Annotated in this window: 109 protein-coding genes, 2 tRNA genes and 4 pseudogenes (2 of these 115 cut by a window edge); 44 read left to right on the top strand and 71 right to left on the bottom strand. The window is 37.4% G+C overall.

What is annotated here, in order from left to right; translation table 11 throughout:
- The 3 genes and pseudogenes from M2R48_RS14075 to M2R48_RS14085 form a co-directional block, all read right to left on the bottom strand.
- A pseudogene (locus M2R48_RS14075) lies at positions 1 to 79 on the bottom strand (hypothetical protein) (its annotated part extends 138 nt beyond the left edge of the window); the annotation flags it as partial.
- 23 nt (positions 80 to 102) lie between these two features.
- The gene (locus M2R48_RS14080; RefSeq protein ID WP_262086514.1) at positions 103 to 1680 is read right to left on the bottom strand and encodes a CAP domain-containing protein; all 1578 of its coding nucleotides are present in this window, start codon (positions 1678 to 1680) and stop codon (positions 103 to 105) included.
- A gap of 30 nt (positions 1681 to 1710) precedes the next feature.
- On the bottom strand, positions 1711 to 2319 hold the full coding sequence (locus M2R48_RS14085; RefSeq protein WP_005322898.1) for a hypothetical protein: 609 nt from the start codon (positions 2317 to 2319) through the stop codon (positions 1711 to 1713).
- Between the two features lie 1025 nt (positions 2320 to 3344).
- On the opposite strand from M2R48_RS14085, the gene M2R48_RS14090 reads away from it, so the two are divergent.
- On the top strand, positions 3345 to 3680 hold the full coding sequence (locus M2R48_RS14090) for a hypothetical protein (RefSeq protein WP_262086515.1): 336 nt from the start codon (positions 3345 to 3347) through the stop codon (positions 3678 to 3680).
- A gap of 151 nt (positions 3681 to 3831) precedes the next feature.
- On the opposite strand, the gene M2R48_RS14095 is transcribed toward M2R48_RS14090, so the two are convergent.
- Complete coding sequence (locus M2R48_RS14095; protein ID WP_262086516.1) at positions 3832 to 6261, bottom strand: MobA family protein; 2430 nt, start codon at positions 6259 to 6261, stop codon at positions 3832 to 3834.
- A gap of 38 nt (positions 6262 to 6299) precedes the next feature.
- Entirely contained in the window at positions 6300 to 6869 is a 570-nt protein-coding gene (locus M2R48_RS14100; protein WP_262086517.1) for a MobC family plasmid mobilization relaxosome protein, read from the bottom strand.
- 1079 nt (positions 6870 to 7948) lie between these two features.
- Between M2R48_RS14100 and M2R48_RS14105 the strand changes: the two genes are divergently transcribed.
- Positions 7949 to 9157: a site-specific integrase gene (locus M2R48_RS14105; protein WP_262086518.1), complete on the top strand. Its 1209-nt coding sequence runs from the start codon at positions 7949 to 7951 to the stop codon at positions 9155 to 9157.
- 237 nt (positions 9158 to 9394) lie between these two features.
- On the opposite strand, the pseudogene M2R48_RS14110 reads toward M2R48_RS14105, so the two are convergent.
- A pseudogene (locus tag M2R48_RS14110) lies at positions 9395 to 9606 on the bottom strand (type VI secretion system Vgr family protein); the annotation flags it as partial.
- Between the two features lie 323 nt (positions 9607 to 9929).
- Here M2R48_RS14110 and M2R48_RS14115 point away from each other — a divergent pair.
- Positions 9930 to 11435 carry a L,D-transpeptidase family protein gene (locus M2R48_RS14115; RefSeq protein WP_262086520.1) on the top strand — a complete coding sequence of 502 codons (1506 nt, stop codon included), beginning with the start codon at positions 9930 to 9932 and terminating at the stop codon, positions 11433 to 11435.
- A 343-nt stretch (positions 11436 to 11778) separates the two neighbouring features.
- On the opposite strand, the gene M2R48_RS14120 is transcribed toward M2R48_RS14115, so the two are convergent.
- The 9 genes from M2R48_RS14120 to M2R48_RS14160 form a co-directional block, all read right to left on the bottom strand.
- The gene (locus M2R48_RS14120) at positions 11779 to 12063 is read right to left on the bottom strand and encodes an antitoxin YezG family protein (protein ID WP_262086521.1); all 285 of its coding nucleotides are present in this window, start codon (positions 12061 to 12063) and stop codon (positions 11779 to 11781) included.
- An 11-nt stretch (positions 12064 to 12074) separates the two neighbouring features.
- Positions 12075 to 12221 carry a hypothetical protein gene (locus M2R48_RS14125; RefSeq protein WP_262086522.1) on the bottom strand — a complete coding sequence of 49 codons (147 nt, stop codon included), beginning with the start codon at positions 12219 to 12221 and terminating at the stop codon, positions 12075 to 12077.
- 55 nt (positions 12222 to 12276) lie between these two features.
- Positions 12277 to 12720, bottom strand: a complete 444-nt coding sequence (locus M2R48_RS14130) for an antitoxin YezG family protein (protein WP_262086523.1) — start codon at positions 12718 to 12720, stop codon at positions 12277 to 12279.
- A gap of 2 nt (positions 12721 to 12722) precedes the next feature.
- Complete coding sequence (locus M2R48_RS14135) at positions 12723 to 12992, bottom strand: DNA/RNA non-specific endonuclease (protein WP_262086524.1); 270 nt, start codon at positions 12990 to 12992, stop codon at positions 12723 to 12725.
- Between the two features lie 47 nt (positions 12993 to 13039).
- The gene (locus M2R48_RS14140; RefSeq protein ID WP_262086525.1) at positions 13040 to 13300 is read right to left on the bottom strand and encodes a hypothetical protein; all 261 of its coding nucleotides are present in this window, start codon (positions 13298 to 13300) and stop codon (positions 13040 to 13042) included.
- 35 nt (positions 13301 to 13335) lie between these two features.
- Positions 13336 to 13527 carry a hypothetical protein gene (locus M2R48_RS14145; protein ID WP_262086526.1) on the bottom strand — a complete coding sequence of 64 codons (192 nt, stop codon included), beginning with the start codon at positions 13525 to 13527 and terminating at the stop codon, positions 13336 to 13338.
- Complete coding sequence (locus M2R48_RS14150; protein WP_262086527.1) at positions 13524 to 13787, bottom strand: hypothetical protein; 264 nt, start codon at positions 13785 to 13787, stop codon at positions 13524 to 13526. Before M2R48_RS14150 ends, M2R48_RS14145 begins: the two co-directional genes overlap by 4 nt.
- A 166-nt stretch (positions 13788 to 13953) precedes the next feature.
- Positions 13954 to 14316 (bottom strand): ribonuclease toxin immunity protein CdiI, encoded by a 363-nt coding sequence (gene cdiI / locus M2R48_RS14155; RefSeq protein WP_262086528.1) that lies wholly within the window; start codon positions 14314 to 14316, stop codon positions 13954 to 13956.
- Positions 14317 to 14324: 8 nt separating this feature from the next.
- Entirely contained in the window at positions 14325 to 14645 is a 321-nt protein-coding gene (locus M2R48_RS14160) for a CdiA family toxin C-terminal domain-containing protein (protein ID WP_410004163.1), read from the bottom strand.
- Between the two features lie 261 nt (positions 14646 to 14906).
- On the opposite strand from M2R48_RS14160, the pseudogene M2R48_RS14165 reads away from it, so the two are divergent.
- The 3 genes and pseudogenes from M2R48_RS14165 to M2R48_RS14175 form a co-directional block, all read left to right on the top strand.
- Positions 14907 to 15373 (top strand): annotated as a pseudogene (locus M2R48_RS14165) (integrase core domain-containing protein); the annotation flags it as partial.
- A gap of 382 nt (positions 15374 to 15755) precedes the next feature.
- On the top strand, positions 15756 to 17876 hold the full coding sequence (locus tag M2R48_RS14170) for an ATP-dependent nuclease (RefSeq protein ID WP_262086529.1): 2121 nt from the start codon (positions 15756 to 15758) through the stop codon (positions 17874 to 17876).
- The gene (locus tag M2R48_RS14175; protein ID WP_262086530.1) at positions 17876 to 19624 is read left to right on the top strand and encodes a UvrD-helicase domain-containing protein; all 1749 of its coding nucleotides are present in this window, start codon (positions 17876 to 17878) and stop codon (positions 19622 to 19624) included. The genes M2R48_RS14170 and M2R48_RS14175 overlap by 1 nt, the downstream gene beginning before the upstream one ends.
- Positions 19625 to 19760: 136 nt before the next feature.
- Here M2R48_RS14175 and M2R48_RS14180 read toward each other — a convergent pair whose 3' ends face one another.
- From M2R48_RS14180 to M2R48_RS14240, 13 genes and pseudogenes are all read right to left on the bottom strand, one after another.
- Positions 19761 to 20990: a hypothetical protein gene (locus M2R48_RS14180; RefSeq protein ID WP_262086531.1), complete on the bottom strand. Its 1230-nt coding sequence runs from the start codon at positions 20988 to 20990 to the stop codon at positions 19761 to 19763.
- 42 nt (positions 20991 to 21032) lie between these two features.
- On the bottom strand, positions 21033 to 21188 hold the full coding sequence (locus M2R48_RS14185; protein WP_262087549.1) for a hypothetical protein: 156 nt from the start codon (positions 21186 to 21188) through the stop codon (positions 21033 to 21035).
- A gap of 28 nt (positions 21189 to 21216) precedes the next feature.
- Positions 21217 to 21423: pseudogene (locus M2R48_RS14190) on the bottom strand (hypothetical protein); the annotation flags it as partial.
- A 297-nt stretch (positions 21424 to 21720) separates the two neighbouring features.
- Entirely contained in the window at positions 21721 to 22065 is a 345-nt protein-coding gene (locus tag M2R48_RS14195) for a hypothetical protein (RefSeq protein WP_262086532.1), read from the bottom strand.
- Positions 22062 to 22973 carry a DNA/RNA non-specific endonuclease gene (locus M2R48_RS14200; protein WP_262086533.1) on the bottom strand — a complete coding sequence of 304 codons (912 nt, stop codon included), beginning with the start codon at positions 22971 to 22973 and terminating at the stop codon, positions 22062 to 22064. The genes M2R48_RS14195 and M2R48_RS14200 overlap by 4 nt, the downstream gene beginning before the upstream one ends.
- A 52-nt stretch (positions 22974 to 23025) precedes the next feature.
- On the bottom strand, positions 23026 to 24057 hold the full coding sequence (locus tag M2R48_RS14205) for a DUF932 domain-containing protein (protein ID WP_262086534.1): 1032 nt from the start codon (positions 24055 to 24057) through the stop codon (positions 23026 to 23028).
- 89 nt (positions 24058 to 24146) lie between these two features.
- Positions 24147 to 24437 (bottom strand): hypothetical protein, encoded by a 291-nt coding sequence (locus M2R48_RS14210; RefSeq protein ID WP_262087502.1) that lies wholly within the window; start codon positions 24435 to 24437, stop codon positions 24147 to 24149.
- A gap of 101 nt (positions 24438 to 24538) precedes the next feature.
- Positions 24539 to 24871 carry a hypothetical protein gene (locus M2R48_RS14215; protein WP_262086535.1) on the bottom strand — a complete coding sequence of 111 codons (333 nt, stop codon included), beginning with the start codon at positions 24869 to 24871 and terminating at the stop codon, positions 24539 to 24541.
- A 67-nt stretch (positions 24872 to 24938) separates the two neighbouring features.
- Positions 24939 to 25592 carry a hypothetical protein gene (locus M2R48_RS14220; RefSeq protein WP_262086536.1) on the bottom strand — a complete coding sequence of 218 codons (654 nt, stop codon included), beginning with the start codon at positions 25590 to 25592 and terminating at the stop codon, positions 24939 to 24941.
- Positions 25593 to 25602: 10 nt separating this feature from the next.
- Complete coding sequence (locus tag M2R48_RS14225; protein ID WP_262086537.1) at positions 25603 to 26091, bottom strand: hypothetical protein; 489 nt, start codon at positions 26089 to 26091, stop codon at positions 25603 to 25605.
- A gap of 216 nt (positions 26092 to 26307) precedes the next feature.
- Positions 26308 to 26565 (bottom strand): hypothetical protein, encoded by a 258-nt coding sequence (locus tag M2R48_RS14230; protein ID WP_262086538.1) that lies wholly within the window; start codon positions 26563 to 26565, stop codon positions 26308 to 26310.
- Between the two features lie 127 nt (positions 26566 to 26692).
- Complete coding sequence (locus M2R48_RS14235; RefSeq protein ID WP_262086539.1) at positions 26693 to 27028, bottom strand: hypothetical protein; 336 nt, start codon at positions 27026 to 27028, stop codon at positions 26693 to 26695.
- Positions 27025 to 28065, bottom strand: coding sequence for a hypothetical protein (locus M2R48_RS14240; protein WP_262087503.1), 1041 nt, complete (start codon positions 28063 to 28065; stop codon positions 27025 to 27027). Before M2R48_RS14240 ends, M2R48_RS14235 begins: the two co-directional genes overlap by 4 nt.
- A gap of 536 nt (positions 28066 to 28601) precedes the next feature.
- On the opposite strand from M2R48_RS14240, the gene M2R48_RS14245 reads away from it, so the two are divergent.
- Both M2R48_RS14245 and M2R48_RS14250 read left to right on the top strand, forming a co-directional pair.
- Positions 28602 to 28922: a pyrimidine/purine nucleoside phosphorylase gene (locus M2R48_RS14245; protein WP_262086540.1), complete on the top strand. Its 321-nt coding sequence runs from the start codon at positions 28602 to 28604 to the stop codon at positions 28920 to 28922.
- 79 nt (positions 28923 to 29001) lie between these two features.
- Positions 29002 to 29232, top strand: a complete 231-nt coding sequence (locus M2R48_RS14250) for a hypothetical protein (RefSeq protein ID WP_262086541.1) — start codon at positions 29002 to 29004, stop codon at positions 29230 to 29232.
- Positions 29233 to 29268: 36 nt separating this feature from the next.
- Here M2R48_RS14250 and M2R48_RS14255 read toward each other — a convergent pair whose 3' ends face one another.
- The 3 genes from M2R48_RS14255 to M2R48_RS14265 all read right to left on the bottom strand — a co-directional run bounded on the left by M2R48_RS14255 (position 29269) and on the right by M2R48_RS14265 (position 32077).
- Positions 29269 to 30171, bottom strand: a complete 903-nt coding sequence (locus M2R48_RS14255) for a hypothetical protein (protein ID WP_262086542.1) — start codon at positions 30169 to 30171, stop codon at positions 29269 to 29271.
- Positions 30172 to 30256: 85 nt separating this feature from the next.
- The gene (locus tag M2R48_RS14260; protein ID WP_262086543.1) at positions 30257 to 31186 is read right to left on the bottom strand and encodes an inovirus Gp2 family protein; all 930 of its coding nucleotides are present in this window, start codon (positions 31184 to 31186) and stop codon (positions 30257 to 30259) included.
- A 675-nt stretch (positions 31187 to 31861) separates the two neighbouring features.
- A complete protein-coding gene (locus M2R48_RS14265) occupies positions 31862 to 32077 on the bottom strand; it encodes a hypothetical protein (protein WP_262086544.1) in 216 nt (71 codons plus the stop codon).
- A 141-nt stretch (positions 32078 to 32218) separates the two neighbouring features.
- On the opposite strand from M2R48_RS14265, the gene M2R48_RS14270 reads away from it, so the two are divergent.
- The 4 genes from M2R48_RS14270 to M2R48_RS14285 all read left to right on the top strand — a co-directional run bounded on the left by M2R48_RS14270 (position 32219) and on the right by M2R48_RS14285 (position 35880).
- Positions 32219 to 33190 carry a hypothetical protein gene (locus M2R48_RS14270; RefSeq protein ID WP_262086545.1) on the top strand — a complete coding sequence of 324 codons (972 nt, stop codon included), beginning with the start codon at positions 32219 to 32221 and terminating at the stop codon, positions 33188 to 33190.
- A 521-nt stretch (positions 33191 to 33711) separates the two neighbouring features.
- Positions 33712 to 34566 (top strand): hypothetical protein, encoded by an 855-nt coding sequence (locus tag M2R48_RS14275; RefSeq protein ID WP_262086546.1) that lies wholly within the window; start codon positions 33712 to 33714, stop codon positions 34564 to 34566.
- A 15-nt stretch (positions 34567 to 34581) separates the two neighbouring features.
- A complete protein-coding gene (locus tag M2R48_RS14280; protein ID WP_262086547.1) occupies positions 34582 to 35547 on the top strand; it encodes a hypothetical protein in 966 nt (321 codons plus the stop codon).
- A 66-nt stretch (positions 35548 to 35613) separates the two neighbouring features.
- Positions 35614 to 35880, top strand: a complete 267-nt coding sequence (locus M2R48_RS14285; RefSeq protein WP_262086548.1) for a helix-turn-helix transcriptional regulator — start codon at positions 35614 to 35616, stop codon at positions 35878 to 35880.
- A 218-nt stretch (positions 35881 to 36098) separates the two neighbouring features.
- On the opposite strand, the gene M2R48_RS14290 is transcribed toward M2R48_RS14285, so the two are convergent.
- The 4 genes from M2R48_RS14290 to M2R48_RS14305 all read right to left on the bottom strand — a co-directional run bounded on the left by M2R48_RS14290 (position 36099) and on the right by M2R48_RS14305 (position 40882).
- Complete coding sequence (locus M2R48_RS14290) at positions 36099 to 37163, bottom strand: hypothetical protein (RefSeq protein WP_262086549.1); 1065 nt, start codon at positions 37161 to 37163, stop codon at positions 36099 to 36101.
- A gap of 121 nt (positions 37164 to 37284) precedes the next feature.
- Complete coding sequence (locus M2R48_RS14295; RefSeq protein WP_262086550.1) at positions 37285 to 38490, bottom strand: tyrosine-type recombinase/integrase; 1206 nt, start codon at positions 38488 to 38490, stop codon at positions 37285 to 37287.
- A gap of 170 nt (positions 38491 to 38660) precedes the next feature.
- Positions 38661 to 38750: transfer RNA gene (locus M2R48_RS14300), tRNA-Ser, on the bottom strand.
- Between the two features lie 98 nt (positions 38751 to 38848).
- Positions 38849 to 40882 (bottom strand): NADPH-dependent 2,4-dienoyl-CoA reductase, encoded by a 2034-nt coding sequence (locus M2R48_RS14305; protein WP_004823046.1) that lies wholly within the window; start codon positions 40880 to 40882, stop codon positions 38849 to 38851.
- Positions 40883 to 41141: 259 nt separating this feature from the next.
- Between M2R48_RS14305 and M2R48_RS14310 the strand changes: the two genes are divergently transcribed.
- Complete coding sequence (locus M2R48_RS14310; RefSeq protein ID WP_262086551.1) at positions 41142 to 41966, top strand: hypothetical protein; 825 nt, start codon at positions 41142 to 41144, stop codon at positions 41964 to 41966.
- A gap of 127 nt (positions 41967 to 42093) precedes the next feature.
- Here the strand turns inward: M2R48_RS14310 and dld are convergent, their stop codons facing one another.
- From dld to M2R48_RS14335, 5 genes are all read right to left on the bottom strand, one after another.
- Positions 42094 to 43791: a D-lactate dehydrogenase gene (gene dld, locus M2R48_RS14315; protein ID WP_262086552.1), complete on the bottom strand. Its 1698-nt coding sequence runs from the start codon at positions 43789 to 43791 to the stop codon at positions 42094 to 42096.
- A gap of 312 nt (positions 43792 to 44103) precedes the next feature.
- Positions 44104 to 45258, bottom strand: coding sequence for an FMN-dependent L-lactate dehydrogenase LldD (gene lldD, locus M2R48_RS14320; protein ID WP_004823052.1), 1155 nt, complete (start codon positions 45256 to 45258; stop codon positions 44104 to 44106).
- 2 nt (positions 45259 to 45260) lie between these two features.
- Positions 45261 to 46004 carry a transcriptional regulator LldR gene (gene lldR, locus M2R48_RS14325; protein ID WP_166782099.1) on the bottom strand — a complete coding sequence of 248 codons (744 nt, stop codon included), beginning with the start codon at positions 46002 to 46004 and terminating at the stop codon, positions 45261 to 45263.
- A 30-nt stretch (positions 46005 to 46034) separates the two neighbouring features.
- Positions 46035 to 47705 carry an L-lactate permease gene (lldP, locus tag M2R48_RS14330; protein WP_171066957.1) on the bottom strand — a complete coding sequence of 557 codons (1671 nt, stop codon included), beginning with the start codon at positions 47703 to 47705 and terminating at the stop codon, positions 46035 to 46037.
- Between the two features lie 566 nt (positions 47706 to 48271).
- Positions 48272 to 49189, bottom strand: a complete 918-nt coding sequence (locus tag M2R48_RS14335) for a DMT family transporter (protein ID WP_262086553.1) — start codon at positions 49187 to 49189, stop codon at positions 48272 to 48274.
- Positions 49190 to 49341: 152 nt separating this feature from the next.
- On the opposite strand from M2R48_RS14335, the gene M2R48_RS14340 reads away from it, so the two are divergent.
- Positions 49342 to 50193 carry a LysR family transcriptional regulator gene (locus M2R48_RS14340; protein WP_262086554.1) on the top strand — a complete coding sequence of 284 codons (852 nt, stop codon included), beginning with the start codon at positions 49342 to 49344 and terminating at the stop codon, positions 50191 to 50193.
- A 65-nt stretch (positions 50194 to 50258) separates the two neighbouring features.
- Here the strand turns inward: M2R48_RS14340 and M2R48_RS14345 are convergent, their stop codons facing one another.
- Positions 50259 to 50585: a hypothetical protein gene (locus M2R48_RS14345; RefSeq protein WP_262086555.1), complete on the bottom strand. Its 327-nt coding sequence runs from the start codon at positions 50583 to 50585 to the stop codon at positions 50259 to 50261.
- A 267-nt stretch (positions 50586 to 50852) separates the two neighbouring features.
- Between M2R48_RS14345 and argG the strand changes: the two genes are divergently transcribed.
- The gene (argG, locus tag M2R48_RS14350) at positions 50853 to 52196 is read left to right on the top strand and encodes an argininosuccinate synthase (protein WP_004724905.1); all 1344 of its coding nucleotides are present in this window, start codon (positions 50853 to 50855) and stop codon (positions 52194 to 52196) included.
- 79 nt (positions 52197 to 52275) lie between these two features.
- Here the strand turns inward: argG and M2R48_RS14355 are convergent, their stop codons facing one another.
- From M2R48_RS14355 to icd, 4 genes are all read right to left on the bottom strand, one after another.
- Complete coding sequence (locus tag M2R48_RS14355) at positions 52276 to 52506, bottom strand: hypothetical protein (protein WP_262086556.1); 231 nt, start codon at positions 52504 to 52506, stop codon at positions 52276 to 52278.
- Positions 52507 to 52794: 288 nt separating this feature from the next.
- Positions 52795 to 53151, bottom strand: a complete 357-nt coding sequence (locus M2R48_RS14360) for a hypothetical protein (protein WP_056513617.1) — start codon at positions 53149 to 53151, stop codon at positions 52795 to 52797.
- A 166-nt stretch (positions 53152 to 53317) separates the two neighbouring features.
- Positions 53318 to 53809, bottom strand: coding sequence for a DUF2867 domain-containing protein (locus M2R48_RS14365; protein ID WP_262086557.1), 492 nt, complete (start codon positions 53807 to 53809; stop codon positions 53318 to 53320).
- A gap of 208 nt (positions 53810 to 54017) precedes the next feature.
- Entirely contained in the window at positions 54018 to 55274 is a 1257-nt protein-coding gene (icd, locus tag M2R48_RS14370) for an NADP-dependent isocitrate dehydrogenase (RefSeq protein WP_096734735.1), read from the bottom strand.
- A gap of 803 nt (positions 55275 to 56077) precedes the next feature.
- Between icd and M2R48_RS14375 the strand changes: the two genes are divergently transcribed.
- Entirely contained in the window at positions 56078 to 57370 is a 1293-nt protein-coding gene (locus M2R48_RS14375) for an MFS transporter (protein WP_004823065.1), read from the top strand.
- Positions 57371 to 57642: 272 nt separating this feature from the next.
- Here the strand turns inward: M2R48_RS14375 and M2R48_RS14380 are convergent, their stop codons facing one another.
- Positions 57643 to 58737 carry a DUF6670 family protein gene (locus tag M2R48_RS14380; RefSeq protein WP_262086558.1) on the bottom strand — a complete coding sequence of 365 codons (1095 nt, stop codon included), beginning with the start codon at positions 58735 to 58737 and terminating at the stop codon, positions 57643 to 57645.
- Positions 58738 to 59185: 448 nt separating this feature from the next.
- Between M2R48_RS14380 and M2R48_RS14385 the strand changes: the two genes are divergently transcribed.
- Positions 59186 to 59974, top strand: a complete 789-nt coding sequence (locus tag M2R48_RS14385) for a pseudouridine synthase (protein ID WP_004823066.1) — start codon at positions 59186 to 59188, stop codon at positions 59972 to 59974.
- Positions 59975 to 60233: 259 nt separating this feature from the next.
- Here the strand turns inward: M2R48_RS14385 and M2R48_RS14390 are convergent, their stop codons facing one another.
- Positions 60234 to 62465 (bottom strand): NADP-dependent isocitrate dehydrogenase, encoded by a 2232-nt coding sequence (locus tag M2R48_RS14390; protein WP_004823068.1) that lies wholly within the window; start codon positions 62463 to 62465, stop codon positions 60234 to 60236.
- Positions 62466 to 63152: 687 nt separating this feature from the next.
- On the opposite strand from M2R48_RS14390, the gene M2R48_RS14395 reads away from it, so the two are divergent.
- Both M2R48_RS14395 and M2R48_RS14400 read left to right on the top strand, forming a co-directional pair.
- Positions 63153 to 65609, top strand: coding sequence for an acyl-CoA dehydrogenase (locus M2R48_RS14395; protein ID WP_262086559.1), 2457 nt, complete (start codon positions 63153 to 63155; stop codon positions 65607 to 65609).
- 159 nt (positions 65610 to 65768) lie between these two features.
- Positions 65769 to 66152, top strand: coding sequence for a carboxymuconolactone decarboxylase family protein (locus tag M2R48_RS14400; RefSeq protein WP_262086560.1), 384 nt, complete (start codon positions 65769 to 65771; stop codon positions 66150 to 66152).
- A gap of 64 nt (positions 66153 to 66216) precedes the next feature.
- Here the strand turns inward: M2R48_RS14400 and M2R48_RS14405 are convergent, their stop codons facing one another.
- Positions 66217 to 66471, bottom strand: coding sequence for a hypothetical protein (locus tag M2R48_RS14405; protein WP_239045249.1), 255 nt, complete (start codon positions 66469 to 66471; stop codon positions 66217 to 66219).
- A gap of 305 nt (positions 66472 to 66776) precedes the next feature.
- Between M2R48_RS14405 and M2R48_RS14410 the strand changes: the two genes are divergently transcribed.
- The 4 genes from M2R48_RS14410 to M2R48_RS14425 all read left to right on the top strand — a co-directional run bounded on the left by M2R48_RS14410 (position 66777) and on the right by M2R48_RS14425 (position 69799).
- Positions 66777 to 67130 (top strand): hypothetical protein, encoded by a 354-nt coding sequence (locus M2R48_RS14410; protein ID WP_262086561.1) that lies wholly within the window; start codon positions 66777 to 66779, stop codon positions 67128 to 67130.
- Position 67131: 1 nt separating this feature from the next.
- On the top strand, positions 67132 to 68850 hold the full coding sequence (locus M2R48_RS14415) for a PepSY-associated TM helix domain-containing protein (RefSeq protein ID WP_262086562.1): 1719 nt from the start codon (positions 67132 to 67134) through the stop codon (positions 68848 to 68850).
- Positions 68847 to 69185, top strand: a complete 339-nt coding sequence (locus M2R48_RS14420; protein ID WP_262086563.1) for a DUF3325 domain-containing protein — start codon at positions 68847 to 68849, stop codon at positions 69183 to 69185. The genes M2R48_RS14415 and M2R48_RS14420 overlap by 4 nt, the downstream gene beginning before the upstream one ends.
- Positions 69186 to 69274: 89 nt before the next feature.
- Positions 69275 to 69799 carry a tetratricopeptide repeat protein gene (locus M2R48_RS14425; protein ID WP_262086564.1) on the top strand — a complete coding sequence of 175 codons (525 nt, stop codon included), beginning with the start codon at positions 69275 to 69277 and terminating at the stop codon, positions 69797 to 69799.
- 49 nt (positions 69800 to 69848) lie between these two features.
- On the opposite strand, the gene M2R48_RS14430 is transcribed toward M2R48_RS14425, so the two are convergent.
- Positions 69849 to 70787 carry a DUF4424 family protein gene (locus M2R48_RS14430; protein WP_244013483.1) on the bottom strand — a complete coding sequence of 313 codons (939 nt, stop codon included), beginning with the start codon at positions 70785 to 70787 and terminating at the stop codon, positions 69849 to 69851.
- A gap of 19 nt (positions 70788 to 70806) precedes the next feature.
- Positions 70807 to 71271 (bottom strand): hypothetical protein, encoded by a 465-nt coding sequence (locus M2R48_RS14435; protein WP_239045244.1) that lies wholly within the window; start codon positions 71269 to 71271, stop codon positions 70807 to 70809.
- Between the two features lie 508 nt (positions 71272 to 71779).
- Here M2R48_RS14435 and ahcY point away from each other — a divergent pair.
- The 6 genes from ahcY to M2R48_RS14465 all read left to right on the top strand — a co-directional run bounded on the left by ahcY (position 71780) and on the right by M2R48_RS14465 (position 81669).
- A complete protein-coding gene (gene ahcY, locus M2R48_RS14440) occupies positions 71780 to 73162 on the top strand; it encodes an adenosylhomocysteinase (protein WP_004823092.1) in 1383 nt (460 codons plus the stop codon).
- A gap of 153 nt (positions 73163 to 73315) precedes the next feature.
- Positions 73316 to 74152: a methylenetetrahydrofolate reductase [NAD(P)H] gene (gene metF, locus M2R48_RS14445; RefSeq protein ID WP_034616209.1), complete on the top strand. Its 837-nt coding sequence runs from the start codon at positions 73316 to 73318 to the stop codon at positions 74150 to 74152.
- A 36-nt stretch (positions 74153 to 74188) separates the two neighbouring features.
- On the top strand, positions 74189 to 74908 hold the full coding sequence (locus tag M2R48_RS14450) for a 16S rRNA (uracil(1498)-N(3))-methyltransferase (RefSeq protein ID WP_262086565.1): 720 nt from the start codon (positions 74189 to 74191) through the stop codon (positions 74906 to 74908).
- Between the two features lie 136 nt (positions 74909 to 75044).
- Positions 75045 to 77906 carry an EAL domain-containing protein gene (locus tag M2R48_RS14455; protein ID WP_315972844.1) on the top strand — a complete coding sequence of 954 codons (2862 nt, stop codon included), beginning with the start codon at positions 75045 to 75047 and terminating at the stop codon, positions 77904 to 77906.
- Positions 77907 to 78043: 137 nt separating this feature from the next.
- Entirely contained in the window at positions 78044 to 80314 is a 2271-nt protein-coding gene (locus tag M2R48_RS14460; RefSeq protein ID WP_004717035.1) for an NADP-dependent malic enzyme, read from the top strand.
- Positions 80315 to 80427: 113 nt separating this feature from the next.
- Entirely contained in the window at positions 80428 to 81669 is a 1242-nt protein-coding gene (locus tag M2R48_RS14465; protein ID WP_239045241.1) for a multifunctional CCA addition/repair protein, read from the top strand.
- A 128-nt stretch (positions 81670 to 81797) separates the two neighbouring features.
- On the opposite strand, the gene epmA is transcribed toward M2R48_RS14465, so the two are convergent.
- The 3 genes from epmA to sthA form a co-directional block, all read right to left on the bottom strand.
- The gene (gene epmA / locus M2R48_RS14470) at positions 81798 to 82772 is read right to left on the bottom strand and encodes an EF-P lysine aminoacylase EpmA (protein ID WP_262086566.1); all 975 of its coding nucleotides are present in this window, start codon (positions 82770 to 82772) and stop codon (positions 81798 to 81800) included.
- Positions 82769 to 83836, bottom strand: a complete 1068-nt coding sequence (locus M2R48_RS14475; RefSeq protein ID WP_262086567.1) for a 4-phosphoerythronate dehydrogenase — start codon at positions 83834 to 83836, stop codon at positions 82769 to 82771. The genes epmA and M2R48_RS14475 overlap by 4 nt, the downstream gene beginning before the upstream one ends.
- A gap of 140 nt (positions 83837 to 83976) precedes the next feature.
- Positions 83977 to 85392, bottom strand: a complete 1416-nt coding sequence (gene sthA, locus M2R48_RS14480) for a Si-specific NAD(P)(+) transhydrogenase (protein WP_004717049.1) — start codon at positions 85390 to 85392, stop codon at positions 83977 to 83979.
- Between the two features lie 202 nt (positions 85393 to 85594).
- Here sthA and lipA point away from each other — a divergent pair, with 202 nt between their 5' ends.
- Positions 85595 to 86608: a lipoyl synthase gene (lipA, locus tag M2R48_RS14485; protein ID WP_004717052.1), complete on the top strand. Its 1014-nt coding sequence runs from the start codon at positions 85595 to 85597 to the stop codon at positions 86606 to 86608.
- A 73-nt stretch (positions 86609 to 86681) separates the two neighbouring features.
- Here lipA and M2R48_RS14490 read toward each other — a convergent pair whose 3' ends face one another.
- Positions 86682 to 87101 carry a hypothetical protein gene (locus tag M2R48_RS14490; protein WP_239045238.1) on the bottom strand — a complete coding sequence of 140 codons (420 nt, stop codon included), beginning with the start codon at positions 87099 to 87101 and terminating at the stop codon, positions 86682 to 86684.
- Positions 87102 to 87372: 271 nt separating this feature from the next.
- Entirely contained in the window at positions 87373 to 87855 is a 483-nt protein-coding gene (locus tag M2R48_RS14495) for a hypothetical protein (RefSeq protein ID WP_262086568.1), read from the bottom strand.
- A gap of 553 nt (positions 87856 to 88408) precedes the next feature.
- Between M2R48_RS14495 and uraH the strand changes: the two genes are divergently transcribed.
- Positions 88409 to 88810: a hydroxyisourate hydrolase gene (gene uraH / locus M2R48_RS14500; RefSeq protein ID WP_004717057.1), complete on the top strand. Its 402-nt coding sequence runs from the start codon at positions 88409 to 88411 to the stop codon at positions 88808 to 88810.
- A 78-nt stretch (positions 88811 to 88888) separates the two neighbouring features.
- Here uraH and M2R48_RS14505 read toward each other — a convergent pair whose 3' ends face one another.
- Positions 88889 to 90592, bottom strand: a complete 1704-nt coding sequence (locus M2R48_RS14505) for a M61 family metallopeptidase (protein ID WP_151956934.1) — start codon at positions 90590 to 90592, stop codon at positions 88889 to 88891.
- 178 nt (positions 90593 to 90770) lie between these two features.
- Here M2R48_RS14505 and M2R48_RS14510 point away from each other — a divergent pair, with 178 nt between their 5' ends.
- The 4 genes from M2R48_RS14510 (at position 90771) to M2R48_RS14525 (ending at position 95625) form a co-directional block, all read left to right on the top strand.
- Positions 90771 to 92039, top strand: a complete 1269-nt coding sequence (locus M2R48_RS14510; protein ID WP_262086569.1) for a D-alanyl-D-alanine carboxypeptidase PBP6B — start codon at positions 90771 to 90773, stop codon at positions 92037 to 92039.
- 127 nt (positions 92040 to 92166) lie between these two features.
- Positions 92167 to 93453 (top strand): NAD(P)/FAD-dependent oxidoreductase, encoded by a 1287-nt coding sequence (locus M2R48_RS14515; RefSeq protein WP_262086570.1) that lies wholly within the window; start codon positions 92167 to 92169, stop codon positions 93451 to 93453.
- A 143-nt stretch (positions 93454 to 93596) separates the two neighbouring features.
- Positions 93597 to 94079: a peptidylprolyl isomerase gene (locus M2R48_RS14520; protein ID WP_004717066.1), complete on the top strand. Its 483-nt coding sequence runs from the start codon at positions 93597 to 93599 to the stop codon at positions 94077 to 94079.
- 109 nt (positions 94080 to 94188) lie between these two features.
- Positions 94189 to 95625 carry a cryptochrome/photolyase family protein gene (locus tag M2R48_RS14525; RefSeq protein WP_262087504.1) on the top strand — a complete coding sequence of 479 codons (1437 nt, stop codon included), beginning with the start codon at positions 94189 to 94191 and terminating at the stop codon, positions 95623 to 95625.
- Positions 95626 to 95657: 32 nt separating this feature from the next.
- On the opposite strand, the gene M2R48_RS14530 is transcribed toward M2R48_RS14525, so the two are convergent.
- Positions 95658 to 96137 carry a hypothetical protein gene (locus tag M2R48_RS14530; RefSeq protein ID WP_262086571.1) on the bottom strand — a complete coding sequence of 160 codons (480 nt, stop codon included), beginning with the start codon at positions 96135 to 96137 and terminating at the stop codon, positions 95658 to 95660.
- Positions 96138 to 96383: 246 nt separating this feature from the next.
- On the opposite strand from M2R48_RS14530, the gene M2R48_RS14535 reads away from it, so the two are divergent.
- Positions 96384 to 96459 (top strand) — tRNA-Asn (locus M2R48_RS14535).
- 90 nt (positions 96460 to 96549) lie between these two features.
- Here M2R48_RS14535 and M2R48_RS14540 read toward each other — a convergent pair.
- Positions 96550 to 97443, bottom strand: a complete 894-nt coding sequence (locus tag M2R48_RS14540; protein ID WP_262086572.1) for a LysR family transcriptional regulator — start codon at positions 97441 to 97443, stop codon at positions 96550 to 96552.
- Positions 97444 to 97538: 95 nt separating this feature from the next.
- On the opposite strand from M2R48_RS14540, the gene M2R48_RS14545 reads away from it, so the two are divergent.
- From M2R48_RS14545 to M2R48_RS14555, 3 genes are read left to right on the top strand one after another with little or no spacing between them, the layout of a single operon-like run.
- Entirely contained in the window at positions 97539 to 98081 is a 543-nt protein-coding gene (locus tag M2R48_RS14545; RefSeq protein ID WP_262086573.1) for a RidA family protein, read from the top strand.
- Positions 98082 to 98093: 12 nt separating this feature from the next.
- Positions 98094 to 98735 (top strand): hypothetical protein, encoded by a 642-nt coding sequence (locus M2R48_RS14550; RefSeq protein ID WP_262086574.1) that lies wholly within the window; start codon positions 98094 to 98096, stop codon positions 98733 to 98735.
- A complete protein-coding gene (locus M2R48_RS14555) occupies positions 98732 to 99721 on the top strand; it encodes an aldo/keto reductase (protein WP_262086575.1) in 990 nt (329 codons plus the stop codon). Before M2R48_RS14550 ends, M2R48_RS14555 begins: the two co-directional genes overlap by 4 nt.
- A gap of 100 nt (positions 99722 to 99821) precedes the next feature.
- On the opposite strand, the gene M2R48_RS14560 is transcribed toward M2R48_RS14555, so the two are convergent.
- The 9 genes from M2R48_RS14560 to lepA all read right to left on the bottom strand — a co-directional run bounded on the left by M2R48_RS14560 (position 99822) and on the right by lepA (position 107277).
- Complete coding sequence (locus M2R48_RS14560) at positions 99822 to 100466, bottom strand: tRNA-(ms[2]io[6]A)-hydroxylase (RefSeq protein WP_034616324.1); 645 nt, start codon at positions 100464 to 100466, stop codon at positions 99822 to 99824.
- A 34-nt stretch (positions 100467 to 100500) separates the two neighbouring features.
- The gene (gene pdxJ, locus M2R48_RS14565; protein ID WP_004717080.1) at positions 100501 to 101226 is read right to left on the bottom strand and encodes a pyridoxine 5'-phosphate synthase; all 726 of its coding nucleotides are present in this window, start codon (positions 101224 to 101226) and stop codon (positions 100501 to 100503) included.
- Between the two features lie 31 nt (positions 101227 to 101257).
- The gene (gene recO / locus M2R48_RS14570; protein WP_004717082.1) at positions 101258 to 101977 is read right to left on the bottom strand and encodes a DNA repair protein RecO; all 720 of its coding nucleotides are present in this window, start codon (positions 101975 to 101977) and stop codon (positions 101258 to 101260) included.
- A gap of 11 nt (positions 101978 to 101988) precedes the next feature.
- Positions 101989 to 102180, bottom strand: a complete 192-nt coding sequence (locus M2R48_RS14575) for an NF038104 family lipoprotein (RefSeq protein ID WP_004717085.1) — start codon at positions 102178 to 102180, stop codon at positions 101989 to 101991.
- 20 nt (positions 102181 to 102200) lie between these two features.
- Positions 102201 to 103229 carry a GTPase Era gene (era, locus tag M2R48_RS14580; RefSeq protein WP_004823128.1) on the bottom strand — a complete coding sequence of 343 codons (1029 nt, stop codon included), beginning with the start codon at positions 103227 to 103229 and terminating at the stop codon, positions 102201 to 102203.
- A 5-nt stretch (positions 103230 to 103234) separates the two neighbouring features.
- Positions 103235 to 103927 carry a ribonuclease III gene (gene rnc / locus M2R48_RS14585; protein ID WP_004717088.1) on the bottom strand — a complete coding sequence of 231 codons (693 nt, stop codon included), beginning with the start codon at positions 103925 to 103927 and terminating at the stop codon, positions 103235 to 103237.
- Positions 103899 to 104273, bottom strand: coding sequence for a DUF4845 domain-containing protein (locus M2R48_RS14590; protein WP_004717090.1), 375 nt, complete (start codon positions 104271 to 104273; stop codon positions 103899 to 103901). Before M2R48_RS14590 ends, rnc begins: the two co-directional genes overlap by 29 nt.
- 310 nt (positions 104274 to 104583) lie before the next feature.
- The gene (lepB, locus tag M2R48_RS14595; RefSeq protein WP_034616309.1) at positions 104584 to 105438 is read right to left on the bottom strand and encodes a signal peptidase I; all 855 of its coding nucleotides are present in this window, start codon (positions 105436 to 105438) and stop codon (positions 104584 to 104586) included.
- 21 nt (positions 105439 to 105459) lie between these two features.
- Positions 105460 to 107277, bottom strand: a complete 1818-nt coding sequence (gene lepA, locus M2R48_RS14600; protein WP_004717093.1) for a translation elongation factor 4 — start codon at positions 107275 to 107277, stop codon at positions 105460 to 105462.
- A gap of 572 nt (positions 107278 to 107849) precedes the next feature.
- Between lepA and M2R48_RS14605 the strand changes: the two genes are divergently transcribed.
- The 4 genes from M2R48_RS14605 to M2R48_RS14620 are packed head-to-tail and all read left to right on the top strand — an operon-like array spanning position 107850 to position 110948.
- Positions 107850 to 108572 (top strand): YggS family pyridoxal phosphate-dependent enzyme, encoded by a 723-nt coding sequence (locus M2R48_RS14605; RefSeq protein ID WP_262086576.1) that lies wholly within the window; start codon positions 107850 to 107852, stop codon positions 108570 to 108572.
- A gap of 9 nt (positions 108573 to 108581) precedes the next feature.
- Positions 108582 to 108860 (top strand): hypothetical protein, encoded by a 279-nt coding sequence (locus M2R48_RS14610; RefSeq protein WP_262086577.1) that lies wholly within the window; start codon positions 108582 to 108584, stop codon positions 108858 to 108860.
- A gap of 41 nt (positions 108861 to 108901) precedes the next feature.
- Positions 108902 to 109624 carry a glutamine amidotransferase gene (locus M2R48_RS14615; RefSeq protein WP_034616295.1) on the top strand — a complete coding sequence of 241 codons (723 nt, stop codon included), beginning with the start codon at positions 108902 to 108904 and terminating at the stop codon, positions 109622 to 109624.
- 10 nt (positions 109625 to 109634) lie between these two features.
- A complete protein-coding gene (locus tag M2R48_RS14620) occupies positions 109635 to 110948 on the top strand; it encodes a GntR family transcriptional regulator (protein ID WP_262086578.1) in 1314 nt (437 codons plus the stop codon).
- A 103-nt stretch (positions 110949 to 111051) separates the two neighbouring features.
- Here the strand turns inward: M2R48_RS14620 and M2R48_RS14625 are convergent, their stop codons facing one another.
- Positions 111052 to 112104, bottom strand: a complete 1053-nt coding sequence (locus tag M2R48_RS14625) for a lipase family alpha/beta hydrolase (protein ID WP_034616293.1) — start codon at positions 112102 to 112104, stop codon at positions 111052 to 111054.
- Between the two features lie 133 nt (positions 112105 to 112237).
- Positions 112238 to 113290 carry a lipase secretion chaperone gene (locus M2R48_RS14630; RefSeq protein ID WP_262086579.1) on the bottom strand — a complete coding sequence of 351 codons (1053 nt, stop codon included), beginning with the start codon at positions 113288 to 113290 and terminating at the stop codon, positions 112238 to 112240.
- Positions 113291 to 113641: 351 nt separating this feature from the next.
- Here M2R48_RS14630 and M2R48_RS14635 point away from each other — a divergent pair, with 351 nt between their 5' ends.
- Positions 113642 to 114529, top strand: coding sequence for an AraC family transcriptional regulator (locus M2R48_RS14635; RefSeq protein WP_151802995.1), 888 nt, complete (start codon positions 113642 to 113644; stop codon positions 114527 to 114529).
- A gap of 64 nt (positions 114530 to 114593) precedes the next feature.
- On the opposite strand, the gene M2R48_RS14640 is transcribed toward M2R48_RS14635, so the two are convergent.
- Both M2R48_RS14640 and M2R48_RS14645 read right to left on the bottom strand, forming a co-directional pair.
- Positions 114594 to 114908, bottom strand: a complete 315-nt coding sequence (locus tag M2R48_RS14640) for a winged helix-turn-helix transcriptional regulator (protein ID WP_262086580.1) — start codon at positions 114906 to 114908, stop codon at positions 114594 to 114596.
- 290 nt (positions 114909 to 115198) lie between these two features.
- Positions 115199 to 115343 carry the 3' end of an arylamine N-acetyltransferase family protein gene (locus M2R48_RS14645; protein WP_262086581.1) on the bottom strand. 716 nt of this gene lie beyond the right edge of the window, so the window shows 145 of its 861 coding nt (coding positions 717–861); its start codon lies off the right edge, out of view; its stop codon occupies positions 115199 to 115201.

Raw genomic sequence — 115343 nt, forward strand, 5'->3', positions numbered from 1 at the left:
AAATAGGTTGGGCCTTAGCGGTATGTATCATCAGTAGTGAGATACTGGTGACAAGAATTTTTTGAATCATACATGTCATTTTGTTGTTGTCCTTATTTTCGATTAACGATCATTTACGTTAAACCAGTAGGAATATTCTTTAGGCTGACCATTCACCAAGACATTACTGAGTTTGACATCATAGATCACGTTCAGTTTTAAATCGTCAAAGTTAAACTGGATATGGTTGGGAACTCCTATATTTTCATAACGGATATTACTGATCTTCTGTTTAGCACCACTACTTCGTTCAGTGACAACAACCTTAGCTTTGGCATAGTCCAGATTGCGATTGGCAAAGAAATTCTTTTGATCTGTTAAAACTGAAATTGAGAGAATTGAACCCGCCATATAATATTTGGCTGGATAATTGTGGTAGGGATAGGCAATCACACCGAGTGGTGCAGTGGTTGCATTATTAAAAGGATAAACAACTTTAATTGAAGTCCCTACAACGTAAGGGAATCGGGTATCCCTGAATGATGGTGCATTGACTGAACCATAGGCAGATTTTTGTAAGAATGGGTTGAGCATCCAAAAACGATGACCTACATTATTTGCCATAACATTAAAATAATCATGTATCAAACTTCTGATAGTGTCAGCAGGCGGGTTGTCATACATATTGGCTCTGACCCCCATCTCTAGATTACTAGTTCTTGCACCTAGAGCACCAATATCTGAATAGCAGTTTGTGTTTGATTCTGGGTAATGGGTCAAGATGTTGTTGGCAGCTAGAATCAATGCCGTCTGCATCATTTCATCTTCACGGGCATAATCGTAGGTAATACTTGGCAGCCCATGCAAGGCACGAACTGTATTGAGTTCATTTAAGAATTCATTTCTAAACTTTGCACTGAGCTTGCCTGCATAACAGTTGTTGATATCAGGGGCATCGCTCATAGATGAGGCTTTAAACACATCAAAACTGATAGTCCTGCTTTCTGCGGCCAATGTTTTGGCATCACCCTTCTGGGTGAGTTTAAGGGTACATGCACCCGCACTAATCCCTTTGAGTTCGCCCTGACTATACATACAGGTTGATGAAGAAAGGCTACTAATCGTGACAGGCAATTTGGCACTGGATTCAGCATCCAATGAATAAATACTATCCGTCAGAATATATTTTATTTTGAGTGGGGTAATGGTTTGCTTGAGCTTATTGACGCACACATTATTTTCTAGATATTGCTCAGCAGTACAACTCACATTGACGGTCATGCTGCTATTGAGTGGTAGAACTTTTTCCGTCCCTGCCTGTGTCAGTGCCAGACTACACTGACCAACTTTAAGCGCTTTGAGTTCACCGCTACTTACACTACAGATGTTGGGTGTGTTACTGCTAAACGTTACTGCCAGACCTTGATCCGTCTTCAGCGATAATGGATAGCTTTGACCTTGAATCAGCGTACTGAATGGTATTGACTGGATATTCTGCACTGCCTTATTTTTACATGCACCCTCTTCCAGATATTGGCTTTCAGCACAGGTCACGGGCTTGGGATTGCCATTATCTAGATTACCCGTTCCGCCGCCATTGGAAGAACTAGAATATCCACTTGAACCGCCTCCACATCCGACCATGACTGTGCTGATTGACAACATCAGCACAGATGGCATAAACGATCTTGAAATCATCATGATTGACTGCCTTAAATTTTTATATTGTTGTTATTGATAGTGATCAGCCGAAAGGAGTTGACGGATTTCACTGGCCATCTGGGGGCTACGCCAAGGAAACAGCACTTTAAGACTATAATTCGGTTTAAATTGATCCCGTGTTCCAATATTGACCTGAAACTCACGCTTCATCGGTGTCCGATGGACTTGCTGGTTAACATGAGTTCCCATCATTGGGTTACTGATCACGGTAGTCGTGGTTCTAAAGCGATCTTCAACCAGATTGTAATGTCCAACAGAAGTTATATAGTCAAAAGGATATTTGACTAAGCGTTGGTCAGGCTGATCAAACAGGATGATGGTTTTGTCTTGACTGTTAATCCAGACGCCACGATTTTGATAATTAAAAGTTTCACCTTGGCGTTTCAGTTGTTCGGTCATCCCATCAAAGTAAGTATTTCCGTATTGATAAAGGTAGTAAATGATTACAAACCAGAATAGGTCAAAGCCAAAGAAAAAGTAGCCAAACCATCCAAAGGAAAAGATTTTGCCAATGATCAGAAAGATCACAATCGGTGCCACTACACATTTTAAAAATAGCTTGGATTTTTGTGGACGGTTTTCGATTGGAATAATTTTAGGTTTCGTTAATTCAGTCATGGTTGTTCCCCGCATGTTCAATGCAATTCACAATCACCAGCAGATATAAATATAAAAAGGTCTATTTTTTATAGGCGTGATTTAGCCATCCACCGTTGGATTGTTCTTGTTAAAAAGTTTTTTAATACAGCCTAAAAAATTAAATTAGCCGTATAGCCCTCGTTGCAAAGCACAACAAGGTTGAACAGGTGGCGAGGCACAAATAAGAAAAGATAGATACAGCATGAGAAGCTCCTTGTGTTAAAGAAGTTCTACCAATTACTGCTAAATAATGGTGGCAGAACGAGAGCGGGTTAGCAGACTGGAACACAAGAATCCAGCACGTCCGAAGACGTCCCCCTCCCGTTCCACCGCAGAGGGGCACGAGGGGATAAACACTAAAGGACAAGTCCCTTAATGTTCTTGTGTTGGACGGTCTGCTAAAACCGACTGGCAATGTAGGCCAGCGAGCCCATATTAATTTTATTCAAAGCTTTAGTCAATTTTACCAATACTAAAATCTAGACAATCAGCTCGGACGGAAAATTTAAGTTAAATGATTGATTTTTGCTTATGTAAAATTCATCCCATCAAAGTGTTTATTTTGATTTTATGGATAAGTCTAAAATGTTTAAAAGAATAAATATTGGGCTGACATAGCCGTCCCTAGATACTTTTAATAAAAAGTTTTCCAGCCGTCAGAAATTCAATATTTCTTCAGGATAATCAATTAATTATTTAATGTTAAGATATGTAAAAAGTTCATATTATATTGTTGACAGGTTAAGGTATACCCAGCTAACCTAGTATTACACAGCAAAATCTGTGTACAGGCGTGAGAACCTGTTATATTCTACAAGCGCAAAACAATGTCGCTTATGCGACTATTTTTTTGCCTACTGTTTAGCAGTCGTTATGGCAGCTTGACAGGGCAGCCTTTGGCTGGCCGTACCTTGTAGAACGGTATTCTCACCCCTGTTTTGCTGCCACCATTACCGTGAGAAGTAATGGGGGTAAGTATTAAACTTATCTACAAGGAAACGACTATGAACGCAATTCTTCATGGTGCAAACACTTGCACACCTCAACAACAAGCTTCTCAACTCATTGTTGAACTTGGCAAAACAATTTCAAATCCTCAACGTCAAACACTGGCCAATCTTTATATTGCGGTTGATACTGCAAACTCCTTACTCAACGAGCTTGAACAAGCACATCAAATCATTCGTCAGTGTATGCATAAAATGACTGATGAGCAAATTCTCGAAGTTGCCAAACTCAATCAAAAGAATAATTTATCTTCATTGTGGGCATTCCGAACGCACCAACGTCAAAAGATGATTGAACGTGCACAACGTGTCTTGGGAATCCGTTCTATTTAACTCGATTAATTATTGATATATTTTTAGCTTGCTACTGTGAACTATAGAAATCGCCTACATTATTATCGATTAAGTAATAATAAAGTTGATTGAAAGCAGTGACAGTCGCAACGCTAAAGATAATAAAAGTCTTATGTTTAAAAGTGGTTGCTTAAAATTCAGGACCAGAGTGATTTGATTTCTGTTGCTTAGCTTCAACTTGTGGTTGACGTTGAATGTTATATTGCTGCCCTAGCATGGTAGCAATGAAGTTCATCATCAACCTGACAATTTCTTCAACGAGCTTTGCAAGTTGCAGTATTGTTGCTGTAAGTTCTGCTGAATGCTCTCTATCATATTGGTATTGCTGTTGCATTGATGCTGCATGCTCTTGATCTGCGTCTGCTTGTTCTCTAAGTCGACGCATATGTTGTTTAAACTGTTCATATTCTGAGTGCAGTTCAGCATCATCTCGTTTAAATTCTTGATTTGTTGCTGGTATTGCAATTGTAAATTTTTCAAATTCGTCTCCTGCTTCTCTAGAACATCGAAGCGCTTGATCAAGCTGGCTGTTAAGTGCTCTAGTCTGCTGATCTGTGTAGCGCAAGACATGCTCTGTTCTTGAAGTCGCTGCTCTTTCTGATGCTGTAACTGCTGTTGTTGCTCCAATTTGTCTAATTTTTCCTGTCTCGATTGTAACTCTCTGATCATCAATCCAATATTCTGAAATAAACTGATGTCGGCTTGACTCAAGTCTGACGGACTGCTGAAACCTAAGATTTTCAAGATCTTGTTCATGTCGTCTCTGTTGCTCTGCTCGTAATGCTCGATCACGCTGAGCCTTTTTTTCATCTTCTCGACGTTTTCTTGCAAGCCTTGCATAGTACTCAGCGAGGATGGTGTCAAAGCTAAACTCATTTGTTCGAGTAAATCCAAAATCATCTGCTGTGTGTCGCTGCCGTTGTGGTGTTGAATAGTCATATGTTGCTGTTCTTTCATGACTTATTTCTCCACGATGCATGGTAATGTCAGATGAATATTCGGTTCCGTCGGATGAACCATTTTTTTGTTCAAATTTAGGGTATTGCAATCGATCCATTTCGGAGAAGTAATTGCTCGGAAACGATTGCCCTTGCCGTCCGTCAAAATTTCGGTCTCGTTTTTGGTTAAAATCGGCTGAGTGAGATAATAGTTGGCGAGTAATATTACTAAAATATTCAGCAGCCACATTCCAAGCGCCATCAGAATAAATGTTTTCAGAATCAATTTGGGGTTGTGAGTGATCGACTGTGTTATCGCTTGATTTACTTGCGTCTGTAATAGTTGCTTCTGATCTTCTAATACCAGTGTGATGCTCTGAGTATTGTTCTGAATCTGTGTTTTGATCTGGTTCTGATTGTCTACGATCTTCTGTTGTAATTGATCTTTGCTCTGCTGAAGATGCTTTTGCATGATCTGATCGATTTCGCTGAGATGTGAAGACAGCTTCATTTGTATATTGTCGATATTCTGCTTCAGTTCTCCTAGATATGATTTCAACCCTCTGATTAAAATCTGTGTCTCGTTTTTCTGATGTTGTAGCAGATGCATAACGTTGTCTGTTGTAATCTGCTCTTGCCTGTCGAGCTCCTTGCAAAGCTTGTTCTGCTCGATCTCGAAGTTGAGCACAAGGCGTTTGAGTGTATTTTGAAATCTGATTAACTGTTCGCTGCTCATCGTTTCCACGTTCTCGATCTGCTGTTCGAACTTGTTCAAGAGATTTGATACGCTCTCGAATTGTTCTTGGACATTTTTCGATGTTGAATTGTCTTTCATAGATTTCTCCTTGAAAATAAATAGGTTTTTTGCCAAACGGTGGAACTAGGCTGAACTGTTTTTCTCGAATTTTGACTACTTCACTTGCCAGCTGATTGGTTAATACAAACTGCATAAAGTCATCACGGTTTCTGACTAAAAGTTCGGACGGAATTACTTGAGCATGTTTTTTTTCTAGTTGTTTCAACGATATTGATAAAAGCTGTAAATAAGTGTTTTCGATGTACTGTTTATAATTCTCTCGATTTTTTCCAATCTTTTTCAGCGCAGCATGCAAATATGTCTCATGACCTTTTTTTGTAAATCTTGCACGCTCTGGATCATTCGGATCTGCCCAACCGTATTCAAAATTCAACTTGTCTTGCAACATATGAAAATGCTTTTGGAATCTGCCGGGAGGTGCGATATTCATTGCTTTTCCTGACCTGAGTTCAAGTCTCGGCACAAGTATATGAATATGTTTTGAACCGTTTAGTTCCTGATGTAAAACAGCCGTCAAATGATATTGATCAGGCTCGAGACCACTAAAAGCCAATGCTTCGAACTGTTTTAAGACATCTTTCATTTCAATGTTAGTAGGTTGATCTTCTTCAGCAAAAGCAATCACGGCAGACGTATATTTATGTTTGAAAGGAGAACTGTCTGCAATTTTTGCAAAGAGATGTGGGTCGCCGCAGAGCACTTCGACATGCGGACGGACAATATTCATGTGATCTTTTTCATCGAGCACATAACTTGCTGCACGTGCTGCACTACCCGTTCCATGCCTCAACATCTTAATCAACATGCCCCGCTCTCCCGTTTAAAATAAAAAAGGAAATAAAATTAAATTTCTATATGGTCATCAGAAAGATCAGCGTCTGAAACTGATTCAAGTTCACCGTCTCCAACGACTTGCATTTGTCGCAATAAATCGGCGAGATATTTTTGCTCAATATGCTGATGTCGGCGCTGAACAGTCTCATCAGAACGATGCTGTGACGGAGGACAAGGGAGTGGATATAGTTGATAGATTTTTTTTAAATAGTCTTCGACAAGTACGTAAGTTCGAAGCAAGTCCACAGGACTCCCCATTTTGTTAGCAATGTGAATTGCGCGAGTAATCTGATTGAGATTATTGCCAATTTTTGCAAGTTGGAATGCAATGCTCTCCTTATCTTCTTCCCTTCTCTGACAAAATGATTGCTTGGCAACGACATGCGATTCACGAATTGTAGATTGATCAACATTCAAGATATTTTGAATATAGTGACTCACGGAAAACCGAATAAAATCGCTAGTGGTTTTATTTAATAACTTTGCCGAATTTTTAATTATCTCTAATTCATCATCATTTAAACGCAATTCAAGCCGACTTAATCTTTTTGACTTCACAATAACATTTGTATCAATCATAATCACACCAAAACCATCAATCTATTTTTAAGCTATAATATTTTTTAAAATAAAAAAAGTGTTTTTGACAATAATTTTAAATTAGAATAAATATTTACTCTAAAAAATTTTAAATAGCTCACCTATTAAAAGTAGCGGTTTGGCTGCAAGCCAACCAGATCCCATTCGTACAAAATCACAACTTTTGTTGTGATTTTGTACGTACATGGGTAATCTGGCTCGACCGGTTAAAATCATATTTAATGTACTTTAGACTATTAAGTGTTATATTAAATTTTATAAAGATTAAGAGTATTATAATCATCAAAGAACAACTAAAAAAACCTTCCCAAAGGATAAATATCCAAATAAAATAATTATAAAATATATTTAAAAAGCATACACTTAGTTAAAAAAACACTGAATAAATTATTTTAACACTAAAAAATCTATAAAATTAGTTAAAAATAATTCCACAGAGAAAAACCATGAATTAAAATTTAATAAAAATCAATCCAAATCCAATAAAATATTTATCTAAAAATAAAAATTGATCTTTAAATATTAAAAAACAAACATCCTTAATTTTAAAAACCCACCTTTAATTTTTAAAACAATCTTGATCATACAAAAGATTAATTACTATTATAATAAGCATAAAATTAGTTTAGAAAATAAACCTATTTTTTGATCTTTTACACCAAACTCATTTTTATATAAAAAAATATGCTAGCTTTCAAAGTATAGAAACTTGTTTTACTCTTCAGATCCTAATTACTAAAATTAGGATTTTAAGACAACAAGGCTTTCTTCAACTGTATTAAAAATTGAAGAGGTCAAAATGATCAAAAATCTTTATCTAATGAAATTAATTATTAGATATACAAAAACTGTAGCAAGACTTTCGAATAAGAATGCGGAGGTTCAACAATGAATAAACATTTTGAACTCGTTGACTGGGTCACCGCTGATAAGTTTTGCGAACTCACAGGCGAACAGATCTCGAACTTAAAAAACCTACGTCCAATATGGGATGAGGGAAAAGTTTGGGTAAAAGTGTCTGCTCGTAAAATTTTATATAGCTTAAAAGGTTACAACGCATGGGTCGAACAAGCCGCACAGGTCTACCAACTGGCACACGAGCAAGATCGGGAAAAATACAGATTAACTTTAAATGGAACGGTAAGCGCGAGTGGTTCACCCTCGCGCTTACTGACACACCAGCCAACTTCAGTAAGGCGGCTAAGATTAGAGAAGATTTTGTAAACAAGGCTAAATACGGGATATTAAAAATCGAGGATATCGAAGAAGTCTCGGTAAAGCCTATTAGAAAAGCTGGCGCTGTGCAAGAAACATTGCCAGCGTCACAAGGTCCTACTTTTGCTCACTATGCACAAGAATACCTTTATAACCTTTCAGATCATAAGCACGGCACCAAGAAAAAATATCTATCAATTTTAGAACGGCTGTGGATGCCATTATTTGCTGACATGCCAATTAATACGATCACCAGCCAAATGTTGCGTAGTGCGGTGAATGGACGTGAATGGTCTTCAGCGAAGACTCGAAATGATGCTTTGATTCCATTACGTGGCGCATTCGAACTAGCGCACGATGATGAAATTATTGATAAGAACCCATGTGACCGATTAAAGAATCAGAAAACGCAGGAAGCTGAACCTGATCCATTTAATGAGATTGAACGAGAAAGAATACTGAACTGGTTAAGAGAGAAATATCTTGCAGACTATCCGACTGTATATTGGTATTTTGTGGTGGTATTTTGGACAGGTTGCCGTCCATCAGAAATTATCGCGCTCACTTGGCAGGATGTAGATTTTTTGAATAAGCAGATTCACATCAATAAAGGTCGTGTGAACGGTGTTCAGCAGGAAACCACTAAAACAAATAAAGCTAGATTTGTAGATTTAAATGATTTTGCATTTGAAGCATTCCAACAACTCAGATTACTAACTTATCTCAAATACGAGCATGTATTTATTTGTGATGAGACTGGTGAGGAATTTACTACGCAAAAATCATTGAGTGAAAAGTTTGTAGCCTCACTGAAAGCGAATGGCATACGCTATCGCCCTGCCTATAACACTCGTCATACTTATGCGACTGTATGCTTAATGAATGGACTTAATCCAGTCTATGTGGCTTCACAGCTGGGTCATAGTTTGGTGATGCTCATGAAGCGTTATGCGAAGTGGATTAATTCAGATAAGAATAAGGAAGAGATTGCTAAAATTTCAAATAGTGCCAAAATTGTGCCAAAGAAAAAGGGAATCAAACTATGTATTTGATTCCCTTTAAGATATTTGGCGGAAGCGGTGACAGTCAAATTAAAGAAGTAAATCTTTAATAAACAATAATAAAATATTTATAATTCTGTTTTTTACTACTATTTTTACTGCGTTGTGATTTCTTTGTTTCAACCTATTTCGAAACAGCAATTCATATATTTAAGCTAATTAGAGTTCGAGTTCTGTTTTAAATCATATCAGTTTTCGAACTTATAATAATCCTGCTCTAAGCACATCTTTCATGTGGTCATAATGCTCCTTCTTGGCAACTTCACTTAAAGCTTTTGAATTATTTAAACTAGATTCAAGTTGTGATTTTGTTTCAGAGGCATCAAGATGATCGCCACCTGCTGAGCCTTGCGAATAGGCAAAAGCAATAAGCCTTGTTTGGCTCTGAGCGCTCCCCATTGATCTGTACGCAATTCAAAGCCTTCACCTCGTACTTCGGCTTTGTTGCACAAAGCCAGTTCTGGATATGAATCAATATTATTAGGTATCAATTTCTTATAAGCAGAATTAACTAGTGCCTCTTTTTTCTTATTATTTTGTACTAAATATATAGTTGTCCCACCTACAATCACAGCCAATAAGGTTAAAATGGAAGTTATCCATAGAGCTATCTTTTTTCACCTCTTCATAAAAGCACTCAAAAAAAAGTTAAATATGTCTATCAAATAGTTTTTCAAATTCCAGATAGTTAATATATAAATTTTGATTCTATCAACTTTACCATCATGATACTTTATACTAAATCTAACTAGGCTTAAAAATTATGAAAAAAATCATTTTGTTTTCAATGCTATTTTTGGCCCCTCTAACTTGTTTGACTACAGCAAGTGCTGCTACTCAAGCAGATGGATCGACTGGATCATATAAAAGTGTGCAAGGTATTGTTAATGATATTGTTACTACTTCGGGTCTACAGTCAAATTTCACGTTAGTTACAATCCCAAATTATAATAATGCAGCTGCACTCATTAGAAATAATAAACGTGTATTGGCTTATGATCCCCTATGGTTTAAAGCTCTAAATAATAAAACTGGAAGTCAGTGGTCTGCTATAACTATTATGGCTCATGAGGTAGGTCATCATCTAAATGGGCATCCACTCACGAATGTTAACAATCAAGAGAGTATCAAAAATGAATTAGCAGCTGATTATTTTTCAGGATTAACAATACAACGAATGGGAGGTTCTTTAGAAAATGCTCAACAATGGATTAAACTATATGGCACTGAGAAAGATACTATCAGCCATCCTTCATCAGCAAAACGCTTTCAGGCAATAAAACTAGGTTGGAATTTTGGTTGTGCACTATCCAATTGTAGCAATATATCTCAACAAGTAATAATGCAATATCCTGCGACCAGCCAATTGTGGAGTCTGAATACATTAAATAATGCTCAATGGACTAAAGATTTAGGCTCAGGTTTATCTCCAGTTTATGCAAAAACGGAAGTATTGCTTGCCAGGCATAATGTTTCTACTGGTGCTATCAGAGGCGATAGACGAATAAATTTAATGAAGGCTATTTCGGCTTTTCAACAGATGAACGGACTACAACCAACAGGGGCCCTGAATACTGAAACATGGGAGGCTCTAAATAAAGGTAAAACAGAAGATGCATATATCAGCTATACCATAACAAAAGAAGATATTAATTATCCATATCTCTCTATTATTCCAAGAGATTTCATTTCGCAATCTAAAGTGAAAGGATTATTCTATACGCGAGTTTCTGAAATGTTAAGTGAAAAATTTCACATGGATGAGGAGTTTCTCAAACGACTTAACCCTCATACTACTTTTACAACCATAGGGGAAAAAGTAATCGTAGCAAATACTCGGAATACTATCTCTCTTACTGAACCTATTTCACTCTTAATTGCACATAAAAGTTCTAAAATACTTTTTGCATTTAATTCAGATAATCAAATGATCGCAGCATTTCCAGCTTCTTATGGTTCTGTTGATACCCCTTCTCCAAGTGGAACTGAGAAAATAAGTAAAATTACTCCTAACCCTATTTACAACACTGATCTAGAACCGTATTTCCCAGAAAAATTAAAAGGTTTTTTATTACCTGCAGGTCCAAATAGTATAATTGGAATGATGTTAATTTCTTTTGAAAATAGTGCGTTTGGAATTCATGGTACACCAAACCCTTCTGCCATTTCATTGACAACATCTGGAGGAGAAATTCGTTTAACTAACTGGGATGTTATTAATTTATCTAAACAGTTACAGCCGGGTGTTATTATCAAATTTGTTGAGTAAATTAAATATGAATAGTGAACTGTACTGGTTTTATCGGAGACTGAAGAGTTGAGCTGAGTCATTACACGCCCTTAAAATGCCGAAACGGCTTTTTTAAGCTTAGCACTTTCCTATAGGAGTTAAGCCACCACTGACTCAATTCCTTAAATTACCCAAAATGGCTTGTTTAGCTAATAATGTATAAGTCTAATTGGGGCTTATCTTGAAAAACGTAAAGGCCTAATAGTTGATTGGGCTGAATTCTGTAGTACACACTTTAACTAGACAGCATTAATAGACTTACTTAGTTAATGAACATACCATTTAGAAATATAGAACTTACACAAAATAATTTACAGACACATTATTTATTTTGCTCTTTGAGCTTTACGCGCTCCTCCCATAATTCCTTAGGAATTTGAGGATAGTCTCTATCTAACTCTTCCTCAGATAAATCACTAATTCCCCTCATACTCAAACTTGGCCAATGATCTTCTTCTGGAATATACGCAAACTCAATATTAAATTTACCTGTATCAATTAACGTAACTTTAAAGTTTGTCCACTTTTCTTTAAAATTATCTAATGACCTTAACTCAGCTATTAAAATCATTATTTTTTGTCCTATTTCATGCGGTATTTCATCCATATCAAACCAACCTATTTGATTTTTTTTGTAACCCATTCAAAACTATAAGAATTAAAATCTGTATAAATATAGCCCTCACAAATCATAGTTTCAGCATCATCCACCATTATTGACCATAGCAGTTCACCAATTTTTTGATAAATTTCTTGATCTTTCATACACTATTTCTCATAAATCAAAGCCCTGAGACGAACTCAAGGCTTTTTATAGAAATTATTTTTTCTCATTCTTAAACTTAACTCTCTCTTCCCATAATTCTCTTGGAATTTGAGAGTAATCTTTTTCCCACTCTTCTTCGGTAAGTTCTCCAATACCTTTCATGAATAGATTTGGCCAGTTATCTTCTTCAAGAATATAAGCAAAATCTATATTGAATTTACCATTATCAGTTAATGATATTTTGTAATGTGTCCATTTTTCTTTAAATAAATCTAGCTCTTTGAGACCATTCACTAACTCTCTAATTTGCATTTCAATATTACTAGGTTCTTTACCGAAATCAAAAGTACTTAGACCTCCATTTTTCAACATGAACCTAGTTATCCATTCTTGATGCTCAGGATAAATTTTTCCAATAAAATATATAATATCAGCTTCTTGAGGCATAATTGACCATAAAAGCTCGCCAATTTTTCTATAAATTTCCTGATCTTTCATAACTAGTTTCCTGTTGACGTATTTTTTAATTGTTGCGAAGGTTGTCTAACCCCATTGATGCTATGATTAATAATGAAACTATCTGGCCGTTTACTATTACCTGAGTACACTGGTTGAATATTTACTTTGACTGATTGGTTGCGTTCCAAAGCTTTCTTCCAATCTGTTTCAAGCTTATACCAAGCACCACTAGAACCATTAAACGTCTTATCCATGGGAACGATATTAATCCCTTCACCCGGACCTTTAAACATTGAAGCAATAAAAAGCATGCCAAAATGACATGCTTCTAAATTAATAAAATATACGCTATATGAATTTATGATTTTTCATTATAAATAAACTTAGTATGAGCCTTACCATTCTCATCCAAAATTAAAATAAACTTTCTCCAATCACCACCTATATGTGATTGCACTTCATCATGAAGTTTCTTACTTAAATCTTCTAAAGTTGAAAAACCAAAGTCCTGTATACTAGCTAAATAACTCTGATTATCTTTGCAATAATCTAAGTGAAAATTTGCCCATCCCTCATCAAGATTGAACTTATATTCAAAAATGAATGAATCATAATTCACAATACTATTAATATCTATATATTTAACAATATCATTTAAAATTTCAATCTGTTTGTTCCTTTTATACCTCCACCAGCCTTATTCTCAAATATTACAGGATCTAGCTTTTTACCATCTATAGTAAACTCTACAAAGACTTTGTCTGGTCTTAATGAACTAGGATCATTTCTTGTAAACATAACCGTTGCTTTACCAATAGATTTACCATCTTTCTCGGCCTTTCTCACGATATTTTCAAAATATACCTTATAAGCTGAATTATTAAAATTTGAATTTTGCGGAATAAATTATAAGCATCGCAAGTGTCACCATAAACACATGCTTGTACATGCCCATCTAGAGCACGTCCACTCTCCGTCAGTAAACGATTGTCTACATTCACTGAACCATTCAATAAACCTGTCACTTGGTCTCGGGTGATTTCTTGAGTATTGTTGATATCACGGTTACTAGTCGTTGTAGTGTTGGTCACACTACCTTGACCCATCGTCGCTTTGGTTAACAGCTCTTTTTCATTCCCTGTACTTTATAAGCCAACCGTTGAACTACCACTTGGATGAAGAGAGCTCTCCTTACTCTCTCCTTTGATCGATGTACCCACACTGGTCGATACATTGAAGCCACTATTACTTTCAGAACTATGATCCCGTAAATTAATAAGGTATTTTTTCTACTAACCTACTAATTTTAACAGCTTCGTTTGGATTCCTATTTTTATATAGCTCACAAGACAATTTGACAAAATAATAGCAAATATTTTCACTAACCGTGACAGTATTCTCTGATGTAGGAGGATATCCAATAGCAAATTGAACACCTTCAAAATGTTCATCCACTTCACTACTATTCATATTAGGAAAAAAGCAATATATACCATCTAGCATATAAGACTCTCGCTCAATAATATTTTCAATTGCATCTAAAAAATGACCTTCATTATACATTAAATCGAAGTAACTTTTGATAGTTCCTTCTGTACTAAAATGGTCATAGGGCAAATCAAATAAATGTTTCATTTTTTTTCCTATTTAGGATGAAAATTATTAACCCCTTTCGTTTTAGGATCTATATAGATCCTAAATGTCACTCCACCAGCAGTTGCATCATATGCCTGTAACCCTTTAGCAATTGCTTGTTTATACCCCTTAGCTGCAGCCTTTTGTCCCAATTCAAGCATTTTTTGATCTGTAAATATTTTAGGATCATAAACTGTTTTCTCAAATGGTTTAGAACCATTACCTTTATAATTTCCCGTAAAATTTCCTGCAGGATCTTTGGTCGGAATTTTATATTCGATATGGGTTATACCTTGTACATTTGTTGGTTTCGCACTTAAAATTTGCACTCCATTGTCTTTAGCTACTTTATAAAATGCATCAGCATTATGTCCCCCAGAAATAGCTGATTTTTGACTAAAGCCATCAACAGTGGCTAAATGTGTAGGCTGTATAATCTTAAAACTAATGCCTTCTGGGTTTTTGCCAATATATAAGTATTCTTAAGATTTTTCACTGCTTCTACTGTAATAGTTGCCCCCTTTTTAACAACTGTTACAGTACCTGCACTTAATGCAGCTGAGAGACCATTAAGCGCTGTAGTCATCTCGTCAATGGACTTTATGCATGACCAACTTAGTGATGGTCGCAGTTACCGAATTCACAATGTTATTGATGATTATAACCGTGAGTCACTGGATATATTGATTGATTTTTCTTTGCCAGCTCAACGAGTACTGAGGGGATTGGATCAATTAATTGCATGGCGAGGTAAGCCAAAACGTATCCGTAGTGATAATGGACCCGAGTATGTTAGTGATTTGATGGAAGCATGGTGTACTCAATATGGAATTGAGCATGTATTTACTCAACTAGGTCATCCACAACAGAATGCTTATGTAGAACGCTTCAACAGGACGGCTTCAACAGGACGGTTAGATATGAATGTTTGAATCAATATTTATTTCGAGAGCTTGAAGAAGTTGAAGACTATACAACAATATGGCAACACTTTTATAATCATGAACGACCACATATGTCAGTTGATGGTAAACCACCTAAATTTAAACAATTATAAGGACTTTGGCTTTCTACTTATTAAATCAATTAAAAATGGGAGTATTACCTTGTATAATAATTTCAGGTAAAAAATTAGGTCTTTCCTCTATATCTTTCCAATTATAAATTAAACGATACTCTTGTATTTCTAGCATCTAATGATTACCCAATAAAAACTAAAACTCATCAATCTACATTTTTTATCAGAAAATAACTTTTTCTATAAAATTAATTTTAGTAAAGCACAATAAGATTTCAGCTTCCAAGCGATCAATTTTCATTTGCTCATTCACTAGGACTAAATGGGGGGTGTTCTACTTATTCCATATCACATCATTTTATGTTACATAGTTTATTTACATTATCACTAATCGACTAAGAGTTTAAGGCACCATAACACCATGTATATTAGCCAACTATCTATTGTTAACTATAAGAACTTCAAACGGGAAAAATTTAAGTTCCTAAAGAAATCGGTAAATAATATTATTGGTGAAAATGCCTCTGGAAAAACTAATGTTTTCCAAGCCATGAGATTAATTCTAGATGATTCATTGCCTGCAAATGCAAAATTCCTTTCCAAAGATGATTTTCACAGAGGCTTAGAAGAACCATTTGGACACTGGATAATAATTTCTCTCAATTTTTCTGATTTAGGCGATACAGAAGAACAACAAGTTCTAGCGAACTACATTTTAAATGATGAGGAAGATCACAAGCCACCAACGAAAGGAGCTTACACCTTCATTTTTAGGCCGAAATTTTCATTCAGACAAGAGCTCCACGAAATTAGCAATGCCCATGAAGACCTCTCTATTCGTAAATCTGAAATTCTTAAGTTCTGCTCTTCACACACAATATCGAGAGAAACGTATGAACCTATAGCCCTTGTCCGAACAAAAATCGATTTCGCTGAAGAAAGCGTATACCAAGACCACGTTGGAGACTTCGAACAATATATATTCCCAAACCCAAATTTAGAAAGTGAAGAGCTAATTGGGAATAAAAAACCTCCATATTTTTCTTTAATTAATGAAGTTGCCTGCACATACGTAAAAGCACTTAGAAATGTCGTTGCAGATCTCAAATACTACAAAACGAATCCTCTCTACAAGCTACTAACCTTAAAAAGTAAACAAATTAATGATGACAAAAACATTGTTAATGACATAGTTAAAGTAAATCAAAAAATTTCCTCGATACCCGAAATCGAAAACCTCAGCAATGATATTTCTCGCTCATTAATAAATACCATAGGCTCAACCTATTCACCTAAGATTCAAGTATCATCACAACTTTCAGAAGATTTTATCGAATTAATTCAATCTCTTGGTCTAGTAGTCGAAGACTCTTTAAACTATCAAGGAACAGGAAGAATAGAAGACCTTAGCCTCGGAGGAGCAAACCTTATTTATCTAGCTCTAAAACTTTACGAATATGAATCGATTCGTGACAGCAATGAACACATAACTCACTTCTTGATGATTGAAGAGCCTGAGGCTCATATTCATAATCATATTCAAAAAACACTTTTTGAAAATTTCAATTTTAAAAACACACAGGTATTCGTATCAACTCATTCTACACAATTAAGCTCTGTGTCAAACATTTCTTCTATGAATATACTTTCGAGGAAAGATGCAAAGACTGAAGTATATGCCCCCTCTAATAATCTAAAGCTTAAAAATATTCGATGTATTGAAAGATATCTAGATGCTATCCGAAGTGACATTCTATTTGCAAAAAGTGTAATTCTCGTAGAAGGCGACGCAGAATTAATACTTATACCTGCATTAGTAAAAAAAACACTAGGAATAAGTCTGGAAGAGATGGGCATCAGCCTAGTAAAAATGGATGGAACTGTATTCAAGCATATATCTGATCTCTTTCATGAAGATAGGATTCGCAGCTACTGCTCTATTCTCACTGATTTAGATAAAGCATTCATAACTCATGAAAATGGTTCTTTCGCAGATGCTGAATATATAAAAGCACAATTAAACGCCGAAAAGTCAGGAGCTTATAGGAAAATTGCACTAGACGAGTACACAGTTAACAATATCTATGTCAGTGCTTTTTATGCAGAAAATACCTTTGAAACAGAGTTAATCCGTTATTCTGAAAACTCTCATCTTTTTGAGTCTGTAATAAAATCAACCTATACAAGTAGAACACATTGTAAAGCAGCTATCACAAATATAACTTCTAGCGATATTCCCACAAAATATGATCAAGTATTAAAATTCGCACGAAAAATAGGTAAAGGATGGCTTGCTGCTGAAATGGTAGACCATATAACAATCAACAATATAATTCCTAAGTACATTTTAAAAGCAATTAAGTTTTCGCTTTCTGATAGAAATATAGATGCAATAGTTTTAAAAATGATGGAATATAATGTCGCAACTATGGCTCAGGAATATCAAGACGAAATAAATGATAGTAATAGCTTAGATGAAAAAATAGCTGTTTACAAAACCTTTTATGATAATGACACTTTCATACGTTTTTGGGAAATATAATGCCTTATAAGAACTTAACTGATGAGCAGATGGATGCTGTTGTACACAATGACAGTATGTTGCTATCAGCCTGTCCTGGTTCAGGCAAGACAAGAACGCTTGTATCAAAGCTCCACCACATAATAGATAACTCTGAAGAACTTTCAATCGGTAAGCGAAAAGTAGTTGCTATTACATATACAAACATTGCCGCAGATACAATACAAGAAAGACTTCTTTCCTATGGATTGGAAAGCAAATCACTCTGGGTTGGTACAATTCATGCACTCTGTCTTCAATGGATAATCAAGCCAAATATCAACATGATACCTTTGCTATGCGGCGGCTTTATTGTTATAGATGAACATGAGAAAGAAACTAGATTAACTGAACTTAAAAAAAGCTATGGCTTCCAGTTTTATGACAACATCGATACTGCTCTTGATCTAGAGTATAAACCCAAATATCCAGCAGGAACTAAAAAGTGTAACCTAGTCCTTGAATACCATAGATATCTAGCAGAAAATAATTATATTGATTTCGATTTAATACTAAATATCAGCCACCAACTGCTACAATCTAACCCTAAACTCTGTAAACGTCTAGGAAATCTTTTCTACCATATACTTATAGATGAATATCAAGATACATCAGTAATGCAGTATGAGATACTAAGATGCATTATTAGACAGAAACAAACCAAAATAACAATGATAGGAGATAAAGAGCAGGCTATTTACACTGGATTAGGTGCAATTGTTAAAAGCAAATCAGAATTAGAGAGTTTTTTTGAACTTGATTTCTCTTTACAAGAAAAACGCTTGACAGGTTGCTTTCGCAGCAGTCAAAAAATAATTAACCATTATCTTAAATACCAAGAAGAAGGATATATTATAGAATCTAAGTCCGATTTAAGAGACTATCCTTCTGTCGTTCATCTAGAGAAGACGATTCATAAAGATAACCTTGCAAATTATGTGGCAGATATTGTTAAGCTTCACCTTGCGCAAGGTATCCCCGAGAAAGAAATAGCAATTCTCTGTCCGAGCTGGTTCGAAGTTATAAATATCTCAAATAACATTAGTGCGCTAAATACAAGTTTTAATATCGACGGCGTTTTAATTTCACCTATACCCAAAAATCAAAACAACTTTTGGCTGACATTGATTCGATTAGTGCTTACAAAGCCCAATATCCACAATTACATTAAAAGACGACAGTACGCTAGTGAACTTTCAGAAAAATTAAATGAAATATCTTTTGACGAAGAGGCTATAAACCCTAAAAGAATTCTTAGTGCAATTAATTCAATTTCTGTGAGATTTGACAAAGAGATTTGTGAATGGATAGAAGAAATTATAGTTAGTTTTTGTGAAAGACTCAAAATAGAGCTAACAAAAAATGACTTATTTAATGAAGAGATGAAAAGTATATTAAATGCAACAAGGGAAAGGATGATGAAGTATGGAATGAACTATAAAGCTTCAGATCTGAATAAATTTTTCTCCTCATCCATTGGAATAAAAATCACAACTGCACACTCCACTAAAGGTGACGAATACGAAGTCGTTATATGTACTGGACTGTTGGGAGGGAAAATACCCCACTGGAATGATATAATAGGTTGTGATGACACACATCAAAATTATGTTGCTAGAAGGTTACTGTATGTCATTTCTTCACGTGCCAAAAAACATCTTTACTTAATTTCGGAGCTTGGGCACAAAACAAATAAGGGCTTCTCATATCAACCCACACGGCAACTTTAATTTTAGCTTCAAAAAACTTTGAAAAATAAGCAAATTACTGGTCTCATAAGTTTTTAATCTTAATGTGTAAGCAGACAAGTCGCTCCTTACCTATTTCCTCCGTATGACAGTTTAAATCGCGAAATAACAATATTAGTCATGATAATCCATCACAAAACTCAATAATCCTTCCTACAATGCCAGGAATGATTCGATCAATGACTTCGTTCTTAAATTTGTGCTGAGAGTGTGGTCTGGCAATCACTATTTCACTTAGCTCCCCTAAACTAATAACAGAGCTTGGATACTCTATCATTGAGCGTTTTCCGCTTAACTCCAATACCTCCCTCCCAAAATTTAATGCCATATCTACACAGTCAACACACATTGGGGCAGGATTTGAATCGAAGTCCATTTCTTCGACTGAGAATAGAGAAGCTGTTTTAACTTCAAAAATCCAAGAGTTCTTCTTAGACGGCCTCACGCAATTATATTTATCCCTTGAGCAACAAGGACATAACCACCTATCTTCATATCTGGTCCAATATTTCCCTCGTGTAGCGATAAGATGAGCAAGCTCATTGCTTGAAGGCTTCTTTTTTTGTATTGGGTTCTCTTTAAACCTCCATGAACTATTTGCACCTTTAAATGGCACTGTATTATAAAGTAACCTCTCTGGTTCAAATCTATCAAATTGATGTAATCCATGGCGCTCAAAATGCCATTTAGCAAGTCGTTCAATTTGCTTAGCCGTTCTTTCTGAAGGTTGATACCAATCTTGATTTTCAGCAGCAATTTTTGCAAATCTTTCAGCAAACTCCATTCTCATTTCAAAAATGGGTTTAGCCCTTTCCCATACTTGCTGAGCAAGCAATGGATCAATTTCATGTTCTTGATTGGGTGAAGGTTTGACAAACTCTGCAATCTCACGTGGCGAAAAAGAAAAATACTTTTGTGCTTTCACTATTTTTTTGGCATCAGCATCCGCTTTATTACAATCAAAGCAAACAACAGTATTGTCATAAGCAGATAAAGAAAATGCAGCCTTGATAGCAAATTTTTCGGAAAGCTCATCAGCTACAATGTGATCTTTTTGAATCGAATACTTTTCAAAAAGTCCCTTAACCACATCTTTCATGTGGTCATGATGCTCATGTAATTGGCATGTTAGATAATTATTTTTGTTTAACCTTACTATTTCTGCCTTAGTCCTTTTACAACACGGGCAAGACCAGTTCACTGGGGTCATTACCCACCAACGATTCATGTGTGGGCCGCTGGCATTGAATAACTTAACCAATGCAAGTGTAGAGTAAGTATATTCCGAATCTATACCATCCAACTCTTTATCAGTTAAGGATGACTTAAATTCTGTAATATCCATCATAATTCACCTAATAAAATCAGCACTATCTATTGGCCTAAACGTTTACTCATCACCACCAAACTGCCAATAAACGTCCCCCCAATCACTTTTGATATCTGGGACAAAGTACCTGCGTGAGTTTGCTTGAGCAACAGTAAACCAATAGCCCGATTGTGGACATTTTTCACCTGCTCTACACAAGATGAACCATCCTAACAAAGTAATAACACCTCAATTTTTAATATCTCTACTTACCAAAAAACTTAGACCAAAAGCTTTTTGGCTTCCAAGTCGGATCTAAAAAGTCATAATGATAGTCATAGTGTTCCAAAGGCTTAATTGGCATAAGCTCCATGGGAACTAAAGGGTTATCAATTTCAATTTCCAATCCATTCATCCATGCCAGCTTAGTAAACGTTACTGGATGGTGCGACCAAATCTCACCATTAAATTTACTTTTAGCATTATGATCATTTTTAATCACATCCCACATCTCTTTAGACGCTTGGCTCATTTGCCCTGCATAACTTTATGTATCATCTAACTTAGTTGTAAATAACACAACATCATCAAAAATCACTAGAACTCGACTATGAAATGGTACAATGTATAACTCTGGATTTTAATATTTATCAAATTCTAAATCTATCCACTTATTTTCCGAAAATTTACTCTTAAAAAAACACCCTCCAAATTAGACTATAAGTGTCCAACTTTCGGGGTGCAATTCAAATTTTAGAGGTTTTTTAAATTAATCATTAAATTCATCCATACATGACTGTATTTCATAAATAAACTGAGTTTTAGCTTTACCTTGCTCATCTATAGTTAATATAAACTTTCTCCAATCACCGCCCGTATGTGATTGCATTTCATCATGAAGTTGTTTACACATTTGATCAATATTTTTTTGGTCTGCATCATCTTGCTTTGGTGGTAATGTTTTTCCCTCATTCTCATACCACATACTGATAGAACGCCAACCTTCATCAGGATTAAATTTATACTCCAAATGAGCAGAATCATAGAGGCTGCCACTTGAATAATGCAATATTTTTGCTAATTCATTTAATATATTAACTTGAGCTTCCATCATTGTCCTCCTCCACCAACCTTATTCTCAAAAAACCTTGTTTCTTGTTTACCATCGATTGTAAATGTTACCTTAAGTTCGTTAGGTCTTAAAGAACTAGGATCATTTCTCATAAATTTAACCTTTACATTACCAATGGTTTTACCATCTTTCTCAGCTTTTCTTACAATATTTTCAAAATATACCTTATAAGCTGAATTATTAAAATTTGAATTTTGTGGAAATAAATTATAAGCATCGCAAGTGCCACCATAAACACATGCTTGGACATGCCCACCTACATCCCCCTCGTCACCTAATTTACCTAAATTTGTTTGACGAATATCACGTTTACCAGGATTTTTAAAATCTGGAGTAAAACTAATCTCCTCCACATATCCATGAGCATTAGTCTCAAACTTAGTTCCATTTGACAACTCATATTTAGCATTTGGCTTTAAGTTATTCACTACTACACTTTCAGGAGTTCCTTTTATTTTAGACTTTTCAAAGTCAACAGAGATTACCTCTTTGTTTTCACCTGTACCCGCAGCCACAGTTGCACCTGCAACTTCAGTTTTTCCTACACCTCCATTTGCATCTGGATTTCCAGTCATGGTAGTTGCTCCACCATTGACATTTGGTGTCCCAGCTACAGTAGCTGGTTTTGGTGTTAAATGATCATCGACGTTTTTAACGACTTCTTGCAAGGCTTTACCCGTTTCAGTAGTCGCTTTCTTCCCAACTGCACCTATACCAGCACCACCTATCAACTCACCATATATTTGGGCTTCAAGTCTCGCTTTCTCATAGTCATCTTGTTGCATCTGGTGTATTTCATCCACTGTCCTCACCTGCACATCCTGAATGGGGTAAAGTAAAACCACTAAATCCCCAATCTTAAATTTGTACTCAATGCTGTCATCTGTCATCAAATTCTCAGCGTGATGGCGATATTGTTTAAATAAAATCTCGAAACCTGTTTTAAGCAATCATCCTTAAGGCTTGTTCTAGCCCTCGTTGTTTTAAGCCAGCACCTGCACCAAACCATGCTGAGTCCAGACGATGATCTTGACTCATGGCTCGACGTTCATGGTCAGCAAATTCCGTGATACTGCATAACAGACCGTAAGCAGTATCTTTGGTTGAGGATAATTCTGCCCCTCGTCCATGCCCATTAAACATAGTCATGACTTTTGACATCGCACGCCCATTGGGTTCGGTTTTATTGGCATCTGCGCTATTGGCAACTTGCCTGTAATATTGAATAAAACGCTCATCTTGTTCAGCGATACTCAGACTAGTGTTATTAAACACGGCATCGAAATAAGCAGCTGCCTCTTGTTGAGTAACTTTACGTTGACTCAACTGTTTCATTTGATACATATGTTCATCCCATGCCCGTACAGAAATACCCAGCTGTTGTTTGATCTTGTCTGCATCAAACTTGGTACTGTGAGGGACTTTGACCACACCTCGATTTGCATCTTGACCTTTGAGTGCAATGGCTAAGGTGTTATTACACACCACACGAATTGAAGTAAATTGTGCTGTGGTGGCTAAAGTCCCATCACAAGCCGTGGCTAAGAGAATATAGCCATTGCTGACATCTTTGCCTTTGAGTGCGGTACTTTGCCCTGTTTTCGCCAATGCCCAGAATTTCTTACCACCTTTGAGCACCCCCGCGGTTTCCAGTTCAAAACCGGATTGCTCAGTGAGGTCACGATAAAACTCTAATATCTGTTTAGGCTGGACTTCTTGATAACGCTGGCTGACCACCGATAAAGGTGCATGGGTATCTGATCGATATAAAACCCGTTGCTCATCATGCGGAAGAATCAAATTTTGTCCTTTATGGTTTTCTGCCATGTAACTGACATTGGAGCTTTCAATCTGCCAATCCATGCCTGCTTGTTGCGCCCAGACTTCAATCGGTTGATTTGGGCTAAGTTGATTACCTAAACCATGCCAAGGGGTTTGGCCCACATAAGCCATTTGTTCAAGTTGATGTGCCATAAGATTTTTCCTTCTTATTGAGTGAATAATGAATTAAATCAATTCAGTCTGAATATTTCAGAATGGGATATTGAGTAGATTGTTTAGATTCATTCATTATGTTGAATGTCAAAGTGTTCCTGACATTGTTCACACTGGTAATGTAGGGTGATCAAATTGTCTTGCTGTTGGATGTAAAGTAAAAACATCCCTCCAGCGGCTAAACCAATAAAACCACCAACAAAGGGACTAATCCCCAGCCGTTTAGAGATTTGCATACCTACCGTTGCCAGTGACATTGGTGAGCACGATGAGAACGTGAACTTAGTTTTGGATTGTGATTGTTGACTTTGCCTGAGTAATTGCACATGCGGTGAATGGCAATAGGGGCATTGCTGCATGGTGTTTTTTCCTTGATTCATGAAGAAATAGATATAAAAAAACCACGAGCATCAGCTCGTGGTTTTAGGATTGATTCGGTTTAGATTTAAACGTGTGTAGCTTATCGATTGACTTTAGGTATGGCCAGACCCGATGGACTTTTACATGGTCGGATACGCTGGATATATTGCCCATCTCCTGTATCTTTAAAGAAGCCATGTTGAGATTGAACTTCTAAACATTGCCCTTTTTTATAGGGCTTGATCTGTTTGGCAACGGCTGCTGAAAGTGCATAACGATTAAGGATCACTTCGCCCTTGTTGGTTGGAAAAATCACTGCTTCCTCACCAAATCCTAGATCTTTTTTTAAGGTGATTTGTTCTGTCTTTGCCATCACTGTTGTTGTTAAAAATAAGCTGAATAAAGCATAGCTGATTATTTTGAGATTTTTCATGGTGATATTCCTGTTTTAAATGAGTATAAAATTCATTTGAAATTAAAACTATAAAAAGGCATTTTGTTTAAAAACAAGGTTTGTAGCCTTCGCTTAAAACTTGATTGTTATTTTGGTTCCAACGCACCACATACCAGGTACATTGATAACGATCTGAGTCCCATGCAGCACGATAAATAATGCTGTTGCCCTGCTGACTCCAACCTTCAACACGCTTAGCCACTTGATCTGGGCTAGATCGCCCCCAAACATCGATGAGATGTGACGCTAACATTTGATCAATACTTGAAACGGTTGCCTTCAGATCGGCAGGTGCTGTTTTGATCGGTTTTAAACCATACTTTGCAGTATTCGAACTTAATGTTTTTCCTTCATGATATTCAGAATCGACTTGCATAGTTAAATGCTCAGTCGCTGAGTTTTGTGTGGCTTTAGCTGCTTTGACTGCTGCGACCGCACCTGCAACGTCATCTTCACTAGGACCTAAATGCTCAGTTTGTGTTGTTGCATCTTCAGTTAAAGCTTTATCAACTGATTCAGATGAGGCTTGGGCCACATCAGCAGTTTGAGTTTTTTGGGCTTTGGTTTGTTCTACAACCAACTGTGCTAACTGTAGCTCTGCTTTACGCTGTAGATGTTGGTTCAATAGATAAGTACCTGACACAATCACAATGATGCAAAGCACCAAGGCAATAAGACCAGATGTTTTTAATTTCGACACAAGACTCTCCTTATTTATTCGGCCATAAGCCTTGTTCTTTGAGTGCTTTAATTTGAGGATCGATTGTCACTTCACCGGTTCTACAATCTGTAGTTTCACCCGTTTTTTGGTTGAAACTGACTGACATATTTGGGTTATCACATAATCTTTTGTATTTACTCACGACAGTAGGAGCGGCTTGTCTTGATGGTCTATAGCCTAATCGTTTTACCAATAAACGATTGGTTGTTCCAAATACTCTTAATACCCCACCACCTTCTGACGTAGCGATATAAGCGAGATTTTTTTCACACCCATTTAACATCGAACTCTGGATTTCATGTACACCATAATGTTGAGTCACTGAACGATAGGTACAAATGCTCTGTAAACCGCTACCCTTTTGCATCTTCACAAGATGAGCCATGGTTTCAGCTGTATCCAATCCATAAGAGGGAGCCGCTTGGATGAATGAACTGAAACTAAGTGTTAAAACTGCTATGCTAATATTTCTTTTCATAAGTTTGACCTATTAAATTTTTACTGTTATTGACTTATTAATGCTTAATTTCCGCTAGGAGAACAGCCATTCTAAAAAGGTAAAAGGCCAGACGAAGGCTCTTCCTAAGAGATAGGCTTTGGAATAGCCAGCAGGAAAGCTCCAGATCAATTTGAACCAGTAGCCCAACATAATCAGCAGATAAGTGATCAATAGATTTCTCATGTTTAGCCCCTCCTAGTTCAATTCAGACATACAGGCTAAACCTGCTTGCTGGACTTGCTCTTCCCAATCTTCAGGAAATTGCATCGGATTCTTGATCTGCTTAAATCGGTCTTCTCCGTAATGTTTCTCTACATTGTCATAACTACATGAACAGAAATTACGATTGCCACCTAAGTTACGGCAGCCATCCTTAAATTCTGATTCAAATGCGCTACTACAGGCAGTCAGCAAAACACCGGCTGACAATGAAAAAATGAGTTTTAATTTCATTCTATCCTCTCATACATACTTATGTTTTTAATGCCCGCACTTAGAGCGTTATGGCTTCACTGAGGTAATGTGTATTTGAAATTTCTTTATATTCAGTTTAGTTCTGAGGAAATCAATCCAGAAGACATCAGCGCGAACCGACAGTCCAAACATTTGATGTGGTTAAATTCAATATATAGATTTCATTTTTTATAAAACTTTGATTGAGGATCGGGTCATAACGTTCAACCTTGACTGCGCAATGATACAAATCAAAATAAGGGTGTGCACGCTCTTGCCCCTCATACATATTTGAACGCTGACATTGTTTGAGTTGAATTTGCACAACAGATTCATCTTGCTGTCTTAATGCCTGCAAAACATCATCCGCTTTGGGTTGGACTATCTCTTCTCCAGATAAACTACAGCCTGAACAAATCATTGCCATCAACATCAAACTGATTAAGGAACCCTTCATTTTCATGGCGCTCTTCCTTGGTTTTCGGCATATGTGGACATTCCAAATTGGAAGGGTCTGATCTGTTGCAGTGGTATCACCTGTTGTTGTACCAAGGTTAAATCAGGTCTTACATCCTCTACATAAATCTGTTGAGGTTTGAGTTGCTCAATCACTCGAAACTGTTGATCCATCGCCAAATACTCCATCAGTACAATGCGATTGATCGCTAATCCCTGAGCTTGATAATCCAATACAAAGGCCATATAGACTGAGGCTTGTTCTCGATTATCCCATGCGCTAATTAAACTTTTAGCTTGCTCTACTGATGTCTTAACTTGAAAGCGTATCCGCCTGATAAGCGCGTTCTCAAATGCCATCCTCAAATCATCTTCATGAACCACTGGTGCTGTGGTCTGGATGGTTAATAGTGCTTGATCTGCATCATAATCAATTCGATTCAATTGGTCGAAATAGTAAGGAATTTCAATCCAGCGATTGCCAAAGTTCAAAGCATCTTCAATACGACCTAAATCTATATTGGCTTTTGCTGTCAACTTCTCAGTTTGCTGCTGTTTGGCTTTGATACGCTGTTGATAAATATCAGTTGTTTCGTAGGGATCTTTATCTGGAATAGAACTACGTTTAAGTAAAGCCAAATGCTGAATGGCTAAGCTATTCGCGCGACTAAACAAATCAGGGCTGGTCAGATCGACGATAGGGATTTGAGGGTTATCTTTTTTTCGTACACCAAATAAAAGGATCTGATCAGGGCGGAGTTTTAATTGCTGTCTTAAAGCAATAAATGATTTTTTTGCACCCTTGGTATCAACAATATAATTTTGAAAATCTTGTAAAAAACTTTCATCACTCATTTTATCTAAATGCAAAGCTGTGATCTTTTGCCCAGCAATAACAACTGGCCTTGGATGAGCACTTACATCTATACGCTTGGACAGTTGATCTTCTTTATCAGGGATATAAAGTTTAGAATCTTGTTTCGAGCATGCACTGATACACAAAGGCAGCAGTAAACATGTCGTTAAAATACGGCCATGAATCATGTTCACCTCACTTCAATTTAAGTTTTTTATTTAATTTGTTCGTCGCTATATCCTGCTTAGCACAAGACACCTGCAATACTTAAATGAAGTGAGGGAATAATAAAAAGACAATAGTGCGCATAGCAAACTCCTTTATCTGTCGGAATTCTGCCAAAGCATTTTAGATTTATGGTGGCAGAACGAAAGAGGGGTTGACGGACTGGTCTCAGAGGCCAGCACACCCAAAGGGTGTCCCCCCTCCCGTTCCACCTTAGAAGGGGGGCACGAGGGGCTAAACACTAAAAGAAAGCTCTTTTAATGCTCTGAGAAGCGGTCCGTCAAAACCGACTGGCAATGTAGGCCAGCACGCAAAGAATAATCTGCGTGATTTAGAGTGTCAATACATACAGATATAGATTGGCTACTCTACACGCCACAATGAAAGTGCAAATCAACTTTAAACTGTTTTAAATTTACCTAGTTTTAAAATATTGAAATGAGTGAATGCTATTTATTAAAATAGGCTCAATCCATTATAAAAATTTAGGAAGTAATCTGTGACAGAGCAATTTGATTTTATTTCAATAATGAAGAAGGCCAATGTTCATTTTAATGGCGCATCAATCAGCCATGTTATTGTTTTTAAAGATGGAACTAAAAAAACTTTAGGTGTAATTCTACCATCCGAGGATCCCCTAACCTTTAAAACTCATCTAGCTGAACGTATTGAAATCATCTCTGGAGAATGTAGTGTGCAAATTGGTCATAAGCCTGACATAAAAACCTATAAATCTGGTGAATCTTTTCAAATCCCAGCCCAGAGTCAATTCAAGATTAAAACCAGTGAAGTCGTAGATTATATTTGTCATTTTGAATGACGAAAAAATTTAATATAACCAAACCCTTAGTGTTCTATTCTGATCTATAATGTATTGGTAGCAAAATTGACTGAGATAAATGTTGCGACTCAAATGTATTGGTGGTCCACTCTATAGGCAAGAATATTCACAACCATATCACGAATTCACCTTTATTGATCAACATACAGGCAAAAAGATTCTATATCGCAAACACACTTTAGACTTTAAGCCTCCTCAAGATTTTTTTGTGGCTGAATCTATTCCTCGTAATTTTGCATATCAACTTGCTTTACAAGTCTTACACTCACAATACCTGAGTAAAAATTAAAGGATGGCGGATTGATTCCATCCTTTAATTTCAATGTCATTTACCTGAGGTTCCAATAAAGTGCTTAAAACCTATAGGCCATACTCGAACACCCATTGAATCTTTGCTAGTATTGACAATATCGCGCTTGAGCAAACCTTCTAGATCATGCTGATCATCAAACTCAGTAAACAATTGATTAACTAGCTCATGGCTTTGGTTATTATCATCATTTAGGTCAATCACTATTCCCTTAAAACCTGTTGAGAAATTCCATAACGCTTTCAATCGATCTACATAATAAGAAGTATCTGAATAAATTCTTGCATTGACCGAGATCGATAAAAGCATGATGTATTGATTTTTTTCTGGGATACGGATCACTCGTCTATACCAATACAAATAATTTACTGGAAAATATTCCTGTAGCTTAAGATGTTTATTAAAGTGTTGAATATGTTTATTCATCTCTAAAATAGAAATAGTGCCCGCAAGCTCAGGTTGATATGCGCAAATCAGATTAATTTTATTCAGATCAAAGCAATACTGAGTGACTTTGTCATACTCATCTTGATAACGCTGTACTTGCTTAACATGTCTTTCATTTTGTTCTTTCAGCTCTTCTAAAATTTCAGCACTTAAGAAAATACGCTCTAATTTGGCCAAGGTCATACTAATGAGCTTTTTAGCTTGTTCTGGATCACGAATATCTCGTATTCCTGATTCAAATTGGCTGGCACGATAACAATTCATCAAGGTCTCCAGCCAAAATCCATAACGATAATCATTGGTTACAAATAGAAAATCCCAATTTTGGATATCTTCTAACAGCCGTTTGTGCCAGTCATTAACATCATATTCACCACGTTTACTTCGTATGCTCAAGAATAGTTCATGAACATCACGTTCAAGACGTGGGGCAATTAGGTGTTCGAGAGAGGTGAAATTCATTGGTTGCATGACGATCTTCCTATAGTTTAATTCATAGGAAGACCAATGCAATTATTTTTAATTTTTTTGAAAAAAGTTTAAGCAATTGCCTTAACTAACACACCCCAGTCGACAATCGCCGTTGCCCATGATCAAAGGTTTTCATTCGTTTCTTTTTAATACGCAAACGCTGGTCATACTTCATGGGGTCAGTTAAATACCGTCCTATACGGAGTACTTTCTGTAATTTCAACTCATCCTCTCTGACCAACCTATCCAAGCCATCTGTTCCATTTTCAAGAAAACTTTTACGGTATCCCTTATCATGCAAATTAAAGTGGCAGCCCTTACCCTCAGTAATTTTACTCCATAGTTGCGCAACTTGATCAGCAAAATACCAACCACTTTGGTGCTTGGAGCCATTATAAATCAGCAGCAAGTGAACATGATATCCTCCACATTTCCCGCCTTGCTCCAAAGCCCATGCATAACCAATTAAGTCTTTAAAACAGGTATCTCGATCTGATATCCGCTTTAATAGTCTGGATAGGTGTAAATGAACCTCAGCAATAGAAATAGTGTCCCTAACCTCTTGTTTATACTTAAGGTCTACTCGAACAATCAATGATTTACAATAGCGCTGTAAGACCTCGTTTAGGTAGGCATCCATACTTAAACGATTTCTGATTTCCTGTGCATAAAATGCCTTTCGATCTAACTCCCACTCCCATTGCCCAATATAAAGCACTTTAATGACATCAAACCAATAAGGACTAGAATGGACTGCTTGTGGCCTTAGCTGATGTGTCTGACAAAGAGTCTGTATTACAGATACTACCCGTCTAAAATTCGATATTGGAAACTGAAGCTGGAATCCCAATGCTTCTAGCTCTAGAAACGCAGGAATCAGCTCACAACAGCGTTGTACACATTCTTTAAATAATTGCTCTTTTCTCCAAATCGTACATCGCGTTTGCTCATGAATACGAGCTACATCTTGCTGGAGTTTTTCAATCGCCATTACTGCCAATATTTCGCTTTTCATTTGAATCTACCCATTGAATATCATAGGTAGAACCTTTCAATTATTTTTAAACGAAGACGTAAATAAATTCATAACCCTATCGAGTAGTTTGTTCCACTACTCGAACTGACATAAGAAAAAAGGAATATGTCTGAACTCTAGTATCGGGGATAAATGAACTAATGGACTAGAATGAGATCGGTTATAATCAATATCTGTAATATGATAATAGATAAACTAGAAATATATTACAGATATATTTCTATGAATATAGATCAGTATTACTACTCTAAGATATATATGTGGATATATGAATATAGACTAATTATCTACTATAGATTATTAATATAAATAATATCATATACCCACTGCAACATAGATTTTGATACCTTAGGTTTGCAAGAAGGATAAGTCTGAACTTATCATCATTGCTTAGCCATAATTGCTATGGAACCAAGCGGAAGTTAAAGTACAAATTTCTTAAAAAATTAGATCTCAAATCTTGATTTATCAACCATAAAAGCAACACATTACGAGGGCTAAGCAAATGTTCAACCTCAGCTTTCACTATAAATAAGCAACCCTGATAAATTCACATAAGATTTTGATTTAACAAGGCTTGAGAACCAAATTGGTACATGCGCTTAAATGATTCACCCTAGCAGAAATGATAGTAGAAAAGTTCCCATTCATTCTTTAACGCGCACCTATTGGCTCTATCAATTTTCCATCATTACTTATGTGATAACGTTGACCATCGTTTGTGAATTCAATCTGGGTTTCGCAGTCTAAACATTCTTTATGAGCTTTAAAGATATTCTTAGAAATACCATTTTTGAGTTCATCCATTCCTGAATCTAAAAAATTTTGATCCAATACATTATTGCAATGCGGGCAGTTTGCCATGTTCATTTCTCTTCGTAAGTCATAACCGAAAAGTATTAATACTGCAAAAATTATAAAAAATCCAGCCCCCCAAATAAATGATTAACTAAAACACCCAAGTATTTTATATAATGCCTATCAAATTAAATAACGAAGACATATTGAGTGATGATCGAACACATTTCAAATGAGATCAAGACAATCGAGAAATTTATACTTAATACATTTCTATCGAAAACTAATCTATTAGTCATTGAAGCAACAAAAAAAGAAGAAGAAATTATTTTTACAGATGGAAGTCGAGTGACTGAAAGAACCCAAATCGATGTCATCACTCCAACTATTGACTATGAATATCTAAAATCTGAACTAGCTCAGAATCCGTTTCAGCTCATTCAATATCTCCCTGATATTTACCTACCTTATATTTTTTGCTTAACCAAAGATGCTCGTGCAGCCCTATGGAAAAACGATATTGAGCGCGTTCAAAAAATATTAACGCGCATCCAAAAAGTCAGAAATATTTTTGCCATCATGCAGGAAAATATTTATCACCTGACCTCACCAACTCCATTTGATTCTCCTCTTTCCACAGCACAATTATGTTTTTATTTTCCACTTGGAAATAAAATAATTCTGAGTCGCTTCTTTGACTCACAAACAGAAACGAATGAATTTTTGAGCCGAAAAATCCCAACTCAACTACATGAAGCACATCTCGAAATCTTCTACAAAATGATTGAGGAGTGCTATCAAAAGGACAATGCTTGGAAAAGTACAAATGCACTAGTAGAAAACATAAAAAATATTTTTAATGCACGTATCCAAGAATTAGTACAAACCAATAAGTCTAATTTTATTAAAGGCAGAAAAATATTTATTCAGCTCTATACAACAATTCAAAAAAGATTAAAGCTGGAATTAAAAGAAAATCGTTCACTTACACCTGAACAACGTACCAATGCAAAAGAATGGCTTGAAAAGATAGGACAATTAATTATTGAACAGCAAGATTATCAGAAGAAAGAGTTTATTTTTTTGACAAAAAGTTCTTACTCAAGTCGTATTTTAACAGAATGGTTAAACAAAAATGAGGCTTTAAGACAGCGAGTAATTGAGCCCCAAAAAAAGAGCTCTTAACTGAAATTCACCTCAATTCAGATCATTTTAACCAAATAAATTCCCCCTCAACAAAACTAATTTTTTTCAAAAAATTACCATTATCACTTCTATTAAGATAATGTTTTTTATGTAAAAAAACTTTGAAATCGGGTCTACACTCCATAAATTACAATATCATCGCTTTTCAATAAGTTATTACGGCTCTCTCACACGCTCTGACACCATTCAAAGTAGAGTGACAAGTCTGCCCCACGCTCCCTACACTGCAGACATCAGCCATTACGTAGATTGATTTATGTCAAAACAGATTGATAAAGTATTGATTCCCTTGATTCAATATCAACAACTCTATCTCCCGTCTTCCTCTGCTTATGCAACAGGACGGATCAATAGTGATTTTAGAATTGAACGATTACTTCAATTCACCCGATTTACTATAGCTTGTACAAAGAGTGATTTGCCCAGGTGTAAAAATTATTGATCAATGCCTCCTTTGGGGGCGAATTCAATATTTTGAGTGGTTCCGTCCGTTCATTAAATTGTTTGATGAACCACTGTATCCGAATATTGAATTTTTTAAAGATTTTGCTTTGTCCGTAGAACTTACAGTTTTTTTTAAAGCACTCTCTTTAATGAAATCTCCACCGAGCCTCATGGGCTTGGTTGAACAAAGTTATAGGTCTTATCATGAAGACATTTGGAAAGATAAAACCGAATGTATCAATGAGCTTATTTATCACATTCGTAGTCTGTTAAGAAACAAGGAAAATCGATCCTTGATTCGAGCAAGAAATAAAAGGATAGCCAAGAATTTAAAATCCTGTCGAAAACTGACGGAAATGTTATTTGAAAAGTATGGTGATCTTAGTGTGCTGCATATTGACTTAGCGATTAAACCGCTCAAGCAAGACCTAGAACACAATCACTTAACCGACTTAGAAACAGCATTTCATTCGCACCAGAACCTTGAGCTATTAAAGGAAAAAGTAGCTCAGTTATGGGCAAATCGTCGGCACAACCACACGCTTCAGCACATTGTGGGACGCATTTTAAAATTCGAACATAGCATTAAAAAAGGTTTCTATGTTCATGCCATCTTCTTGATCAAAAGCCATGCCAGTCATGACCTTCAACCGTCATGTAAATTAGAGATCACAAGGCAGTGGCTTCAGATTACACAAAACAAAGGCTGTACGTATGATTGTTATTTAGCATCCTATCCTTCCAACAACATAGGGTATGGGCTAAATGAAAATACGACAGTACGAGAGAAGCTTATGTTATCTATCGAATATCGCTGTAAAGCACAGAAGTTTTTTATCTTTAAACTTCTTGATTCTAAAGAATATAGAACACTGCAAAAAAGTCAGTGTCCTGTTTCTATAGCAAATTGATGAGGAGCATTATTCATGACAACTTATAATGTACTTCATTTAAATGCTGCTATTGCCTGTATGCATGGAGTTCCTGCTGGTGCATTAACATGCATTTCAAGCTTGCAACAAAATGTAAAACGTATTGCTTCACGTCCATCAATTGAGATGCTCAAGAATCTGACTGACAAAGATGGAGTTAAACACGCACATCCAACAAAATTTGCAGCAACCTTATCTGAGACTATTGGCTATGCTCAGCAAATGCCTCAATTCAATGGTCAAATACAAGTCTGTTTATCACCACTGATTGATGCATTCAAGAGCTTAGGACTCACCTCTTTCAATGTTAATCAGGCATTTAATCCACTTTTTTTTATAAATGTCTTGGCGCAATTTCAAGTAAATGTACAAACACGTGCATTTGCTGAACGCGTGGAATCATGGACAGCGTTATCAGAGCATACGGCCAAAGCGTATGACAACGTAATCAAGACGCTTCTGAAAAACGTCAATGGTTTTGATTTGTATGAATTAATCATTTGCACACCCTTAAATCCCAACCTGTTGATCAATCTAAAGGTCACAAGTCAAACCCAATACAGTCGTACATTAGATAAAGAGATCATTCAACTCATTTGTAAGAATGAAAAGAATAATGTATGTGCTGTCATGTGTAAGACTGAAATCAATATCAATCAACAATATGTTGATCGCTACATTATTGCTGTCCCATGTAAATATATTGATGATAAGCACCAGATGGGGGACTGTTCATTTGTACAAGACATTCAGTCTTTAATTGAATTACACAGCAACTGTAAGATCTATTTTCAGCCTTGTAGCTTGAATAGGTTTATGGCAACTCATCGCTTTATGAACAGCACCCCCCAGCTTAAAGCGCAAATCAAACAACTGAAAACCTATTTGGTCGGCACAGACACATTGGTTCGGCTTCATGCGGACCAACCCTCTTTCCGAATATTGTACACAAAATTTTAAAACTGGCTGATATGGCAAAAACAGCCATACCAATTGATATGTAATAGATTTAGATTGGATTTAAAAATGATTGAAATGCGCTATCGTGTAAAAGACCTCGTTAATTACCCTGAACGTCCAGCAAAAGATTATGTTGATCGTGGTGGTCGCCATCGTCGATTATCGTATAAGCCTGCAGCAAAGGGTTTATTGAATATCGCAGAATCGACCTTATGGAAGATGATCCGCCGTGGTGATTTTCCAGAGCCCACTTATTTAACCGCCAGTATGCCCACATGGGCTGAAAGCCAAATCAATGAATGGCTTGAACGGAAAGAGCTTAAAGCAGCATAAACTGAAACGGCCTGTCAATGACAGGCTGTTTTATTGAGAGTTTAAAATCAAATCATTTGAGCCTGTAAATTATTTTGTGTAAGTTCCATTTTTTATAAATGATCTTTTAATCGATCATCGAACTGAATCGTAAACCAAGCCCTTACTAACTTAAACACTTAAAGCTGCATAAATTAAAACAGTCTGTCATAAGAAAGATTGTTTCAATTTATTAATACTCATAAATATCTAAAATCTCTTTCAATCTTATCAACAACATCATTTACAACTAAAAGTAGTTTATCGAGATCAATTTTTGTTGATAAATAATGTGCCCTACGATTTATACTTTTTAATGCAAAGTACTCATTTGCCGATTCCCAATATTCATTATCTATCATTTCATCAGGCACTGTTGCAATAGCATAAGGATGTAATACTCCATCAATACTCACTTGATGAAAAAGTTCACAAAAAGCAGCTAATTTTTTATCTGTTGTCACAACCCAACAATCTTGCTTTTTTTCATCCAAATACTTTCCATCCATCGCATTTGCTACTTGTAATAAATGTATATCACTAGCTGCATTAAAAGATATTTTGTTGATTTCAATTGGTTGCTTTGCACGCTTGCCTTTAATTTGAACTGAGTTTTCTCTGATTTTTTGACAGAATTTTTTAACCTTACCCTTTTGTAAATTTGTGGTATTAAAAAAGCAATATTTGGCTATCTCAATTTCTGCAGCACTTAATAAATCAATTTTTCCTTCTAAAAGATCAATATAAGCTTTAAATTTTTCAATTGGAGAACCTTGATAACAATATTCAATATAATTCAAACAGAGAAAATTCAGATATGGCACTACAAACGCTAATTTCCCTTCATACGTTAAATCATTGAAGCCATAGTCATTGTTAACACCCGTATGAACTTTTCTTGTACTGTTCGGTGTATCAATAAAATTTGGAAGATGTACAGAACAAAAATCTTCGTATAATTCCATAGCTATCTTAGCGTTCTGTGGTGGCATTTCTTTTAATGCAAAACCAGGAGATAAGCAAACACTATAAGGCCTACACTTTTGGAGTAGTCCAACTAAGTTATCTAATCCTTTTTCTCTCACAGATCTCCATTTGTTACCAGACTTAACCACCCTCTCCATTCTAATTAAAATATTACTATCCAAAACTAAAGTTGTTTCTTTTCCTTCAGACTGATTCCTATTAATCAAAACAGGATCTAGTTTTGGTATATCGATACCAGAATGATTTGGTTTTATGTATATTGCTCTATCTTCAATCATTTTGAATTTTCACTCAATTAAGTTAAAAATCTAAAATAAAAGTAATTCAGCAAAAATAGAATATTAAAAAAGAATTTTGCGACACACTATGTCGCAAATGTTCAAAGTAAGATTTTTCAGCCTATTCAATCAAAGATTCTAAATAATCAGCCCACTCCTGCATCATCTCTCTACGGTTATTTAAAAACTTGGTGCGGTTGTAGGCAGTACCGTTATTGTCTTTAACCTTATGTGCAAGCTGGTGCTCTATGAAATCCACTCGCTGTTCTAAAATTTCATCAAGCATAGTTCTGGCTGTCGCTCTTAAACCATGCGCCGTTTGCTTTCCACCATATCCTAAGCGTTTCAATGCTGTATTAATCGTATTATCCGAAATAAAAGTCTTGCCATCACGTCCAACAAATAGATATTCACTGTGTGGATATAGATCAATAATTGATTCGACCAATTCAAATGCTTGATTTGACAATGGAACTACATGCTGTTGTTTGGTTTTACTCGCAATAAATTTAAAACATCGTTCTTCAGGATAGTAATATGACTTTCTAAGCTTGCGGATTTCTCCTGGTCGTTGGAAGGTCAAGACTGATAACTTTAATGCGACCTGTGTCGTGATAAGGCAACGGGCATGTAATGTAGAATAGTTCCAAATTTTATTCAGCATGGGTGCAAGGTCTTGTTCCTCTGTCACCGCAGCAAAATTGCCACCCTGTGGATTAGGTAATTCAATATCTTCGATTGGGTTATATTGAATTAGTTTCTTTTTACGGGCAGATTTAAAGATCTGATTCAAATCTGACTTTAAGCGCTTAGCCACTGACAAGGCTTCTCGATCAATGATGCGCTGAAATACTTTGGCTTCTAATACGTCCACAGTCAATTGAGGAAAACTCATATCACCAATATAAGGATAAGCATCATGATTTAAACGACGAAGTGTCTCTTCATCCTGTTTGCCTTCTAATTCTCTTTTTTTAAGCCATTCTGCACTGACCATACGAAAAGTATGTTCTGCTTCTTTCTGTTTTTGATTTTTGGTTTCTAAACGCATAGTGGCAGGGTCAATCCCCTGCTTGATTAATTTCTTATATTCGTCACGAATTGTACGTGCCTCTTCTAAAGTCACTTCTGGATAAGTCCCTAAAGATAAATCATTACGTTTACCAACATAAGGACGTGTATAGTTAAATATCCAGTATTTGCTACCACTGGAATCAATACGTAAGTAAAGATTACCTCCATCGGGAAGCTTATACATTTTATCAGGATGTGCTTTTGCTTTTTTTACCTGTAAAGCAGTCAGTTTATTGATTCCACGAGCAGCCATAACGTATAAACCAAAAAAAATGCAGTAAGAGATTATCTTACTGCATTTTTTACTACTTTATAACCGCTCATTGACGTACTGTGTCATAGCTTGCTATATCGCTTGTTTCCAACTTTAACCTTACAAGTCAAATACTTATATAGTGTTAAACAGTGTCAGAAACTTCAATGTGGCGGAAGCGGTGAGATTCGAACTCACGGAGGACTCACACCCTCGTCGGTTTTCAAGACCGGTGCATTAAACCGCTCTGCCACGCTTCCATGTGCGCAAGAATACTAAGCTTTTCCAATTCTGACAAGAAAAAAATAGACTTAAACCATTCAAATGCATATTGTTTCATCAAAATAGATGATTTTGATTAAAGTTTAGCTGCTATTTCAGCACCTTCACGAATCGCACGCTTTGCATCAAGCTCACCAGCCAATTTTGCACCACCAATAATATGGTAATTTGCTAAAGTTGATTCACCCTCTTGAGGCATTAAGTCCTTAACGGATTCCTGACCTGCACACACCACAATCGTATCGACTCGTAACAATTGATCATGACCATTGCTTTCAATCCATAATCCTTCATTGGTGACAGACTTGTATTGAACGCCACGCATCATTCTTACCGCATGTTTTTTCAATTGTGCACGGTGTACCCAACCCGAGGTTTTACCTAAACCAATACCCAGAGGTGTGGTTTTACGTTGCATCAAATATATCTGACGAATTGGTTGCTCTACTTCAGCAGGAACAAAACCACCTTCAGTCATATAGTTTGGATTTGGGTCTACACCCCACTCGCGTTGCCAATCCGCCAAGGGTTGTGGTTGCGGCTGATGCTCAGGTTTTAATAAATATTCCGACACATCAAAACCAATACCACCTGCACCAACAACAGCGACTCTGTTACCAACAGGTGCGCCACGCAAGACTTCCGCATAAGACAATACTTGCGGTGCGTTACTGCCTTCAATATTTAGACCCCGTGGAATCACACCTGTTGCGATCACCACATCATCAAAACCTTCACGTTCTAATTGCTCACGATTCACTTTAGTATTTAAACGTAAATCCACACCAGTTTTTTCAATCTGAACCTTAAAATAACGTATGGTTTCATGGAATTCTTCTTTACCTGGTACAACTTTAGCAAGGTTAAACTGCCCACCGACCTCAGTAGAGGCTTCAAACAGAGTCACCTGATGTCCACGACTTGCCGCAATAGTAGCTGCTGACATTCCAGCAACACCACCGCCAACAACTGCAATTTTCTTCGGTTTTTTTGTTTTAAGATAAACCAGTTCAGTTTCATGCGCTGCTCGTGGGTTCACCAAACAACTTGCACGCTTATTTTGAAAACTATGATCTAAACAGGCTTGGTTACATGCAATACAAGTATTGATTTCATCAACACGATTGGTTGCGGTTTTACTTACCCAAAAAGCATCTGCCAATAATGGGCGCGCCATTTGCACCATATCAGCTTTACCTGCTGCCAAAATTTCCTCAGCAGTATCAGGCATATTAATTCGATTGGAAGCAATGACAGGTACAGCGACATGCTTTTTCACTTCTGCGGTGTAATCTACAAATGCAGCACGCGGTACGGAAGTTACAATTGTGGGTACACGTGCTTCATGCCAACCAATCCCGGTATTGAGTAAAGTAATACCTGCTTTTTCTAATGCCTGTGCAACAGTGATCACTTCATCCATGGTATTACCGTCATGGACCAAATCGAGCATCGACAAACGGAAGCAAATAATAAATTTTTCACCAACTTTGGCACGAATCGCTTTTACAATTTCGACTGCCAAACGCATACGGTTTTCAATTGGCCCGCCCCAACGATCTTCACGTTGGTTAACATGGCGACTTAAAAATTGATTCAGTAAATAGCCTTCTGAACCCATAATCTCTACGCCATCATAACCCGCCTTTTTTGCCAGACTAGCAGTTTCAGCATAATCTTGAATGGTTTCAAGAATCAGTTTGTCACTCATCTGACGTGGTTTAAACATCGAAATCGGTGATTTGATTGGGCTTGAAGACACAACAAATGGTTGATAACCATAACGCCCTGCATGCAGAATTTGCATCAGAATTTTTGCACCATGCTTATGTACAGCATGTGTGACTAAACGGTGTGGTGCAATATCACCTAAAGTATTCATCGTACCACCGGCTGGCAACAACCAACCTTGGCGGTTTGGGGAAATCCCCCCTGTAATAATTAGCCCAACACCACCTTTGGCACGTTCTCCAAAATATGCAGCAAGTTTTGGGTAGTTATAAAAACGATCTTCTAAACCTGTGTGCATTGAACCCATCACGACACGATTTTTAATAGTCGTAAATCCCAGATGGAGTGGTTTTAAGATATTTGCATAGCTATTTGTCATGATGAATCCTTTAAGTTTGGCTTTGCAACTTGTTGCATACTACTTTATCGAGTTTTATTTTTTTTTTGATGACAATTTTTGATATTTTCATCGTACATAGTGTCAATTCTATCTGTCTTACCCACAGCGAGAAGCAACACATCTTGATATGACTCAAAAGAAAAGTGTTATACAGTTTTATAACAATCTTCTGTGTCAATTTTCGTTATTTTGCAATATAACTGCTGAATAAAAGTAAATAAGAAAAGGCATCAACCTTATGAGCCACCCAGTATTTTTAACCAGTTCTACCTTTAGCCATATGCCAAGAGGTAGTCAAAATCAATGGGCAGAGTTTTTTCAAAGTGCATCTTTTGAACTCGAAGCAAATGCATTCATTCCGATTTTATGGTTTATGCTGTTTAAGCAAGAAAATATTTTCTGGACAAGATATATAGATGATCTTGATATCAACGATGAACGTAACCAAGTTGATCTTGAAGAACGCCAAGAGGACTTTGGTGAGAGTCAGTATGCTTATTTAGTTATTGATCAACAGCAAGCACTCGTCAATTTAGCAGCGCGTAAACCCTTATTTATAGAAATTTTTGGTGCAGAAAATAGCTATCATTTTGATGACTTTAAATCTTTAATCGAACAACATTATCCTGAGTACATTTTATTACGCACCAGTGGTTTACCCTTGGATTTAAATGATGCCCATTTCTTAACCCAATTGCTACAACACATTGAAAATACAGCACAGGATCATTCACAACAAATTTCTTTTATTGAAATGCAACGTATTGAGCTTGCACGTTTTGATGATCATCCTTATTTCTTTTATGGTGTCAACCTGCATGCCCATATTCACGATTTAAATACCAAAGAAGACCCATCCACACCAGATCAAACTGACCCTGCTCCATCTCAACAAGCTTTAGCAACTTCTGGATTGGCGATTTGGGTTTGTACAGCGATCGTTACGATCTTAACTATTGCAATTTGGTTTACCACACAATCTGCACTCTACACGGTTGTTACCTTCTTTATCAGTGCTTTTGTACTTGGATTTATTTCCTCCAAATTAGGCGAACAGAAATAAAAAATAGCCATGCTTTTGCATGGCTATTTTCATTAAATAAATCAGTTCATTCATCTATTACTTTTTTAACAGACTGTTTATCTGATAAACCACCATAAACAAATCAAATTAACACGACGCAATATCATCACTTCCAGTATTTTAATTTACTGGTCTGCCCAATGCCGACATTAAAGCTATTGGTTGGATCAAGCTTTTGATAATGATTTTTTAAAGTAGGTTTCGCAATATATAAATGCCCTACATTGTGTTCCGCAGGATATTCTGCACCACGGTTATCCAGCAAATGCCACATCTGATGTTCCATCGCCAAAGGATCTACCCCTTTTTTGACAATATAATCTTGGTGAAACACATGGCAGAGGAAATGTCCGTAATACAATTTATGGGTAATTAAATCATCCATCTCTTGAGGTAAAGTCTCCACCCATTCACGGTCGTTACGGCGTAAAGCAATATCCAGCGCAACAATATCTTCAACTTCCGAACGATGCGTATCACGATAGCGAATTGCCGCACCTGCCACTGCGAAACGATGTAAAAAAGCCTTACGCCCTTCTTCATCCGTACAACGGAAAAAATCACCTGATGTTTTATGTTGAAAATAATCTTTTAAAAAAAGTTCAACTTGCTCAACATCCTGATTTTCGATACGAATCATCAAATGATGTTCATATAAATCACGAAACCTATTCATCCGTTTTGGCAAATGATTGGGCAATAGCTTAGTCACCAGCTGTAACATCTTATCAGACAAACTGCGTAAGCCTATTTTTTCGAGATACCCATCCACCTTATCTTTTAATGCAAATGCAGCAGGCACTTTTGCCGTACCAAATTTCTCAATAAACATAAAGGTATCCTTGCCATATTCAGCACCGATATCATAGGCAACACGATGAATGTATTCACCCGCAATCGGTAATCTTGGCAAATCTTTGAGTAAGAAACGGCGGATTTCCGTCAAATCATCATGTGAGTTGGTCCCCACATAAAATACCTGACTTGGAATTTTTTCAAAGGTGTCTAAACGTACGGCAAAGACACAGACTTTACCCGCAGAACCTGAAGCTTCAAATAAACGTGATGGATCCGCATTGAAGCGTGCAGGTGTATTTTCATCAACCTGTTTAACATCATGTGCATAACGATGATCAGAAGCACAACAACTCGCATTATTAATAACATCATTGAGTTGATAGTTTTTATTTTCGAGTTTTGTCAAAATTTCTTCAGGTGTGTCACCCAGATTCACCCCCAAGTGATTGACCAACTCTAACTCACCTGACGCATTGACCTGTGCATAAAGTGCCAGTTCAGTATATGCAGGACCTCGGCGGACCAATGCTCCACCTGAGTTATTACATATTCCACCTAAAACCGATGCACCAATACAAGATGAACCAATCACTGAATGCGGCTCACGATTATAGTGTGCCAACTCTTTTTCAAGACGATCTAAGGTTGCACCAGGTAAGCAAATCACTTGCTGACCTTGGTTAATCACTTGGATACCCGCCAAACGACGTGTACTCATTAAAATAACGGGTCGGTCGTAATCATCACCAAAAGGTGTTGAACCACCCGTAAGGCCAGTATTTGCAGCTTGCATAATCACAATACAGTCCGCATTTACAGCAGCTTGTAGCACTTGCCATTGTTCAAACAAAGTTCCGGGAACCACAACAGCCAGCACTTGCCCTGAGCCATAACGACGACCCTGACGATACAAGCGGGTAGCATGATCATGGGTTAAAACGTGTTGCTGACCGACGATGTTGATCAATTGCTGAATGGTGTGTTGTGAATCAATATTAGATTGCATTTTCCCTATCCTATTGATGAACCCTTATTCAATCTCATTCAATAAGGCATTCATTCCGACAGCGTTTTTTTCAATATTATTTGTATTGAGAGATCAACGATCAGTTCAAACTACTTTTTTTGATGAAAAGTAGCTTGAACCATGCTCATCCGAAAACTCGTTAAATCACATCTTTTCATTTGATGCTTTGTAAATACATCATGTTATAAGGTTGTTCTGCCTCAAAGCACTACAGATGAAATTTGCATGGATGACATTTGCGTCTATCAAATTGAACACTGTTATTTAGCTTGATGAAGTATCAAAAATACATCACGCGTCCAATGCTTTGTCTAACTTGACTAAACAATCAGCATTAATGTCTGCAATTGTTTTGGCACCTGTCAAAGTCATTGCGACACGCATTTCTTTGTCAATTAACTCAAGCAGATTAGAAACGCCTGCACCACCTGCTGCCCCTAATGCATAGACAAAAGCACGTCCGAGCATGCAGGTATCTGCACCCAATGCCAGCATACGAACCACGTCCAAACCATTACGAATACCAGAGTCAGCAAGGATTTTAATATCCCCTTTGACGGCATCTGCAATTGGCGGAAGCGCACGCGCAGACGATAAGACACCATCTAACTGACGACCACCATGGTTTGATACAACAATACCATCGGCACCGAAACGTACTGCATCTTTGGCATCTTCAGGATCAAGGATCCCCTTAATCACCATCGGGCCATCCCAAAATTCACGAATCCACTCAAGGTCTTTCCATGAAATAGACGGGTCAAAGTTATTGCCCAACCAACCGATATAATCTTCAAGTCCAGTCGGCTTTCCTAAGTATTTGGAAATATTGCCTAAATCATGTGGACGACCCAGCAAACCGACATTCCAAGCCCAATGCGGATGGAAACACGACTGCATATAACGACGCATCGCGGCATTTGGACCACTCATACCAGAATGTGCATCACGATAGCGCGCACCAGGTACAGGCATATCAACAGTAAACACCAAGGTTGAACAGCCCGCAGCTTTGGCTCGCTCTAAAGCATTTTTCATAAAGCCACGATCACGTAGCACATATAACTGAAACCACATTGGGCGGTTAATTGCTGGTGCAACTTCCTCAATCGGGCAAACAGATACGGTCGACAAGGTAAAAGGAATGCCCTTTTTATCTGCTGCCACGGCAGCTTGAACCTCACCACGGCGTGCATACATCCCTGTTAATCCAACAGGAGACAACGCAACAGGCATAGATAAAGTTTCATCAAACAATTTTGTTTCTAGGCTTAACTGAGACATGTCATTTAAAACACGTTGCCTTAAAGCGATTTTTGATAAATCTTCTACATTTCGTTTTAGTGTATATTCCGCATATGCACCACCATCAATATAATGAAAAAGAAATGGGGGTAAACGACGTCGCGCGGCTTCACGATAGTCATTCGCAGAAGAAATAATCATGCTCATATCCTGTTTAATCGGCTCGCACGCTGACGACGGGCTTCTTCCTCATCAATCATACGCACTTGCTGTACTACAAATTCTATATGTCCACAGACTGCATCTCTTGCAGCATCTGGATCATGACGTTCAATTGCATCCATCACTTTAAAATGCTGATCATGCAATTGATCAAATCGATGTGTTTCTGAGTACACTTTGCGTCTACCCAAGAGCACGTTAAACTGCAACAGATCAAAAACGCCTCGCATCATCTGAATCAACACTAAATTGTGCGATGCTTCAGCAATCGCCAAATGAAATTTAGCATCGGCAAGTGAAGCTTGCTCATCATCTCCAATCGACTGAAAATATGAAATCTGATCATAATATTCGCGAATCTGAGCCAGATCTTTAGGGGTTGCACGTTGTGCCGCATACCAAGCTGAACCACCCTCAAGGATTGTTCGCGCCTCTTGCACATCAAAACGATATGCTGGATCTTCATCAATCAAATTACTTAAAGATTCAACAATCTGGTTTTGCGACCAGTTCACGGGGATTTGTTGTAAATAGGTCCCCGCCCCGCCTTTGCTGACCAGCATTCCAGTACTGGTCAGTTGAGAAATCGCTTCTCTTAAAGAGGAACGTGATACGCCCAATTGTTCACATAACTTTCGTTCAGCAGGTAAACGTTCTCCGACTTGCATGTTTTTTTCTTCAATTAACATACGAAGGCTTTGTACCACTTTGTCAGAGACTTTCATCTGCTTTCCTCATTCAGTGACGTTTTATGCTCATGGAATCATCCATGGGAACACATAAGCTTGTAGTGTAATAATAATACCGATCATTACAGTAAACGTTATACTGTGTTTAACCGTAAAACGGAACAGATCAGACTCTTTACCTACCAACCCCACCGCCGCACATGCAATTGCAATTGATTGAGGAGAAATCATTTTCCCAGTGACACCACCACTGGTATTTGCAGCAACCAGTAATACTTCTGGGACACCAATTTGTTGTGCAGTGGTGGCTTGTAATGCCCCGAACAAAGCATTTGCAGAAGTATCCGAACCTGTAAGGAATACACCTAACCATCCTAAGAATGGAGAGAAGAATGTAAATGCTTGACCCGTATGTGCCAATGCCAAAGCCAAGGTTGCAGACATTCCTGAATAGTTAGCAATAAAAGCAAATGCCAACACCATACCAATCGAATAAATTGGAATTTTTAATTCATTAATGGTTTCAGCAAAAGTAACTACTGCTTCTTTTGGCTTCATTTTTAAGAAAATAATAGTAATGATTGCAGCAATAATAATTGCGGTACCCGTCGCTGAGAACCAATCAAATTTATAAATTGCATCATAGTCTTTTACTTCAGCAACAACAGGCGGCATCTTTTGAATCATTTGATGCAAATATGGCACTTTGATAGAAATCACTAAATCATGTAGTGCACCATCTTTGGTAAATAAATCCTTAAATGGTTTTACACTCCAGATCGTAACCATCACAGTTAAAATCGCAAATGGAGACCACGCTTTGGCAATTTGAGCAAGGCTATATTTCTGCTGTTTTTGTGCAGCAAGATTTTCGCTCATGCTGTCATCTTCATTTGCAAAACGGAAGATATGCTTTGGCTGCCAATATTTTAATAAAATCGTTAATGAAACCAGAGACGCAATTGAAGCGGTAATATCGGGTAATTCTGGACCCACAAAGTTTGAAGTCAAATATTGTGCAAGCGCAAAAGAACCACCACCGACAATCACAGCTGGCCAGGTTTCTTTTACACCACGCCAACCATCCATAATTGCCATGATCCAGAACAGCACAATTGGAACCATAAATGGCAACTGACGTCCAACCATCTGACTGATTTCCATTGTTTCTACACCAGAAACCTGTCCAGCCACAATAATTGGAATCCCCATTGCACCAAATGCCACAGGTGCTGTATTCACAATCAAACATAGACCAGCCGCATAAAGTGGTTTAAAACCAAGCCCCACCAATAACGCAGCGGTAATCGCAACAGGTGCACCAAAACCAGCAGCACCTTCCAAGAAAGTACCGAAAGCAAAGCCAACAAAAAGCATTTGCAGACGTTGATCTTCCGTAATCGACAAAATCGAAGAACGAATAATATCGAACTGCCCTGTTTTTACTGAAACTTTATATAGGAATACTGCACCAATAATGATCCAAGCAATTGGCCATAAACCATAAAAGAAACCATAGACCAATGATGCCAATGCCATCATCGTTGGCATTTGATAAGCAAATAATGAAACCAGTAAAGCCAATACAACTGTAATTGTCCCCGCAACACTTCCTTTCATGCGGAATACAGCAAGGGCTAAAAAGAAAAAGATAATTGGTATCAGCGCAATGGCACTGGATACCCAGATATTGCCCATCGGATCATAAATCTGTTGCCAATGTTGAAGCATTGTCATCTCCTTGAAATGCTTGCTAGAACGTGGAATGTCATTGGATCACCCATTTATTTCTCAATAATTGGTATGACCAATTTAATTTTCAATTAAAAAATTTTGCACTAACTGCCACCTAATATTAATTTTTGCTGATTTAAAGATCAATAGTTGGCACTCAATTAATTATTTTGGTATGACCAATATTGCAAGTATTTCAACCTATTTACAGACCAATCCTTCAGATTTCAGGGTATTCAAATCGAATAATTCAATTGTTTTATATTGTATTTTTTTAAATTAAATTAATTTTCTACAACTTTAGTCGCATCCTATTCCTTAATGCACTTTTTAGCAACACTGATTTAAGTTTATTATCGGGTTTGGAAATACTGCAAAACCAAAATTAGTCAGACCAATTTAAAAATCAGTTAAAATAAGCGTTAAAGCATCGCCTTAAACAAACAAATATAAAAAACAGAAAAAAAAGCAAAACCAATAAATGTTCACTGATTTTGCTTTTTACTTTAATTGAAAATTATATAAATTTAATCAACTATAAATTAATTCAACAATGCCCATTCATTGATTTAACGATGCTCACAACTCAATAAGCTTGCAGGTTTTTTCTTGATTTTAAGGTTTAAAGAACTTGAAATAATTCCTGAACAAATAAATGCCGCACCGATAATAATGTTGATTGTAATCGGCTCATGCCAAAGCACATAACCAAAAAATAAACTTAGAATAGGAATACACATGATTGAAATAGACGCAACAAAGGTATCTACCTGACTCACAATCCAATTCCACAAGGCAAAGGCAAAACCAGTTCCAATCACAGCAATATAGAACAGGATTGAATCATTGAGCGGATTCATCCAAACTTTAACATCTACAGGTTCAAAAATTAAAGCGCCGATCAGAATCACCACCCCACCCATCAACAACTGCCAAAAGGTCAATTTGATTTTGTCATAAGTTGCAAAATTCTGTTTGATATAAACTGTGGTTAAAGCCCAGAAGAAGCCAGACAAGATTAAGAAAGCTTGACCAATTAACGATAAATTCAAATGAATATGATGTAATTGTGGCCAAAGAATCGCAACCAAGCCCAATGTGCCAAGAACCAACCCAATCATTTTTTGGCTATTTAAACGCTCATTTAAAATATAATGCGCCAATACACCAATAAAAATAGGCATAGTAAACACTAAAACCGCAGACAATCCTGAATCAACAAATTGCATGGCAAAGGTTTGTGTTGCATAAAAACCAATACAAATCATCAAACTTGAGATCATCAGTTTTTGCCATTCACCTTTTGCGGGTAAAACAGATTTTCTTAACAGTACTTGAACCAACATAAGGGTAAGCGCAGCTAAGATTAAACGCGTAGAAATAAATAAGAATGGCGGAAATATTTGCAAACTATGTTTGACCAATCCCCACAAAGATCCCCAGACGAGACACAATAATACAATTGCACCAATCACTCGAAGATTCATTTGCTGTACTCAACAGATGGAAAGTACATAGAGTATAGAAAATAAATGGCATCATGAATAATGCTATGTTTTAATGTATACATCATTTTTTTTGATGCTAAAGCAGGTGCTTTATTGTCAGTACTTATTCAATGCATTATTGAGGAATTAAAATGAATATCGATATGGGTGATATCAAATCATTTGTGACTGTTGCTGAACTAAAAAGCATTACCGCAGCAGCAAATAAACTCAATTATTTACAATCGAATATGACTGCAAAAATAAAAAAGATTGAAAATCACTATAAACGTCAACTATTCATCCGAAAACCCAAAGGTGTTGAGCTGACCGAATCAGGAATGAATTTATATCAGCAATACAAAAAAATGATCTTCACATGGGAAGAAACAGAAAATAAAATCTATCAGCAGGAAAAATATTTACGCTTTGGTACCAACACCAGTTTAGGCGGAATGCGTTTCTACCCGTCATTTAGCCAACTTTATGAAACCTACCCTGAGCTTTCAATCACTATGAAAACAGGTGCTACAGGCTATATTGAAGATGAAATTTTACGCGGAAACCTAGATATCGCTTATGTTTTAGGTCACCCAAAACAGAAAAATATTCAGTATATTCAAAAGGCAAATGATCAATTGGTGATTATTGGGAAAAATGTCATCAACCATGACAGCCTTGAAGACTGTCTCAATCATCAAAATATTTTACTTGCCTCAGAAGAATGCTGTTATGCAACCACTTTAGATCATATTTATACAGATTATCATTTAACCAAAGGTGAATTAACCCATATTTATGATCATGAAGCCTTAGTCAATTTCACTCAATTGGGTATGGGAATTTCAATGATTGCAAAGTCACTGATAAAAAAATTTAATATTCAATATTATCGAGAAACACCCGAACAATATCGAGATATTGGATTCTATCTGATTGCACGAAGTGAACATGTATTTACTCCGATTGAAAAGCAGTTTATTGGTTTAAATGATCAGCTATGATCCTGAACAAATCAGATATATTGGATTAACTCTATACATCCAATTTATCTTACTTTTAACATAGGTCAATCCGCAGCCTGCCATTTGGCCTTACGCACATTCAGCAAAATCAGCAGCCCTATACAAGTACCTATTGGAAATCCAATCAAGAATAAAAATCCAATAATGGTAGACATCAATCTCCCTATTTCACTCCCTTTTTCAACTTCAATAGCGGCTTTATAATGTAAGTATGCCAAACCAAACAACACCGCAAAAGCAAATACTACACCTACAAAACCAGTGGAATTACCCCCCGAAGTTAGTGCACAGAAAATTAATATAAGCAACAAAATACCGTAAAAGCCAAACAAAGTATTATGCGTATAGTAGAGCGTTTTATTTAATTGCATAGGATTAAAAGTTTTTAATAATTAGAAAATTATATCAATTTATTAAATTTCACATCTCGTTAATTTGACTTTTCTTATAAGTCTTTAAATGAGGTGCATGAGTCATTTAAGTAAATTAATTTTGCTCTATAAATTGTTATTTTTTTCAATGTTAACCTTCAAATCCAATAAAACATTGATTGAAAAAGTGCTACAATAGTGCGTTTATAAAATTCTCTTTGGCCACCCATGTATGTGGTGCCTCTTTCGAAATAGTTAGGACGAGCAATGACTGATAATGCAACGATCTTGCAGAATGTACCAGTAGGCAAAAAAGTGGGTATCGCCTTTTCTGGTGGTCTAGATACTTCAGCAGCTTTATTGTGGATGAAACAAAAAGGCGCAGAACCTTATGCTTATACAGCAAACTTAGGTCAACCTGATGAAGATGACTACGATGCAATTCCGCGTAAAGCTGAAAACTACGGTGCTGTAAAAGCCCGATTGGTTGACTGCCGCTTACAACTTGCATTGGAAGGTATTGCTGCAATTCAATGTGGTGCATTCCATATCAGCACTGGTGGTGTTCCTTATTTCAACACAACACCATTAGGTCGTGCAGTAACAGGTACAATGCTTGTTACAGCAATGAAAGAAGATGATGTTAATATTTGGGGTGATGGTTCAACCTATAAAGGGAACGATATTGAACGTTTCTATCGTTATGGTTTATTAACCAACCCTGCACTTAAAATTTACAAACCTTGGTTAGATCAGCAATTTATTGATGAATTAGGCGGTCGCGCTGAAATGTCACAATTCTTGATCGACAATGGTTTTGATTACAAAATGTCGAAAGAGAAAGCCTATTCAACAGATTCAAACATGTTGGGTGCAACTCACGAAGCGAAAGATCTTGAATACCTCAATGCAGGCATCAAAATCGTTGAGCCAATTATGGGCGTTGCGTTCTGGAAAGAAGACGTAAAAGTTGAAGCTGAAGAAGTTTCTGTAACGTTTGAAGAAGGCTTCCCAGTTGCATTAAATGGCAAACGTATTGAAGACCCTGTTGAATTCATTCTTGAAGCCAACCGTATTGGTGGTCGTCATGGTCTAGGTATGTCTGACCAAATCGAAAACCGTATTATTGAAGCAAAATCTCGTGGCATCTATGAAGCTCCGGGAATGGCGCTTCTTCATATTGCTTATGAACGTCTTGTAACTGGTATTCATAACGAAGACACTATTGAACAATATCGTATCAATGGTTTACGTCTAGGTCGTTTATTGTACCAAGGTCGTTGGTTTGATTCGCAAGCATTGATGCTCCGTGAAACAGCACAACGCTGGGTTGCTAAAGCAATCTCGGGTACTGTGACTTTAGAACTTCGTCGTGGTAATGACTACACGATTATGAACACTGAATCAGAGAACCTCACTTATGAAGCTGAGCGTTTAACCATGGAAAAAGGTGATTCAATGTTTAGTCCTGCTGATCGTATCGGCCAATTAACTATGCGTAATCTTGATATCACGGATACCCGCGCAAAACTTGGTATTTATACCAATACTGGTTTATTGGCTGTTGGTACAGGATCTGCGATCCCTCAGTTGAAAGACAAAAATAAATAATTTTTGATGAAAAACAAAACCGCCAAATTTGGCGGTTTTTTAGCTTTAGTCTTTGTGATTTTTCATTAACGATCGTTTATCAAGACACTGCATTTTTACTTTCAGGCTGCGATAAGTTTCGTTGCTCTAATTTTTGCTGTTGTTTTTGCAACTCAATCTTTTCAGCATGTTCTTGGCGAATTTGATCATATTCCCGTTTGGTTTCAGCATCACTTTTAGCCGCAAGAAAAGCCATTCCAACTAAAAATACTGGAAATAACAATGCTAATGTCGCAAAGATATAAAATTTTTTCGAACTTGTCTGTGACATAAATTCAAGGCTTTAAATAAATTTAACTAGGCTGGTTAATATAACAGAATATTCCCATCCAATACATTACTCGCCTACAGCCATAGGATTACAATCCTCTATTTATTTAAAGCGAGAAACTTACCTAAAAAGCATATTACCTTGTGATTTAGAAGCTTCAGCAATCACTTCCAACAATACCCTTCATCAATCAAGTTATTGTTTTATATTGAGCTTATTCCCAAAGCTATTTCAATAAAAACCAGTTGCCCATAAAACAAAAACGGTCTAAGCAAATTTAAAAAACAATTAACGATTTTTCGTTTGTTTATAAGCTTCTTGCGCTATAGCCAAACTTTTCTTTTTGCCTTCAACAGTATCTGGAATCTCATTAGATGTTCCATTACCAGAATGGCGTTGCAGGTGTTGCTGTTGAGAATACTGATGCATTTCAGACTGAGTTTTTTGTTGCTGTATCGAAGTTTGGTTTGCAGTTCGTTGGGTTAATTTTTGTTGAAGTTGTTGCTGTGGATTTATAATAGCAGTTCCAGCACAGGGTCTAGATTGATAAGTTACTGAACCTTTTACCACACATTTGTGTACGTCTTTAGCAAATACATGATGAGAAATCCCTAAAGCTAAGATAACCAACAATACTTTTTTCACAACCAACACTCCATTTAAGTTTCAACAAAATATCAATAAATGATTTAAATTGCTATTTACACAGGAGTTTTCTTATTTACAGAAGTTTTCATCTACAATTAAGGTATAAATATGACTTTTTTTGCCAAGTTTTACAGCATTTTGTCATAGTTCAAATCCTTGAGTTTCAAGATTTAATTTGAAGGTTTTTAAGTGATTGCTGAACAATAAAACCATGAACCAAAGAAACAGGCAGCATATAAATTTTCCCAAAAAGATTATATGTCACTACACTGGTACATATCGTTAATTCATTTCTAAGCTCATCATATTCCTCGATTTGTAAAGCCAGCAATACACTCAAATGCTTATCTGTTGACTGTAAAAAAAGCTCACGATCAGAAACTTTAACCACATCAAAAAAATCTGCTTTCCCACCAACTTGAAGTGGTTTAGTTGATTCACCAAAGCCTTGAATAGGTTGCACACCACCTAAATGCCGGCTTAAAAAATCCCTTAGCTTAAACGCAGCCCTCAACCAAACTGGCGGCTTACTGGTCATTAGATAATAGGCTTGAGTACTGGTAAGATTTTTATCAATATATTGCTTGGCTTCATGTAAAAAATTTAATTGATCAAGCGGAGCAACCAAAGTTTGTGGATCTCTTTCTATATTCAATCAATCAACCCCTTAAAATATAATTAATATTTTTTAAATAGATACTAAAAACAGTCTACAGTAATCAGTTGTTGGTGCAATTACTCACATCCTAAAGTTTAATAAATATACTTAGATTCTAGAATAAAATAGCCAAACTATAAATAACAAAAAGGTCTGCACTTGGCAGACCTTTGACTATACTGACTTTAGTGCGTCTAACTTTTAATTAGCTATCCATGTTATCAATGATTGCTTGACCGAATTCAGAACAACGAAGCAATGTTGCTCCTGGCATCAAGCGCTCAAAGTCATAGGTGACAGTTTTCGCAGCAATCGCTCCCGACACCCCTTGAATAATCAAATCGGCAGCTTCAATCCACCCCATATCACGAAGCATCATTTCCGCAGAAAGAATGATAGAGCCCGGATTGACCTTATCTTGGCCTGCATATTTTGGTGCCGTACCGTGAGTTGCTTCATATACAGAAATTGCACCACCAATATTTGCACCTGGCGCAATACCAATACCACCTACTTCAGCTGCCAAGGCATCAGAAATATAGTCACCATTTAAGTTAAGTGTCGCAATCACAGAGTATTCAGAAGGACGCATTAAGATTTGCTGTAGGAAGGCATCTGCAATCACATCTTTAATAATGATCTCTTTACCCGTTCTTGGATTTTTAATTTTTACCCAAGGGCCGCCATCAATCAGCTCACCACCAAAACGATCAATTGCCAGTTCATAACCCCATTCTTTGAATGCACCTTCGGTATATTTCATAATGTTGCCTTTATGCACTAAAGTTACACTCGGCTTATCATTATCAATCGCAAACTGAATCGCTTTACGCACTAAACGCTGAGTACCTTCTTTCGATACAGGTTTAATACCAATCCCACAATTATCTTCAAAACGAATCTTGGTTACACCCATTTCTTCTTTTAAGAATTTAATGACTTTTTTCGCTTCAGGAGAATCCGCTTTCCATTCGATACCTGCATAGATATCTTCGGAATTTTCACGGAAAATCACCATGTCAGTCAATTCAGGATGTTGAACAGGTGACGGCACACCTTCAAACCAGCGTACAGGGCGCACACAAACGTAAAGGTCGAGTTCTTGGCGTAAAGCGACATTTAATGAACGAATACCACCGCCCACAGGCGTAGTTAATGGACCCTTAATCGAAACCACAAATTCCCGCAGTGCCTCAAAAGTTTCTTCAGGCATATATGTCCCGTAGATTTTATCTGCCTTTTCACCACAGTAAACTTCCATCCATTCGATCGAACGTTTGCCAGCATATGCTTTTTGAATTGCGGCATCTACAACAGCTTTCATGGCTGGAGTAATATCAACACCAATACCATCCCCTTCAATAAAAGGAATGATTGGATGATTTGGAACATTCAATGACAAGTCTGCATTTACAGTAATTTTGCTACCATCGGCAGGTACTACGATCTTCTGATAACCCATTGTTCAGGTTCTCCCTTTTATTATAGTTGGCAAATCCAAAATAATTGCCAAATAGACAATACTTCTAACCCTTCTTAGCGCATATCAGTCTAGTCTAATTCGTACATTTTTTGAGATTTATACGAGGAATAACAATATTTCTCTACTGAATAAAGCACAATGTTTCATTATTTAATATCACTCAAACCATCATTTTTTATATAAATCGACAAGCTCAATCACTCCAATGTTTAAAATAAAAGTATTAGCTTTACTTTTCCATACACATAAATTTTCCAAGAGTCAGATCTTTAAAAGTGAGAGCTACTATACGTTTACACTATAAACATGATTTCTAATTTTTTGATTTTATATTCGCCATTTAATTTAAAAATCTATAACATTTTGACAATAGATTGATGACCAAAGCAGCCACCTTAAAACCACAATATATTCTTATATTTCATTACATTAAATTATGCACCACAATAGATCACAAACAAAAACCGGTAATTTTATTTTTATTATTGGTATTTTTTACCATTGATTTATATTTAAAAAAAATAATTTCCACAAAATCACCATCAAGTTAAGATTAATTACAAAAGTAATTCACTTTTACTGTATGTTTTCACATGAATTTTAATGAAAAAATAAATCAAAATTCATTTTTTAATTCTTTCTGCCTATCCTAAGACCTCCAATCAAATTAACCATCTTTGCAATTATTATTTAGTCTTAAAATCTTTAACATTATTCCTGTTTTTCAAATCGTAATGAATTTTGAATTTATTGCGATTCAACCTATCTCATGGATGTAAATAATGGATAAAACTTACACTAAAGAAGAGAAGCGAGGTCGTATACGCGGTATCGTCGGCGCAGCTTCAGGAAACTTAGTAGAATGGTTTGATTTTTATATTTATGCTGTGTTTGCGGCATATTTCACTAAAGCATTAACTGCACCTGATATGGACTCCGGTACTCAAGCAATTTATGTGTGGGGTGTCTTTGCAGCCAGCTTCTTTATGCGACCAATTGGTAGCTGGGTTTTCGGACGAATTGCCGATAAACATGGCCGTAAAAAATCAATGGTCATTTCCATCTGTCTTATGGCAGTAAGCTCTTTCTTATTTGCCGCACTCCCAACCTACGAACAAGTTGGAATGGCAGCACCTTTCCTACTTTTACTTGTTCGCCTGCTACAAGGTTTATCTGTAGGTGGTGAATATGGTGCTGTAGCAACCTATATGAGTGAGCTTGGCTTAAAAGGTCAACGAGGCTTTTTTGCTTCTTTCCAGTATGTCACTTTGTCAGGTGGTCAGTTATTAGCAAGCTTGCTCGGTGTTATTATGTTGGCCTTCCTATCAGAGCAGCAATTGCTTGATGGCGGCTGGCGTATTCCTTTTGTCATTGGTGGTATTGCTGCAATTATCTCCCTACTTGCACGTAGCCGTTTGGAAGAAACATTATCTAGCGAAGACAGTGATAAAGAAGAATCTGGAAGCTTAAGTGAACTGTTTAAAAATCACTGGAAAACCTTCTTATTGGTTGTAGGTTATACCTCTGCGGGTTCTCTCACCTTCTATGTGATTACAGTATATTCAAAGACCTACCTCACCAATATGGGTGTAGATAGTAAAACTGTCGGATTCATTATGACAGCTTCACTCTTTATTTTTATGCTTGCACAACCTGTGTTTGGTGCTATTTCTGACCGCATTGGCCGTCGTGCTGCAATGCTTGCGTTCAGTGGTACTATGGCGATTTTCATCTATCCAGTCATGGTGATCTGGATGCCACATTTCAGTTATTCGCCATTGATGGTTGCTCTGTTACTTATTTTCCTCATGATGTTGCTCAGCTTCTATACCTCTATCAGCGGATTGGTTAAGGCAGAAATGTTCCCACCACATGTTCGTGCATTGGGTGTTGGTTTCTCTTACGCTGTGGGGAATGCAATCTTTGGTGGTTCTGCGCCATCTGTCGCACTACAGTTCAAAGCAGCAGGTATTGAAAGCACCTTCTTCCTTTATGTGATTGTCATGTTAGTGATCTGTTTCTTATGTAGTTTTAAATTACCGAAAGAACCTGAATATCTAAAACATGACCACTAAACAACATGATCAACCAACTAATAGCTTGTGATCACTGATTAAAACTTGAGATCTACGCTATTCAAAAAAGCTGTACTACCCAAAGGTGGTACAGCTTTTTTCAATCATAAGATTTAGGTTCATTGGATGTTGTTTGCAAGTTACGTTTAAATATTAGCCCTACCCATGTTTTAGCAAAAAAATCTACCTACCCCCAATCTCTTTTCTTCAATAGATCTAGCATTTTTGATCTTTCATTTTTTGGCTGTAAAAACAACTTGAAAAGATCATGATTAACGTCTATCAATATATTCCATATACCCACGACCTGTTATTTTTAAATCATTAAATTCACCTTCCCACGCATACGAAGTCACATAACCTGCGGCTAATCCAAAACAATATGGTGTATCCACAGTTGCATTGATTTCGAATATTTTTTTATGATCATGATATGCAATCCATTTAAACTGATCAGGCACTTGCATTGCATATCCATCAGGCGTTATTTCTTTATTGTCCTTAAACTTTGTGACCTCAAATACAATATCTCCATTGTATTGAATAGAACGACCACCAACATTTCGGTAATATACCGAGGTCAATATAGGCTGCGACTCATAACAAATCATCGCCAACAATAATTGCTGTTCTGTATCGATATTAATGACTTGATAGCTAAATATTTTTACTGGCAACTGAACATTCTCGGCTAACCATTTATTTTTAAGCATCGAAATCGCTACAGCTTTCCACGACTCAAGTGTACAAAGTCCTTGTACTTTTATACTCTTGTCTTTTTGAGTCAGAGTCCCCTCATATCTCATTAAAACACTGAAATGTTTATAAAATGGACCATAAGCAAACCAAGAAATTGCTTTTGTTGGCTGAAGTCGGATATTAACTTGCAAATCTTCTCTATTGCTGACTAAAAAATACCCTTTAGCATCGTCTTCATACAATATAGATTGGTCGTTAAAATTCACAGAAAAAGGATTCTGAGTAAATTTTATATCGTCTTGTACAGAATACGTTGTATAGGCCTCTTGTGTTGTAGACAAAGCCGTTCCATGCACTAAAGAGGCTGTATCACCTTTACCTCTAGGTGATATTTGATATTGCATATCTGTGATCGGAAATCCAACATATCCAATAACTGAAGCCCAAGATAAATAATTAAATGGTTCAGGCAAATCAGGAATCATTACGCCATAATGCGTACTTCCATATCGTTTATAGTCTACATGCGGACTTAGCTCATACTCTCTTGGTAACTTAGCTTGTCTTTCAGGATTAACTGCACCCAATAAAGCTCCTGATACCTTTGCAATCTTCTTGTGTATTTTTTCACTCATTCCCAATGGCGGCAGCTTGCTATTCACTTGCATGGTTTACCTATACGACTTCTTATATTCAGCATCCATCTTATAATTTGCCATTAAATTGTATATATCAATTAGACAACTATTATTGTCTAATGAGGACATCAAGATTAAGTAAAAATATAGTCGCTCAAACTATAAAATTTTAGAGAGGTCGTTGAAAATTGGCTCAGAATTTAAGCCCAAAAATGCATGCTACTCGTTCATTTACTTAAGATACGCTCTAACAAGATAAAATCATCACCCCATTCTAAAAAACCTCGCACCTTAAGATCCCCAGCCTAAGAAAAATGTATTTACAACTCAGCCTAGGTAAATAAATAAAGTTGAAGAATACAAAGCGTAATCTGATATAGTAGCGCACATATCGTAGTCTTTATCTTTACCCAACTCTCTTCAAACGGGTAACTTTATCAAACTCAAAAATTTTATTGATATTTATTAGTGGTCTAAAGTGAAAATTGTCATTCTTAATAAACCTTATGACGTCCTCTCCCAGTTTCGTAAAGACGAAGCACATATGACGATGTCTGACTTCGTAGATGACTCGACTTTGCGTTTGGCGGGTCGTCTCGATATGGACTCTGAAGGTTTAGTTTTTTTAACTGATCATGGTGGTTTAAATCAATACATTACCAACCCCGCCAATAAGAAATTTAAAACTTATTTGGTGCAAGTTGATGGTGATGTGACTGAAGAAGCCCTAGAACAGTTGCGTAAAGGTGTTGAGCTAAAAGATGGTATGACTTTACCTGCTCAAGCGAATAAAGTTGAACAACCTGAATGGTTATGGGATCGTGATCCACCAGTACGTTTCCGTGCCAATATTCCAACATCTTGGATTGAAATTTCTATTTGTGAAGGCCGTAACCGTCAAGTCCGTCGTATGACTTCGGCTGTTGGTTTCCCGACTTTACGTTTGATCCGTACCAAGATTGGTGCAATTGATTTGGTGCAAATGGGTTTACAACCTGGTGAAACCAAAGAAATTGAACCATTACTTTATCCAGACTTCCAAAATATTCCAGCAGATGAACCTTACCGCTCACGCTCTTATGTGAAGAAACCTGGCGGTACAGGTGGAAAACCAATTGTTCGTAAGAATAAAGATGGTTCAACAAAGAAATCTGGAACTAAACGTATCTGGCAAATGGAAGATGGTGAAAAACCACGTCGTAAGACCAATGGTACCACCCGCCCAAATACCAAAGCACCACGTGGCCGTGGACGTAATGGTCGCTAGGATTTAATCCTTCTCAGCTATAAAGCAATTGCCGCTTATTGTAAAAATGCCCAATGAATTTCATTGGGCATTTTTATTTTATAACTAAAAAACTCAAGACCAATTAAGACCAATCGCCCCCTCATCATTTAAATTGATTCATACAAAACCTTGCAAATACATAACTTAAACAAAGATTTATGCCATCAATAAAAAAAGCCGATGCGTATGCATCGGCTTTTCTCACCAACAAGATCGTTGGTTTATAGCATTTTAAAACTTAAACAGTAGCAAGCGTAGCGTTAAGCGTCGCACTTGGACGCATTACAGCTTCAACCTTAGCTGTATCAACTGCATAGTAACCACCGATATCCGCTGGCTTACCTTGAACAGCAGCAAGCTCAGCAAGGATTTTGTCTTCGTTCTCATCCAATGCTTTTGCAAGTGGTGCAAACTTGGCTTTTAATTCAGCATCGTCATTTTGTGCAGCAAGTGCTTCAGCCCAGAACTTCGCAAGGTAGAAATGGCTACCACGGTTGTCAAGCTCACCTGTACGGCGTGATGGTGACTTGTCGTTATCCAACAATTGACCAGTTGCTTGATCCAATGTTTTCGCCAATAACTTAGCACGTGCATTGTCTTCTTTGATACCTAGCTCTTCTAAAGAAACAGCCAAGGCCAAGAATTCACCAAGAGAATCCCAACGCAAGTGGTTTTCTTCTACAAGCTGTTGTACATGCTTAGGCGCTGAACCACCCGCACCTGTTTCGTACATACCACCGCCCGCCATTAACGGAACGATAGACAACATTTTCGCAGAAGTACCCAATTCCATGATTGGGAACAAGTCAGTTAAGTAATCACGTAAAATGTTACCAGTCACTGAAATTGTATCTAAACCACGAGCAACACGTTCAAGCGTATAACGCATTGCACGTACTTGTGACATGATTTGGATATCAAGACCCGCTGTATCATGATCTTTCAAGTATTTTTGTACTTTCTTAATCAATTCATTTTCATGCGGACGGTATGGGTCAAGCCAGAAGATTGCAGGCATACCTGAGTTACGCGCACGCGTTACCGCAAGTTTTACCCAGTCACGAATCGGTGCGTCTTTCACCTGACACATACGCCAGATATCGCCTTCCTCAACGTTTTGTGACATCAACACTTCACCAGTTTCAAGATCTGTGATGTTTGCAACACCCGCTTCAGTGATCTCAAAAGTTTTGTCATGTGAACCGTATTCTTCAGCTTTTTGCGCCATCAAACCAACGTTTGGCACAGTACCCATAGTACGTGGGTCAAAGTTACCATTCCACTTACAGAAATTGATCATTTCTTGGTAAATACGTGCAAATGTTGACTCTGGCATAACAGCTTTACAATCATACTGCTTACCATCAGCACCCCACATTTTACCGCCGCCACGAATCATCGCAGGCATAGATGCATCCACAATCACATCATTTGGTGAATGGAAGTTAGTAATGCCTTTCGCTGAATCTACCATTGCAAGTGCAGGACGGTGTTCTTGGCAAGCGTGAAGATCTTCAATGATCTCTTCACGTAATGATGTTGGTAAAGTTGCAATCTTCTCGTAAAGACCAGCCATACCGTTATTGACGTTAATACCTAACTCATCAAATAACTTAGCGTGCTTTTCAAATGCTTCTTTATAGTAAATTTTTACACAGTGACCGAATACAATCGGGTGTGAAACTTTCATCATGGTTGCTTTTACATGCAACGAAAATAAAATGCCTGCTTCACGGCAATCATCAAGTTCTTTCTCATAGAAATCGCAAAGCGCTTTCTTGCTCATAAACATTGAATCGATGATTTCGCCATCAAGTAATGCAACTTTTGGTTTAAGCACAATGCTCTCACCATTTTTGGTGATAAGTTCCATTTTTACGTTACGCGCACGGTCAAGTGTCATTGACTTTTCACCGTGGTAGAAATCACCCTCATCCATATGTGAAACATGTGTTTGTGACCACTGTTTCCATTCGCTCATTGAATGTGGATGTTTCTTCGCATAGTTTTTCACTGCTGCAGGTGCACGACGGTCAGAGTTACCTTCACGTAACACTGGATTCACCGCAGAACCAAGGCACTTGCTATAACGCACCTTAATTGCTTTTTCTTCTTCAGTTGTTGGATTTTCAGGATAGTCTGGGATTGCATAACCCTTTGACTGAAGTTCCTTAATACATGCGCTCAACTGAGCAACAGATGCACTGATATTTGGGAGTTTGATAATGTTAGTGTCTGGATCTTGAGTAAGACGCCCTAAATGCGCAAGGTTGTCAGATACTTTCTGTTCATCGCTTAAGTATTCCGCGAATTCTGCAAGAACACGAGCAGCTACAGAAATATCAGTTTTGACAATCTCTACGCCAGCTGGCTTAGTAAAGGTCTCAATGATCGGCAGTAGCGAATAAGTCGCCAACAATGGCGCCTCGTCAGTCAGTGTGTAAATGATTGTTGACTTTCCACCAGCCATATATAGCCCCTTGCTTTAAATTGTGTTTTGAGAACCGAGCTTGTGACCCAGCCCTTACGAACCGACTTGCTTAAATTTAACCCCAAGAGTATCAGCCTTCCTGATATTACAGTCAACGTAAGATCTGTGATAACGACATTTCGTAAAAAAATGGTACATCACAAATATTGCATTAATATCAATATTTGTACAAAAATTAAGCATTTTCTTGTAAAAATAGTCATTCCGACCGAGAGCAATAATAATCCATGCCGTCTTGTGCTTTATTATTTTAATCATTAAAAATTTTATCTTGCTGATTCTTACAGACTGAGCAGCAAATTGAAAGCCATTAAAAACACATCGACGCGCTTCAGCGACATAAAACAAGTCAAACAGCTCAAACAAAAATCAGCTAAATACTGTTTAAATTTTTAAATCATTCAAGTCTGTCTAAAAAGTGAATGCGCAAATGAATGGAAAATTTATTTACTCCCCCAAGACTCTGGTCATGATATGACAATAAATATGCTTTGGTTAACTTATACTCACAAAACAACAATACTTTTACCTTGAATAGTAAGTGAAAAAATCGTTATTAATAAATTACATGTTTAATTTTTCATCACATCTTTGATGAAAGAATAAGCTTCAATGATGTATTTCCAATCCCAAAATTAATATTAAAACTGTAGAGGTAATATGTTAATGCTATTACTCATCGCAATACTTATTCAAATCATCTCACTCTGGGCCGTTTTCTTTTTTGCACTTCATCGAACAGTCGGAAGTATTACTACGATTGTCATTGCAATTCTGAGTGCAGTGATCAGCCCATGGTCTCTCATCCTTGGTCTTCCGCTTATTCTCATCAGTTTAGTATTACTGATTGAACCACTGCGAATGCAAGTTTTGACTAAACCGGCCTATAAAACATTAGCCAATGCAATGCCAAGCATGAGTACCACTGAACGTGAAGCATTGGATGCGGGTACCAGTTGGTGGGAAAAAGAATTATTTATGGGGGCGCCAGATTGGGAAAAATTTAACAATTATCCCTACCCGACGCTTAGTAATGAAGAGCAATCTTTTTTAGATCATGAGGTTGAACAACTCTGTCAGTTGCTAGATGAATGGGAAATTCATCAAAATAAAGACCTGAATGCAGAGACATGGCAATTTATTAAAGACAATGGCTTTTTTGGACTCATCATCCCTAAAACTTATGGTGGTCGTGAATTTAGCTCTTTTGCACAAAGTCGTATTATGAGCAAAATTGCTTCACGTTCTTTAACCACCGCTGTAACCTGTATGGTGCCTAACTCATTAGGACCAGGTGAGCTCTTACTGAATTATGGTACAGACGAACAAAAAAATCGTTATTTGCCCGGCTTAGCCAAGGGTGAGGAAATTCCTTGTTTTGGACTCACCAGTCCTGAAGCGGGTTCTGATGCTGGGGCGATTCCAGATACTGGCGTGGTTTGTTATGGGGAATTCGAAGGTCAACAAGTGCTTGGCTTAACAATGAATTTCTCAAAACGCTGGATTACCCTAGCACCCGTTGCAACAGTAGTCGGTCTCGCCTTCAAACTGTATGACCCAGATGGCTTATTGGGAGATAAAACTAAAACTGAGTATGGTATTACCTGTGCTCTTATACCCGCCTCTCATGCAGGCGTAGAGGTTGGACCAAGGCACCATCCGGGTGGTTCTCCATTTATGAATGGTACAGTTGAAGGTAAGGACGTTTTTATTCCAATTGACTGGATTATTGGTGGCGCAAAAAATGCAGGGAATGGTTGGCGTATGCTGATGGAATGTCTGGCTGTTGGGCGTGGTATTTCCCTTCCTGCACTTTCTACAGCTGCTGGTGAAATGACATATTTATCTGTAGGTGCATTCGCTAAAATTCGTCAACAATTTAAATTATCAGTAGGTAAATTTGAAGGGGTGCAAGAAGTTAGCAGTGACATCGTCAGCCATACCTATATGTTGGAAGCTTTTCGCTATTTAGTCACTTGCGGTTTAAATCAAGGTGGCAAACCCGCTGTTATGACCGCGATGGCAAAATACTATGCCACTGAAACGATGCGAAAAATCGTCAATCATGGTATGGACATCACAGGTGGTCGTGGTATTCAACAAGGTCCGCGTAACTTTCTTGCCAATATGTATCAAGCTATTCCGATCTCGATAACAGTTGAAGGGGCAAATATCTTAAGCCGTTCATTAATGATCTTTGGTCAAGGTTCGATGCGTTGCCATCCTTATTTATTTGAGGAATTACAGCTGTTACAGGCCGAAGATAAAGCCTCTGCCTTAAATACATTTAACACCATGTTATATCAACATTTAGGCTACACCCTAAACCGTGTCGCGCGTGCATTCACTTATGGATGGTTTGGGGCAAGTAGTCAAAGACCTGACTCATCAGATGCTCTTACTCAACCTTATTATAAAATCATCAATCGATTCAGTACTGACTTTGCCCTAACCGCAGATATGTGTCTTGGACTGTTAGCCGGTGATATTAAACGTAAAGAAATGCTCTCAGGGCGATTAGCTGACATTCACTCCAAAATGTTTATTGCAACAGCCATTCTCAAATTTTATGAAAATGGTCAGAGATCCTCGCAAGAACAGGTACATGCCAAACTTGCATTAGACGAAACGCTTTATGATGCCCAAGAAGCATTTTATGGCTTATTTGATAATTTTCCGATTCAAATTGCATCAAGTCTGGTTAAATTTGTTTGTTTCCCATTTGGTCGACCGATCAAAAAACCAAGTGATCGTCAAAAGAGTGAAGCAGCGGAACTGCTCATGCAAGATAACCCGTTCCGAGATTATTTAAAAACGCAGGTTTATTATACTGTTGATCCGAATGATGCTTTTGGACGAATGGAAGCCACCTTTAATCTACTCACAACTGTTGAAGACGATTGGAACAGCTTTAAAAAAGCAGAATCTAAAGGTGAATATCAAGGGCTAACATTTGAAGAGCGCATACAGGATGCAGTCACTCGTGGCTTAATCAGCGATGATTTAGCCACAAAATTAACCCAATATAATTCACTTCGTTATGACAGTATGCTCACAGATATTTTTGATGAAAAATTAGAGCAGGTGTTGGTATTAGAAAATCCTCATCTTCACTCAACTTAACTCGATTTGGTAAATGCCATTTAACAGATAAGGCAATATAAAACCTTAACCATAAACAGCGATTCACCATCGCTGTTTTTTAACATAGACATATTGCCAATGGGTTATTTGCCTATTTCGGTATAGTGTTAAAAATATAACAGCTGAGGAAAAAAGACGATGTCTCAACAAGATTATGAAAATGGCTTAAAAGTCCGTACAGAAGTAATGGGGGAAAGTTTTGTAAAACGCGCTCAAGACAACACTGTTGCTTTTACAAGACCTTTGCAAGACTGGATCAATGAGCATGCATGGGGTTCAACTTGGCAACGTGGTGTTTTACCACGTAAATACCGCTCTTTGATTACCATTGCATTTTTAGTTGCACAAAAAAGCCCAACCGAACTAAAAGGTCATATTCGTGGTGCATTGAATAATGGCGCAACAGTTGAAGAAATTCAGGAAGTGTTATTACACAGCCTACCTTACTGTGGCGCACCCACAACCCAAGAAGCATTTCGTGCCGCGCTCGAAGTCATCAATGAATATCAAAAAGAATCATAAACAAGCAATACCTACTAATTCTTCAATATAGGCCATGCTCAAAACTATGGCCTATATTGCCGAGTTAATTCCAAAACACATTAAAACTATAAAAAAACTCATCCACTTCAAAGCGGACATGATATCCAAGTTGAGTTAACTCAGAAGAAAGCTCCCGAATATCCTCTAAAGCTAGATGTTTAGGTAGAACTGTAAAAGCCACAGTATTGCCCTGCTTGGCATTCTCTTCAATCATTTGAGCCAAACGACCTTTATATAGCTCTATATTTAAGTTTGAATTGGCTGCCAATCGTTTCGCGTCTTCAGCATGAATAAACATTGTTCAAATTCCATATTATTGTTTTCCAAGATGTCACTACAAGATATAAATAAATATCCAAATACGCTGTATGCTTTATGTTCGAAGGCACATGCTCAAAAACATAGTCACGATAAAATCGTGTAACCTTCTAAAATTATAAGAATTTTTTCAATTATTCTGGATAAACTTGTAGCCAAGCCTGTACATAAAAATTGAAATAAATCCAGTGCTTTATTTTAATCAAATTTAACTTTTGTATTTAAAAAGTAAATGATAATTGTTATTATTTACTTAATTTTTAACCTTTCTGTATTTGATTGCCTATGAATAGCCAGACTGAACTCGATGTACTAAACGCATCAGTTTCAACTCCGACTGTATCAACACGAGCTAAATTCGCACCCTCTCTCATACAATATCGCGTCATGATTTTCTATCGTTTTGCCCTGGCAATTCTTGGTGGTTATCTGCTTGCGTCTTTGTCCGCTATAGTGATTGCAAAAACATTTGCTGATTATCGTGCCACGGCTGCGATGAGTGCAACGCTACTTGCTTTCTGTATTCACTGTGCTGCATTCATTTGGGTTTTTATGGTCAATAAGACATCAAAAGCCAGCTTAGGCATACTGATTCCAAGTATCATTTTATTTGTCATTTATAAAATGATGGGGAATTAAGATGCGCGTAGATGCAAAAGTTGAAGGTCCACGCCAATCTATGTCATGGTTACATACATGGGCAAGCTTAATTCTTGGTTGGTTACTCTATGCAATTTTTTTGACAGGAACATTGAGTTTCTTTCAGTCTGAAATAACGGCTTGGATGAAACCAGAAATACATCAATCCGTTCCAAGTGATTCTCAAGTACAGCAAACCCAAGTTGCCTTAGATTATCTACAAAAGAACTATCCTGATGCTGGTAGTTGGACGATTCAATTACCCAATTCTAGACAGACCACAACTGAATTAAATATTCGTAAACAAGGTGAAGATCTACAAGCGCGTCGTGGTGGGGAAAGAATCACCGTAGACAGTGCAACTGGACAAGTTATTGAAGCACGAGACACTCGTGGTGGTGGCTTTCTATATCGCTTTCACTTTGAACTGTATGGATTTGATCGTATTTGGGCACGTTGGATTGTTGGCTTAGCCACCATGCTGATGTTTGTGGCAATTATCAGCGGCATTATTACCCATAAAAAAATTTTTAAAGATTTCTTTACGTTCCGTTCAGGTAAAGGGCAACGCTCATGGTTAGATGCACATAATGCCACAGCTGTTTTTGCCCTTCCCTTTCATATCATGATCACCTTCAGTGGTTTGTTATTACTGATGTTTATGTTTATGCCTTGGGGAATCAACCAAGTCTATAAAGATCGACAAGAGTTTTTTCAAGAGATGCGCGGCGGTGCAGTTCAGCAAAATAATGCTCGCAATAGAAATGCTGAAAACCGTTCTGGATCCGCAAATACAAATCAAACTCAAGGTCAAAATGAACAACGCTCGCGAGGCGAAAAAGGCAAAAAACATCAACAAGATGTTGGTCATCCTGCGCCACTCACCGACTTAACCCCACTTATTACCACTGCACAAGCGCAGTGGAAAGAAAATCCGATTGCTTCTATTCAAATCATTGCGCCAAATACATCCAATGCGACCATTGAACTTCGCGCTTTATATGCGAAAAGTGTGGTTCAGCGTGGTGTTTACCCCATTTTAAAATTCGATGGCGTGACAGGCAAAGACATCAGTGAAGCGGCTCAAGCAAACAATGCCTCTATCCCAATGGGGATATACAATGTGGTGACTGTATTGCATGAAGCACGTGGTCTTGATTTAACCTTCCGCTGGTTATTGTTCTTCTCTGGTGTAATGGGCACCTTAATGGTTGCAACGGGGCTGATCTTATGGTGCGTCAAACGTGCACCGCAACAACAAAAACAAGGTTATAAATCATTTGGTTATCGTTTTGTTGAAGTGATGAATATTGCCGCTGTGATTGGATTACCTATTGCATGTGCAGCCTACTTCTACGCCAATCGTTTCATTCCATTTGAAATAGAAACACGCTTAAATTGGGAAATTAGAGCCTTCTTTATTGTATGGTTAGCTACATTAATTTATGCAGCGATTCGCCCGCATCGTCAAGCTTGGCTAGAACTTCTATTGTTCTCTGGTGTTGCTTTTGCCCTATTGCCTATTGTCAATTTTATCACGGGTGGTCATGCACTTTGGAACAGCATTGCCAATGACCAATGGATGATTGCGTCTTTTGATTTAATGACATGGGCGCTTGCGATTTTGTTTTTCTACTCATTTTATAAAGTTAAAAAACATAAAGGGCTTCCTGTCAAAAAAGCCAGAAATGTACCTTCAAGTAAGGAGATTTCAGCGTGATTTTCTTCTTATTAATTTGGTCTTTGTCTAGCTTGGCTTTTATCGCGCTTGCCAGCGCAATGTCGAAGCATCAAAAACAGATCTATGGACATGAACTAAGCCTCAAACAAACCCGACTTGCTTCTATTACTGGTTGGGCTTTACTGCTGATTTCACTGATCATTTGTGTCATGTCAGGGCAGCTGAGCAGCATGCTCAGCATTTGGGTTGGAGTACTAACCTTTTCAGCATTATTTGTTGGGGTGTTATTAAGCTATTACAGTTTAAAAATGAAATTGGCTGCCAGCTTTTGTGTGGGTATCAGCTTAATCACAAGTGTGATGCTACTCATTTAAACTGTTTCACAAAAATCAGTTATAATTATAAGCCAATCTGCGGATTGGCTTTTTTTTTATCAAATTTATTGCCTTGTATTGGTATTTTTATGTCTAAACCACTTTCAATCCCTTCAGAATTACTCAATCGTGCTGCAATGGGTAATCCAGCTGCACAATTTGAACTTGCTGAAATATATATGCAAAGTGAAGATGAAGATAACAATCAACTTGCAGAAGAATGGGCACTCAAAGCAGCACAATTAGGCCATGTTGAAGCCATGTATTGGTTAGGTGAAGGCTATGCTTATTATGCAAAAGATATCCTTGAAGAGGATCCTAAAGAAGCCAAGGCTTATTTTGAACATTCCCACCGCTGGTTAGAGCAAGCGGCCAAACATCAACATCCTGCTGCGATTTTAGAGTTATCCAATTTCTATCGCCGTGGCGATGTGGTTGAAAAAGATCTAGTGAAATCAGTAGAGCTGGTTGAGCAAGCAGCAAAACTGGGGGAAGTTCAAGCCATGCGTGATCTTGTTTGTATTTATGAACACGGGATGGGCGTTAATGTTGATGAAGAAAAAGCTGATTTTTGGGCTGAAAAAGCCAAGTCAGCTGAAAACACCTCAGTCTAATTTATAAATTTCAGCCCATATAAAATGGGCTTAAATTTGATTCACTTATTTAATTACGTAAATGTACAAAAATTACATCTAAATCTTGTTTGGGTACAAAGTTTTTCTCAACCATTTGGAATTGTGTCGGGCTAATTTTATTGACTTTACCTTTCCAACAAAACGATACCAACTCTCCCGGATCACGTTCAATGGTCAATTTAAAGTTTTCAATCGGTTTTGCCCAATTTGCCCCAGTAGTCAAAATATAACTTAGTGCATTAAAAGGCGAATGTTCCGACTGTGCTTTTTTCAAGCCTTTCTTAAAATTACTGTCCATACAAAATTGTTGATTATATTCATCTGGATATAGTGCAACCGAACCACCCACTAAAGGTTTATATTGATGTTTTACCTGTGTAATTGAATTGGCTTTAAAAGTTTGCTTCCAGCTATAAACCACTTGTGATGACCAGTTGATGACTTCATCTGGATTTTTAGGCAAAATGCTTTTTACTTTAGGGTTTGAACAGCCTTTCAGTTTCTTTTCAAATACCCCATATTCATCACTTTTGCGATTCCAAGGATTTAACATTTCAGTTTGTGAAAAGCCACACTGTTTAAATAACTCAGTGACATCAATCGCTTTAGACTTTTCGTCTCTTTGTATAAATGTCTGCACATGCATTGTCGGTTGAACTGCTTTTCCATTAACCTGAATTTTAAAACTTTTTAATAAATCCTCAGTGTGGGCAAAATCGGATTCAAAAGCATTATCAACTCGTGGTAAAGGGAACAAAACAGTTTCAGTAATATCCTGATTACTGAGGTTTTTAAATTGATAATCGACCTTAATTAATTTTTTACTAATGAATAAGTCTTCACGTTGCATGGCAATATTTTTATTTTTAAGGTACTCAATTCCCCCTGTTCCCACATAGCCTGTAGAATCATTGGCGAAAGCTGATGTCGCTGTCAGAATCGATGTGATCAATATGATTTTTTTCATTCTCTTTAATCCAAATCAGTTAATCCAAATCAGGAAACTCTATTGTTTGATAATGCACACAATAAATGGATTCATCAAAAATAATATGTGTAGCAATCTGTTTGATAATCTGCTCTTGTAAAAGAATTTCTTTTTCTAAAACTTCATTCCAATAGATTGAGTTTTCTGAAAAATTCTCATAATAATCCAGTACTTCAATCATCGCATTAAACAAAGCCACTAAATGCTGGCTTTTGTTTTGATTTGATACCATCAAGAAAAAGGCATCCAAAGAAATCACCTCAATGGCCGCTAATTCCTCATAATCATCGGCATATTCATCTACGCAAGCATTTGATTGTCGAATTCGCTTTTGATAATCAATTAAATTTTCTTGATCAATATCCTGAAATAATTGTTTTTTATCAATTTTAATTTGATAATTTTGTTCGATAGCAGATTGAAAGTTCGGTAATTTTTCATAAAAAGCAAAAACAGCTTTCACCAAACTTTTCCGCTGTTCAAGCGAAGCCTGCTCAATGGCTTGTCGCAATGCAAAACTATGCTGATCAATTATTTTTACAATATCCATCAATTTAATCTCCCCGATATTCACTTTTTTAAACCAAAAAACCCAGAGATAAAAAAAGCAAAGTACGCAGCATAATCACAAATACAGCAATCATCGTGGCACAGCTCTAGCACTTGGCAAACGCTTAAATGCATCATCTTGATTTTATTTCTGTTTATAGATCAGTAAATACTGATCATATTTTTGCATAGCTTAGCGATTCAAAAACAATTCTATCTTTTAGTTGAATATTAACCAACTACATTTGAACTCTATTAAAATCTAGGTACAATAGTCGCCAGTCGAGGGATGCTGCGACTTTTTCACAGGCACATAAATGTGAAATCGCTAGGCTCGACGATTCGGTCAGACCTTCGTGCTGATCAACAACGGCATCCGCGAACTGAATGATCAATATTTTTTTAATATAAAGGAGATCGTGATGAACGCGGTTAATGCTTCATTTACAGATTATAAAGTTGCAGATATTTCCCTCGCTGACTACGGTCGTAAAGAAATCAAACTTGCTGAAGCAGAAATGCCAGCATTGATGGGCTTACGTAAACGTTATTCAGCAGCAAAACCTCTTGCTGGCGCAAAAATTCTGGGTTGTATTCATATGACCATTCAAACTGCTGTTTTAATTGAAACACTGGTTGAATTAGGCGCAGAAGTACGTTGGACTTCATGTAACATCTTCTCAACTCAAGACCATGCAGCAGCAGCAATTGCCGCATCTGGTGTTCCAGTATTCGCTTGGAAAGGTGAAACTGAAGAAGAATACATGTGGTGTCTTGAACAACAAATCAATGTTAATGGCACACCTTGGGATGCCAACATGATTCTTGATGATGGTGGTGATTTAACTGCTGTTGTTCATGAAAAATATCCTGAACTTATTGCTAAAATTCATGGTATTACAGAAGAAACGACTACGGGTGTTCAACGTCTAAACGAAATGTTCCGTGATGGTACTTTAAAAGTTCCTGCAATTAACGTGAATGATTCAATCACAAAATCTAAAAACGACAATAAATATGGCTGCCGTCATTCATTAAATGACGCCATCAAACGCGGTACAGATATGTTGTTATCTGGTCGTCGTGCGCTAGTAATTGGTTATGGTGATGTTGGTAAAGGTTCTGCTCAATCTCTTCGCCAAGAAGGTATGATTGTACGTGTAACTGAAATTGACCCAATCTGTGCAATGCAAGCATGTATGGACGGTTATGAAGTTGTTTCTCCATATAAAAATGGTGTACAAACAGGTAAAAAAGAAGACATTAACCTAGACCTTCTTCAAAATACTGATTTGATCGTAACAACTACAGGTAACTACCACGTATGTGATTCTGCAATGTTAGATACATTAAAAGCAGGTTCAGTGGTGTGTAATATCGGACACTTTGATACTGAAATCGATACAAACTATTTACGTGGTTATAAGTGGGTTGAAGTTAAGCCTCAAGTGCACCAAGTGTATCGTACAGAAAATGAAAATGATTATCTGATTCTTCTTTCAGAAGGTCGTTTGGTTAACCTTGGTAATGCAACAGGTCACCCTTCACGCGTGATGGATGGTTCTTTTGCAAACCAAGTATTAGGTCAAATGCACTTATTCGCAGAAAAATTTGCTGATCTTCCAGAAGATCAAAAAGCAGCACAGATCCGTGTTGAACTGATTCCTAAGAAATTAGATGAAGAAGTTGCTGCTGCAATGGTAGTTGGTTTTGGTGGTGTATTGACGCAATTGACTCAAGTTCAAGCAGATTACTTGGGCGTTGCAGTTGAAGGTCCATTTAAATCTGAGGCTTATAAGTACTAAGTTTTAACCCCCTCTCCTTCGCTTTCTCCCTTAGGGAGAAAGAATATTCATTTACAGATTAATGAATATAAAGGCGAAGTCCTCTCCTTTTAGGAAAGGACTTCGAAGAGGTTAGAACAAAATAAAAAAGTATGAATAAAAAAGGATTTAACCATGACCAAACGTGTTCCAATTTCGTTTGAGTTTTTCCCGACCAAAACTGATGCAGGGGCGGAAAAACTTAAGCTTGTTCATCAAGAATTACAGCTTTTAAATCCAGAGTTTTTCTCGATTACTTATGGGGCTGGTGGTTCGACGCGTGAACGTACATTAGCCGCAATTGCTGACTTTAATGGTAAAGGCACACCTGTTGCCCCTCACCTTTCATGTATTGGTGATGACAAAGTACGTATTGCTGAATTACTCGATATCTATAAAGCTCAAGGGATTGATCGTATTGTTGCACTTCGAGGTGACTTACCTTCTGGTCAAGTCGGCCTTGGTGAGCTTCCTTATGCGACTGATTTGGTTCGTTTTATTCGTGAACACTCAGGTGATCATTTTAAAATTGAAGTTGCGGCATATCCTGAAATGCACCCACAAGCTGACAACTTTGATGCAGACATTAAGCACTTTGCAGAAAAAGTCAAAGCAGGTGCAAATGCGGCCATCACTCAATTTTTCTTTAATCCAGATGCCTATTTCTATTTTGTAGAGCGTATCCAAAAACAAGGAATTGATATTCCTGTTGCGCCAGGAATTATGCCAATTACCAATGCCAGCAATTTAATCCGCTTTGCAGATGGGACAGGTGCAGAAATTCCACGCTGGATTCGTAAGCAACTTGCGACCTATGGTGATGACACTGCAAGTATCAAAGCTTTTGGACATGAAGTTGTGATCAAACTGTGTGAACGCCTTATTGCAGGAGGTGCACCAAGTTTGCACTTCTATAGTATGAATCATACTGAGCCAAACCGCCAATTGGTACTTGATCTCGGTTTAGCTTAAATCAAAATTGCATCATCAACTTGTGAGTAATACTGCATGCCCCGTTTTTATATTGAAACTGATTTAGCTGTCGAAACTACGGTTGAACTCACTGAAACAGTATTTCATCATTGGGTCAAAGTATTGCGTGCACAAGTGGGTGAAAAAGCCACCTTGTTCAATGGACAAGGGGGTGAATATGAAGTGACTTTAACAGCAGTCGCTAAAAAATCTGCTTCTGTTTTAGTCAATTCATTTAATCCAGATAACCGTACCCCTGCTTTTACAACCCTACTTGGACAAGTCATGAGTAAGGGCGATCGTATGGATTATGCGATTCAAAAAGCTGTGGAATTGGGCGTAGCTCAAATTCAACTGCTCACATCAGAACGTTGTGAAATGCGTTTAAAATATGATCGAGATCAAAAAAAATTAGATCATTGGCAAGGTATAGCGATTGCAGCTTGTGAACAGTGTGGTATGAATCTTGTTCCGCATATTTTAGCGCCATTAAGTCTAAATGAATGGATCAAAACTGAATTACCGCAGAGTAAATTTGTTCTCGCGCCTGAAAAAGAGCAGACAGATGTACTGAAAGACATAAGCCCAGATATTGCCCTTTTAATTGGACCTGAAGGTGGTTTAAATGAAGCAGAAATTGATCAGGCCAACCAATATGGATTTAAAAATTGGTGCATCGGTGATCGTATTTTAAGAACTGAAACAGCACCTGTAGTTGCATTATCAATTTTGAATTATCAAAGCTTTAAAAAGTGATGTATGTCATGTAAAATAATTGCAAATTGGATGATTTCACAGTATTTTAATTCCAAAGAAACTATTAATTAGCAAATTTTAAATAGTTGCTCCGTTAAACCTACACATTCTAAAAATAGCAGAGGTGCAAGCGCTAATGAATGATGTTCAGGAAGAGCTTCTTTCATATGATGTGAATTCGTCGAACATCAGAAAGATAATCAAAGATATCCGGATATTTTTTATTTGGGTATTTTTTACGTGTATCTGTGACGCTTTAATTTATCTTTACTTATTTAAGACCTCCTCTGAATTATTAAGCGGTTGGTTTATTCTGACTGTTTTATTTATATTATCGGGATTTTTGTCTTCTACCTATCTGTTACAACAAAATAAAGTTCAAGTATTTAAACATATTGATCTTTTCTTTCAGTTTTCTTGTTTGATCTTAGGAAGCTTATTTGGGATTGGCGTTTATATCATCAATTTAGAATTTATGATGATGCCAAATGTAGTTGACCCATTTTTTTCATTTCTGTTATCTAGCTTTTTGCTGAGTTTTTCATATGTTTTAGCAATGAATTTTCTCAACCAAAGATTTAGTTATTTTATTGCTTTATTTGTTCCTTCTGCAATTCCGGTGCTCACGCTCCCCCTGCTTTTCCCTCAAAATACCAATGAAATCTATAGCACTATTTTCATTGTTTGGTTCTCTTTATTATTCTTTAGCACTTATGCTTCACATAAAATTTATATTAATTCTGAAATATTAGATCTGAAAAATAAGTTTTTATTTAAGCAATCACAAGAACAACTTGCAAATTATAAAGGCTTAGAAATACAACTTAAAAATGAAATCTCAAAAACACAGGTCATGAAAAGTGAATTGCAGTTACATAATCATTTATTAGAACAAAAAGTAAAAGAACGAATTTTCGATTTTAAACAGATGAATGACCGCTTAGAAAATCATCAAGCCAATTTAGCTTTTGCCCATGAAACAGCGGGTATTCATTCTTGGGTCTGGAATATTGAAAAAAGAACTTTTGAGATTTCCGACTCAAAAAGCGGTGCAGAATTCAAGCAACTCAATCTAAAACACAATAGCGTAGATGAATATGTTCATCCTGATGATATTGTCAATTATAAAACCATCCTGAAACAACATCTCAAAGGCAAAACTGAGCGCTTTGAGGCAATCTACCGTGTTAAGCGAGATGGTCAATGGTGTTGGATTCAAGACATTGGCAAAGTGGTTTCTAAAAACATTAATAACAAACCGCTTAGAATGGTGGGAATCCAACGCGATATTCAAAAAGAAAAGACTGACCAAGAAAAGCTAAAACTCGCAGCAAATGTATTAGCTCAAGTGGCTGAAGGTGTTTTCATTTTAGATAATAATTTATGCTACTTAGAAGTAAACCCTTATTTTGAAAAACTCTTAGATTATAAACAACATAATATTGTTGGAAATCATCTATTTGATATCACAATCAATAATAATTCTCGTACCCAACAAATGTATAATGTGATTACTCAAAGTTTAATTCAAAAAGGAGAATTTGAGTCTGAATTGCAGATTGATTTTACCTCAGGAAAAAAACTTGCACTCTGGGTACACATCAATGCAATTTATGATGAAAAAAATAAATTTTCCAACTATGTCGGCATTATTACCGATTTAACTGATCGTAAAAAACAAGAACAACGACTCTCGTATTTAGAACATTATGACATCCTGACCGATTTACCAAATCGCTTTTATTTCAAACAACAACTGCATAATTATTTAATTCACTATTCTGATTCATTTAAAAATTTTGCGGTTTTACGCATCAACATTGACCGTTTTAAATTATTCAATGAATTTATGAGCCATAAAGAAGGTGATGAATTATTAAAACAAGTCGCTCACAGATTAAGATTATGTTGTCCAAATGCCTCTTTGATAGCTTATTTAAATAATGATGATTTTGCAGTGATCTATAATTTAAGTAGCAATAACATCAATATTCATCAACATACACAACATATTTTAGATGCCTTTAAACAACCTTTTGATGTTAAAGAACAAGAACAAACCATCACCATTTCTATTGGCGTTGCGCTATATCCAGAGCATGGCTTACAGCTCGACAGTCTCAATGGTCATGCAGAATCAGCATTACACGAAGCCAAGCGTTTAGGCGGAAATACCGTATATTTTTATTCAAACAAAAAAACGCCGTTGCTCAATCAAGGGATCAACTTAGAAAACGAATTAAGAAAAGCCATAAAGCACAAAGAACTAACCGTACATTATCAACCTAAAATCTGTGTTAAAACTCAACGTATTTATGGTTTTGAAGCATTAGTCCGTTGGCAACATCCAACTTTGGGTTATATCTTGCCAGACATTTTTATTCCACTTGCCGAAGAAACCAGCCTCATTTCAGATATTGGTTTAATTGTCTTGCATGAAACCTGTAAGCAAATACAGCAGTGGCAATCCCTTGGTTTTGATCATTTTAGGGTATCGATTAATATTGTGGCACAACAAATTTACCGCGGACAGTTGGTTAAAGATATCGATTATGCCCTTAAAAAATATAATATTTCAGGTGATATGCTTGAACTGGAACTGACTGAATCTTCTTTGTTTGATAAGTCAGAAGAAGTTAATTTTCTCCTACAACAATTAAAAGATCGCCATATTTCGATTTCTTTGGATGATTTTGGAACAGGCTACTCATCTTTAGCTTATCTAACCAGTTACCCTTTTGATATCTTAAAAATAGATCGTGCTTTTATTTCAAAAATTGGACAAGAAAAAGACGAAGCAATCGTCAATGCGATTATTGCTATGGGCAATGCAATCGGCATTACCTTAGTGGCTGAAGGCGTTGAAACTAAAGAGCAAGCGTTATTTTTACAAAAACACGGTTGTTATATTTTACAAGGCTTTTACTTTTCCAAAGCATTGTCATCTGCGGACAGCACAAAATATTTGGAACAGCATAAACTTATAAAGATTTGTTAATTTTTTTAGACTTTATATCTATTACTTTGTTTGAAATAACTATTTTTTGACTGTCGGTATCGCTCAACAAATGTTATATTCGATGAAATTTAGTCAAACCACCAGCCTCGCTGGAACATGTAATAATCGAGATTCAGATGGATGATCAATCTTTAAAACAGCAAGCCCTTTACTATCACGAATTTCCAACACCAGGAAAAATTAGCGTTACGCCAAGTAAGCAACTTGTCAATCAACATGACCTTGCGCTTGCTTACTCACCAGGTGTGGCAGCGCCTTGTTTAGAAATTGAAAAAGACCCTTCAAAAGCAGCGCTCTATACTGCTCGTGGCAATTTGGTTGCAGTGGTCAGTAATGGTACAGCCGTTTTAGGTCTAGGTAATATTGGTCCATTAGCATCTAAGCCTGTAATGGAAGGCAAAGGCGTATTATTTAAAAAGTTTGCTGGTGTAGACGTTTTTGATATTGAAATTGCTGAAAATGATCCTGACAAAATTGTTGATATCGTTGCGGCTTTAGAACCTACTTTTGGTGGTATTAACCTCGAAGATATTAAAGCACCAGAGTGTTTTTATATTGAGCAAAAGCTTCGTGAACGCATGAAAATCCCTGTGTTCCATGATGACCAACACGGTACCTCAATTATCGTAGGTTCAGCCCTTCTCAATGCTTTGCAATTGAATGGCAAAAAAATTGACGAAATCAAAATTGTTGCTTCAGGTGCAGGTGCTGCGGCACTTTCTTGTTTAGACTTGCTGTGTGCAATTGGTGCTAAAAAAGAAAATATCGTTGTTGCTGACTCACGCGGTTTATTGACCACTAAACGTGAAGGCTTGGATGAGTCTAAAAAGCGTTATGTGCAAGATATTGAGGGAACTCAACTTGCAGATGTGATTGCAGATGCAGATATGTTCCTTGGCCTTTCTGCGGCAGGCATTTTAACCAAAGAAATGGTTAAAGTCATGGCGGCTGATCCAATCATCTTTGCATTGGCAAACCCAGATCCAGAGATTTTACCTGAACATGCGCATGAAGTACGTCCAGATGTAATCATGGCAACTGGTCGTTCAGATTATCCGAACCAAGTAAACAATGCGCTTTGCTTCCCTTATATCTTCCGTGGTGCGCTAGATGTTGGCGCTACGACGATTAATGAAGAAATGAAAATTGCTTGTGTACATGCGATTGCACGTATGGCACATGTTGAAGCGGATGCCGCATCTTATGGTGAAAAATCTGCATCATTTGGTCGTGATTACTTAATTCCACGCCCACTTGATCAACGCCTAATTCTTGAAATTGCTCCTGCTGTTGCACAAGCTGCAATGGATTCAGGTGTTGCAAGTCGCCCAATTGCGGATTTTTCGGCTTATCGTCAACGTCTATCTGAATTTGTTTATAATTCAGCATTGATGATGAAACCAATTTTTGCACAAGCGAAAACAGCGCCTAAACGTATTGCTTATGCGGAAGGTGAAGATCTTCGTGTATTACGTGCGATTCAAATCGCAGTTGATGAAGGTTTGGCACAACCTATTCTGGTTGGCCGTACTGCAGTCATTGAAGCGAATATAAAGAAATTAGGTTTACGTCTTGAACATGGTGTAAATATTACCATCGTAGATCAAGAAAAAAATCCTGATTACGATAAGTTTGCAGATGACTATTACAACTTGATGCAACGTAAAGGTGTAACACCTGAGTATGCACAACGTGAAACACGTCGTCGTTCTACCTTAATCGCAGCAATGTTGGTTCGTCATGGTCTTGCAGATGGTATGCTATGTGGTACTTATGCAAGTTATGATATCCATTTAGACTTTGTGAGAAATGTGATTGGTTTAAAAGAAGGTCGTAATAACTTCTTTACACTTAATGCATTGATGCTTGAAGATCGCAATATCTTTATGGCTGATACTTATGTAAATACTAACCCGACTGCTGAACAGCTTGCTGAAATGACTATTTTAGCTGCTGAAGAAGTTCGTCGTTTCGGTATGACGCCAAAAGTTGCATTACTTTCGCATTCTAGCTTTGGTTCAGATCAAAATGATCCAAGTGCACAAAAAATGCGTAAAGTATTTGAAATCTTGACTGAAATCGCACCTGAATTAGAAGTAGATGGCGAAATGCATGCAGATGCTGCACTTGATGAAAATATTCGTCATTTTGCATTCCCAAATTCACGCTTCAAAGGTTCAGCGAACTTGTTGATTATGCCAAATCTTGATGCGGCAAATATTTCATTCAACTTGTTAAAATCAACATCAGGCAATAATGTGACTATTGGTCCTATCTTGCTTGGTGCTGCTAAACCTGTGCATATTTTAACACCTACAGCGACAACACGTCGTTTGGTTAATATGACAGCTTTAACCGTTGCTGAGATTCAACAAGCTGAAGGCTAAGCTTGAAGTCAATTTAACATCAATACCGCAGAACTTTAGTCAATCACTCAAGTTCTGTACTTGAGAAAACCTCTATTTTGATGCATGATGGCAGTAAGAATAGAGGTTTTTTCATGCAAGTTTATTTAGTAGGCGGTGCCGTTAGAGATCATTTACTCGGTCATCCCTATCACGAAAAGGATTATGTTGTTGTTGGCGCCACGCCAGAGCAACTTCTTGCCCAAGGTTATCAACCCGTTGGGAAAGATTTCCCTGTGTTTTTACATCCCCAAACAAAAGAAGAATATGCCCTAGCCCGTACTGAGCGTAAATCGGGACACGGTTATCATGGATTTGAGTTTTTTACCGATCCAGATGTCACCTTGGAAGAGGATTTAATTCGTCGTGACTTAACCATCAATGCCATTGCGATGGATGAAGCAGGTCAAGTGTACGATCCCTATCATGGACAAGATGATTTAGCACATAAAATCCTACGCCACGTTTCAGACGCTTTTGCAGAAGATCCGTTACGCGTACTACGTGTGGCTCGTTTTGCTGCTCGTTATGCACAATATGGTTTTCGTATTGCTGATGAAACACTTGCATTGATGCGTCAACTGGCTGAATCTGGTGAATTAGAAGCACTGACACCTGAACGTGTTTGGAAAGAAACCTCTCGTGCTTTAATGGAACGTCATGCAGATGTTTACTTTGAAGTGTTACGTGAGTGTGGTGCATTAAAAGTACTCTTTCCTGAAATAGATGCCCTGTTTGGCGTTCCACAACGACCTGAATATCATCCTGAGATTGATTGCGGTATTCATACACTGATGTCTTTACAGCAAGCATGTAAAGCCAATTATTCTTTAGATGTTCGTTTTGCCGTATTGGTACATGACTTGGGCAAAGCTTTAACACCGAAAGATGAATTACCTCGTCATATCATGCATGAAGAACGTGGGATTCAGCCTGTCACAGATGTATGTGATCGTTTACGTGTGCCCACTCAAACAAAACAGCTTGCTCTAGCAGTATGTAAAGAACATTTAAAATGTCATCAGGCTTTTACCTTAAAACCAGGCACCTTATGGCGTTTATTACAGCGTTTAGATGTGCTACGTCGTCCTGAGCGTGTTGAAGCTTTTGCACAAGCCTGTGAATGTGATGCTAAAGGCCGTTTAGGTTTAGAAAATCGTGAATACCCACAAGCGCATTACCTATTAGATGCAATGAAAACTGTACGCACGATTAAAGCATCGGATTTACCCTCAGATATTCAAGGTCCAGATATCGGTGAAATGTTGATTCAAAAACGTATTGAAGCGATTGCTGATTTAAAGCATGAGTTAGGTCATCATCATCATACGGTTTAAAAAAACGCCTCTCAACAATGAGAGGCGTTTTTAGATTTTAGATATCGTATTTTCTTTTAAATAACATCCAATCATTCATTGACCATAGCATGAATAAATATCTATCTATGGTCCAAAACGACATTATATCAAGACACATCCGCAGGAAATGTAATCACCTTTTCCAACTTCATTTGGTTCATCACCACCATTAACAAACGATCAATTCCCAAAGCAATACCCGCACAATCTGACATATTCGGTAAAGCAGCGAGCAAATACTCATCGATTGGCATTACATATAAACCCAGCTTTTCACGCTCAGCATTATCTGCTTGAAAACGACTACGCAAAACCTCAGCATCAATCAACTCATCATAGGCATTGGCAAGTTCTAACCCTTCAATATAGAGCTCAAAACGTGCAGCAACTAACTCACCATCCTCATCCAATTTAGTCTTTGCCAAAGAGGCCAATTCTGGGGGGAAATCAGTTAAAAATAACGGCGTATCAAAACCTAAACTTGGCTCAACCATATGAGAAAATAACAAATCAATATAGGCCAAACGATCATCACCCAAATCCAGATTGAGTCCTACACGGTGTGTCGCATCTTTTAATTGTTGCAACGTTGCTTGCAGTGGATTCAAGTCCAAACGATCGATAAATGCATGCTTATAACTGAGTACGGTTGGTCGAACTTCACCAAAACGTTCAGCCAAAACCACATTCAATAAATCAGTGACTTCTAGCATCAAATCTTTCAAGCTGAACTGCGGACGATACCATTCCAACATAGTAAATTCACTATTGTGCTTACGCCCATGTTCATCATCTCGGAAAACTTTACAAATTTGATAAATCGCACCACTGCCACTCGCCAATAAACGCTTCATGGCAAACTCTGGTGAAGTTTGTAAATAATGCGTTTGTTTTTTGCCATGTAGATGACGCTGAGCCTGTACGGAAGCCAGATGGACATCAGTTACACCCGCTTGAGACAAGATCGGAGTTTCAACCTCTAAAACATCACGCTCAATAAAAAATTGGCGAATTTGTCTATAGAGTTTTGCTCGTGCTTTAAGCGCCTGAATATCACATGTTGGTTTAAAATCTATGCTCATGCTTTTGGCCCTCCATGAGCAGCCCATTCACGGCGCAAAGGATAAGTTTTACGAAGGTAATCAAAAGCTTTTTGATCCACCTTGCCGTCCTTTAAGCAATCTCTTAAATTTTCATCATCTCGCTGAATATTGTAAATTTCAGCTAAGTATTTTTTTAGCGTTTGTTTAATGTTATTGCCATAAAAATATTGTTCACATGCCGGTAATTGTGATTCAAATTTCTTATGCGCGGTATAGGCAAATGTTTTACAAAATGCGTCATAAATCATCTGAGTACCACGTGCTTTACCTTCCAGACTGTAACCCGCAATATGTGGCGTCACAATTGTAATTAAATCCAATAGACGTTGTGAAATCTCAGGCTCATGTTCAAATACATCCAACACCACTTTACGACGTGTTTTTAAGATATCTGCCATTAATCCCGCTTCTTCAACAACAGCACCACGCGCTGAATTAATTAAGATGGTTTCAGGCTGCATCAGCGCCAATGCATTAGCATTGATTAAATGATGTGTTGCAAACGGCCCTGTTTGGGTTAAAGGCACATGTATGCTGATCGCATCGGCTTTCTTTAATAAGGCGTCAAATTCAACTTGCTGAACATTTTCTCGTTGTAACAAGGGATCATAGCCAATTACATTCCAGCCCAACAACTGAGCCATATATGCTAATCGTGTTCCCACATTGCCTAGACCAATAATGCCTAAAGTAAACTTTTTCCCTAAATCTAGAAAATCCTGATTGAGATGCAGTAAAGCCGTGATGACATATTCTGCAACGGCTTGTGCATTGCAACCAGCTGCATTTGACCATGCGATTTGGTGCTTTTCTAATGCTGGAATATCTAAATGGTCTGTCCCTATGGTTGCACTACCGACAAATTTTAGTACTGTATCTTGAATCAACTGTTCATTGACTTTTGTTATAGAGCGTACCAATAACGCATCAGCATCATTCACATCATGATGAGTCAAATTGCGTCCTGCTGCTTGATGAATGGTTCCGAATTCTGAAAAGAAATATTCAGTAAATGCTAGATTTTCATCTGCAACAATTTTCATAGCGTCATCCACAAGTTTAACTGCCGCTATGATAAACCTTTGAACCACTTAAGACTATGCAGTTCATACATCAAATTTTTTAAATATGGCATAAAAAAACCCGCAAGATGACTTACGGGTTTTTAATTCTGAATATTTGTTTAGAACAAACGATTCATACCATTCAATGTTGCAACACGATAGGCTTCTGCCATTGTTGGATAGTTAAATGTCGTTTCAACAAAATACTTAATGGTATTGTTTCCACTTTGCATCACCGCCTGTCCAATATGGATAATTTCAGCCGCATTATTGCCGAAACAATGCACACCTAATAACTCTAAGGTATCACGATGGAATAATAGTTTAAGCTCGCCGACTGTATCCCCTGTAATTTGCGCACGCGCCAAATGACGGAATGATGCTTGTCCAACTTCATATGGAATTTTTTCAGCAGTTAACTGACTTTCAGTTTTACCAAAGAATGAAATTTCAGGGATGGTATAAATCCCCGTTGGAATATCTTTCACTGGCTTAACATTTTCTTCGCCGCTCATATTTGAACCAGCGCAACGACCTTGGTCATATGCTGCAGAAGCAAGGGATGGCCAACCCACAACATCACCTGCCGCATAGATATTTTCAACTTCGGTTTGATATTGATCATTTACCGCAAGTTGCCCACGGCTGTTTGGTGTAATACCTACATTTTCAAGACCTAAACCATCGGTATTTCCTGAACGGCCATTACACCAAAGAATGGCATCAGCTTTAATTTTTTTACCACTTTGCAAATACAAGACCACATGATCATCAAACGTTTCTAAATGATCGATTTGCTCATTGTGACGCATCAACACGCCTTGTTCACGTAAGTGATAAGACAACGCGTCAGCAATTTCATCATCGAGATAACTGAGCAGCTGATGCTGTGTATTGATCAAGTCAACTTTATGGTCTAAACCAATAAAGATAGATGCATATTCACAACCAATTACACCCGCGCCATAAATAATAATTTTATGAATTGGATAATCCAGATCTAAAATTTTATCTGAATCAAATACACGCGGATGATTAAAGTCTAAACCTTGTGGGTGATAAGGACGGCTACCTGTGGCAACCACAAGCTGTTTGAAAACTAAAGTTTCTTTAACACCATCTTCGCTAAAAATAATCACCGTATTTTTATCTTGGATATATGCGCGACCGTGAAATACATCGATATGGTTACGGTCATAAAAACGTGAATGGGTATCAACTTGCTGTTGAATCACTTTATGCGCATTACGCAAAACTTGCTTCATAGTGAATTGTTTCCAATCCCCTACTTTTTTAAACATTGGATCACGTTGGTAACGGATAATACTTGAAACTGTCTGACGTAAAGCCTTACTTGGGATGGTGCCGACATGGGTACAGTTACCACCAAGTTGCTCACGAATATCTACAATTGCAACACGCTTACCCGATTTAGCAAGCTTCATTGCCGCGCCTTCACCAGCAGGACCAGAGCCAAGTACGACCGCATCGTATTTCACAAATTTCCCACTAACGACTTCTTTCTTACGTGGCATTCAAAGCTCCTTATAGTAAATTCAGTCTATCTCTTGTCTTATGCGATATTATGACCTAAACCAAAACAATTTTCTGTATTTCGCATGCATATATTCTGTGATAACGACATTTAGTATATGAATAGTGTTTTTGCCCTATCTTTTTGCATTTCCGCTATAATGAGCATAATCTCCCCCGTAGAAAACAGTGGAAAAGTTGAATATGTCAGAGAACCGTAAACCAGAACAGGGTGTCAAATTACGTGGCGCGGAAAAAGTTGCTCGTATACCTGTAAAAGTTATTCCCACGGTTGAAGCACCACGAAAGCCGGACTGGATTCGTGTCAAAATGGCTGCGCCTGATGAAGTTCAACGAATCAAAACCACTTTACGTGCACAAAAATTACATACTGTGTGTGAAGAAGCAGCTTGTCCTAACCTTCCAGAATGTTTCGGTGGTGGTACTGCAACCTTTATGATCATGGGTGATATTTGTACCCGTCGCTGCCCGTTCTGCGATGTTGCACATGGTCGTCCAAATGCACTTGATCCTGATGAACCTCGTCATATGGCAGAAACCATCGCCAATCTCGGTTTAAAGTATGCAGTGATTACCTCTGTAGACCGTGATGATCTTTTAGATGGTGGTGCGCAACATTTTGTTGATTGTATTCAAGAAGCGCGTCAACTCAGTCCAAAAACATTATTAGAAATATTGGTTCCTGATTTCCGTGGTCGTATGGATATTGCACTGCGTATCATGACTGAATGTCCACCAGATGTATTTAACCATAACATCGAAACGGTACCCCGCCTCTATAAAGCGATGCGTCCGGGTTCAGACTATCAACATTCTTTAAACTTATTAAAAATGTTTAAAGAATACTGCCCTGATGTGCCAACAAAATGTGGTTTGATGGTGGGTATTGGTGAAACCGAAGAAGAAGTGATTGCTCTGTTAGATGATCTACATGCACACGGTGTTGATTATGTGACAATTGGTCAATATCTACAGCCTTCTAAAGAACATGCACCAATTGACCGCTTTGTTACACCAGAAGAATTTGAGCGTTATACTGCACACGGTCACAAGCTTGGTTTTAGAAATATCTGGGCTGCTCCAATGGTTCGTTCAAGCTATTTTGCAGATCGTCAATATTATGGTGAACCTGTTCCAGTGGTACGCCGTAAAGTTGATCCTGCGAAAAAAATTGCGGTACAAGCCATCGAAGCTTAAATCATTGTTCAAAAAATTTAAGCGTCAAAAAAGCACTCTATATTGAGTGCTTTTTTACAGATACTTTTGATCTTTAACGACACTTCCCTGTAGTTTTACCTTCAACACTACTCATACTGCTTTGTAGTTTCGTTAGTGTAGAACATTGTAAATTTCCTGAAATCATGGATTTATTTAAACTCAATGTTGACGAAACCTGACCTGCAAGCACATCCCCCTCAACAGAAGAATTGACTAACTTTAATACTTTGGCTGTATTGGCTTGCACATTTCCACTCACTGAAGAATTATTTAAAATCAAACTCCCACCATTGAGCACATTCACATTTCCATCAACAGATGTACTATTTAAAGTACATGTTGCACCTGCTGGGACAGTTAAGTTTGCCACAGCATTATTGCTAATTGTACTTGAACAATTTGCAGCAAATCCAAGTGGAGCTACGCCTAAACCACATGCAATTGTGATGAGCTTTAAGAAACGTTTTTTCATTGACATTACCCTTTTGTATTATGAATTCAAAATTTAGAATAAATTTATTGTTGGATGATTTTAAAATATACAGTTAGAAAGTTTAATGACAAATATGTTGATTTCTTTTAACTGGGAATCATGAATATAAAAATGGATGACGCTTTAGCTTATTTACCTCATTTTACTGTTGTTGCAGATTTGGGTTGAAATAAATCATTGCTGATTTATCGACTTAGCGACTTTGACTGATTTCAAAATCAAAAAGCCGCTTAAAATTAGGGCGGTGTCGTTATTTTACTTTCTGCTTAAGTTCTTCAACATAGTCTGCGTAATTCAACATTAAGCCCTTTCCTGTCAGATCTTCAGGGAGCAATTTAGTACAAAACCAATTGTCGGTCCAAGTATGATTTTGTGGAAAATATAAGCTTACTAGCTCCCCTTTAACTTCTTTTTTGATCTCAGCAATAACCTTCTTTGTTTTTGCTGTCCCCATTTGTTTACTAAGATATTTAAATATCAGTTGTTGCAATTCCTTTTGATAACGTCCGTGCTGTTGATACCACTGATCATACAAGCGTTGTAGTTCTGGCTCTGTCGATGCGTCAAATTTCTTGCATGAAGCAAGTGTTTTTGGAAACAAGGCAGGTACATCCAAATAAGCGGTATATAGAAACTGTAGCTTGCCTGTACCGTCTGCTCGCGCAACAGATGTCACCAAGATTAGAACGCCACACAAAACTATACTTGGTATATTGAAAAGAGATTTTTTCATATTATATTTTCCTTCTCACTGTCGAATGTATGAATTGCACATCCTGTTAGACCACGACGAAGCAGATACAAGACTAGATTTAAGCACTCACTACAAACAATAGATTAATATTTTATTTATAAAAACTTAATAATTAAATTTGACTATAACATTTTAAAAACCACAAGGCTAAGGTTTGCTTGAATTTTTTGGCTGCCTCTAATCACATTATAATTAGTCTTATAAATCGCCAAGGATAGTATGTAAGTTTAAATCTGAAAAAATTTTTATAGGGTATTTATCCAGTCAAATCGGTTTCTAACTTATACAAGCATCTAAATAAAATATGCATCGTTTTTTAGACTGGCTCATTTGCAAGCCTAAGCATTTCATTTAGAAATCTCTCAACGATACTGTTTTATCTATTATTTTAATTATCTATCTAATTGTTAAATAAAAATTATTTAATCCCCATACATCGTTAAATTTTAACAATTAATATAATTTTACATTTTTTTAACGGCAACACTTCAACTTGACCTTAACATAGTGATTTTAGTCTTAGTAAAAATTGATGATGAAAAAATTAACTTTAGCTATTTCAGCAACCCTCTTTTCTGGGCTTTGTTTTGCCCAAAACCCATTAAGCGTACATGTATTAAATCTTGAAAATGGCTTACCTTCAAGCAATGTTAAAGTCATTCTTGAAGCGCAACAAAAAGATAAATGGGTAAAAATTAATGAAGGAAGCACAGACAGTAATGGGCGAATTTCATCCTTATACCCTGAAAACAAAGTATTAGATAAAGGTGTCTATAAGGTTACTTTTCAAACTGGTGAATGGTTTAAACAAAATAACCAACGTGCTTTTTTCCCAGAAGTTCCAGTGGTTTTTGTGATTGATGGAAGTCTTGAACATTATCATATTCCACTGTTGATTAGCCCTTATGGATATTCAACATATCGTGGTAATTGATTGATCATACCACGTTAAATTTTAGGCGAAAAAAAACCGATGTGTTTTAACATCGGTTTTTGGGGGTACACAACTTAATTAAGCCTTTAACCATTTCTCAGCTTTGGCTTGATCTAATACAGTCAACTCAACCGTAGTCAATGCAACTTCGCCGCCTTGCAACTCAAATTGTAAAAACTCATCTCGGCGGAATGCATAAACCGTAAATTGACCTTGCTGTTTTGCATATTGGTTTAAAAGTTTTTCAGATGCTTTTAAACCATCAATCGCAATGATCACATCATTGGCAGACAGACCTGCTTTTGCGCCAACACCATCACGACGCGCTTGCTGAATGATAACACCCTCAGCTTTTTCAGCAACTTTCAAACCGAATGGAAGTGCTTTTTCATTTTGTAAGCTATAGCTCAAACCAAATTCAGGGAACAATTGATCCAGTGGTAGCTCATCTGTGGTATTAATCAAATGATTAATCTGTTCGATCCAATTATCGCCAGTCAGTTCGTTACACAATTCGACAATCGTACGCTCATTGACTTGCATGCCCTTTTGGGTATTTTCATACAAACGGCGCATTAACGCATCCAAACTAGAACCACGTAAACGTAGACCTAAATCTAAACTGAGTGCAACCAAACAGCCTTTATTGTAATAACTGGTTCCAGCATTATTTGAGTTTTCATCTTGACGATAAAATTTAATCCAAGCGTCAAAACTAGACTCTGAAACAGATTGAATAAAACGTCCCGGATTCTGTAGATAACGATCAATTTGCCCTTTTAGCAACTTTAAATAAGATGCTTGAGAAATCACACCACTACGATACAGAATCAAATCATCATAATAAGAGGTGAAACCTTCAAAAATCCATAACAGTGAGGTGTAGCCTTCCTGATCTAAATCGTAATTTGCAAAGTTTTCAGGGCGGATAAATTTAACCAACCATGAATGAAAATATTCATGACTACACAACCCAAGGAAGCGTTGATAATCCGCAGAAGGCTCTACAGGTTCATTTGCTTTAGGAAAATCATCACGTGGCGAAATCAGACTGGTACTATTCGGATGCTCTAAACCACCATAACTATTGCCAGTTGCCATGGTCATAAAAGTATAGTTTTCAAAAGGTGCTGAACCAAACATTGAAATTTCTGTACTACAGATTTTTTCAAGGTCTTGCTTCATACGCGCTGCATTCATTGTATGCTGACCAGAAACCACAAATTCATGTGGAATCCCATTCGCTTCAAAACTAAAACGGGTTTGATCCGCCAATTCAAATGGTGCATCAATCAATTGTGCATAATTGTTGGCTTTTAAGGTATAGCGCCCTTTCACCAAGCTTCTTGACTCTAAACCTGTGGCAATTTGAAAATGCTTTAATTCTTCAGGTAAAAATACTTCAACTTCGATTGCTGATTCTTCTTGGTCTTGCAACCCTAGGCAAATACAAGCAGGATTGACATATAAACGGGTTTGATCGACATATGCACCACGTACCGAAAGGTCATAGGCGTAAACATCATATTCAACAGTAATCAGTTCATGGTCGGTGTTATATAAACGCCATTTATTTTTTTCAAACTTATTAATTTGCAGTTGACGACCCGCTTCATCATAGGCTTTCACAGATTCGATATGTTTAGAAAACTCACGGATCAAATAGCTACCAGGAATCCATGTAGGAAGTGACAAAACTTGAGTAGGGTTCGCCAAAAAGCGCAATGTGACATGAATGAGGTGCTGACGGTAATCGTCAAATTCAATCTGATAATGCAACATAAATATATATTCGAAAATAGACAGTGAGAAATTACCAATTAGATTAGCATTTTTTTACAAAGTCAGGCGATTTTAGTCGCAATTCTCTACGATTCTGACTAGCGAAGAGTGCAAAAAAGGCATAGCATTCGCAAAGTTTATGCACTCTTGCCATAGGATTGGCTTAAAGGTAAATCTGTTGAAAATTCTTGCTTCTTTTATCGCGATAACTGGCTTGGTTTGCTCCACGTTTGTTAACGCCGCTTTACTTAATATTAATCCGCAATCTGTTGAAGCTGAAGCTTGGACAATATTAGATACACAATCGGGTCAAACCATTGCTGAATATAATAGTCATGTACAGCGTGCGCCAGCATCCATGACCAAAATGATGGTCGCCTATATTGCGTTGAAAGAACTCAAAGCAGGTCATATCAAAAAAGAAGAGATTATTACTGCAACCCCCGTAGTTCAAATCGTGCAATGGGATGAATCTCAAATGTACCTGAAGCAAGGTGAGCAAATCTCAATTGACCAACTTCTTGCTGGATTGATTGTGATGTCTGCCAATGATGCAGCAGTAACGCTGGCAGAACGTATCTCAGGTAGCGTACCTGCATTTGTTGCTCGTATGAACCAAGAAGCACAAGCCTTGGGCATGACGGATACTCATTTTGCCAACCCTCCAGGTATTACCATGCCTGATCATTTTTCGTCAGCTCATGATATGGCGATCTTAGGTCAAGCAGTAACATCACAAACCCCTGAATATATGCATTATTCAGTGATGCCAAGTTTTAGTTATAACCAACATTTTCATCATGCCACCAACCTTGTTTTAAAGTCTGATCCAAGTGTAGATGGTTTAAAAACGGGTTTCACCAAAGCAGCCGGCTATAACTTAGCACTGACAGCTCATCGTCCTTCTGCCATTACAGAGTCTCCTGATCGTCGTTTAATTGTGGTGGTGATGGGTGCAAAAAGTGCAGTTAAACGCGCGGAAATTGCACATAAACTGTTAAACTTGGGCTATGCCTACACCCGTGATGAAGTCGCAATTAAAGACAAACAATTGATTGCTGAGCTTCCTGTAGTTAAATCCACCTTAAAAATGTTTAAGGTTGAAGCAAAAAAACCTCAACTCATTACCACATCTTTATATAACGATGCGACACCAATTGATTTAGCGACTTTTGATGTTGTAAATAGCCGTATCATGAAAACTGAGGCAAATGGCCTCTTGGCAGCAGTTGAACCGCTTACAACAACTCAAACCCATTTGAATGTTGAACTGAATGAGACATCACTTACCGCACCTTTAGAAAAGATCATGCATTTGGCAAAAGTGAATGTTTACCAAAACAATCAACTGATTCAAAGTTTTGATATTGAAGATGAAGTGCATATCGAACAAGCCTCTTGGTTTGAACGTTTAATCGAATGGATCAAGTCAATTTTTGGGATTTAATTAAAACCAACCAATTTAGTTAGATTTATTATAATTATGTAACCTGTAATACAAAAAAAACCTAAACAATTAAATAGAATGGCATATTTATGCCATTCTATTTTCATAACAACAATTTAGGTTTTCTATGTCAAATCTACATCATATCGTGATTGTTGGTGGTGGCGCTGGTGGTTTAGAACTGGTGACACAACTCGGTGATACGCTTGGAAAGAGTAAAAAAGCCAAAATCACCCTTGTTGACCAAAAACTCACCCATATCTGGAAGCCATTGCTACATGAAATTGCAGCTGGCACCATGAACCCAAGTGATGAAGAAACCAATTATTATGCACATGCAGCCAAGCATCACTATGAATTTGTCTTGGGTCGTTTTGAACATTTAGATCGTGATAACAAAACCATCGAGCTTAGCAAAACCCAAACCAGTAAATATGAATCCAATCAAGAGCAAATCACCCTGCAATATGACACCTTAATTCTGGCAGTCGGCTCAGTCTCCAATGACTTTAATACGCCTGGGGTTAAAGAGTTTTGTCATTATCTCGACAGTCGCCAACAAGCAGAAGTCTTCCAACAGGACTTACTGCACTTGTATTTAGATGCTCAAAATAAAAATATTGATCGTGAATTACACATTGCCGTGATTGGTGCAGGCGCAACAGGTGTTGAACTTTCAGCTGAGTTGGTTCAAGCCAAACAGAACTTTTATAAATATGGTTTAAATAAAATTAACCCAAACAATGTCAAAATTACTTTGGTTGAAGGCGCTGATCGTATCTTACCTGCACTTTCTGAAAAAATGGCTGAGCATGCCACACAGCAATTACAACGAATGAAAATAGATGTATTAACGGGCAAACGTGTTGAAAAAGTAGATGCTGAAAAAGTCTATTTTAGTGATGGCACATCCGTAGAAGCACAATTAAAAGTTTGGGCAGCAGGGATAAAAACCCCTAAAGTAATTGCCAATTTAGCAGGCTTTGAAAAAGATCGTATGGGGCGTTTAAACGTATACGCAACCTTACAGACTCAGGCTGATCCAAACATTTTTGCCTTTGGTGATTGCGCCCACTGTATCTTAGATGCAAGAGAAGCACCACTTGGTCCACGTGCACAAGTCGCAAGTCAACAAGCTTCGTTTCTAGTAGATGCAATGAATGCACGCATCAAAGGACGACCACAGCCAATGTTCCAGTTCGCAGACAAAGGTTCACTGGTATCACTCAGTGAAAATAAAGCGGTCGGTGAGCTACTTGGTCAGGTCAATGTTCAAGGCTTCGTGGCAAAATCGATGTATGTGTCTTTATATCGTATTCATCAAGCGACGATATATGGCTATGCTCATGCAGGCTTGTTAACGGCTAAAGATTTTGTTACACGAAAAATCGCGCCAAAAATAAAATTGCATTGAAATTTAAATTTTTGCCCATATTTATGAAAAAATGGTCAAAATACAGATGAAAATGCAATTTTTTAGTAATTTTAGTCTACAAAAATTGCTTTTCACTTTATGATGTAGCCTTAAAATTATCGATTACCGAATGGATCAATAACATGACTGCTATTGCAAATAACAACGTGGTTTCTTTCCACTATACGCTGACTAACGCTGAGGGTGAAACTCTCGATAAATCACAAGGTGAACCACTTGCATATTTACATGGCGCAGGTAACATCATTCCTGGTTTAGAAAAAGCTTTAGAAGGTAAAACTGTAGGTGACAAATTTACAGTCACTATCCCAGCTGCTGAAGGTTATGGCGAATACAACCCTGACCTCGTTCAAGAAGTTCCTGCTCAAATGTTCCAAGGTGTTGAGAACATTGAAGCTGGTATGCAGTTCCAAGCTCAAACTGATGATGGTGTTCAAATCGTTACTGTTAAAGCAATCGAAGGCGACAACATCATCGTTGATGCTAACTTCCCATTAGCTGGCCAAGATCTTACTTTTGAAGTTGAAATCGCAGAAGTTCGTGATGCTTCTCCAGAAGAATTAGAGCACGGTCATGTACACGGTGCTGGTGGTCATCACCACTAAGATCTGCTTGATCTGATCGAAAAGGCAAAGTTTTTACTTTGCCTTTTTTATGCGTATTGGTTTAAATTGATGAAAACCTAGTGTGAATGAATCCATTCCTATCAATCCTATGCAAAAACAACTTCTTTGGTTCCGTCAAGACTTACGTATTCAAGACCATACTGCCCTATGGCATGCAGCGCAAAGCGGTCCTGTAATTGCACTGGTGATTCTTTCACCTGAACAATGGCGGATGCATGACGATGCACCGATTAAGCTTGATTTCTATTTACGACAAATTCAAGCCATTCAACAAGAACTTGCTTCTATTCAAATTCCGTTGATTATCCGCACTGTTCCCTTATGGGAAAACATTGCAGCAGAGATCGATCAACTCTGTCAAAAACTGGACATTGAAAATGTACACGCCAATATTGAGTGCGGTGTTAATGAATTAAATCGAGATTTCCAAGTTCAAACACAATTGAATCAAAGTAACCGTGATTTGGTTTTATATCATGATCGCACTCTGTTCCCTGTCGGTTCAATTCGCAATAAATCCAATCAACCTTATCAAGTCTTCGGTGCATTTAAAAAATACTGCTATGAACAACTGAGTATTTCGATCCCGCAATGCTTCCCTACTCCTGAGACTCAAGCCTTAAATGATGCAATAGATGTGGGCGAGTTGGATAACAATAGCCTGCCAACTTTGGCCGAGCTTGGTTTTACATTCGATCCGAATCAGATCAACAAGCAATGGCAAATTGGCGAACAATATGCTTTGAATGTCTTGGATGAATTTATTGAAAATAAAGTCCGTCATTATCAACTTGAACGTGATTTTCCCCAAATTGAAGCCACCAGCCAGCTTTCAGCCTATTTAAATATAGGCATCCTTTCAATTCGACAGTGTTTCAATGCCCTATTTCGAGCACAATTTGGACATTTTTCTATTGATCATATTGGACAACAAACATGGCTTGATGAGCTGCTTTGGCGTGAGTTTTATCAGCATATCCTGTTTGATTTTCCGCGTGTGTCAAAGCACTTGCCCTTTAAAATGCCAACACAGCAACTACAATGGCGCGATGCTGCAAATGATTTAAGCGCTTGGCAAACAGGTCAGACAGGGATTCCTATCGTCGATGCAGGTATGCGCCAGTTACTTAACACAGGCTGGATGCATAATCGGATCCGTATGGTTGTCGCCATGTTTCTCACCAAGAACCTATTGATTGATTGGCGTTTAGGTGAGCAATGGTTTATGCAACATCTTATTGATGGGGATTTGGCTGCCAATAACGGAGGATGGCAATGGTGTGCATCCACAGGAACTGATTCCGTACCTTATTTCCGTATTTTTAACCCTATCAGCCAATCGCAGAAATTCGATGCACAAGGTGACTACATTCGACAGTGGGTTCCAGAACTTGCACATTTAGACGCAAAAACCATTCATGAACCTTATGCAAAAAATCCCAATATTGAGCTCAATTATCCAAAGCCAATTGTGGATTTAAAACAAAGTCGTATTCGAGCAATTGAAGCTTTTAAGCAGATTTAAAATCACACTTAAAAGCGTTTTCAATGGTTTGATTAAATCGCGTGTTGAAACAATTTAAACGGATTTTGAGGATGGTTTTTTGGGCGTTCAATCGATTCAAAATAGCAGTAATATTTAAAGATGCGATCCAAAGAAACATAAAGCACTTTTTGTTCTGAAACTGACCAGATTTGCGCATGGTTAGAACCTGATAAGGTACTTCCACTCAATTGAAACAGATAAAAATCTTGTGTACGTTGAATGCGTTTTTGAGTAGCTTGCGTGTTTGAACTTGATGAAACCTGACTGGATGAATTTAATAATCGACACGGTGTATTAATGAGCCATTTTTCACTAAACCAAAGTTGTAACAGATCGCCCAAATACAGTTTTTTTTCAGTAAATGGCCAAACATCTAAATAGGCTTGTTCAACTTGGATAAAATATTGTTCAGGATCTTGCAGGATTGAAAGGTAATTTTCTTGGTAGACTGAGAAATTTTCAAAAATTTGAGAAATAGTAAGCGTATTCATTCGCTGTCTCCTATTTAGCCATTTAGTGCTGGCAAGTTGGTTTTAAATCCACACTGTTTAAGTCAAACTTAAACACTCTTTATGGTTTTAATCTAACAAGACCGTTTCACTATTGCAACTGTCAGAATCAATTTTTTTAAATTATCTATAGATTGTTCAAATAAAAACCATACAGTGTACAAATGAAGAAAAGATGACAGGAAAGGCTTGACCCATAAAGATATATCCTTATAATCGCATTCAGATTCTCCAATAGCTCAGTCGGTAGAGCGACGGACTGTTAATCCGCAGGTCCCTGGTTCGAGCCCAGGTTGGAGAGCCAAATTCTAAAAGCCCACTTATCAAAGTGGGCTTTTTTTATTTCAGGACTAGACACAGGCTGTGACAAATAAACAAGAATACCCATTCACTTTTATGGGGCAGTATCATTCCATGTTTGTTGCTGGAAAAATTCAGCTAACTCTTCAATAAAAACTCTTACTCGTGCAGGCATGACCTTTTGCGCCTGCCAAACAGCATAAACATCTCGAATTGGTAATTGCCAATCAGGAAGCACCCGTTTTAATCTGCCTGAATTCAAGGCATCTTCACATTGAGTCAGTGGAACATAACTTAATCCTAGTCCCTGTTCTGCTAGATTTACACATAAACTGATTTCATTCACTTTCAATCGATACGACTGAATTTTAAATGTATAACTGTGTTGATGTTGCCTAAGTTCAAGTTGTTCTAAGGGATATGCCAATAACCAGTCTTGTTGATCTAAATCTTGTGGTGTCTGAATGAGATGCCGATCTAAATAATCTGGTGATGCCACAATACAGGTTTGAACACTTCCCAGCCGCTTTTGAATATAGGCACTATTAGCCATTTTACCTACGCGTAAGGCGAGATCTGCCCCCTGAGCCATTAAATCATCTAAAGCATTGTCCAGTTGTAATTCAAGTTCAATCTCTGGATATCTTTGTAGAAAGGTATTCCAAAACTGTTTTAACGGAAATATTGCCAGATTCATCGGTGCTAGAATTTTGATTTGACCTTTAACCTGTGTAGTTTCCTCTTTTATTTCATGGGTATTTTGCAGTAACGCTCTAACTAAGGGTTGACAGCGATCGTAGTAACGTTGCCCTTCCTGAGTCAATTTCAAACCTCGGCTGTTCCTGTGTAATAGCTTACACCCCAAGCTCTCTTCTAATTTTTGCAAGCGACGCGTCAGTGTAGCTGCGGGTATATTCTGTTGTTGTGCAGCCCTATTAAAACTTCCCGCCCCAACAATTGCGATAAATAAACTCAGATCATCTAACATTTCATTTTTGGAATTTAAAACCATCAATAATGACTATTCTATAAAAAATGAAATTTAAGCACAATCTCTCTATTGTTTTTTCATAGGCTCAAAATATGTCATCTCAATTTTACATATTCCCTATTTTATTGGGTCTGTTCTTTAACAGTCCTCTCACACATGCACAAAATAAAAATTCATCTGAGGTCACCATGCAGCAGCATCATCACGCATCAGCACCAAATACCTTATTGCGTCCTATCAACCCAACATACGCCACAATTCCCAATGTTTCACAGGCAATCATTGTAGAACAAGGGCAACCGATGTACTTATCTGGGCATGTCCCTATCACAGAAAATGGCGATATCTTACAGGCTGGTCTTGAACAGCAACTGCTCTTGGTTTTTCAAAATATTGAAAAAACATTACATCAAGCGAATGTGAGTACTCAACAACTGGTCAAACTGACCATCTATGTCCGTAATTTACAACCTGATCAGCTTGCAACAATTCGTAAAGTTCGCGATCAATTTATTCAAGCTGAATTGCCACCAGCAAGTAGCCTGATTGGTGTTGCACAATTATTTCATCCAGATGTTTTGGTAGAAGTCGAAGCTATTGCCGTGATCCCCCCAAATAAAAATTCAACTTTTTAGGGCGTCAATCATATGAAATATGCATTCATTCTCAGTAGCACACTACTGATCACATCATGTTCTGCAAATGATCCAGCAGCAATAATCACAACAACGCAGGTGAATAATATGACTCGCTTTTTGTCTGAATTTTTACCTTCGCATTATCAAAAAGTGTATCAACAAGATGTGCTGAGCGACCAACAGCATGTGCAATTGGTCCGCTATCAGAAATTACCATCTCTCAAACTGAATTGCGAAAATTTCAGTTATTTATCGGATCAAAGAGGCCATTTAAAAGGATTTTCATATTTAGATGAAAGCCTTCTCAACGGTCATTTGCCCACAAAAGCGCAAGCGCAAAAAATCAGTGATGACTTTCTACAACACTATGCACCAGACTTACTGCAACATCGAGAGATTCATTGGATCGATCAGCATGATGAAAACGTGCACATCAATGGAAAAACACAAAAGATTGCAGGCATAAAAGTCAAAATGCGCAACTTAAATGATGGTCGCTGGTTTTGGGTCATTATTGGTAAAAACCAACGGCCCATTATTTTTGAAAGAGATATTGTCTGGGTCAGTTTTCCTGGCCACCGCAAAACTGAAAAATGGTTACATGATTCATGGGCTAAAGATCACCTCATCATTAAAGGTCAATCAAAATGAAAAAATTAAGTCAAACACATCTTAAAATTTCACCAATGGGTTTAGGTTGTATGGGAATGAGTGAGTTTTATGGTCAAACTAATGATCAAAACTCATTACAGATTTTGGAACAAGCATTTCATGCAGGTATTAATTTTTTTGATACTGCGGATACTTATGGTCATGGACACAATGAACAGTTATTGGGGCAATTTATTGCACACTATCGAACTGAACGAGAGGCAATGGTAATCGCGACTAAATTTGGTATTGTCCGTGCTGAAAATCACTATAAACGCCGTATTGATAATACGCCAGATTATATCCGTAGCGCCTGTGAAGCTTCGTTAAAACGCTTAGGTATTGAACAAATTGATTTATATTATTGTCATCGGAGACAACCTGAAATCCCAATTGAAGATGTTACAGCTACGCTTGCAGATTTGGTTCAAGAAGGCAAAATTAAAAGTTTTGGCTTTTCTGAAATCTCAGCACAATCCTTAGAAAAAGCCTGTGCTATTGCGCCTGTTACAGCAGTCCAAAGTGAATATTCCCTTTGGTCACGTGAACCTGAACAAAGTTTATTAAACACTTGTCAGCAACTGAATGTTGAATTTGTTGCTTATAGTCCATTAGGACGGGCATTTCTCACAGCAGATTTAAATCCAGAAACAATGCCTGAGAATGATTTCAGAAAAAACTTACCCAGATTACAGGGTGAAGCCTTTCAGTCAAACCAGCTATTACTGAAAAAATTTAGCGACTTATGTCAGTCATGGCAACACAGCAATGCACAAATTGCCTTAGCTTGGTTACTGCGCAAACATGCTCATGTCACGCCAATTTTTGGGACACGACATTTAAATTATTTACAGGATAACCTTAAAGCCAATCAAGTTAACCTCACGAATGAACAAATTCTGCAACTTGATCAACTTTTTGCACCTGATCAGATACAAGGTGAACGTTATCCAGATGCAGGCTGGACAGGTATCGAAACTGCCTAAAGCAACAGTTCCATCTGGTTTTTCTTAAACAGCCCAACAAAATAGACCAAAGCAATGCTTTGGTCTATTTTTTAAATTCAGTTTTTAATTAGTCAAGCAGTTAAACCGGCACACCGCTATGGAAACGGAAAGTCTTATCAGGCGTTAAAATCAAATCCTTCTCTACTTCACGAATCAATTCGATGCGTTGCTGAATATCCTCTTCTGGATCTTTTAATTTAGCAGTTTTAGCAACATCTAAAGCCAAAGCTAAATAGTCCTCATAGTGACGAGACTCAGATTTCAGCAAGTAACGGTAATAACGACCCAACTCATCATCTACCAATGGCGCTAAGGCATAAAATCGTTCACAAGAACGTGCTTCAACAAATGCACCAATCACCAAAACATCAATCAAAGCTTCTGGTTCATAAGTACGAATTTCTTTACGCAAACCACCTGCGTAACGACCTGCACTCAGACCTTTCCATTCTTGACCACGTTTGCTCATAAACTCTAACACTTGTTCATAATGCAACATTTCTTCACGCACAAGTTGTGCTAATTTGATCTGCAAATCGGTAAAAAAACTGTAGCGAAACATCAAGTTCATTGCTGTTCCAGCCGCTTTCTTTTCACAATTCGCATGATCCTGCATGAGCAATGGGAGATTGTTCAATGCCTCATCCAACCATGCCTTTGGCGTTTCACAGCCTAAAAAAGCAATCACAGGTTGCATAAGCTCATCATAATTCATATTCGACATGATCAATATTCAACAACGTAAATCAAAAATTAAATTAACCAGCTGCATGAAGTGCGGCCTTCATGTCCTTTACAGCTTGTTCCAATCCAACAAATACACTTTCGGCAATAATCGAATGTCCAATATTAAGTTCATGAATCTGAGGAATTGCAGCAATTGCAGCCACATTGTCCAAATTCAAACCATGACCAGCATTAACGACCAAACCTTTAGATGCAGCGTACTCAGTACCTTTAATAATTCTTTCGAGTTCAATCTGTTGAGCTTCAGCAGTTTTAGCGTCTGCATAAGCACCCGTATGTAATTCAATAGTGGGTGCACCACAAGCAATTGCAGCATCGATTTGTGCAAAATCAGCATCAATAAACAAAGATACATCACAACCAATTGCAGTTAATGCCTGAGTCGCAGCTTTAACATCTTCAAAATGCCCAAGCACATCTAAACCACCTTCTGTGGTGATTTCTTGACGTTTCTCTGGCACAAAACACACATGATGTGGTTGAATCTCTTTTGCAAATGCAACCATTTCATCAGTTACAGCAATTTCCAAGTTCATTCTTGTCGTCAATACAGGTCGCATACGGCGCACATCATCATCTTGAATATGACGACGATCTTCACGTAAGTGTAAAGTAATGCCTTCCGCCCCTGCTTGTTCGCAAATTAATGCAGCTTTCACAGGATCAGGATAAGTCGTTCCACGTGCTTGTCTGAGGGTTGCAACATGGTCAATGTTTACACCTAGCAATGCAGCCATAACATTCTCCTAATTAACCAATAAAATAAAATTAACGGCTCAACGTTTTAGATTGAGCATTTTGAACCCAAAGCTGACGACTTTTTAATGGTCGATCACCTAAAAGTGAAGTAATCATTTGTCGATAGAGTTTAGCCAATAATTGTAACTGCTCTGGGCTAAAATCCCTACCCTTTTCATAATTTGCCATGCTTAGAATTTGTTGGCCCAGCAACGTCCCAGACGAGGTATATGACACTGGTGTAAAGCCTTCGGCCAATTGAAATTGATAACGTTGGGTCAGCATAATCTCTTGTTGATTTGAATCATGCCCATAATCCAGCGGATAACCCAGCTCTTCTAACAGTGCGTGTTCAAACTGGCGTAAAATTTGTCGAAGAAATAAATCAGCTTGTGGATGTTCAGCCAATTTTTGTAAATGTTGTAAAGTTAAATGGTATTGCTGAAATGTTTCAGACATCATTTCTTCAAGCGGACATAAACGAAGTAGCAATTCATTTAAATAAAAGCCTGAAAAGAAAGCATCCCCATAAAAGAAAATCGGTTGATTGAGTATTTCGAGTTTTGAAAAGTTTTTAAGCTCGGATTTTCCCGACGCTTGCAAAGTAATCGGTTGATATTGTGGTGGTGGGGTTTGTCTAAGAATACCGTCGACACGACCATGCTCTTGTGTAAATAAGTGCACAATATGACTACGTTCTCTGTATTTTCGATGATGGATTAAATAACCATGCAAGATTTCATTACGCATCTAGCTTGAACTTAATCATCCTTTTGTTTTTTCTTATCATCGTCATCATCCCCGTCAGGAATAACAGCGCCTACAACCGCAGCAGTGCCTTTAACCACGCCTTTTGTGGTTTTATAAGCAACTTTGACGGGAACTGTCACAATTTTAGTGATACAGCCTTGTAACATGATTATGCAAGCAAGAATTGCTATAACTCGAATCATTTCAGTTCCCAAAAAGTCAATTAAATATCGCTGTAGCCTAAACTTTTTAAAGCACGTTCGTCATCAGACCAACCACCTTTAACTTTCACCCAAAGTGTTAGCATGATTTTTTGCTCAAACATTTTTTCCATGTCGACACGAGCATCCATACCAATTTTCTTCAGCTTAGCACCTTTTTCACCAATCACGATGGCTTTTTGCCCAGGGCGATCAACAAAAATTGTAGCATCAATGTAAGTACATGCAGCCTTAGGACGACCAGTTTTTTCATTCACTGTCGCTTCTTCTGTTTTAAATGACTCAATTTGAACTGTTAAATCATAAGGCAGCTCTTCACCTAACTGACGCATAATTTTCTCACGAATGATTTCACTGGCAAGAAAACGTTCTGAACGGTCAGTTAACTGTTCTAAAGAATATAATGGCGGCTGGAATGGTAGATATTTTTCAATCGCTTCACGCAAATGATCCAAATTTGCACCACGTAATGCTGAAACAGGAACAATTTCAGCAAAATTCATCAACTTCGCACGTTCTTGGATCAACGGTAAAATCATACGCTTATTTTCTAAGGTATCGATTTTATTGATAATCAAAACGACTGGCATTTCTGCATTTTGCAGTTTTTCTAAAACCAAGTCATCATTTGGTGTCCATTTCTGGGCATCTAAAACAAATAGAACCAAATTGACATCACGCAATGCAGAATGTGCAGCTTTGTTCATCATTTTATTGATCGCACGCACTTCTTTTTTGTGCATCCCCGGCGTATCAACAAATACAGCCTGAGACTTTTCACGACTATCAATACCAATGATTTTATGGCGTGTCGTTTGTGGCTTACGTGAAGTAATTGACAATTTTTGACCCAATAAATGGTTCATCAATGTCGATTTACCCACGTTTGGACGTCCTACAATTGCAACAAATCCACTTCGATAATCCGAAGGGATTTCTGTACCTTGCGAGCTAAAAAATTGATTAATTAACTCATTACCGTTTTCAGACGGCTCGTGATCAGCATCATTGTGATCGGAATGTGTACTCATGCAGTTTACTGCTCCAATATCTTTAAAAAATCCGCCGCGACTGCTTGTTCTGCAAAACGGCGACTTGATCCCTCACCCATCATTTTAGGCAAGCCATCTACCGTACATTCTACTTTAAAATGCTGGTTAGGTGCATCACCCTGAATATCTACGACCTCATAAACTGGGAGATGCTTTTTACGAGCTTGTAGATATTCTTGTAAACGTGATTTCGGGTCTTTGAGTTGATCTGTCGGTTCGATATGATCTAAATAGGGTTCATACCATTTTAAAACAATCGATTCCAACAAAGGCAAATCTCGCGTTTCGGTATAAATTGCGCCAATAATTGCTTCAACTGTATCTGCTAATATTGACTCACGATGATGACCGCCTGATTTCAATTCACCTGTACTTAAAATTAAACTTTGACTTAACTTTAAATCATTGGCAATTTTACCCAGTGCTTCTTGGCGTACCAAAGTTGCGCGCATACGCGTCAAACGCCCTTCATTTTCATGAGGGTACGCATGATATAAGTAGTTTGCGATGATCATACCCAACAATGCATCACCTAAAAACTCTAGGCGCTCATAGTTGTATTTGTGACTCACCGAGCGATGAGTCAGCGCGAGTTGTAATAACTCGTATTGTTTAAACTGGTAACCGATTCTACTCTGTAAGCGAGGATCACTTACTTTCAACTGACCTTTGATCAAAACTCTTCTCGAAAGTGAGGACTAAATCTATATTCAGCATGAAATTTTTTCGTACTTCATATTTTTTAGTCACTTGTAAACCATCTTTAGTTGATACAGTCGCAATATCCTCAAGTTTAGTATCTCGGATATTGTTCATTTCTAACCGTTTATCAACTTCTGTTGCAAATTTCATTGGTGTGATTTCAGCAGAGCTATTCTTTATCTGCTCTACAATTTGATTATTAATCACACGATCATCCCAGTATAAAGGCCATACAGCAACTATGATTTTCAACATAAAAGCTAAAGCAATTATCCCCAGTAAAATTCCAATATATGAAGCGCCTTGTTGATTTTTACGCATTTTTTTTATCCAACAGCTCAGAATGAATAATCTTTAATCGCAATTGAAAATAATCATATAATTGAGTCAAATACACTGCTGCAGACCCACTGATCATTTTCAATTGTTATAAATTTTTTATCCACTGCAAACCTTGGTGTGATAAAAAACTTTACCGCGCTATTATCCTTGAAACTGCATCAAGTTGCTAGTTTAAATCATTTGTTCTATTTCATTTTTCTTATAAATCAAGACAACTTGATAGCTTTAACAGATAAAAATAAAGGTCAATAAAAATTGACCTTTATTTGATTTTCTAAACTGTAGTCGATTAGTTAATTGCACCGTTGCGACTAAATGAAGGCATTTTTAAACCAGGTTCCTTATGCATCCACACATAGATTGCATGACCAGTTAAGTTCTCTTCAGGTACAAAGCCCCAAAAACGACTGTCTGCACTTTGGTCACGGTTATCACCCATGGCAAAATAATGGCCTTTTGGAACAGTCACTTCCCAACTTTGACCATTTGATTTTACAAAGCGGTCATTTGCAGTTGCTACATAAGGTAGGTCTTGTTTTTTCTGTGCATAATTAAATGCTGAAATCAAAGTATTTTGACCTTCCAGCAAACGAACTAAATGCTTATGTGTACCCATCGTTTCATAATAGTAGATTGACTTAGGCGTATCTAAAATATCTTTTTCACGACTAAACTCAGTAGGTACTTGCTCAACATTTTTACCATTGATTGTAAGTTGACCATTATTGAATTCAAGATGGTCACCCGGTAAACCAATAATACGTTTGATATAGCTAATTTTTGGATTTTCTGGATAACGAAAAACAGCAACATCACCACGTTGTGGCTCACCAATATCAATTATCTTGGTATTGGTGATCGGTAAACGCACACCGTACTGGAACTTATTCACCAAAATATAATCACCTGTTTCTAAAGTCGGTACCATAGAATCAGAAGGAATATTAAATGGTTCAAATAAGAATGAACGCAACACCAAAACCACTGCTAGAACAGGCCAGAAATCATATGCCCATGAAATGATGACATTTTCATTCCCCTTACCTTTTGTTGCACGTTGTTTCAGTACAAACTTATCCAGTAACCATAGCCCAAAAAATATAAGCGTTGCAGGAACGAGAATTAAATTAAAATCAAAATCCATGAGCAATAAGACCTCTAGTTTTTATCTTTCTACTTTTAACACAGCAAGGAACGCTTCTTGTGGGATTTCAACACTACCCACTTGCTTCATGCGTTTCTTACCTTCTTTTTGTTTCGATAACAGTTTCTTCTTACGAGAAACGTCACCACCATAACATTTAGCCAATACGTTTTTACGCATCGCTTTAACTGTTGAACGTGCAATGATTTGTGCACCAATTGCAGCTTGAATCGCCACATCAAACATTTGACGCGGAATCAAGTCTTTCATCTTTTCAACTAAAGCAATACCACGGTGACGTGCATCATTACGATGACAAATCATTGCCAAAGCATCAACCTTATCACCATTAATTAACACATCAACCTTAACTAGAGATGAACTCTCAAAACGCACGAAATTGTAATCCAGTGAAGCAAAGCCACGTGAGCAAGATTTCAATTTATCAAAGAAATCCATAACCACTTCTGCCATTGGAATTTCAAAGGTAATTGATACTTGGTTACCCAAGAATTTCATATCTTTTTGCACACCACGGCGCTCGATACATAGGGTCATGACATTGCCCAAGTATTCTTGAGGCACTAAAATATGACATTCAGCAATCGGCTCGCGTAAATCTTCAACCGTTGAACCATCTGGCATTTTAGATGGGCTATCGATATAAATCGTTTCACCATTTTTCATCAATGCTTCATAAATTACGGTTGGTGCAGAGCTAATTAAGTCTAAATCATACTCTCGCTCTAGACGTTCTTGTACAATTTCCATGTGTAGCATTCCCAAGAAGCCACAACGGAAACCAAAACCTAAAGCATCTGAGCTTTCAGGTTCAAAGAACAAGGCTGAATCGTTAATTTGTAACTTATGTAGCGCTTCACGGAATGGTTCAAAATCACTGGCATCAATTGGGAATAAACCCGCATAAACCTGTGGTTTTACCTTTTTAAAACCCGGTAAAGTTGCAACATCAGGTGTGGTTGCCAAGGTGATCGTATCACCAACTGGCGCACCAAAAATGTCTTTGATCCCTGCAATGATAAAGCCAACTTCACCCGCTTCTAAAATACCTGTATCGGTATGTTTTGGATTAAAAATACCAACCGAAGTGATGATGTGCGATTGACCTGTTGATTTCATCAACATTTTATCGCCTTTACGCACACGACCTTGCTTGATACGAACTAGTGATACAACACCTAAATAGTTGTCAAACCAAGAGTCAATAATTAAGGCTTGTAAAGGTGCGTCACGGTCACCTTGCGGTGCTGGAATAATGTCAACCAATGTCTCTAAAACAGACTCTACACCTAGACCTGTTTTTGCCGAACATGTTGGTGCATGTGTTGCTTCAATACCGATAATTTCTTCGATTTCATGAATAACACGTTCAGGTTCTGCTTGTGGCAAATCGATTTTATTCAGGACGGGTAATACTTCTAGACCCTGCTCAATTGCGGTATAGCAGTTTGCAACAGATTGCGCCTCAACCCCTTGTGCAGCATCGACAACCAACAATGCTCCTTCACAAGCAGCAAGAGAACGCGATACTTCATAAGAGAAGTCCACGTGTCCCGGTGTATCAATAAAGTTTAATTGATACTCTTGCCCATTTGGATGGGTATAGTACAAGGTTACAGAAGCCGCTTTAATGGTAATCCCACGTTCACGCTCTAGCTCCATAGAGTCTAAGACTTGAGCTTGCATTTCACGGTCTTGCAATCCACCACACATTTGAATGAAACGGTCTGCAAGTGTTGACTTGCCGTGGTCGATATGAGCGATAATCGAAAAATTACGTATATTGTTGATATTAACGGATTTCTTAGCTACTGCCATACACTACTCTAAAAATATGTACACAATCATGTACTCAATATCAAAAGTACTTATGACGTGCAAAAAATGAAATATCTTAATTGCTGCACAGTATAAGCAGAACATGGTCAAAAATATAGTAATTACATATAAAAATAAGACGTCCTGTGTATTGTTTTATCAACTGTGCCAATCCATGCTTTGAATCTAGAGGTTCATAATAACAAGCAGTGTAAAGCCCTACTTACTCATCGTTATGTACCAAGCTGAACAATGCTCAAACACTGAATCGCAAAAGAAATATTCTTTTTTCAGAACAGTAATTATTAGAATTTCTTGCACTGTTATTTCATATTTAATCTGATAACAATATTTAAACATTTGTTTGTACTACTATGATTTGTATAGGCTAAGTACCAAAAAACAAAGGAAAAATTTCTCAAATATTGTTCACCCCTATTATCCCCCCCCTATTCAATCATTAAATATCAATGAGTTGTCCTTCTCAGTAATCGCATTTATATAGATTTGTTTATCAAATAATCTCATGATATTGTTCTATACAATAAATAATTTTGTCATAGGTCAATATTGTGTTCAACGAGATTATTTCAGACAGACTGAGTGAAGTTAAATTAACGATTGAGAAAGCTTGCCTCAAGGTAAATCTAGATCCTTCTGAAATCAGATTATTGCCTGTCAGTAAGACATTTTCAGCAGAACATGTTCGAGCAATTCACGCGCTAGGATATGACTGTGTCGGGGAAAATAAAGTTCTTGAAGCCAAGGGTAAATATGAGGAATTAAAGCAACTTAGCAATTTAAAATGGGTACTGATTGGGCATCTACAGCGTAATAAAGTCAAATATGTAGCCCAATTTATCAGTGAATTCCATGCCTTAGATCGCGTCGAACTTGCTTACAAACTGAATAACGCCTTAGAGAAAGAAAAGCGGATTATGCCTGTCTTTGTCCAAGTCAACACATCAGGCGAAAGCAGTAAATATGGCATTCAGCCTCACGAACTAGAACATTTCATAGAACAATGTCAGCCATTTACCTACATAAAAATCGTTGGATTGATGACTTTGGCAATACATAGCCATGTCCCTACTGAAGTCAGGCAGTGTTTTCAGCTTTTAAGAGCACTAAGAGATCAAATTTCAAAAAAACATCCAGAGATACAACGGCTTTCAATGGGTATGTCTGGTGATTTTGAACTTGCGATCGCTGAAGGTGCAACAGATATCAGGATTGGACAAGCAATTTTTGGTGCACGTTCCAAACCAGACAGTTATTACTGGCCTACTGAATAGAGCATCACGATGAAAACTCATTATCAGATCAATATATATCGAGAAAAAAAGTTACTCGGTACTTTTACACCCAATCATCTTGTTTCACAAAATTCCATTCAACAACTCATCGCAACAATGACAGCAATTGATCCTATTGAAGTTGAGTTTGTACAAGTGACTGAAGATATGCGTGTTCTGATCTATCAAAATGGTCAGATGAGAACTTTGTCCTCTCAATACTCTTATCAAAATACAACTTCAGATTCAGTTTTTCAGCAGAATGAAGAGTCATCCAATTCAGTTTGATTTATAGCGCTGATCCACACTTATTTTACCGAGAGACAAACATGAACATGATAAAACACCAAGTTATTAATGTGATCCAATTTTTAAGTTTTGAGGATACAGGAAGCTTTACTCCCGTACTAAAACAGATGGGCTATGACATTTGCGTTTTTCAAGCAGGTGTAGATGATCTAAGTGCTATCTTACAAGAAAAGGACCCGCTTATCATTCTTGGCGGGCCAATCAGTGCATATGACATCATCACCTATCCTTATCTAAAAGAAATCATCGTGGGATTGAAGCAACGATTAATAACCAATTATGCAACTTTTGGTATTTGTTTGGGTGCTCAACTGATTGCCACTGCTTTAGGTGCAAGAGTATATCCCGGCCACATCAAAGAAATAAGATGGGGGCGTTTATCTTTGAGTGCTCAGGCATTTGCATCACCTTTAAGGTTTCTTGAAGGTATACACGTTTTACATTGGCATGGTGATACCTTTGATTTACCTAGCGTTGGCACACACTTGGCTAGTTCAATTTATTATCCAAATCAAGCATTTAGTGTAGGAAATAATATTATAGCATTACAGTTCCATGCTGAAGCAGATCCTAAACAATTTGAAAGATGGCTCATCGGTCATACTGATGAATTAAAGCAACATAAGATAGATATTTTGGATTTAAGACTTGAGAATCAATATTATGGCAATATACTGGCAGACAAAGCAAAACTTGTACTTGAAGACTGGTTAAATAACTTGATCGGGTTTGAAAGTAAATGATTGGATCTATATGGCTGAAATTAAAGGTAAAACATCTCAGGACATTCAAAATAGTATTCGAGAACTTATTCAGAATGGGATTTTGAAGGAGGGGGAATTATTACCCAATATTCGCGCTTTGGCCACTGAGCTGGAAGTCAATCGTAATACAGTTGCTGCCGCCTATAAAGATTTAGCCTTAATGGGGATTGTTGTATCCAAAGGGCGTGCAGGCACTCAAGTTCGCAAAAGTCCACAAATTAATCGTTTTGAAAATCTTCAAAAAACCAATCAAACATTTTTTGACCTCGCGCATGGAAATCCATGTCAGAATTTTTTACCTCAATTAAATGAAATCAACTTCAATTTTAATACTTCGTATTTATATGGAGACAGTACCAAGCTTTCAGTGCTTGAAGCGTTTGCACGAAATGAAATTTTTGCTGATGTAAATAATCAAAATTCTGAAATAGAATTTACCCATGGTGCTGTAGATGCAATTGAAAGAATTCTCAATGCACATTTAATCCAATCTGACAGTATTGCGATTGAGCAACCAGGTTTCATTACCAGTATTCATACTTTACAGGTGAATCGCTTTAATATGGTGTTTTTCCCAGTCACAGCACAAGGTTATGATATTCACAGTATAAGAAAAGCACTAGAGCAAAAAGCCAAAGCAATTGTTATTACACCAAGAGCGCAGAATCCGACCAGTTATAGTCTTGATGCTAAAACGGCACAAGAATTACATCAGTTATTTGCTGAATACCCTGATGTACTCATTATTATTGATGATCACTTTTCATTACTTGCCACAACACCTTATTATCACATTGTGCCTGAATCTACCCGGCATTGGGCGGTGATAAGATCTGTATCAAAATTTTTAGGTCCGGACTTTAGATTTGCATTTATCAATTGTGATCCTCAGACTGCGACTAGACTAAGGATGAAACTAAATCCAAACTGTACCTGGGTGAGTCATATCTTACAAAAGATGATTTTTTCGCTTATGACATCGGAAAAAGTTCATCAATTAATGAATAAAGCAAAAATACAATATCAGACAAAAAATCAAGAAATCGTTAAAAAATTATTGGATCAAAAGCTTCTAGATATAAGTTATTGTGATGGTTTAAATCTATGGATCGAACATGCGCAAGCTCAGGAAATAGCCTATCAACTCGCGCTAATGGGATGGAAAGTCAGACTTGGAAAAGAGTTTTCATTAGGCCAGGATATTAAAGCTATACGTATCACCACTTCTGAATTAGATGAACAAAAAGCGATGGACCTATTCAATGATTTATCATTTATCTTAACTAAAATAATGACACTCTAAAATTTATGCTTTTCATCCATTATTTTTGCTAACGATCTTAACTAAGGAAAAGTAGAAAACTAATTTCCTACTTTCCTTCATGAAAAAACATTGAATTTAAAAATCAGAAACCTGCCAATTTTAAACGATTAGCATGCTGACTATATAACGGAACTGGATCTGCACCAGCACCAGAGCCAACAAGTCCGACAATCTGATTAACTTCATCCAAATGGTTCTGTGGATAATTATCGCGAATGACATTGCCCAAATGAGATGAACATATTGGTACCAAACCGTCACTATCACTACCAGTGCTCAATTTGATAAATGCTTCACCCGCAAGCAACCCGTAAGCTGTAGGATCTAATAAATTTGTGAGTCCGCCTTTACCTGACCATGAATAATAATTCACACCATTTACTGTAGCTGCTCCTGAACCACACTCAGTCACTGGAATACCTTGCGGGAAAGTGGCATTAAACTCACCAGCCCCAGCCTTGGTCAAACCTGCAAGTGCACTTAAAACATCTTGATCATATGCACCACCATTGCTAGAAGTCCCCCCCAGAAAACTTTCTATACCTGTAAACATATTGATTACAGCTCCGATAGTTTTATCAAAGCCTATTACACTGGCTGGTTTACGTATAAATGTTTCCACCAAATCTGCAACAGGACTCCCTTTATTTGAACCCGCAATACCTGTTACGGATGCAACTAAATCAGGACGAACCCCAGCAACATAGCGAACAGTTTGCACACCTTGGCTATGACCAATCAGGTTAACTTTTTCTGCACCTGTTAAAGCCTGAATCGTGAGAACTTGTTTAAGTAATTGTTCACCACGTACTGCATCAGAGTTAGCAGCAGATGTGTTAGTTACATATACATCAGCGCCTTGGCGACTTAAATCTTGAGGAATACCATGCCAGTAATTGATCGGTCCAATCTGAGAAAAACCAAATAAACCATGTGCAAATATCAAGGGATACTTAGTTTTGGCATAATCTGTTTTTTTAGAGAACAGTCCCCAATCCGTTGCAGATGTTTTGCTACAACCCGCTTGATCGTTTTTGATACCGCAATTTTGATAACTTGTAGTTACAATTGCTGAGCTGTTAACCGATGTGAATATGATGGCCCCAAATACCAAGGCCGGGATTGCTTTTTTCATTGTTCAAGACTCCATATATTTGAACATTATTTTTGTATTACATTGATTTCTTGATACTTCAAAATATTTCCCTGAAAATCTCCTTGTTTAATTCTCAATGCTATATTTCTGTTATTGATAATTTCCTCATTGCCTATTCAGCGACTTTTTTATTCGAATTCGCCTGCATCTGTTCAAAAGTCTGTGCACGAATTCGTTCTTCTGGGCTGCTAAAAGATCTATTGCGTAATTCATTTATTGCAGCCTGTTGTTGAGTCGCATCTTGCTGACTCGCTGTAATTTGTGCTCTCGCTGCAAGATAACTATCTACTCTTTTTTGCCACTGGCTTTCCTGTAAATCAACCTGAGTGAGGCGATCTGCTGCTGCCGCACCGACTAATTTTTTACGCATCTCGTACAGCTCACTTGCTGAACCTCCACGTTGATTAATCTCAGTGGTCAATTCCTGTAATTGGTTGTATTGTAAAATTGGCTGCATACTTGCTTTCAGTTCTTCTGGCTGTTCATTCAGCAATGCTGCACTTTTTTCTGCCTTCTCATCTGTGCTTAAGCGTTTATCATTATTAATGGCATACTGAGCAATTGCATATTGGTCATAGCTTTCTTCTTGGGCAAAAAATACATCTGCTTCCTGTGGCGTAAAAATCTGTCTACGCAGTTTAACCATAGCTGACGCAACTGTTTTAAAGTCCTTTGCACTGTTGGTCTGAGCTGCAGGTAGCTTTTCACGCTGATGTAGATAATCAATATACTTATCAAGTAATTGATAAGAATAAGGTTGAGCAGTCGTTGGTAGAAGACCAGCAAGGTATTGACGAATATCAGCAACAATACTGCTTTCCGTTTTTTCACCAATACTTGAAAGAAAATAATCGAAGCAGTCACGAATTCCACGCGATAAAACCAACTGCCCTTTAGTATCAACCTGTAAAGGACAGTTTACCTCTGTCCCCCGCAGTGATGATGCCAACTCAGGCATAACACCATGAAACTTTAAGACTTGCTGATTTGTATCAGAAACTGACGCAACAGTACTCAACGATTGCTGATTTTGTAACGCGGAGTTTGAACTTGATGGGGCTCTTACAGTATTGGTTTCTGGCTTTAAATACCATACTATTCCAACAAGAAATAATACAACCAACAGCAACAACAGATGTTTTTTGTAGTGGCTTATAACGTCCATGTTATATCTCTTTTTCAATATTTTATTATGCTTTTCACAACCTCAGATTTTCCGATATTTCGCAAAATCATTAACCAGCTAAAAAGGTAGCTGCTCCCTACAAAAAACATCTACCGATCTAATCATAAGTTTTAAACCCATTCGCTACTCCATAAAATTATTATGTTCATATTCAAGTGATCTAGCTTTTCAAGAAGTTTCGTGGCATAACTATTAAGAGCGAATTAATAATTGATACTTTTGGTCAGTCAAAGCTTCTTGCAATGATTATTAGACATAAATCACAAGCTAACAATCACCAAGAATGCAAAGTTTTTGCAGAAACAGTATTTTTCTCGGAATTCCAAAAATATGCTTAGTTCGTTTTCAGATACTTTTTTTGATATCTATCGGTTATCAGGTATAGCAGGCAAAATCCATAGTATTTCAACTCTTTTGTCTGGAGAAATACTAGAATTTTCTCCAAATCATGGCTATATACATATTATTCAGAAAGAAAAATGCCTTTTAACAATGGATCATCTGGAACATCATCTGGAATTAAAACATTGCGACATAGTTGTGGTTTTACCTGGTAACTTTCACAGTATAAGCTTGAATACAGATGCATTTCAGGATGCTAAAATCATCACCTGTACAATCGATTTTTCAGGTATTTATGGCTCAGCTATTGCCGAGGGGTTACCTGCTTTTATTCATGTCCCTTTTACCTGTAAAGCCACAAATATTATTGCAGAATGGGTTCCAATCACTGTTCATGCAATTCAACAGGAACTTAAAGCACCTTCGATAGGCAGTCAGATTATGCTGACCAGAATTATTGATCTATTATTTATCTGGTCAATTCGGTGCTGGCTTAGCACTGTTGAACCCAATCATAAAAGCTGGATTTCAGCATTACAGGAACCGATGATCAGTAAAGCCATGTCTTTAATGCATAATCACCCGCATTTTGACTGGACCGTTGAAGAACTCGCAAAATCTACCAATTATTCTAAATCAAGCTTTTACAAGAAATTTACAGAATCTGTCGGGACCACCCCAATACAATATTTAAAATCGCTGAGAATGCGATTAGCCAGTGAATTGCTATTAACTACGCAAAAAAGTATTTTTCATATTGCTGAGCTTGTTGGCTATTCCTCTCAGGCAGCATTCAGCCGAGTATTCTCCCAAACATTTAACTACTCACCTTCTGAGTTTAGAGAATCCTTTAAAAACAATCCTGCGCAGGAATAAACCACAGCTGCGTATATTAAAAAGGTATTGTGTAAAACATTTTTAACTCAAAGTATTTTCATGCTTAGCTTTTGTATTCATTTAAATCAGCTTCGGAATCTGGCATGCCAAATTTGAGTTCATCACCAATTTTGGCGATTGCGTGAATAGCAGGTAGGAATTTTACACCAATAACTGTTAATTTGTATTCTACAGAGGGCGGCGATGTCGGGATTGGCAGACGTTGTATAATTCCTTTACTTTCCAAATGACGTAGACGTTCTGTCAATACTTTTGCGGTAATTGATGGCAAGTCAGCTCTTAACTCTCCAAATCGACGTGGTCCAGCACTTAAACACCAGATAATTTCTGCAGTCCAAGCGCCCCGTAGCAGTGCCATACTCTTACTCAAGGGACAGACATTATTTGGCGAAGGCGCACGGTTTTTTCGTAGCTTTAGACCCAAAGTTTCCTCCATTTATGATTGAGATTTTCTCTGAGACTTCCTATTTATTCATGTATTGAATTTTGATTAAGGATTATGTTCCTGAACCTATACTATGCTGAAAATATGCACAAGCTGCAACCTAGTGATTATTGTGAATCATACTTTATATCTGTTTTCGATGATTCATTCAGACCTATTCAACAGGTTGCAAGCGGTGCTTGTTGTTCTCAGAAGCGCATCTTTCACTCGGCAGAATTGATTATTTTTTTAAATATGAAAGCCACATTCAATTGTTGTGTATTAATTTTAAAATACTTCTCAAGATATTCGCGAAATTCATCTTCGCTTGTGAGCTCTTTTTTTATTGAATGATTTTTACCATGGATC

It is taken from the genome of Acinetobacter sp. I-MWF, assembly GCF_025433935.1.
Lineage (GTDB): Bacteria > Pseudomonadota > Gammaproteobacteria > Pseudomonadales > Moraxellaceae > Acinetobacter > Acinetobacter guillouiae.

Excerpts from the sequence above, each read along its gene's own strand:
- M2R48_RS14080 (WP_262086514.1), bottom strand. The coding sequence starts at position 1,680 with ATGATGATTTCAAGATCGTTTATGCCATCTGTGCTGATGTTGTCAATC.
- M2R48_RS14085 (WP_005322898.1), bottom strand. The coding sequence starts at position 2,319 with ATGACTGAATTAACGAAACCTAAAATTATTCCAATCGAAAACCGTCCA.
- M2R48_RS14090 (WP_262086515.1), top strand. The coding sequence starts at position 3,345 with ATGAACGCAATTCTTCATGGTGCAAACACTTGCACACCTCAACAACAA.
- M2R48_RS14095 (WP_262086516.1), bottom strand. The coding sequence starts at position 6,261 with ATGTTGATTAAGATGTTGAGGCATGGAACGGGTAGTGCAGCACGTGCA.
- M2R48_RS14100 (WP_262086517.1), bottom strand. The coding sequence starts at position 6,869 with ATGATTGATACAAATGTTATTGTGAAGTCAAAAAGATTAAGTCGGCTT.
- M2R48_RS14105 (WP_262086518.1), top strand. The coding sequence starts at position 7,949 with ATGGGTCGAACAAGCCGCACAGGTCTACCAACTGGCACACGAGCAAGA.
- M2R48_RS14115 (WP_262086520.1), top strand. The coding sequence starts at position 9,930 with ATGAAAAAAATCATTTTGTTTTCAATGCTATTTTTGGCCCCTCTAACT.
- M2R48_RS14120 (WP_262086521.1), bottom strand. The coding sequence starts at position 12,063 with ATGGATGAAATACCGCATGAAATAGGACAAAAAATAATGATTTTAATA.
- M2R48_RS14125 (WP_262086522.1), bottom strand. The coding sequence starts at position 12,221 with ATGAAAGATCAAGAAATTTATCAAAAAATTGGTGAACTGCTATGGTCA.
- M2R48_RS14130 (WP_262086523.1), bottom strand. The coding sequence starts at position 12,720 with ATGAAAGATCAGGAAATTTATAGAAAAATTGGCGAGCTTTTATGGTCA.
- M2R48_RS14135 (WP_262086524.1), bottom strand. The coding sequence starts at position 12,992 with ATGCTTTTTATTGCTTCAATGTTTAAAGGTCCGGGTGAAGGGATTAAT.
- M2R48_RS14150 (WP_262086527.1), bottom strand. The coding sequence starts at position 13,787 with ATGGGTCAAGGTAGTGTGACCAACACTACAACGACTAGTAACCGTGAT.
- cdiI (WP_262086528.1), bottom strand. The coding sequence starts at position 14,316 with ATGAAACATTTATTTGATTTGCCCTATGACCATTTTAGTACAGAAGGA.
- M2R48_RS14170 (WP_262086529.1), top strand. The coding sequence starts at position 15,756 with ATGTATATTAGCCAACTATCTATTGTTAACTATAAGAACTTCAAACGG.
- M2R48_RS14175 (WP_262086530.1), top strand. The coding sequence starts at position 17,876 with ATGCCTTATAAGAACTTAACTGATGAGCAGATGGATGCTGTTGTACAC.
- M2R48_RS14180 (WP_262086531.1), bottom strand. The coding sequence starts at position 20,990 with ATGATGGATATTACAGAATTTAAGTCATCCTTAACTGATAAAGAGTTG.
- M2R48_RS14195 (WP_262086532.1), bottom strand. The coding sequence starts at position 22,065 with ATGATGGAAGCTCAAGTTAATATATTAAATGAATTAGCAAAAATATTG.
- M2R48_RS14200 (WP_262086533.1), bottom strand. The coding sequence starts at position 22,973 with ATGACAGATGACAGCATTGAGTACAAATTTAAGATTGGGGATTTAGTG.
- M2R48_RS14205 (WP_262086534.1), bottom strand. The coding sequence starts at position 24,057 with ATGGCACATCAACTTGAACAAATGGCTTATGTGGGCCAAACCCCTTGG.
- M2R48_RS14210 (WP_262087502.1), bottom strand. The coding sequence starts at position 24,437 with ATGCAGCAATGCCCCTATTGCCATTCACCGCATGTGCAATTACTCAGG.
- M2R48_RS14215 (WP_262086535.1), bottom strand. The coding sequence starts at position 24,871 with ATGAAAAATCTCAAAATAATCAGCTATGCTTTATTCAGCTTATTTTTA.
- M2R48_RS14225 (WP_262086537.1), bottom strand. The coding sequence starts at position 26,091 with ATGAAAAGAAATATTAGCATAGCAGTTTTAACACTTAGTTTCAGTTCA.
- M2R48_RS14230 (WP_262086538.1), bottom strand. The coding sequence starts at position 26,565 with ATGAAATTAAAACTCATTTTTTCATTGTCAGCCGGTGTTTTGCTGACT.
- M2R48_RS14235 (WP_262086539.1), bottom strand. The coding sequence starts at position 27,028 with ATGAAAATGAAGGGTTCCTTAATCAGTTTGATGTTGATGGCAATGATT.
- M2R48_RS14240 (WP_262087503.1), bottom strand. The coding sequence starts at position 28,065 with ATGATTCATGGCCGTATTTTAACGACATGTTTACTGCTGCCTTTGTGT.
- M2R48_RS14250 (WP_262086541.1), top strand. The coding sequence starts at position 29,002 with ATGTTGCGACTCAAATGTATTGGTGGTCCACTCTATAGGCAAGAATAT.
- M2R48_RS14255 (WP_262086542.1), bottom strand. The coding sequence starts at position 30,171 with ATGCAACCAATGAATTTCACCTCTCTCGAACACCTAATTGCCCCACGT.
- M2R48_RS14260 (WP_262086543.1), bottom strand. The coding sequence starts at position 31,186 with ATGAAAAGCGAAATATTGGCAGTAATGGCGATTGAAAAACTCCAGCAA.
- M2R48_RS14265 (WP_262086544.1), bottom strand. The coding sequence starts at position 32,077 with ATGAACATGGCAAACTGCCCGCATTGCAATAATGTATTGGATCAAAAT.
- M2R48_RS14270 (WP_262086545.1), top strand. The coding sequence starts at position 32,219 with ATGATCGAACACATTTCAAATGAGATCAAGACAATCGAGAAATTTATA.
- M2R48_RS14280 (WP_262086547.1), top strand. The coding sequence starts at position 34,582 with ATGACAACTTATAATGTACTTCATTTAAATGCTGCTATTGCCTGTATG.
- M2R48_RS14285 (WP_262086548.1), top strand. The coding sequence starts at position 35,614 with ATGATTGAAATGCGCTATCGTGTAAAAGACCTCGTTAATTACCCTGAA.
- M2R48_RS14290 (WP_262086549.1), bottom strand. The coding sequence starts at position 37,163 with ATGATTGAAGATAGAGCAATATACATAAAACCAAATCATTCTGGTATC.
- M2R48_RS14295 (WP_262086550.1), bottom strand. The coding sequence starts at position 38,490 with ATGGCTGCTCGTGGAATCAATAAACTGACTGCTTTACAGGTAAAAAAA.
- M2R48_RS14305 (WP_004823046.1), bottom strand. The coding sequence starts at position 40,882 with ATGACAAATAGCTATGCAAATATCTTAAAACCACTCCATCTGGGATTT.
- M2R48_RS14310 (WP_262086551.1), top strand. The coding sequence starts at position 41,142 with ATGAGCCACCCAGTATTTTTAACCAGTTCTACCTTTAGCCATATGCCA.
- dld (WP_262086552.1), bottom strand. The coding sequence starts at position 43,791 with ATGCAATCTAATATTGATTCACAACACACCATTCAGCAATTGATCAAC.
- lldD (WP_004823052.1), bottom strand. The coding sequence starts at position 45,258 with ATGATTATTTCTTCTGCGAATGACTATCGTGAAGCCGCGCGACGTCGT.
- lldR (WP_166782099.1), bottom strand. The coding sequence starts at position 46,004 with ATGAAAGTCTCTGACAAAGTGGTACAAAGCCTTCGTATGTTAATTGAA.
- lldP (WP_171066957.1), bottom strand. The coding sequence starts at position 47,705 with ATGACAATGCTTCAACATTGGCAACAGATTTATGATCCGATGGGCAAT.
- M2R48_RS14335 (WP_262086553.1), bottom strand. The coding sequence starts at position 49,189 with ATGAATCTTCGAGTGATTGGTGCAATTGTATTATTGTGTCTCGTCTGG.
- M2R48_RS14340 (WP_262086554.1), top strand. The coding sequence starts at position 49,342 with ATGAATATCGATATGGGTGATATCAAATCATTTGTGACTGTTGCTGAA.
- M2R48_RS14345 (WP_262086555.1), bottom strand. The coding sequence starts at position 50,585 with ATGCAATTAAATAAAACGCTCTACTATACGCATAATACTTTGTTTGGC.
- argG (WP_004724905.1), top strand. The coding sequence starts at position 50,853 with ATGACTGATAATGCAACGATCTTGCAGAATGTACCAGTAGGCAAAAAA.
- M2R48_RS14355 (WP_262086556.1), bottom strand. The coding sequence starts at position 52,506 with ATGTCACAGACAAGTTCGAAAAAATTTTATATCTTTGCGACATTAGCA.
- icd (WP_096734735.1), bottom strand. The coding sequence starts at position 55,274 with ATGGGTTATCAGAAGATCGTAGTACCTGCCGATGGTAGCAAAATTACT.
- M2R48_RS14375 (WP_004823065.1), top strand. The coding sequence starts at position 56,078 with ATGGATAAAACTTACACTAAAGAAGAGAAGCGAGGTCGTATACGCGGT.
- M2R48_RS14380 (WP_262086558.1), bottom strand. The coding sequence starts at position 58,737 with ATGCAAGTGAATAGCAAGCTGCCGCCATTGGGAATGAGTGAAAAAATA.
- M2R48_RS14390 (WP_004823068.1), bottom strand. The coding sequence starts at position 62,465 with ATGGCTGGTGGAAAGTCAACAATCATTTACACACTGACTGACGAGGCG.
- M2R48_RS14395 (WP_262086559.1), top strand. The coding sequence starts at position 63,153 with ATGCTATTACTCATCGCAATACTTATTCAAATCATCTCACTCTGGGCC.
- M2R48_RS14400 (WP_262086560.1), top strand. The coding sequence starts at position 65,769 with ATGTCTCAACAAGATTATGAAAATGGCTTAAAAGTCCGTACAGAAGTA.
- M2R48_RS14405 (WP_239045249.1), bottom strand. The coding sequence starts at position 66,471 with ATGTTTATTCATGCTGAAGACGCGAAACGATTGGCAGCCAATTCAAAC.
- M2R48_RS14410 (WP_262086561.1), top strand. The coding sequence starts at position 66,777 with ATGAATAGCCAGACTGAACTCGATGTACTAAACGCATCAGTTTCAACT.
- M2R48_RS14415 (WP_262086562.1), top strand. The coding sequence starts at position 67,132 with ATGCGCGTAGATGCAAAAGTTGAAGGTCCACGCCAATCTATGTCATGG.
- M2R48_RS14425 (WP_262086564.1), top strand. The coding sequence starts at position 69,275 with ATGTCTAAACCACTTTCAATCCCTTCAGAATTACTCAATCGTGCTGCA.
- M2R48_RS14430 (WP_244013483.1), bottom strand. The coding sequence starts at position 70,787 with ATGAAAAAAATCATATTGATCACATCGATTCTGACAGCGACATCAGCT.
- ahcY (WP_004823092.1), top strand. The coding sequence starts at position 71,780 with ATGAACGCGGTTAATGCTTCATTTACAGATTATAAAGTTGCAGATATT.
- metF (WP_034616209.1), top strand. The coding sequence starts at position 73,316 with ATGACCAAACGTGTTCCAATTTCGTTTGAGTTTTTCCCGACCAAAACT.
- M2R48_RS14450 (WP_262086565.1), top strand. The coding sequence starts at position 74,189 with ATGCCCCGTTTTTATATTGAAACTGATTTAGCTGTCGAAACTACGGTT.
- M2R48_RS14455 (WP_315972844.1), top strand. The coding sequence starts at position 75,045 with ATGAATGATGTTCAGGAAGAGCTTCTTTCATATGATGTGAATTCGTCG.
- M2R48_RS14460 (WP_004717035.1), top strand. The coding sequence starts at position 78,044 with ATGGATGATCAATCTTTAAAACAGCAAGCCCTTTACTATCACGAATTT.
- M2R48_RS14465 (WP_239045241.1), top strand. The coding sequence starts at position 80,428 with ATGCAAGTTTATTTAGTAGGCGGTGCCGTTAGAGATCATTTACTCGGT.
- epmA (WP_262086566.1), bottom strand. The coding sequence starts at position 82,772 with ATGAGCATAGATTTTAAACCAACATGTGATATTCAGGCGCTTAAAGCA.
- M2R48_RS14475 (WP_262086567.1), bottom strand. The coding sequence starts at position 83,836 with ATGAAAATTGTTGCAGATGAAAATCTAGCATTTACTGAATATTTCTTT.
- sthA (WP_004717049.1), bottom strand. The coding sequence starts at position 85,392 with ATGCCACGTAAGAAAGAAGTCGTTAGTGGGAAATTTGTGAAATACGAT.
- lipA (WP_004717052.1), top strand. The coding sequence starts at position 85,595 with ATGTCAGAGAACCGTAAACCAGAACAGGGTGTCAAATTACGTGGCGCG.
- M2R48_RS14490 (WP_239045238.1), bottom strand. The coding sequence starts at position 87,101 with ATGAAAAAACGTTTCTTAAAGCTCATCACAATTGCATGTGGTTTAGGC.
- M2R48_RS14495 (WP_262086568.1), bottom strand. The coding sequence starts at position 87,855 with ATGAAAAAATCTCTTTTCAATATACCAAGTATAGTTTTGTGTGGCGTT.
- uraH (WP_004717057.1), top strand. The coding sequence starts at position 88,409 with ATGATGAAAAAATTAACTTTAGCTATTTCAGCAACCCTCTTTTCTGGG.
- M2R48_RS14505 (WP_151956934.1), bottom strand. The coding sequence starts at position 90,592 with ATGTTGCATTATCAGATTGAATTTGACGATTACCGTCAGCACCTCATT.
- M2R48_RS14515 (WP_262086570.1), top strand. The coding sequence starts at position 92,167 with ATGTCAAATCTACATCATATCGTGATTGTTGGTGGTGGCGCTGGTGGT.
- M2R48_RS14520 (WP_004717066.1), top strand. The coding sequence starts at position 93,597 with ATGACTGCTATTGCAAATAACAACGTGGTTTCTTTCCACTATACGCTG.
- M2R48_RS14525 (WP_262087504.1), top strand. The coding sequence starts at position 94,189 with ATGCAAAAACAACTTCTTTGGTTCCGTCAAGACTTACGTATTCAAGAC.
- M2R48_RS14530 (WP_262086571.1), bottom strand. The coding sequence starts at position 96,137 with ATGAATACGCTTACTATTTCTCAAATTTTTGAAAATTTCTCAGTCTAC.
- M2R48_RS14540 (WP_262086572.1), bottom strand. The coding sequence starts at position 97,443 with ATGTTAGATGATCTGAGTTTATTTATCGCAATTGTTGGGGCGGGAAGT.
- M2R48_RS14545 (WP_262086573.1), top strand. The coding sequence starts at position 97,539 with ATGTCATCTCAATTTTACATATTCCCTATTTTATTGGGTCTGTTCTTT.
- M2R48_RS14550 (WP_262086574.1), top strand. The coding sequence starts at position 98,094 with ATGAAATATGCATTCATTCTCAGTAGCACACTACTGATCACATCATGT.
- M2R48_RS14555 (WP_262086575.1), top strand. The coding sequence starts at position 98,732 with ATGAAAAAATTAAGTCAAACACATCTTAAAATTTCACCAATGGGTTTA.
- M2R48_RS14560 (WP_034616324.1), bottom strand. The coding sequence starts at position 100,466 with ATGTCGAATATGAATTATGATGAGCTTATGCAACCTGTGATTGCTTTT.
- pdxJ (WP_004717080.1), bottom strand. The coding sequence starts at position 101,226 with ATGGCTGCATTGCTAGGTGTAAACATTGACCATGTTGCAACCCTCAGA.
- recO (WP_004717082.1), bottom strand. The coding sequence starts at position 101,977 with ATGCGTAATGAAATCTTGCATGGTTATTTAATCCATCATCGAAAATAC.
- M2R48_RS14575 (WP_004717085.1), bottom strand. The coding sequence starts at position 102,180 with ATGATTCGAGTTATAGCAATTCTTGCTTGCATAATCATGTTACAAGGC.
- era (WP_004823128.1), bottom strand. The coding sequence starts at position 103,229 with ATGAGTACACATTCCGATCACAATGATGCTGATCACGAGCCGTCTGAA.
- M2R48_RS14590 (WP_004717090.1), bottom strand. The coding sequence starts at position 104,273 with ATGCGTAAAAATCAACAAGGCGCTTCATATATTGGAATTTTACTGGGG.
- lepB (WP_034616309.1), bottom strand. The coding sequence starts at position 105,438 with ATGGATTTTGATTTTAATTTAATTCTCGTTCCTGCAACGCTTATATTT.
- lepA (WP_004717093.1), bottom strand. The coding sequence starts at position 107,277 with ATGGCAGTAGCTAAGAAATCCGTTAATATCAACAATATACGTAATTTT.
- M2R48_RS14610 (WP_262086577.1), top strand. The coding sequence starts at position 108,582 with ATGAAAACTCATTATCAGATCAATATATATCGAGAAAAAAAGTTACTC.
- M2R48_RS14615 (WP_034616295.1), top strand. The coding sequence starts at position 108,902 with ATGAACATGATAAAACACCAAGTTATTAATGTGATCCAATTTTTAAGT.
- M2R48_RS14620 (WP_262086578.1), top strand. The coding sequence starts at position 109,635 with ATGGCTGAAATTAAAGGTAAAACATCTCAGGACATTCAAAATAGTATT.
- M2R48_RS14625 (WP_034616293.1), bottom strand. The coding sequence starts at position 112,104 with ATGAAAAAAGCAATCCCGGCCTTGGTATTTGGGGCCATCATATTCACA.
- M2R48_RS14630 (WP_262086579.1), bottom strand. The coding sequence starts at position 113,290 with ATGGACGTTATAAGCCACTACAAAAAACATCTGTTGTTGCTGTTGGTT.
- M2R48_RS14635 (WP_151802995.1), top strand. The coding sequence starts at position 113,642 with ATGCTTAGTTCGTTTTCAGATACTTTTTTTGATATCTATCGGTTATCA.
- M2R48_RS14640 (WP_262086580.1), bottom strand. The coding sequence starts at position 114,908 with ATGGCACTGCTACGGGGCGCTTGGACTGCAGAAATTATCTGGTGTTTA.